Origin of the sequence: Amycolatopsis sp. lyj-108, from assembly GCF_046549005.1 — a bacterium.
In the GTDB taxonomy this organism is placed as follows: Bacteria; Actinomycetota; Actinomycetes; order Mycobacteriales; family Pseudonocardiaceae; genus Amycolatopsis.
Window position 1 is genome coordinate 1 of record NZ_JAJPWQ010000003.1, and the last position, 115,343, is coordinate 115,343.

Here is a 115,343-nt window from a genome sequence, read left to right on the forward strand (position 1 = left end):
CGCGCCGAGCGGGGTGCCTGAGGTCGAGGCGGCCGCGGCCTGCCGGGACAGTTCCTGCTCGATCGGCGAAAGAGCGCTGGCGACCCCCATGAGCACGCCCCAGAACCCCAGGAAGGCCACACTTTCGGCAGGTGTCAGCACCTTCCCGCTGAGGGTGATCAGCGCATAGCCGATTCCCGCGGACACGAACACCGAACTTCCCACGGCGCCCAAGGCCGCGGCGAATCTGGCGAACGGCGAACTCGACTGCAAGTCCCACTCCTTCGACCTGGACTGCACCAACGAGGCATCTACCAGCTCGACGACGACACGCTCACCGACTACGCCCGGCACGTGAAGGACCGACGCGTTGCCACAACCACCCTCACTGCCGCGCTCTATGCGGTGAGCAGACTCTGGGGCGCCGCGCCACACCTGCCCCCAGCCGACCGCATCCCGATGCCACCCTGGGAATCCACTGGGATGCAAGACTTCCTGCCGCCGGCCGAGGGCAGCAACGAGAACAGCACCGCGCCGATCCATCCCGCCGTCATGCCGCTCTTACTGATCTGGGCGATGCGGTTCATCGAGGACTTCGCCAACGACATCATCGCCAGCTGGGCCGAATACCAACGGCTGCGCGCGGGCATCCGCGACCAGGACAACCCGGAGGCCATCACCGGCTTGACCGCACTGCTGCGCCGCCATGACGCCGGACAGCAACCGCTGCCCGGCGTCATGGGCAATAACCGCACCACCCCGGGGCCGGCCAACGCCTATCTCGCCGCACTGCACCACACCAGCACGCACCAAGTCAGCAAGCTGCTCTCCCCACAGGCACGGGACATCCAGCTAGAACTGCGATCACCGATACAGGTCCGCGTCACCGGACAACTGCATGGCAAGCCACGAACCGATGGGACTGGTCCAGCGACAGCCCCATCATCCAAGCTAGTGCCTGCTCCGCCCGGCCAGCCGCATGACCGTCACCGTAGGGATTTGCGGCCGCTGTCGGCACCGAACCGTCGAGGATCTCACCCGCGAGGCGCAGCACCTGATCTTCGTCCGTACCCGCAAGCACCGCACATCCACTCTCGATACCCTCGGCTCGTTCGGTGACCTCACGCAGCACAACCACCGGCACGCCAAATGTCGGCGCTTCCTCTTGAATACCACCGGAATCGGAGAGCACCAGCGCGCAGACGCGCAAGAGCCGGATCAGGTCCGAGTAGTCGAGCGGCCCGGTGACCAGCACCCGCGGTTCGTCTTCAAACGCGGTCTCGACCACGGAGCGCACCCGAGGGTTGGGATGTGCGGGCAACACCACTTCGACATCCGAATACCGACGGAGCAACGTGCGTACGGCGCGTAGCACGGCCGCCATCGGCTCGCCCCATGACTCCCGCCGGTGCATGGTAAACAGGATCAGCCGCCGGGCGCCGGACTTCGTCCTGGCTTCAACGGCGCTTAGCCGCTCCTCCAGAAACGGCCGGTTCGCCCTCGCTACCGCCAACTGGGCATCCACCACAGTGTTCCCGATGACCAGTACCTTGTCTGGCTCGACACACTCGGTGACAAGCGCTCGCGCAGCGCGTTCGGTCGGCGCGAGGTGCAGATTAGCCAGCAATGAAATAAGGCGGCGGTTGGCCTCTTCGGGAAACGGCGACCGCACGTCGGCTGAACGAAGCCCCGCCTCGAGGTGCGCAATCGGGATCCGGCCCCAGAACGCGACCAACGTGGCACCGAGAGCCGTGGCGGTGTCACCTTGGACGACGACCGCGGTGGGCGGACGGAACGACCATAACCGGTCCAACTCCGGTAAAAGATTGCCGTAGAGCTCAGCCTGTCCACCCGTCGCGCGTGGGCAGTCGAGCTCCTCGTCTGGCTTCAGATCGAAAGCGGACAGTGCCTGCCGGACCAGCTCCGGGTGCTGTCCGCTGGCCACGATCACCGGCCTCATTCGTCCTTTGCGGAGCATCGCAAGCGCGACCGGGGCCAGTTTCACCGCCTCCGGCCGGGTTCCCGCGACGAGATGCACCTCGGGTTTCACGTTTCCGTCCTCCTTGTTGTGTTTCGGGCGCGCCGGAGGATGAGCAGGAAGATTCCGAATGCAAGCGCCATCCCGACGAGGCTGAGCAGCGAGCCGACCAGCGAGTGTGTCCAGGCGTAGCCCGTCGGTCCGAAGCGCTGGGTTGCCCAGCCGATCAGCCCGAACCTGATCTCGTTGATCGCGACCAGAACTAGACCACCCGTGGCCAAGCCCGCGAGCGTGCGGGTGAGCGGCAGGCGGTCACTCAATAGCACCACACCAGCAAGCAGCACCAGTGGCGCGAACAGCAGCACGAACGTACATTCCGGGGTGACCAGCAGGCCCTGCGGATCCGGGGTGCCAACGCCGAAATAGACGATCGCCATTTCCGGGTTCACCTCGGTGCCGCCCGCAGTCACCCACGAGACGACAGGTCCTGCGACCCACGCCTCCCAGCCACGGACCACGGTGTTGAACACCACGGCGGTCACGGTCGCGGTGAGCAGGAGTGCCACCGTCGAGTATCTGACGATTGTGGTCATGCTTCCTTCGCCACCGGGCCGGAGAGGACAACTTCGCTATTACGTCTCGTTTTCGCCCATCCATTGCGCCGCAGCACGAGCCGGGTCGCCGCTCGCCACGAAGTCAGGTAGAACACGTAGACATAGCCGACGTACGCAAGCCCCCAGCCGACCGAGCGCGCAAAGGACTTTCCTCGCTCCGACCGGTTCCTGTACAACACGCCCCAGATTGCGAACTGCCCGATCCCGATCAGCAGATACGCAAGCAACAACGCCCACAACCCTTCAGAAAGGGAGGACCACATAGCATCCGGTCGGTCGGCAATCCCGGCCGCGAACACGACGATCGGAATGGGGAAGACAAACGTCCCCAGCAACTGTAGCCACGGCTGGAACAGGTAGTACGACATTTCGAGCACGGCGAGATTCCCGAGGTGGTCCGACCGCCAAAGCCTCGGCAGATACCGCGCGCACTGCATCACGCCCTGACCCCAGCGTGTGCGTTGTGTGACGAACCGACGGAAGTCAGGCAACGCCTCCTGCTCGACCCAGGTGTCTACAGTGAACTCGGTGGCCGAGCCAGCCAGCAGCAGGTGCACTCCAAGCTCGAAGTCCTCGAGCAGCGAGCCGCGCCACGGCCTGCCATCGCCGCAGTCTATATCCCGCAATGCCGAGAGCCGGGTGAATTGTCCGTTCCCACCCATGGCCGCGGTGCCCGCACGGCGGCGCAGTAGTTGCAACGCTGCGATCGGGCCGCGGAACTCCAGGTCCTGCATCCGCACGAGCGTGCGGGCGAACAGATTCTTCGTCCGCCCCCTGCCTGGCAAGGGAGTGCGTGCCGACCGGTTCATCATGCGTACTTCGATCTGCACGGCGCCGACGGCCGCGCGCCCGAACAATCTTTCCGCGGCGAGCACGGCGAGGCAGTTCGAGGCGGGCCTACCGTCGGCGTCGACGACACCCACGATCGTGCGCCCGGCGTCTCTCGTCGTTCCCAGCAAACGCTGGTACGCCGCGTTCAACGCGTCGCCCTTGCCCGTGCGGGCATTCGGCAGCTCACGACTGATCAGGTGGATGGCGTCGTCGGTCGCAGCCAGCCGCGAAACGACCGAGCGGGTGCTGTCTTCGGACGCGTCATCGACGACCCACACATGTGTGCCGGGAAAGGCCACCCGGAGGTATGCGAGCGTGGCTCCGATGACGGCTTCCTCATCCCTGCACGGTATGAGAAAGTGCCACTCGAAATCCTCCGCACTACCCTCCCCGCCTGGCCTCCGACGCAGATAGGTGATCGATAAGACCACCATGTAGCCCAGAAAGACGATGCTGAGTGTCAGTGACAAAGCGACGACGATCGCGAAGACCATTCCCGCTAGATTTCGCCCGCGTTACGGCGACGACGCAGGAAGAACACACCCGCCGCGCCCGCGCCCACCGCCGCCGCACCCGCGCCCACCGAGGTCGATATCACCGGCGTGTCGACGGGTTTGACTCCGGGGTGACACTCGACGTGCCCGGCTTTGAATTCGTGACCCCCGAAGGTCACCCGGAGCGCGTCCACCGAAACACCGCCGTCAGGCAGCTTCTCGGTCACATTCTTCTCGACCTTGACTAGTCCAGGGACAGCGATTTTCGCGGTGCCGGCCCCGCCGCCGGTAGTCACCCCCTCTGGCCCGGCGGTGCACTTCGCCAGCGCCGCGTCGATCTCGAACTCTTTGACCGGGCCGAAGCCCATCGCCACCTTCGCCAATGACGCCTCCGCAGTGGACATGCCGGTCACCGGATCCGCGGTGGTGTGCACGCTGGCGGTCTCACTCCTGAAATACTTCGGCCCAACGGTAAAATCCACGTTTGTCTGTACGAAATCGCGGTCGCGTCCTGACGAAGCCGCCGCGCCATACGGCCCACCACTCGTGCCGACGAGATAGCCGGAAGATTTGGGCTCGGGGGCAGCGTTCGCCGCCGCCGAGAACCCCGCCAGGCCAGTCAGCGCGACGGCGCCGGTCAGCGCCGCAATCATTCGCATCTTGTTCAATCGACCTCCTCAAGTTGATCCGAAAGCCCGAGTCTCGTACGCGAGCGAAGCCGGCGGCAGTACAAAACCTCATCCATCGCCAGTGAATGTTTCCCATGGTCTGCGAACGACACCCCCTTCCGGTACACGGCGTTCACAGCCGGCCGGCTTCGTCCGATCCACCAACACTGGTACACCACCGACAACCTGGTGCTCGGCAACCGGCTGTCCACCTACGTCATCAAGGGCCCGCGTGACAGCGGGGTGATCGGCATCAACGGTGCCGCAGCCCGGCTGATCAGCCCCGGTGACCTGGTGATCATCATCGCCTACGCGGCCGTCTCCGACGCCGAGGCCCGCACCCTGGAGCCCAGCGTCGTGTTCGTCGACGAGCACAACCGCGTGCTCGACCTCGGTACCGACCCGGCCGCCGCGCCGGCGGGATCCGAACTGCGCAGCGGTGCCCTCATGGAAGTCCAGGCATGACCGACCGGATCGCGGTGGTCAGCGGGGGGGTACCCGGGGGATCGGGCAGGAACTGAGTCTGAGACTGGATTCCCTCGGCTACCGGGTGCTCGCGCTGTACCGCGGCGATGAGCGCTCCGCCGAACTGGCCGCGCGGGCCGGCCGCGTCACCCCGGTGCGCCTCGACCTCGGGTTCCCGCCGGGGATCCGGGCCGGGTGCGAGCGGATCCTTGCCGAGCACGGCACCCCGGAGGTGCTGGTGAACAACGCGGGGATCAACCGGGACAGGCCGTTCCTCGAACTCACCGAACAGGACTGGGAACAGGTGGTGGCCACCAACCTGTCGGGGCCGTTCCATCTCAGCCGGGCACTGGCGCCCGGCACGCTCCTCGGGGGTGGCGGCGTGATCGTGAACGTCGGTGCGACCACAGCGATCCGGCCACGGAAGGGCGGCGCGAACTACTGCGCCAGCAAGGCGGGTCTATTGCAGCTACGTAGTAGAGCACGGCCCCGACCGGGAGCTCGGCATCCCAGGCGGGATTGACCACGAGGTCGTCGTCGGTCCGCGCGGCCAGTACCGTGGCCCCGAAAGCACGCCCCAGTGCCAACCGGCATTTCTCGGTACTCAACCTCCCCAGCGACGTCGGCAACGTCACCGAATACGTCCCCGCCCCGCCCGCCGTCATCAGCTCGGAATACACCTCGGTGATTCCCGGCGAGGTCAGTTCTTCAGTGACCATCCGCGGTGTGTGCCACTGCACGCACTTGATCCTCGAATCCACATAGCGGACCAGCTCGGATTTCTCCATGTCCCGCAACGTCACCACAACGTGTGCCGACCGATTCGCATGATCCACGGTCACCGCGACGGCCAGGGCCTCGTTGTCGTCGCGCATGTCGATCAAGACCGTGCCAGCGCCGCCGACGGCGGCCCGGACGAGTACGTCGGCCGCGGTCGGTTCACCTCGGACGAAGTCCACCGGCTGAGACGGCATCGGGTGCACCTGCACGTCGTCGCCTGCGCACAGCACGAGGCCGGTCACCCCGTCGGCGAGCAACTGCGCGACGATCCGCTCGGTGCGACCGGCCGTATAGCCGATCAGGAGCGTGTGCCCGCTCGCCCGAACGGTCTCCATCCCCTGCATCCGCCGTCCCTTCGCCTGTTCGAGCCTGGAAGCGAGCTTGGTGAACACCGTGGTGAGCGTCGCGATCCCGCCGATGATGACATAGGCCCCCACGACGTGCCCTGCCGTGGTCTCCGGCGAGAAGTCTCCGTACCCGACCGTCGCGGCGGTGACCACGAAGTACCACCAATAGTTCCCCGCCCGGACGAGATGGTGATTTCCTTGGCTGTCAAAGGATTGACCACCGGTGAGATGTCCGCGCACCTAGCCGAGGTTTATGGTGCCGAGGTGTCGCGACAGACCATCTCCACTATCACCGACAAGGTGATCGGGGGCATGGTCGAGTGGCAGAACCGGCCGCTGGACCCGGTCTATCCGGTGATCTTCATCGACGCCATTCACGTGAAGATCCGCGACGGGAAGGTCGCCAACCGGTCGACTTACGTCGCGTTGGCGGTGACCTGCGAGGGCCGCCGCCGTCGGCATCGCGCTCTTGTGGGACTACGCGTGGAACCGCGTCGCCGTGGCCGACATCTCGCTGACCCCGCTGCTGGACGATCCGACCGTACTCATCGTCGCCGCCGACCACCGCCTCGCCCGCAAGCGGTACACCACCATGGCCGACCTCGCCGACGAGGACTGGATCGTCCGCGCCCACGACCATCCGGTGGCCGAGGTACTGGAACGCAGCTGCCGCGCGGCCGGGTTCACCCCGAAGATCGCGTTCGAGGCAAACGACTACCAGGAAGCGCAGGCCATGGTCAGCGTCGGGCTCGGAATCGCGCTCGCGCCGAGGACCGCGGTACGGAACCCGAACCCGGACGTCCGCGTCCTCGCCCTCGGCGCCGACGTGCCGGCACGACGTGTCCTTCTGGCGCATCGCCAGGACCGGCTACGCGCACCCGCCGAACTCGCCATGCACCAACTCCTGGTCGACGTCGCACGCGAGTACCAGACCAAGCTCTGACTACCCGCTCTGCGCGATCGCACTCGGTCTGGTGCACAACGAGCAACCAGTTCTAGGAGTCACCGCACCGCCCTTTCTCGAGCACCGATACTCAGCAACGGCTGACTCGACGACAGACCCGCCGGACGGGGTCAACGCCTCGCGAGTTTTGGTTCTGACACGCTTTCCGTGATCGGTTGGTTGGCGAAGAGGTGCGCTTGCGCAGGAGGTCGGGCTTGGAACGGCCGAACATCTGCCGTTTGAGCATCTCGGTCCGGTTTGACGTGCCCTTCGACGACTCTAGATCCGTCCGGCAGCCAGGTTGCGAAGCGGGACGACGCCCATGATGTGCAGCGTTTGGTTGATTCTGCCAAGCGGAACGCATCCGCCGTGTCAGGAGCAGGTGGTCATCCGGTCGTAGCCCAGCTGAGCCTGGTCACGGGCTCCCGCACAGCCCCGGCCTCGTCGACGACAGGCCGGCCGTGCTGGCGGATGCACTGCAGCGCCTTCTCATCCGAGGTGATCTGCCGAGTCACCACCAACCAGGGGTTGCTGCCGGGCGCGATCGCCAGCCGCAGACGCCTCGGCTGACGGCTCATCAATCGTGAGGAGCCGCAGCCGGAACCCTCGGAGTCAGGTAGACCTGTTCGGGCGGGACGAATGACCTCGTTAGGCGTATGGCGACGCTTCCAACACCCGAGGTGCGCTGCTGGCGGGGTTGGTCAGTCTGATCGGAGCGCCGGGACCGACCACGGGAGGAACTGCGGTATGTCGGTGGCGACCGTGCCGGGAAACCTCGGTTCCCGCTTCTGCAGGAACGCCGCGATGCCCTCCATCGTGTCGGGGCTCGCGAACGCGTGCGCGATCAGCTTCGAGTCGAGTCGGAAGGCCGCCTCCGGGGTGTCCTCGCCCTGCATGTGCAGCAGCGTCTGGCGGACGACCGCCGTGGCCACCGGCGCGGTATTGGCGATGAGGTCGCGGGCGATCTCATACGTCTTGTCCAGCAGCGCTTCCGGCTCGACAACCTGTGACACCAGTCCGGCCGCGACGGCTTCCGCCGCGGGGATCAGTCGACCGGTGAGCATCCACTCCTGAGCCCGCGCGAGTCCGACGATCCGCGGAAGGAACCAAGTCGAGCCACCTTCCGGGAACAAGCCGCGGCGAGCGAAGACGAAACCGAAGCGGGCGTCGGACGCGGCGATCCGGATGTCGGCGGGCAGGATCAGGGTGCTGCCGACCCCGACCGCGGCGCCGTGGACCGCCGCGATGACTGGCTTGTTCAGCTTCGTCAGCGGCCTGGTCGCGCGCGACGCGGGTTCCACCCAGTCTGCGGCGGTGAAGTCGTCGCCGCCCTCAGTCAGGTCCATGCCGACGCAGAAGTCCTTGCCGTTGGCGTTGATCACTACGACACGGACGTCTTCGTCGGCGTCCGCGGCGGCGAACGACTTGGGGAGTTCGTCGGCCATCCGGATCGTGTAGCCGTTGCGGGCGGCGGGGCGGTCGAGGGTGATCGTGGCGATCCGGTCCTCCACTGCGTACCTGATGGCTTCGAAAGTCATTGCGCTCCTTGGGAAGTCGTTGCCTTTGCGGCAGGGGCGGCGGCACGACCGGGGACTACTTGGTAGGTCTCGCCTTTCGCGGCCTTCTCGAGCAGCGATGCGAGCGGGCTGAAACGTTCGCCGTAGCGCTCGGCCAATTCGCCGCGCGGGCGGCGAATCCGGCCAGGCCACAGATCGAGCCGATGTTGGCGGCCGGCACGCCGCCTCTGCACCCCTCGGGGGTCGACATGCGGTTCAGACCCAATTCACCCGCGCGCGTGCGGTTCGCGGTCGGGGTGGCCCTGCTCGATGGTTCGGTCCTGGTGCGGCGTCCCCTTCCTGGTGACGTTGGTGCGCACGAGGTCGCGCCGCGGCCAGATCGTCGTCGTCCAGGGAGACCGCGCACTTTGCGGTGACACGCCGATGCCTGCCTTTCCAGTCGATAGTTCCCGGTGCTGTTACCGGTTTCGCCCGTGCAGGAGTGCCGTCAGGACCCGGACGACGCGATCGGTGAACTCGGTGCGGGCGAATGTGGTCAGTGCGAGCGGGGCCGGGAATCGCTGCCTGGTCACGGCCTTCGGGTAGGTGAACTCGCGCAGTCCGTCAGGTCCGTGCACTCGGCCGAAGCCGGATTCGCCGACCCCGCCCAGTGGCAGGGTCGGGATCGTGGCGTAGGCGACGAACGCGTTGACCGCGACGCCTCCCGCCCGGATCCGACGGGCGATCTCCCCGCCGCGCCCGCGCGCGAAGATGGTGACGCCGAGGTGGTATCGGCTGGCGTTGACCAGCTCGACCGCCTGGTCCATGTCGTCGACCTTGGCGATGGTCATCGTCGGCCCGAAGGTCTCCTCGGTGACGGCGAGCGCGTCCTCCGGTACGTCGACCAGGATCGTCGGCTGGACGAACTGGCCGTCGATGGTGTCGAGACCGCCGAGCACCGCACGCCCGCCGCGGTCGAGGGCGTCCTCGATGTGCGCGCGGATGACCGCGACCTGGCTGGGCATGGTGATCGGGCCGATCTTCGCGCCCCCACCCTCGCCTGCGCGCACGTCCTCGGCCTTCGTCAGGACCCGCTCGAGGAACTGGTCGTAGACCAACTCGTGTACGTAGACCCGTTCCACGCCAAGGCAGGTCTGGCCGGCGTTGGACAGGGCGCCCCACACCGCCGCGTCCGCCGCGGCGTCGAGGTCGGCGTCGGCGTCGACGACGAGCGCGTCCTTGCCGCCGCACTCCATCAGGACGGGGGTCAGAGAGCGCGCGCAGGCCGCGAGGACGACCTTGCCGGTCGCGGTCGAGCCGGTGAACCCGATCTTGTCCACACCGGACTCGCACAGCGCCGCCCCGGTAGTGCCCGACCCGGTGACCAGGTGCAGCACCGGGTGCTCCGGCACGGCTCGCTCGAACGCCCGGACCAGCCACTCCCCGACGCCTGGGGAGAACTCGCTGGGCTTGAACACGACCGCGTTGCCGGCGGCGAGTGCGAACGACAGCGACCCGAGCGGGGTGAACACCGGGTAGTTCCACGGGCCGATGACCCCGACCACACCCAGTGGCGCATACTCCAGCGTCGCGGCCTGGTTGATGGTCATCAGGTCACTGGACATCCGTCTGCGGCCCAGGACGCTTCCCGCGTTCTTGGCCGCCCATGCCAAGTGCTGCAGGGCCATCACGATCTCCAGCCGCGCGTCCGACACCGGCTTGCCGACCTCGGCGTTCATCACCTGGGCGAGGATGTCGGCACCGCGGGCGATCTCGCCGCGCCAGCGGTCGAGCATCCTGCCGCGCTCGGCGAAACTCAACGCCGCCCACGCGGGCGCCGCCGTTCGCGCCGCCGCCACCGCGGCCGCGACGTGGGCGGCGTCGTGCTCGGGGTAGCGCGAGAGGATGTCTCCAGTCGCCGGGGAGCGCACCTGGAACGTCGGTGGCGTCGCGGCTGTGGGGAGGCGCACCTGTGCCTTGGTCATCGGGCAACACCCTTCCGCATACTCGGTTCGACCACTTTGCTTATGCCGTGCGCGATGCCGCCCAGGAGCTTCCCGGCGAGCGGAGCGCCCAGCTTCATGGCCTGGCGCAGCGCTGGGGCACCGGTGTAGGCGAAGGTCCACGTGAGCCGGGTTCCGGCGGGGGTCTCGTCGAGACGCAGATCCTCACCGAACGTGGTGAACAGGGGCCGGGTCGCGGCGTCGACGGAGAACGTCATCCGCTTGCCGTCTTCCCAGCGGTAGAACCGTTCCCGTAACGAGACGACACCCGGCCCGAGTGTCACCACACGCGTGGTGCCGACGCCGAATGGGCGTGGGGTGCTCCATTCGACGCCGGTGATCAGGGGCGACCACGACACCAGCGTGTCGCGCGCGGTCAGTGCCGACCAGACCGCGGCAGGCGGCGCGGCGAGCTCGACGACGTGCACATGTCGAGTCGCCGCGGTCGCCACGGCGTCACCTGCGGCATCTCCGAGCGAGTACCAACGAGTCATCGCCGCTACCGGCTCTCGCGGGCCACGGCCTCGTGCACACCGTCGCCGGGCTCAGCGGCATAGAGCGCGTCGATCTCCTGGCCGTACTTGGCGGAGATCGGCTTGCGGCGCAGCTTCATGGTCAGGGTCAGTTCGTCGCCACCCGGCTCCCAGAACGTCGGCAGGATGGTGAATCGCTTGATCTGCTCGACCCGCGACAGCTTCTCGTTGCCCGCCGCGACACCGGCGCTGATCCGGGCGATGACGTCGGCGTCGACGGCCAGGGCCTCGGCGGTGGCGTCGGTGAGCCCGCGCTGCGCGGCATAGGCCGCGGCGCCGTCGATGTCGAGCACGATCAGCGCGGTGTTGTAGGGCCGGTTGTCACCGATCGCGGTGAGCGCGCCCACCAGCGGCGACGCCGCCTTGATCGTGTTCTCGATGTTCGCGGGCGACATGTTCTTGCCCGACGAGCTGATGATCAGTTCCTTCTTGCGGTCGACCACCCGCAGGAAGCCCGCGTCGTCCATGGTGATGATGTCGCCGGTGTGCAGCCAGCCGTCTGCGTCGATCGCCTCGGCGGTCTTCTCCGGCTCCTTGCGGTAGCCCTTCATCAGCAGCGGTCCGCGGATGAGGAACTCGCCGTCTTCGGCGATCTTGCCCTCCATGCCGGGCAGGAGCCTGCCGACCGCGCCGAGCTTGGCGTCGCGCGGGTGTGCCGCGCTGGCCACGCAGGTCAGCTCCGACATGCCCCAGATCTCGGCGATCGGGATGCCGAGACCGGTGAAGAAGGCCAGGGTCTCCGGTGGGATCGGCGCGGCGCCGGACATCGCCCAGCGCGCTTCGTCGAGGCCGATCTTCTTGCGCAGCAGCGACAACACCATCTGGTCGGCCTTGGCCCACTCGGCGGCGTCCTCATCGGACAGCTTCTCGCCCGCGAGTTCGGCGGCGCCTTTCTTGGCCGCGACCGACAGCGCCCACAGCAGGCCCCGCTTGCGGGCCTCGTCCCGCTCCGTGGCCACCCCGAACTCGATGGCCATCTTCAGCTTCTCCCACACGCGCGGGACCGCCCCCCAGAACGTCGGGCGCGTGTCGGGCAGCGCGGCGGCGATCTGGCGCGGATCGGCGACGGTGGTGACCTGAGTGCCGAACACCTCCTGCAGGTACAGGGCGGTGAACCGGTCGGCGATGTGCGCGGTCGGCATGAACGAGGTGACCCGGTCGCCGAACTCGACGTCGAGGACCTCCGCGAACGCGTACGCCTCGTACATCAGGTTCGCGTGGGTGGACTCCACGCCCTTGGGGTTGCCGGTGGTGCCCGAGGTGTAGATCAGAGTGGCGATGTCGTCGGGCCGCACGGCCTGCCAGCCCGCGTCGAAGTCGTAGTTCGCCGCACCGCGCGCGACCAGGTCCGCGACAGTCATCGCACCTTCGGCGAACCCGTCGACGACGACGATGTGGTCGATCTCAGCGCCACTCTCGCGGATCCGCTCGACATACTGGGCCTCGCAGAACACCAGCCGGTTGCCCGCGTTGTCGAAGACGTACTTCAGCTGGGCCGCGGCAAGGGTGTTGTAGACCGAGAACGAAGTCGCGCCGACGTGCTGCGCCCCGACTTCCAGGGGGTAGAACCCGACCTGGTTGGACAGCATCAGCGCGACGACGTCACCTCGCCCGATGCCCAGCGCGGCCAGGCCCGCGGCGACTCGGCGCACCTGCTCGGCGTACTCGCGCCAGGTCAGCGTCTCGAGATCGCCGGGCGTGCGCAGGGCGACCGCATCGGGAGCGACGGCAGCCGTGCGCTGAAAAGCTTCACACAGGGTACTTGGCCGGTCGGTCATCGAAGGCTCCTCGGAAGTCGGCGCTGCCACAGCCGAACAGTACGATGCAACCTTGCGTGTTGCAATGTTGCATTCGGAATTGCAACATAACTGGCGGATTGTTGCGGCCGGTCCGTAGAGTGGTGCGGGTGACGACCAGTACCACTGACTCCACGGAACGCATCCTCGACGCCGCCCTCGCACTGTTCGAGGACGTGGGCATCCGGCGGACGACCCTGGAGGACATCGCCCGCCGCGCGGGAGTCGACCGGGTCACCGTCTACCGGCGACTCGGGTCCAAGAGCGACGTCGTCGAAGCGGTGAACGCCCGGGAAGCGCGACGGATCTTCGCGGATGTGTTCGGCACGGCGAGCAAAGCGTCCACGGCCGCAGACCGCGTCGCGGTCGCCTTCGCCACCGTGGTGTCCCGGCTGTGGTCCCACGGCCTGATCAACCGCCTGCTGCGGTTGGAGCCGGAGTCGTCGCTCCCCAAGATGACCACCGACGCGACCGGGCTCATCCGAATCGCCGTCGCGGGGACCGTGGAGATGCTCGAGCAGGCAGTGCGGGACAACCTGTTGCCCCCGGCGGACGACTATCCCGCCCGGGCGGAGGTCATGGTGCGGCTCGCGCACTCGTTCATCGTGACCCCCCGAGGCCACCTCCCACTCGACGACGAAGCCGACTTGCTGGACTTCGCCCGGGCCTACCTCGCCCCGATCGTCACCGGAGCGCACCCTCCGGCTGGATGACCGCGGGTTCGGCATTCGTGCCGACCATGTGAGAGCGGAGGAAGATCGCGGCTCGACGCAGCGCCAGGCTCGCCTCGGGGACCACCCGGTTGAGCGTGACGTACGAGTGCACCTGCCCACGCACCACGAACAGCCGGTTGGTGACACCGGCCAGATCCAGTCGCTCGTGCAGTCGCTCGGCGTCCCCGGCGAAACACTCGGTGCCGCCGACATGGGTCAGGATTGGCGGGAATCGTCGCAGCAGCGCGAGGGTCGCGGTCAACGGCGAAAGTCGGGGGTCGGCGAACTCCGCGGCGGGGTGGAAGGCCGCGGAGCACCGCGCGGCGAAGGTCGGGGTCATCACCGGGTCGGGTCGCACCGCGTCGCGGCGGATCGCCTCGGTGAGGGTGGGGTCGAGCAGCGGCGAGAACAGCGTCACCGCGGCGGGCATCGCGCTTCGCCGCTGGGCCAAGGTCGTCAGTAACCCGACCGCCAGATGGCCACCGGCGGAATCACCCGCGATGGCGATGCGCTCCGGCTGGTGTCCTTGGTCCAGCAGCCATTCGTAGGCCGCGACGGCGTCGTCGAGCGCCGCCGGAAACGGGTGTTCGGGCGCGCGGCGGTAGGCGACCGCGAGCACCGGGAGCGCGGTCAGCCGGGAGAGCGGCCCGGTCACGCACCGGTAGGCGCGCGGTGACGAGGCGACGTAGCCACCGCCGTGGAGGTAGAGGACGGCGCCGGCGGCGACCGGCCGCGCGTTGTGGGCCCGCACCCACTCGCCGTCGAACCGCGCTGTCCGCAGTGGCTGGATCTTCGCGGTGCCTGGCCATCCGGCAAGCATCCCGGCGATGGTGATCGCGCCGCGCAGATAGCGCAGATGGGCGCCCTCGAGCCGGACGGTATCGATCTGCGGTCGCACCATGCGCAGCCCACAAGCCGCCACGAGCCCACTGATCAGGCTCGGCCGCTGGTTGCGCGTCACCGCGCGGACTTCCGGCGCGCCTCGAGGTCGCGGATCAGTTGGTGCACCCGCCGGTCCCTGACCAGGACCCGGTCCATGGCCGAGTTGATGACGCCGCGGAACAGCGAGTAGGGCAGCCACCGGGCCGGGGCGACCGTCACTCCCGCGCGGTCGGCGATGCCGTTCGCGATGGAGGCGGCCGCGGCGTCGGCGGAGATCCGATGGTTCAGCGGCCAGCCGAGCAGTTCGTCGAGGCGTCGCCCGATCGGGTCGTCGTCCAGGGTCGCGGTCGCCAGCGGCGTGTCCACGAAACCGAAGTACGCCACCCCCGCAGTGGCGCCGTGCGGGGCCAACTCCAGCTTCAGCGCGCGGCCGATCTGTTCCGCGGCCGCCTTGGCGGACATGTAGGCCACGCTGCCCACGCCCGGTGAGAACGCGGCACACGAAGCCACCACGACGACATGCCCGCCCGAGGCGATGACCGCCTCCAGCGCGGGCCGCACCGTGTTGAGGACGCCCGTCTGGTTGATCGCGACGACACGGTCGTAGTCGGCCAGGTCCATGGTCCTGATCGTCGCCGGCGCCGGGGTCACACCCGCGTTGGCGACGACCACATCGAGGTGTCCGTGATGGGCGATCACCCTGTTCAGCACGTCGGCCATCCCGGACCGGTCGGTCACGTCCGCTACGGCGGTGAAAACCCGGTCACCGCCCAGAGCCCTCGACGCCTGGTCCAGAGCCGCCTCGTTGACATCGACCAGCGCCAGCCGCGCATGCCTGCCGTGCAGCTGTTCGGCCAGGGCCAAGCCGATGCCCGACCCGGCGCCGGTGATCAGCACGACCTTGTCGCGCACCTCGTAGGTCGGCCGCCTCATGCCGGAACATCCTCAACGGAGGGTTCCACTCGGCGTACGACGTAGTTGTCGAGGTCGATCTTGCGGGTGCGGGCCCGAAAGCCCGCCGAGAAACCCGGGTAGTGGGTGAAGTTGCGCCCGCCGCGGCTCAGGTAGTAGCTGTGGCAGCCGCCGGTGAGGAAGACCGACCGGCTCAGACCCCGGTCCGCCCACTCCACAAAGGACCGCTCCGCCGCGGCCGTGACCTCGATCCCGGCCAGGTCGCGGCGCTCCATCTCCCGCAGGGCGTCGAGGAGGTACTCCACCTGGTTCTCGATGGTGATCACCGCCGAGGTGTAGACACCGGAGTTCGGGCCAAGGATCAGGAACAGGTTCGGGAAGTTGTGGATGGTGGTACCCAGGTAGGCGGCCATCTCCCCGGCCCGCCACTGGTCGGCGACGCTGGTGCCGTCGCGTCCGTGGATCAGGCCGAAGCCAGGGTGGTCGGTCATCCGGAACCCGGTGCCGAAGATGATCGTGTCGAGCTGGTGCTCGGCGCCGTCCGAGGTGACGATTCCCCGCTCGGTCACCTCGACGATCCCGTCGGTGACCACCGTCGTGTTCGCCGCGGTGAGCGCCGGGTAGTACGCGTTGGAGAAAGTGGGCCGCTTGCATCCGACGGCGTACGACGGGGTGAGCCTGGCCCGCAGGTCCGGGTCCTTGACCTGCCGCATCAGCAGCGCCCGGGCCATCCACCCGAGGGGTTTCTGCAGTCGCGGCTCGTGGATGAAGCCTGGGACGAGCGCCTCGAAGGTGAGGGCCCAGGCTTTGCGGGCGGCGGTCTGGGCGCCCGGCAGGTGCCGGTAGAGGCGACGGGTCAGCGCACCCACCGGGCGGTCGGGGTGCGGCAGCACCCAGATGGGCGTGCGCTGGAAGACGCTCAACCGGCCTGCCAGCGGTTGCACCCGCGGGATGAACTGCACGGCCGACGCGCCGGTACCGATCACGCCTACGCGTTCACCGGCGAGGTCGTGGTCGTGGTCCCATGCCTGCGAGTGGAACACCTTGCCACGGAATCTTTCGAGTCCCGGCAGATCCGGGATCGATGGCGCGCTGAAGGGCCCGATGGCGCCGACCAGAACCCGCGCGGTGAGGTCGCCCGTGCTGGTCGAGATCCGCCACAGGCAGGCGTCGTCATCCCAGGAGGCGTCGGTGACCTCGGTGGAGAATCGCACGTGGGGCAGCACGCCGAAATCGACGGCGCAGCGGTGCAGGTACTCCTGCAGCTCGCCCTGCAGCGGGTAAAGCCGGCTCCAGTCCGGGTTGGGCGCGAAGGAGAAGGAGTAGATCAGCGATGGTATGTCGCACTGCGCACCCGGGTAGCTGTTGATCTGCCAAGTGCCGCCGACCGCCCCCGCGCGTTCGAGCACGACGAAATCGTCGATGCCCTCCTGTTTGAGGCGGATGGCTGTGCCGAGGCCGCCGAATCCCGCGCCGACGATGGCCACGCGGACGTGCTGGGTCATGAAAGTCCTCCGGCTCACAGGTCGAGGGTGAGGTGGTCGCCTGCTGCCCGGGAGACGCAGATGAGCATGTCGGTCTCCCGCTCGGCGGGCCGCAGCTTGGTGTCGCGGTGGTCCACTCCCCCGTCGAGCACCCGGTGCCTGCAACTGCCGCAGAAGCCCTGCTGACAGGAGTAGCGGACCGCGGGCACCGCCCGGCGGATGGCGGCGAGGGCGGACTCGCCCGCGCCGACGGTGACTGTCACGCCGGCGCGCGCGAGGTGCACGTCGAACGGCCGGCCGCCGACGACCGGCGGGGCCGAGAATCGCTCGCTGTGCAACGATCCGGTCGGGTCGAACGCGGGCTGGACGGCACGTGCGGCGTCGATGAGTGGCGGCGGGCCGCAGACGTAGACCGCGGCACCGGGCTTGGCGCGCCGAACCAGGTCGGCGGCGTCGGGTGCGCCGTACTCGTCGTCCGGGCGCAACTCCAGGCGGCCCCCGCCGATCGCCTCGAGTTCGGCGACGAAGGGCATCGTGGCCAGGGAGCGGCCGACGTAGACCAGGGTCCAGTCCGCACCTCGGCGGGCGGCTTCGCGCACCATCGGCAAGATGGGGGTGATCCCGATTCCGCCGGCGATGAACAGGTAGGACTCCACGTCGATGAAGGTGAAGGCATTGCGAGGGCCGCGGACGGTGAGGGGGTGGCCCTCGGCGACCTCGCTGTGCATCGCCACCGATCCACCACCGCCGCCGTCGATGCGGCGGACCGCGATGCGATAGCTACCGCGGTCCGCGGGGTCGCCGCACAGGGAGTACTGCCGCTGGATACCCGAGGGCAGGAAGACGTCGAGGTGGGCACCGGGGACCCAGGCCGGGAGGTCGCCGCCGCCCGGGCGGCGCAGCGTGAAGCTGACGACGTCCGTCACCTCGGCGGTGATCGAGGAGACGACCAGGTCCAGCTCGAATCCCTTACGGCGTACCGGTTTCGACTTGGAGAGGTACGGTGCCACTGAGCTCGCCGCGAACACCTGGGAGTACGCCCGAGCACCCCGGGCCAGCGCCCGCAACGTCCGCGACGGCGCACGGGTCACGGCTGTACACGCCTCACTCATGCCTTGCCGCCGTTGGCGGCCGGAGACTGCGCGAGGTAGCGCAGGGCCTTGTCGATCGGGCCCATCTGCGAGGGATGGAAACCGGGGCGGAGGTACTGCGGGATCTCCTTGAAGACGAAACGGAGCCCCGGGATCAGGCCACGACGGACGTCCTTGACGAACGCTAGCGGCCAAGTCCACCGGTGCCTGGTCACCCTCGGGTCACTGGCGTACATCCAGCCGGCCGTGTAAAGCCAGAGGACCAGCAGGCCCGCCGAGGCGAGGAACGCCGTGCGCACCCGCCGGGCATAGCTGCCATCGACATACTGAAAGACGTCGTAGGCCACATTGCGGTGCTCCATCTCCTCCGCGCCGTGCCAGCGGAGCAGGTCAAGCATGGTCGGGTCCACGCCGATCTCGTCGAACCGGCGATTGTCGAGCAGCCACTCACCGACTGTCGCGGTGAAGTGCTCGGCCGCGGCGTAGAGACCCAGCCGCTCGCGGAACCAGGCTTCCCCGGCGCGCCCGTTCAGACCGTGGTCGCCGAAGACCTTGTCCATGACGAATTCCATCAGCCGCATGATCTTCGGGATGTCGACGCCGTTGTCCTGCAAGTACACCCGGAAGGACTCGTGCGAGCTGGCGTGGGTCTCCTCCTGGCCGATGAAGCCGACCAGTTCCTCCCGCAGCCGCGGGTCCTCGATCCGCGGCAGCGCCCGGCCCAGGACGTCGGCCATGGCGCGCTCACCCTCGGGCAGGACGAGGTGCATGACGTTCCAGAAGTGCGTGGCGTACGAGTGACCGGGGATGTACTCGATCGGCACGCCGGTCCAATCGAAGGACACGTCGCGGGCACGGATGGCGAGCGCCTCGTCCTGATACGCCTGCTGTTGCCTGATGGCCATGGTTCCTACCTCCGCATGATGACCGTCCGACTGTAACAATGCAATGCTTCATGTTGCAATGCTTCTCGTTGCCGCGCTGCGCGACCTGGCGAAGGGCGACGAAGCCCCACGGATTGGTGCGATGGCGGACCTGCGGAGCTGCTGGAGGTACGGCCAAGAATCCTTCGTCGCCCTGCGACCCAATGCGTCTTTCGTTTCGCCCCACTTTGAGAATTGGCGCTCCGAACTTCAGTGGCTGTTCAGTAGCTGAAGCAATCTGGAGCACTGCGGCGACTTCACACTCCGGATCCCGCCGTCACGCACGGCGATGCGGGAGTTCTTCGGCAGATGGAGGGCCGATCTGCCGAACGCCCGTAAGTACCCGATGGCCGTCCGGGACTACATGATGGCCAAGATCACCTCGGTGTCCAGGGTCCAGGCAGAGCTATGCGGCGTCCGGCTGGGTGATGTGCACTGGGATCTGGGTCAGCAAGGCCGGTTCTGGTGGCGGGCAAGGGTGCCCGCGTGAGCGGCATGCATTCCTGTTCGCTGAGGGACGGGAGCTGCTGTGGTGGTACGTCGAGGAGTTCCGAGGGGAGTTCGGGGACGACTCGACCGCTCCGATGGCGCCGCTGTAGCCATCGGAGCGCTTGTCGAGCGCGGTGGCCGCGCTGAACGTGCCGGTGTCGCCGCCGATTCAGTCGAGCACCTCCGCCGCGCTCTCAGGGCCTCGTCGAAGCGCCACCTGACCGGCCCGGTGACCAGTTGTGTGAGCATCTGCTTCGCCACGCCTGTGCCACGCACGACTACGAGAGCGCAACGGCAACTGTGAAACCCGGCAACCTCCACACTGTGGATACATGCCCCCCCATTACGCATGGCCGCCCTCGACCGTGTTCTTCCACTGGCCGTCCTCGAAGTAGGCGTCAGCTTCGCCTAGGTACAGGAAGGGAACCTTCGCCCCCGGCCAAGCGCGGGTCGTGAGTGGCGTTTCGGGTTAGAACCCGAAACGCCACTCACGACCTGGACCAGCAATCGGACACGTCACGCCTGCCTCAAGCCCGGATGCTGGCCCGGAGTGCGTCGATGAGCGCCACCGCAGCGGGCGGAGCGGGCGGATCGCCGTAGGTGACGGCGTAGATCTGACGCGGGTCTTCGGCCAGTTCGGTGGCGTGGACGCCCGGCATCCGGTGCGCGCGAAGGGCGAGCCGCGGCAGCGTGGTCACCCCCATCCGGGCCGCGACCAGCGCCTGCATGACGACGATGTCGTCACTCACCATCGAGATCCGCGGCGCGAACCCGGCCCGCCCGCAGATCGTGACGAGTTCGTCCTGGCATCGAGCGCAGCCGCCGATCCAGGTCGAGTCGCGGTGATCGGCGATGGTCTGCCCCGGTTCGCTGGTGAGCAGGTAGATCGGGTCGTCCAGCAGGTGCACCAGCCGGAGTCCCCGCTCCTCGCGCGGAGTGTCGGCGTACCGGAAGATCAGGGCTACGTCGATCCTGCCTTCCCGCAGCATGCGCAGCGCCTCGCCCGGATGTTCGTCGACCAGTCCCAGTTCGAGTCCGGGATGGTCGCGGGCCAGCGCGGCGGCCGCACCGGGGACGATGGTGCTCAAGATCGACTGGAACCCCGCCAGCCGGACCCTCCCGGCGCGCAATCCCACCTGCGCGGCCAGCTCGGCCTCGGCGCCTTCGACCCGGCCGACGATCTCGGCCGCGCGGGCGGCGAGCAGTTCCCCTTCGGGTGTGAGCCGGATGCCGCGGCCGATCCGCTGGACCAACTTCGCCCCCGTCGCCGCCTCCAACCTCGCGAGATGGTGGCTCACCGCCGGCTGCGTGTAGTGCAGTTCCTTCGCCGCCGCGGTCATCGAACCGTGCCTGGCGACCGCCGCCAGCACCGTGAGCTGCACCAGGTTCAGCATGGATAAAGAATACCTATGAAAAGGAAAGAACGTCGTCATTGGACGCCGGGCGGCCAACGGACCACGATGAGAAGCGACGAGAAGGAGTACAAATGACCGTCGCATCCGAAACCACCGCCAGACCCGGCCTCGCCGAGCTGATAAAACGTCTCCGCCAATGCACCGGAAGAACGTCCGAACCCCTGGCCACCGCACAGGCCGTGGCGGCCGTTCTCACCGAACTCCGGCCGACTTCGCGGCTGCTCACCGCAGAGGAACGAGCCGGATCCCCCGAGGGATACACCCGCACCACCCTGCACACCGAGTCCGACTTCTCGATCGTCGCACTGGTCTGGCGGCCCGGCCAGCTCAGCGAGATCCACGACCATCTGGTGTGGTGCACATTCCTTGTTCTCCAAGGAACCGAGACCGAGAGCATCTTCGACATCGACGGCGACCGCCTGGTCCGGAAGGCGCAGCGGCTACGGCCCACCGGGTCGGTCAGCGGCGTCGCGCCACCCGACGACATCCACCAGGTGCACAACGAAGGCGACACCGTCGCCATCACCTTGCACGTCTACGGCGCCAACCTCGGCAAAGGGACCAGCGTGCGCCGCAATTACCGAATGTGCGCCGCTTCGCAGTAAAAGGCGTAAACATTTTCGGCCATTTCGCCTATTGCATCCGGCGCCATCGAACGGTCAATTCCCGGCGCCATCGTGAAATGACATGCCTGCGGCGCGGACTTTGTCAGGAGTTCGCCTCGAATGTGCGCCGCATACCGACCGTCCCGGGAGCGGTCTCGACGAAACCGTGCCGCCGGTAAAGCCGCCACCCGGGCTGGTCACCGAGAAGATTGACGTACGCGCCCGGAGCCGCGGCGTCGATCTCGGCGAGGAGGGCGTCGAGGACCGCGTCCCCGATACCGCGCCGCTGATGGGCGGGGAGAACGGCCATGTCGACGATGTGGAAGTACCACCCGCCGTCACTGATCACCCGGCCCATCCCGACGGTCTCACCGGTGGGCCGGTGGGTCACCTTGACCGAGGCCCAAGCGCCGTCGACCCCGCGCTCGGCCTGCTCTCTCGCCGGTTCCGTGAGGCCCGCCTCGCGACGCAGCCGCAGGTAGTCGTCGACCGACGGCGAGCCTGCTTCCAGGCGGTACGAGTCGTCCATGGCCGCTTGCCCCCTTCCCGTGAACCAGGCGCGCCGACGGCGTTGCACCCGGCGCGTGCGATCGTAAAACTGTGCCACTGACGGCCATGGGAAGAAGTACCGGGGGATGACAGGTCGACGGCGCTGGTCCAGCGACGACATCCTCGACGCGGCAGGAAACTCCTGGAGGACGGCGACGCGGAGTCGTTCGGCGTGCGCAAGCTCGCCGCGGTGCTCAGCACCGATTCCTCGAGTCTGTATCGGCATTTCCGGAACAAGGCCGAACTCCTGCGCGCCGTCGCCGACCGCGCCCTCCTCACCGCCATAGCGGGCTACGAACCCGAAGGCGACTGGAAGCAGTGCGTCACCGACACTCGCCGGCGGCGAGTGTCGGTGCCCGGGGCTGGTCCAGCGGTGCGCAACGGGGTCCCAGGTGGCTGAGGTCATCAGGCGGTTGAGGTCGGGCAGGCCAGGGCCGTATAAGCAGTCGAACCGGTGGCCAAACAGCGAGCTACGTCCGCACCCCCTCGTGGTGAACATGGCCGATCTCGGCATGACAGTCCGGACATGACGGCTCCAGCGACGGGATCGTGGACTGGGCCACATCCTCGGCGGCCATCAGGGTGCTCTCGACAGCGACGTCCTTCCCAACGGCTCACAACGCCAGGCACACGATCGCTGAGCGATCAGTACCCGGATATCGGCGACGATGCGATGAAACGGGCGCTCCGGAGGACTGCCTACGACACCGACCACGAGCGGGAGGCCGAAGCAATCGCGACGATCATCCTCGAATGGGCATCAATCCTGAACATCGCGGCCCCTCGGCCGTCTGACGGCGCTGCCGGAAGAATCGTTGAAGCGGCAGGCGTACAGGTACCGCACACCGACGACGTCTTCGTCGGTGGCGAGTGGCGTCCGGCGACGGGAGGCGTCCGAAACGGACGCGACCGCGGCGGTGGACGCCGCCGTCTCCGCCCGCGACGCGTGGGCCGCCACTCCCCCGGCCGATCGGGCCCCATAGGTGACGGCCGAGAGCGGCGCGGCATCGAAGGCGTCACGCGTCTCGACCTGCCGCCGATCGGTCAAGCTGTGATGATAATCATTACCGATAAACTCTGTTGATAACGATTATCGCGTGCAGTTAGGCTCCGGTGTCCCTCCACCACAGACCGATCGGCGTCCCCCATGGTTGTTCGTTCGCGGCCGTCCGCGTCGCCCTCCGGCGTTCGCGACCGGCAGGCGGCACTTGCCCGGTCCCGGCTTCTGCACCGGGGGACGGTCACGGTGCTCGCTGTCGCGATCCTCGCGATGCTGGTCGTATCCGGTTCGGTGGGGACGGTCGAGGTCGGGCTCGCGGACGCGGCGCGGATCGTGGTCGGTCATCTGGCGCCGAACGTGCCGTGGATGTCCGACGGCAGCCTGACCGTGTTGCAGGACCAGGCGGTATGGCAGTTCCGGCTCCCTCGCGCGCTGCTGGCGGGGCTCGCCGGGGCGGGACTGGCGCTGGCCGGGGCGATCATGCAGGTGATCGTGCGCAACCCGCTCGCCGAGCCGTACCTGCTCGGCGTGTCCTCCGGCGCGGGTGTCGGCGCGGTTCTCGTGATCACCTTCGGTTCGGCCGCCGTGGGCGGGCTTCCCCTTGGTGCGGCGGCCTTCGCCGGGGCGTTGGTGGCCAGTGTGTGCGTCGCGCTGGTCGCCCGGCATCGCGGCATCCTGTCGCCGACGAGGATGATCCTTTCCGGTGTCGCCCTCGGTTCCCTGTTCAGCGCGATCACGAGCTATCTGACGCTGACCACCGAGGCACAGAACGTCTTCAGCGTCCTGTTCTTCTTGCTCGGCAGCGTTTCCGCCGCGTCGATGGCCTCCTTGGCCGTGCCGGCGGTGGCGTTCGCGGCCGCCTGTGTCGTCGTCGGACTGCGGACCAGGGCCATGAACGCGCTGCTGAGCGGCGACGAGTCCGCGACCGCGCTGGGAGTCGACGTGAACCGGCTCCGTGCCGTGCTTCTCGTGACCGCTGCCCTCCTGACCGGGTCGATCGTGTCGGTCAGCGGCGGCATCGGTTTCGTCGGCCTCGTGATCCCGCATGTGGCGCGGATCCTCGTCGGCTCGGACCATCGCCGGATGCTGCCGGTCGCGGTGCTCGGCGGCGCCGTGTTCCTCATGGTCGCCGACCTGCTCTCGCGCACGGTCGCGGCGCCCGGCGAAATACCGATCGGGATCCTCACCGCGGTCGTGGGCGCGCCGTTCTTCCTGTGGCTGATGCGCCGGGACACGGCCACGCGGGCGGGGTTCGGCCGGTGAAGGTCCATTTCCACGACGTCAGCGCCACGCTGGGCGGCAACCGGGTGCTGCGGAATGTGAACCTCGAGGTCCGGTCCGGCCGTTTCCTCGGGCTCGTGGGCCCGAACGGCAGCGGCAAGTCGACCTTGCTGCGCACGCTTTACCGCGCCGTCGCGCCGTCATCGGGCCGGGTGCTGCTGGGCGAGCACGACGTGTGGCGCACCGACAGGCGGACCGTCGCCAGGGCGGTGGCGGTGATGACTCAGGAGACGTCGTCCGAGTTCGACCTGACGGTCCTCGACGTCGTGCTCCTGGGCCGGGTGCCCTTCCAGCACGGATTCGGCCGCGACACCGAAGCCGATCTCGATCTCGCGTGGACCGCGCTCGACCGGGTCGGCGCCACCGACATCGCCGACCGGCCCATCGGACGGCTCTCGGGCGGACAGCGGCAGCGGGTGATGCTGGCCCGCGCGCTGGCGGCGGACTCGCCCGTCCTCGTCCTCGACGAACCGACCAACCACCTCGACATCGCCTTCCAGCTGGAGCTCATGCGGATCGCGGCCGGGCTCGATCGCACCATCGTCGCCGCCCTGCACGACCTCAACCTCGCGGCCACCTACTGCGACGACATCGCGGTGCTCGACGCCGGCCGCGTCGTCGCCACCGGAACACCGGACGAAGCGCTCACCCCACGCGTCGTGGAAGACGTGTTCGGAGTCGCCGTCGACCAGCTCACCCATCCACGCGACGGCAGGCCGGTGCTGGTCTTCGGCAGTCGTGCGGAGACCCGTTCACCGCTCAGCACACCCGGAAATGAGAATCATGCGTAAAACCCTGCCCCTTGCCGCGTTCGGTGTCAGCATGTCGCTGATCGCGGGTTGCGGCTCTTCGGTCACTCCGGCCGCGCCGTCGAACAACGCGAGCACGGCGGTCACCGTCTCCAACTGCGGCCGCGACGTCACCGTCGGCGCCGCGCCCCGCGCCGCGGTCGGGCTCAGCCCGTCGCAGACGGAACTGTTGCTGCGGCTGGGTCTCGCGGGTTCGCTCGTCGGCCAAGCACAGACCGCCACCGCACCGCTCCCGGAAGACGTGGCCGGACAGGCCGCCACCATCCCGGTGCTGAGCGAGTCGGGACCGCCGAGCCGGGAGAAGCTCCTGTCCGCGAAGCCGGACTTCGTCTTTTCCCCCACCACCTACGAATTCACCGCGGAGAAGGGCTTCGCCAGCCTGGAGCAACTGGGGCAAAGCGGCGTCGCCGCTTATGTCGCCGCGGGCGGTTGCGCCGAACGCCGCATGAACGGCACGGTCGAGGATCTTTTCACCGACCTGGAGAACCTCGGCAGGATCTTCGCCGTGCCGGACAAGGCGAAGGGCTTGGTCGATCAAGGCCGAGCGGATCTGGCCGCCGTGGACAAGGCCATCGCGGGCCGCCCCAAGCCCACCGTCGCCCAGGTGTTCCTGGAAGGCACCACCGTCACCGCCATCGGCGCCGGCATCGAGTACGACATCATCCGCAGGGCGGGCGGGAACAACGTGTTCTCACCGAAGGACCCGCAGTTCGCCAAGTTCTTCGCCGCGCAGATCACCCCCGAGGCGCTCGCCGCGAAGAACCCCGACGCGATCGTGTTCGCCGTCAACGGGGCCGCGCAGAAACAGGCGAGCATCGACTACCTCACCCGCACCTTCCCCACCATGACCGCCGTCCGCGAACAGCGCTTGATCGCGATCGACGCCGCAGACACCTATCCCGGCACCCTCGGGAACATCTCGGTGGTGCGGGAGATCGCGCAACGGCTCCATGCGGACGCGTTCACCCGGTGATCCATCGCAGGCTCTTGCAGCTGGCGGGTGTCGTGCTCGCGCCCGTCCTGCTGCTCGCGGTGCTGTTGATACTCGTGTCGGCCTGCTACGTCGGCGGAGCGGTCCTGACGGCGTCCGTCCTCACCGATCTCACCCGCGGCGGGGACTTCACCACCGTGGCACCCGCGATCGCCGCCTTGACCGGCGTCGTCGGCGTGCGCGCGGTCCTGCTGTGGACGCGGGAGGTCGCCGCGGCCCGGTTCGGCATCGCCATCCGCACCAGGCTGCGCGGCGAACTTCTGCACCGCATCACCTTGCTGGGACCGGCTTGGACGCGGGGAGAGCGCACGGGGGCGATCACGCACACGGTCGTCGACGGGGTGGAAGCCCTCGACGCCTACTACAGCCGCTATCTGCCGCAACTGCTCGTGACCTGCCTGGTTCCGGCCGCCGTCGCCGGATGGCTGTTCACCGTATCCGTCCCCGCCGCCGCGATCCTCGCGACGGCGGTGCTGTGCGCCGTGGCCGTCCCCCGTTTCTGGGATGCCCGGCTGCTCCGGACGGGCCGAACCCGGTGGAGCGCCTACGAAAAGCTGGCCGCCGACTATCTGGAGGCAACCCAGTCGATCAGCGTCCTCCGGCTCTTCGGCGCGGGCCGCCGGGCGGGCGAAACACTCGCCCGCCGCGGTGACCGCCTGCACCAGGTCACGATGGCCCAGCTGCGCGTCTCGCTGGTGGAAGCGGGAGTCAGCGCCTTGGCACTGCACCTCGGCCTCGCGGCCACGGTGGTCGTCGCGTGCGCCGGAGTCGTCGGCGGCCAGGCGCCCGCCGCGTCGGTGTTCCTGTTCTTGTTGTGCGCCAGGGAATGCTTCCGCCCCGTACTCGACCTGTCCGCCCACTGGCACGTCGGCTACCAAGGGCTGGGCGCGGTCGAAGGCATCGACGAGATCATGACGGCGCGTCCGCAGGTCGCCGACACCGGCACGCGCACCGAACCCGCTCGGCACGGGGCCCGGCTGCGGCTGCGGGACGTCGGGTACCGGTACCCGAACGGCGCGGGCGTTTCCGGCATCAGCTTCGCATGCTCACCGGGGAACACGACCGGGATCGTGGGCCCGTCGGGCGCCGGGAAGAGCACGATCGCCCGGCTTCTCATCCGCGAGGCCGACCCGCAGCAGGGGACGATCGAACTCGACGGAACCCCGATCACCGGGTACACCCTCGCGGCGCTGCGCGCGAGCATCGGCGTCGTCGGCCAGCACACCTATCTTTTCCATGGCACCGTGGAAGAAAACCTCCGGCTCACCCGGCCCGGCGCCACGCACGACGAGATCCGCACCGCCGCCCACGTCGCGGACGCGATCGAGTTCGTCGAGGCACTCCCCCACGGCTTCGCGACGGTCCTCACCGAGAACGGGAACCAGCTGTCCGGCGGCCAGCGGCAACGCCTCGCCATCGCCAGGGCGGTGCTCGCCGCGCCTCCGGTGCTGCTGCTCGACGAAGCGACCTCGGCACTGGACGTCGAGACCGAGAAACGCGTTCTCACCCGGCTGGCGGAGCATTGCGATGGCACCACCCGGGTCGTGATCGCCCACCGCGAGAGCGCCCTGCGTGACGCGGGCGCGATCGTCACGATCGAGTCCGGGCAGGTGGTCCACTCGTGAGCGGACCGCTCAGGCGACTCCTGCCGGTCATCGGCGAGCAGCGGGCCACCTTCGTCTGGACGGTCGTGAGCAACGCGGCCGTCCAACTCGGTGCGCTGACGACGACCGTGCTCGGCACGTGGCTCGCGGGGCAGGCCGCGGCGACCAGCACCGCGCCACTGGCCATCGTCGCGACCGTCCTCTGCGGACTCGCCGTAGTGACCGCGGCGATGACCTGGCGCGAGTCCTGGGTCTCCCACGAGCTGGCCTACCGGCTGATCGGCACCTTGCGTTCCCGGGTGTTCGACCGGCTCCGCGTGAGCCTGCCCGACCGCCGGAAGCCACGCAGGAGCGGCGATCTCGTGTCCGTCGCCTTCGCCGACATCGACCGTCTCGAATGGCTCTACGCCCACACCGCGGCCCAAGCACTCACCTCGGCCATGATGATCGCCGCCACCGCGACCCTGTCGCTCCTCGTCACGCCGTGGCTGCTGCTGGCGTGGGTACCGTTCGTCGTCGTGACCGCGGCGCTGCCGTGGCTGTCCGGCCGAGCGGGAACGCGACAGGGCACCGAACTCACCGAGGCCGCCGCGACCCTCAACGCCGAACTCGTCGACACCGTCCGGGGGCTCGGCGAACTCAGCAGTGCGGGAGCCCTGCACCGGCGCACCGCCGCCCTGGAAGAACAGACAAGTGCGCTGACCGCTGTGCAAACGAGGATCGGCTCCCGGATCGGTGGGGAACGCGCTGTCACGGACGCGGCTCTGGCGCTCAGCGCGATCGGCGCGCTCGCGGTCTGCGCGGCGAATCTCGACACGATCGACCGCGCACTCGCACCGGTCGCCATGGTGCTGGCCACCGCGGCACTCGGCCCGATCGCGCAGATTTCGGATCTGCTGCGCAACGTCGGCACGTTACGGGCCGCCGGTACCCGGATCACCGAAATCCTCGACCGGGCACCGGCGGTCCACGAACCCCGCGTGCCCCGGCCCCTGCCGCCCCTCGATCGCGCGACCGGACTCGTCTTCGATCACGTGTCCTTCGGTTACCGCGACGACGCTCCACCGGTCCTGCACGACGTGTCGTTCACCGTCCGCCCTGGGGAAAGGGTCGCCCTCACCGGGCCGTCCGGTGCGGGCAAGACCACGTGCGCACTGCTCGCGACCCGGATGTGGGACCCCGACGCCGGCCACATCACCCTGGACGGCGTCGACCTCACCGAGCTGACCGACGACGAACTCCGCCGCGCGATCAGCGCCGTTCCCCAGGAACCCGGCCTGCTCACCGGGACGATCGCCACCAACATCCGGCTCGGCAACCCCCAAGCCGACGACACCGAAGTCGAACAAGCCGCGCGGCGGGCGGGGATCCTGGCCCCGGGAGCCGGATTCCCGGCCGGACTCGCCACCGTCGTCGGCGAATCCGGTGACGGACTGTCCGGTGGCCAGCGAGCACGAGTCGCCGTCGCCAGGGCACTGCTGATGAATCCGCGCGTTCTCATCCTCGACGAGGCCACCGCCAACCTCGACCCCGAAGCCGACGAAGCCATCACCGCGGCACTCGCCTCCGCCGGGAACGACATCGGTGTCCTCGTCATCGCCCATCGCCCCGCCACACTGGCCGGCTGTCACCGCACCGTTCGGCTGGACTGAAGGCCACGCTCGAACGTCCGTTTCCAGCACCGGCGAATCGCCGAACACATCAGGCAAGAGAGGCTCTCACAGTACCTGTATCACCAGGGTCTCCCAGACGTCCAAGACGCCTGTCAACCTGTTTGAGCCGGTGTCAGCGCATGCTTCCACGATAGAACGGACGACGATCAATGGCGGACAACCAGTTCACCACTCACTCAGACCTTTTCGATCTGAGTGGGAAGTACGCACTTGTCACTGGCGGCACCAGGGGCATCGGGATGATGATCGCGCGCGGCCTTCTGCAGGCGGGCGCCCGCGTCGTCGTCAGCTCACGCAAGGCGGACGCGTGCGCGGAGGCACAGCGTCTACTGTCGGAATTCGGCGACGTTCAAGCAATCCCCGCCGACCTGTCCAGGTACGACGAGTGTCAGCGCCTCGCTGATCTGGTCAAGGCCGGCTCGGAACGACTGGACATCCTCGTCAACAACGCGGGAGCGATGTGGCGCGAGCCGCTGGAGACGTTCCCGGCCGAGGCCTGGGACGCAGTGATCGACCTCAACCTCAAGGCGCCGTTCTGGCTGGTGCAGGCGCTGCTGCCCGCACTGCGCAGGGCGGGCACCGCCGATGATCCCGCGCGGATCATCAACATCGGCAGTATCGCCGCCATCCACGTCGCCGAGGCGCCCAACTACTCGTACGCCAGCAGCAAAGCGGCACTCCATCAACTCACCAGGGTGCTTGCCAGGGAACTGGGCCCACAGCACATCACGGTGAACGCGGTGGCCCCAGGAGTGTTCCCGTCGCAGATGATGGCGGCCACGATCGATGCCATCGGCGACACGATCGCGGCGAAGGCTCCCCTGCGCCGGCTCGGCCGCGACGACGACATGGCAGGTGTCGCCGTGTTCCTCGCCAGCCGGGCCGGGTCCTACCTGACGGGCACCATCGTCCCGGTCGACGGCGGCACCGCCACGACCGCATCGGGTACCTAGGCGTCGGCCCCTCGTGAACACCTCCAAGCCGGGTCTCGACGGGGGTACCAGCAGTACCTCCCTACGCCCGCGGACAGGGCCTATGGTGAAGGGGTGGTCAAGATCGATCTGCGCGCTGAGATCAAGGACTTCCTGAGCTCGCGCCGCGCGCGGATCACGCCAGAGCGGGCCGGGCTGCCCGCCTACGGAGGCAACCGCCGGGTCAAAGGTCTGCGTCGCGAAGAGGTAGCTCTACTGGCAGGGGTATCGGTCGACTACTACGTGCGTATGGAGCGCGGCAGCCTCACCGGCGCCTCTGATGGGGTGCTCGACGCAGTGGCCTCTGCCTTGCAACTTGACGAGGCCGAACGCGATCACCTCTTCCACCTTGCGCGGCAGTCCAGGGCACCCAGCGGTCCACGCCGGCGGCGACCCGCCGTGACGGTGCGTCCGGCGCTTCAGCAGGTGCTCGACGCCATCACCGATGCGCCGGCGTGGATCTGCAACGGCCGTTATGACGTGCTGGCCGTGAATCACCTTGCCCGCGCGCTGTATTCACCGGTGCTGGCCGACACGCGACGGCCGGCGAACACCGCGCGATTCGTCTATCTGGATCCCGAAGCGGCAAAAACGTTCTTTGTCGACTACGACCGAATCGCCTGCGATGTGGCCGCGAAGCTACGCATGGAAGCAGGCCGCAATCCGCACGACGAGGAACTGATCGCCCTGGTCGGTGAATTATCGACACGCAGTGAACTATTTCGGCAGCAGTGGGCATCTCAGGACGTTCGGCTCCACCGGTCCGGACGCAAGCGCATGCACCATCCAGTAGTGGGCCGACTCGACCTGGACGTCGAGTCCATGGAGCTGCCTGCCGAACCCGGCCTGCTCCTGACCGTCTACACCGCGCCCGCCGGCACGGCGACCGCGGACGGTCTGGCCCTACTGGCGTCGTGGGCCGCCGGCCAGGAGAGGCCGGCGACCGAGATTCAAGCACTCAGCTGATATTCCGACCACCGTCGCGGGACTAGCCGACTTAATGGCCGGCGGGTGCATGACACAATCCCACTCCGACCTAGTGTCTCGTAATTCTCTTTGGTTTACGCAGGTTTGATGGGGACTGGTGTTGGCCGGCGGGGTGGAGTCGGCAATGGATCAGCGGGCTGAGTCGCGGGGCTTGGTGAACAGCCCGGACGTGCCGGCACCGGTGCGCGCCGGGAAGGCCGATCTCATCAGCGAGGAGCAGTGCCGTCCTGGTGTTCGGCTTCCAGGAGTGCGAGCAGTCCGGGAAACCTGCTCTCGACGTCCGTGCGTCGTAGGCGGATGCCCTTGCGGTTGCCGTAGTTGATCTCGTCGATGAGGCCTGCTTCGCGCAGGACCCGGAAGTGGTGGGTCTGGGTCTGCTTCGAGATCGGGAGAGCGAAGGAGTTGCAGCCTCGCTCGCTGTCGGTGTGGTCGGCGGCCAGCTCCGTCATCACCGAACGACGGTGCTCGTCAGCGAGAGCGCGAAGCACCACGCCCAGCTCGAGCGCATCGACCTCTGGACCGACCAGGTTCGTTCCGGCCACGGACACCTCCTTTAGGTACGTCTTGCATCGTACCTCAGTGGCGTGTTCTACTCGAGTACGAAATCAATCGTACCTAGGCGGCCGGGAATGTGGCCGTCGGCGCTCCGAGAGGTCTTGTCATGAAGAAGCCCGAGGTGCTGATAGTCGGTGCCGGAATCGCCGGGCCCGCGCTCGCGTACTGGCTCGCCCGGAATGGATACCGGCCGACCGTCGTCGAGCACGCCCGGCAGCTGCGCTCCGGTGGCAGCGCGATCGTCGTGAAGGGGCCCGCGATACCGGTCGCCGAGCGTATGGGCATCCTTCCGCAGCTGCGCGAGCTCGCCACCCGCAATCGGTCGCTGACCCTGCTCGACCCGGCAGGCAAACGAGTCCTGAGACTTCCCACCTCCTCGGGAGGGTCGCCGACGGTCGAGGTGACCCGGACCGACCTGTCCGAGGTACTCCACCGGTCGGCGCGGGGCGATGCCGAGTTCGTGTTCGATGACACGGTCACCGCACTCGATCAGGACGAAGGCGGGGTCCACGTCACCTTTCGACGGTCCGCGCCACGGCGTTTCGACTTGGTGGTCGGTACCGATGGGATGCACTCCACCATACGGCGTCTGGTGTTCGGGCCCGAGCGGCAGTTCGTGCGCGACCTGGGTCTATACGGCGCGACCGTCCCGCTGGAACCCGACGCCATCGACGACCCGAGCGAACTGACGATGCTGACCGTGCCGAACCGGATGCTGGTCGTCCACCCCTCGCGCACCACGCCGCTCGCGATCTTCACCTTCCGGGCCGCACCGCCGGCGCCCCACGACCGCAAAAACATCGCTCTCCACAAGCAAACCGTGGCCGACACGTACGCCGACGTGCGGTGGCGGGCGCCGGAACTCGTGGCGGCGTACCTCGACCACCCAGCCCCGTTCTTCGACCCCCTGACGACCGTCCGGATGTCCTCGTGGTCCCGCGGACGGGTCGTACTGCTCGGGGACGCGGCGGCGGCCACAGCCCTGCTGGGCGACGGGTCCAGCATGGCGATGGCAGGAGCGTATGCCCTCGCGGAAGAACTCGCCTCCCACCACGGCGATCACGCCCGCGCCTTCGCCACCTACGAGTCGCGGCTCCGCCGCGAAGTGCGACCGCGGCAGCGACGCGTCGGCCTGCTCTCCAGACTCATGGTGCCCCGCACCCGACCAGGCCTCGTGGTACGCAACACGGTGGGCCGCGCGGTCGGTCGCACGAACCGGATCACCTCTCGCGAAACCGCACACGGAAAGACCGGGTAGCAGCTGGAACCCATGACGGATGACGTCGGCGCATCGCACCCCGCCCTCACCGGTCAGCTTCAGCCCACCGGCCCTGGCACGGCTCAGCAGCTACTCGACGAGCTGCTCGTCCAAGCCGTCCAGGCCGGTCACAGGCTTCGAGTCCTCAGCGTTCTCCACGCCGGACATCATGTCGGCCATCAGATCCACTTCCATGATCGGGAGTTACACCGAACGTTTTACAGTTCCGGAAACCGCTGGAAACACCGCCATGTCGCGATCGAATTGACCGTTACCGGCGAGAAACGGTCCCGGCGGCGGTGTCCGCGGGTTCGTTCCGCCGCTGAACATTGTTCGACAACAGCGCGAGTATGACCGGTTCGGCATCATCCACGTCTGCAGGTACATCGACGGCGGGTACTGAATCCCGCTGAGTGAACTTTGATCGAGGGGCGCCCGGAACCCCGCCGGGTGCCCCTCGATCTCGCCATGCGAGCCGATGATGTGCGTACTCTCGATCGAGAGGGAAGTTCACCGCCAGGGGAGGAAGCATGTCGGAAATCGATTCGATCCAAGCCCGCCGGACCGCCGTCTCACTTGCCTCGAGCCGGTTCGGCCCGGATCATCGGGAGACGCTGAAAGCCAGGAACCTGCTCGGCTTCGCCCTGCACCGCGCCGGCATGCTGGAGGAGGCCGAGCGCGAATTACGCACCAGCAAGAACGACTGCGCTCGCGCTCTCGGTCCGGCCGACACGGAAACCCTGTTCAGCCAAAGCCTGCTCGCCTACCTCCTGTTCGACTCCGGCAACTTGCCCGAAGCGGTGAACCAGCAACGAATACTGGTCGAGGCATCGGCGGCCGCTCTCGGCGAGCGCGATCCGGTCACCCTCGGCCGCCGCGTGAATCACGGCGTGCTCCTCTACCATCTCGGTCAGCGGGAGGCCGCCGAACAAGAACAACGCGCCACCCTGGCAGTCTGCGGCGAAGCTCTCGGTGAGCGGCACCCGATCACCACCAGTTGCCACAGCAGCCTGGAAACGATTCGAGGAAACTCGTAACCACCTCCGACACACACGCAGTATCCGCACCAGGGCTGGTCATCGCATAGATGGCCAGCTCCTTTTGTTCGTAGCGTAACTCCAGATTCAACCGCTGGTCGAGCAGGTACCGCGAAGCCACACAGCACGACGAAACAGCAGCACACGTACACGAACACCTGGGTGACGTCGACGTGCTTGCCAGGCTGCCCGACGCACTGGACGCGAGCGGCGACACGGCCGAAGCCGACCGCCGAAAGAGCGGCAGTTTGCGCCTTGTCGCTTCCCTGGCGTCCATCACGTCCGTACCGTCGCGCACTGGCTGATTCGCCGCATTCAAGGAGAAAGGGAACGTCGTTGAGAAGATTGATGGTCGTACTATTCGGCGTGGCATTGGCGTTGGGCAGCACGCTCCTGGTCAGCCCGTCGGCACAGGCCGCGACGGCACGGAACGGCGTCTGCGAGGACGGCGAGTTCTGCTTGTATTACAACAGCAACCAGCAGGGATCGGTCAGCGATTTCGACGCGTCGGTCGGCAACTACGGCACGGGCTCCGACTGCTATCACTTCCTCGGTGCGGGTGCGGGGAAGGGCCTGTGCGTGAGGAACAACGCGGCCTCGGTGTGGAATCGGAGGGACGCGGTGGTCACCGTGTTCTTCAAGGGTGGCTGGACAGGACCGATCGACTCGTTCACGCACGGCGCCAAAGGAAATTTGACCTCGACGTACAACGAAAACGTCGGGCACCTGCTCGGTCTGGTGGGGAACGACTGGCTCGAAACCGGGCTGTACCACAGCGACTCCGGCCGCATCACCTCCTATTTCGACGGCTACGTGAATACGTCGGGCCGGCACGAGGGGATCGACTTCGCGCGCGGCTTCGGCGTTCCCGTGTACTCGATGACCCAGGGCTCCGTGATCAGGAAGACCGAGGGCAGCAACGGCAGCGGCGGCCTGTCCACGTTGGCGATCTACAACCGGGATCAGGATTTCACGATCATCTACCTGCATCTCAACCCGTCGAACGGGCTCACGGTCGGTGAGTTCGTCAACCGTGGCCAGCAGATCGGTACCGAGGAGTACCGCGGCGCCGGCGCCACGCACACGCATGTCGAGTACCGGCCGGGCAGGCACGAGACCGCGTCGGACAGCACCGGCGATCCGGTTCTCGACAACCCGAGCCCGTCGTTGTTCTGGCGGAACCACGGTTACAACATCTGCTGCGGATAGCGTCACCGACGGTGAACCGGCACTTCTTCGGGGAAGTTTCCGGTTGCCCCTCCCCCGCCGCTTACCGACGCTGATGCGGCATCGGTGACGCGAGTCGCTGAGCGAACGCGGAGGACGCCAGTGACTCAAGGTGTTCACACCATCCTGCTCGACGCCACCCAGGTGCGGCTCTGCGTGTCGGCGCTGCGGGCGAACCTGGGCGGGACCGTGATCCCGGCGGATGAGAGTCCGGTCCGCTTCGGCGAGTTGCTGCGGAGCCACCGGCAAAGCCTCGGCACGACGCAGCGACTTCTCGCCGCCCGCTCCACCGTCAGCGTCCGAGCGATCAGAGACCTCGAGCACGGCCGGGTCGGCAGGCCCCGCCGCGACACGGTCCGGCTCATCGCGGCCGGACTCGGCCTGTCCGGCCAGGCTCGCGCCGAATTCGAACGAGCAGCGGTTTCGTATCGACCGACCACCGGCACGTCAGCGCCGGGAACCCACCGCAAGAGGAGACCCGAATGAAGCATCCGTGGAGAGCGGCGATGGCCGCCACGCTCGCCGCTCTCGTCGCCTTCGCCCTCGGCGCCGTGCCCGCCGGGGCCGACGTGACCCCGCGGGCCGACGATCTGCCACCACTCGCGATCGAGGACTTCAACTACCCGCAGGCCGCGCAAATCCAGGCGGAGCGCGGGTTTCTGCTCAAACGCGGCGACGGCCACATCGTGCTGCTCGCCACCTGCCCTGCCGACACGACGGATCCGGATCTGCTGCGGATCGCCGAGCGGGGCCAGCCCGGCTCCGGTTACGTGTGCTTCCGCGTCTCCGGGAAGACCGGGCACCTGACCGTCGAGATGCCGTCCGTTTACGGCGTGAGCACCGGGAACTTCACCAGCGACGTCGTGCTGACCCCCGACGACGGGGCGACGAAGAAGACGTACAAGGTGCCGCCGAACAGCTACGCGGGCGTCGGCGAGACCGATCCGGAGGGCACCGGCGGCGAGTACATGCTCCTGGAAATCAAGGTCTCCCGTTGACCGGCCACCGCTTCCAGCATCGTGTGAGGAACTCAGTCATGACAAGACCCACCAGAAGGCTGGCCCTGTTGTCCGGGCTGGCCCTTGCCGCCACCGCGGTGACGACCGCACCCGCGGCGGCCGTCGTCGGAGGCAACGCCGACCACGCGTTCGTCGTGCGGCTGGACATCGGCGGCGGCGCCCGCGCCTGCACGGGCGCGCTGGTCGCGCCTGGCTGGGTGCTCACCGCCGTGAGCTGCTTCGCGGCCACCCCCGGCACTAGCCTCCCGCCGTCGGGCACACCTCCCCAGCCTGTCACCGCGACCATCGGCCGCCCCGACCTCACGACCACCGCCGGCGTGGTGCGGAACGTGCTCCGGCTGGTGCCGCACGAGTCGCGGGACCTGATGATGGCCCAGCTCAACCTTTCCGTCCCGGGTGTCACCCCGGTCGCGGTCAGCTCGACCGCACCGACGGCAGGCGAGCAACTGACGCTCCCCGCCTACGGCCGTACCGCCACCGAGTGGGCGCCGCTTCGCCAGCACACCGGCACCTTCACGGTCGACGGGGTCACCGGTGGGAACCTCGCCCTCACCGGGCAGAACGGCGCCGCCGTATGCGCCGGTGACACCGGTGGTCCCGCGCTCCGCACCACCGGCTCCGGCGTCGAGGTGGCCGCGGTGAACAGCCGCTCCTGGCAAGGCGGCTGCTTCGGCACGCCGTCGACCGAGACCCGGACCGGGGCCGTCGACACCCGCGTCGACGACGTGCGGCCGTGGATCGCGAACGTCGCACTGGGCGTCCACTGGACCGACGCGGCCACGGTCTCCGGTGACAACCAGACCGACTCGGCGGTCGCGACCTCGCGCAACGGCGCGATGACCGCGGTGGTCTGGGAGGACGACCGGCTGGGCACCAATCCCGCCGACACCGTCGGCACGAACGTCTACCTGCGGCTGTACCAGAACGGTCAGCCCAAGTTCACCCGTGCGGTCACCTCGACCGGAGCAGGGAACTGGAAGCACATCCAGCCGGACGTCGCGGTCCGTGACGACGGCACGACCATCGTCACCTACGCGGACGACCGCGACGGCAACGGGTATTACGACGTCAAGGTGAAGACGTTCGACTCCATCGCACGCGAAACCGGCGCGACCACGGTCAACGCGAACGCGGCCGGACAGCAGCTGAACCCCCGGATCGCCGCCGACCCGGACGGCACGGGCTTCGCCATCGCTTTCGAAACCTCGAACGGCACCCCGAAACAGGTACACCTGGCGTTCTATTCCGCCATCACCCTGAAGAAGTGGGAGAAGATCATCAGCCCCGGCGCCGGTCCCAGCCAGAACCCCGACGTGGCGATGGGCGCGAACGGAAACGCGGTCGTGGTCTGGGAGATGGACACCGGCAGCGGTGTGTTCGGCATCCGCATTCGCGGGTTCGCCCCGGACGGTTCGGAGTCACTGGGGTACCGCTCCCCCGGCGGCACCGGGGATCAGCGGGACGCGAGCATCGCCGCCGACTTCGCGGGCAACTTCGTCGTCGGCTGGCAAAACGACAGCGCGGGCAACCGACAGGTCGCGGTCCGGTCGTACACCGCGGCGGGTGCCGGGGGCGCCACCGACTACGGCCCGAACGGGGCGGAACCGAAGGTCGGCATCGACGGCCAGCGGCGCGCCGTCGTCGCCTGGCGCTACGGCGGCGAGGTGTACGTGCGAGGCGTCAACGCGGACGGCACCACCACCGGCAGGCTGCCGACGCTGCGGACCACCACCGTGGCCAACTCCAACCCCGACGTCGAGCCCGCGGTGGCCGTCGATCCGGCCGGTGGAATCACGTTGACCTACAGCAAGACGGTCAACACAGCCGGGTTCAACCAGATCCAGTACGGCACCGGCCTGAGCAATTTCGGCTGGTAAGGCTCCGCCTCCACTCTGAAGCAAGCTCCGCTCTGGAAAGGAAATCCGTGATGTCCTCGAACGAATGGTCCAGACGCCAAGCGCTCCGCGTGCTCGGAGGGGCCGCCGCGCTGACCGCACTGCCTGCCGGGTTCGTACTCGCCGGCGCCCGCCCGGCTTTCGCCGAGACCGGCCCGACGGAGACGGGACTGCCGGACACCGCCCGGGGCCGGGCGCTGTGGCAGTACAAGATCGGCGGCAAGGCGGTCCGTCGTGAGGGGAAGAACGCGCTGCTCGGTTCGGACGCGGACATCACGGATTTCCTGAACAACCGGCTCCAGCAAGCCATCGACGAGGACAACCGGTTCGCCCTCTTCGCCGCGCTGCCGTTCGCGGGCCGCGCGGCCACCACCGGGATCGGCACCGCCCTGTCCGGCGGCAGCACCGCGATGTCGGCCTTCCTGCGGGACGGCTACAACGCCGCGGTCACCGAGGACAAGCGGGTCGAGGTACTGACCATCAAGAACACGGGTGGGACCGCGGTGCAGCGGGCGGCGACCAACGCACTGAACACCAACACCCTGGCCGCGTTCACCTCGTTCATCGAGACCGGCCAATACCCGGCCCACGACGAGGACGCCAGGATCGTTGTCTTCACCATGCTCAACACCGGGTCACCGCAGGTGAAGCTCTACGCCCAGCGGGCGCTCGACGCCGGTACCCCCGACGCGATCGACTGGTTCCTGCGCACCGGCCAGTACATCGCCCGCGCCCGTGACGAAGAGTCCGCCACCATCCAGCAACTGGTCGGAATCGTCGAACGGGAAGGCCGTATCGCGCAGCGGTGCACCGATCAGGCCGTTGCCCTGTCCAACGCCGCGAAGGAGGCCGCGGCCAAGGCGAAACAGGCCGCGCTCGCCGCGCTGGACGAGGCCCGCGCCGCGCAGAACGACGTGCGCCGCTCGGCGAAGGCGGCCAACGCCGCCGCCCGCGCGGCGAAGAACGCGGCCTCCTGCGCGGCCACCGCGATCAGCGCCTCCCGTGCCGCCCAGCAGGCCGCACGCCGCGCCGCGTACGCCTCCCAGGCCGCCGCGCACGCCACCGCCGCGGCGGGCCAGGCGGCCGCTCGCGCGTACAACGCCGCCATTTCCGCGTCCAAGAACGCGAGCGCGGCGTCCGCCGCACGACAGGCCGCCGCCACCGCCCGCAACGCCGCCGGGCAGGCGCGGAACGCCGCGAAAGCCGCCGAGCAGGCTCGGATCGCCAGCTGGAGCGCAGTCTCGGCAGGGACCTCGGCCGCGGCCGCCGCCACCGACGCGGCTTCGGCGGCGAACGCGTCGGCCGATGCCGCGTCGGCCGCCGGGGTGGCACAGGCCGAAGCCGCGGAAGCCCGGCAGGCCGCGGCCGAGGCCACGGCCGCGGCGGCGCGCGCCAACCGTGCGGCGGCCGCCGCACGGTCGTTCGCCCATCAGGCCTCATCGGCGGCCGCCGCCGCACGCGACGCCGCGAACAGCGCGGCCGACCACGCGGATGCCGCGGCAGCCGCCGCGGAGGAGGCCGCCAACCACGCCGGTGAGGCGATCGACTACGCCAACAGGTCAACGGCGGCCGCCCAGCGCGCCGTCACCGCGGCCAACCTGGCCATGGACACGGTCAACCAGGCACGAGCCGTCGAGCAGGCGGCCAGGGACGCCGAGGCCGCCTCGCTGGTCGAGGAGACCGAACTCGGCGTCGAACTCGCCCAGCGGGACGCGCGGGAGGAGGCGGACGAACGGGCCAGGATCGCCCGGCAGCAAACGCAGATCGCCTTGACCGACGAGGCGACCCGCACCTTGATCGCCGACGCCGAAACCGCGATGCGCGCCGGCGACACCGGCCGCGCGGCCACGCTGGGACGGCAGGCCGCGCTCCAGCTGATCACGAACGGGCTCACCAGAAGCTGGACCAAGTCGGCGGCGGAGTTCGCCGTCGCGGGCGGTGACGAGGACGTGCTGGTCTGGCTGAGCGCCGACCGGTTGCTGTCACAGCGGCAGGACGACGCCGAATCCGTCGCCGCCGTGGCCGGTGTGTCGACGATGACGGTGGCCACCGCCGCCACCCAGGCGCTGGAGGCCGACAATCCCGGGGCGGTCACCGAATTCCTCACGACCGGCGCGATCAACGCGGCGGCGGAGGACAACAGACGGACGATCTTCGCCATTCTCGCCGACAATCCCGGGACAGCCGTGCGTACCGCCGCGGAGGCGGCGCTGAACGACGGATCGGCCGCGGCGTTGCACCGGTTCCTCAAGGTGTCCATCGTCGACGCGGCCGCCGAGGACGACCAGGTCGAGGCGTACCGGCTGCTCAACGAGGGCGGCCCGTACACGAAGGCGGCGGCGAAGATCGCGCTCGCGGGCACCACGAACATGCGCCGCGGTTTCGTCGCCGGTACCCAGTTCGACACCACCCAGCTCGACCACGACTGGGCCACGCACGTCGCCGCGATCCGGGCGGCGATCGCCCACGCGGCCAGGATCGCGTCGGACGCGCTGTCGAACGCGGCCCTCGCGTCCAAAGCCGCCGCGGAGGCCAGGAAGGCCGCCGCCGAAGCGGTCACCTGGGCCAACCGGGCAGCCGGGTACGCGGCGGACGCCCAGCGTTCCGCCACCGAAGCCGCGAACAACGCCGCCGCCGCCGAGCAGTCCGCCGCGGACGCCCGGCGCTCCGCCGACCAGGCGGCGGCCGCGGCCGCCGTCGCGAACAAGGCACGGCGCTCGGCGAACTCCTCGATGCTGCGCGCGTTCGACTGCGCCGACCGAGCGGTCAGCTTCGCCTACAAAGCCCAGGCCTCCGCGAACAGCGCCCGCGCGTCCGCCATCCAGGCAGGCAAAGACGCCGCGACGGCGGCGGAGGAGGCGAGCCGCGCCCGGCACATCGTCATCATGGCCGCGGAAGCCGAGGCCGCGCTCGCGGCGCAGAGAGCGGCGAGGGACGACAGCGAGGATGCCAACGCGCACGGCGACTCGTCGATCATCGGGATGTGGCAGAACAACCCTGATCGGCTCCTGGAGGAATCGGCGAAGTTCTTCGACAACCTCTCGGACTGGGCCGGCCTGGTCTCCACCGGCACCGGTCTCGGCGCGTTGGTCTTCGCATGGAATCTGCCGCTCGCCGGTACTCTCGCCGCCATCGGCACCGCCGCCAAGATCGTGTCCGTCGCTTCCGGATTCCTCGCGGCAGGATCGTCCGGCATGCGTTATGGCTGGGAAAGCTCGCAGTTCCACACGGCCCTCGGCAAGGCGATGGTGAACACCGTCCTCACCGGAGTCGGTGCGATCAAGATCATCAGCAGGATACTGCCACCAGGCTGGTCGGGCGGCCAGAAGCTGATAATCGAGCGCCATTACGAAAAAATCGGTTCATGGACGTGGGACCGGTTCGATGACACCTTCGGCTGGCTGCACCGCCTCTTCAACCCCTGATCTCAGATCACCGGACGGGCCGGGTCCCTCGCTCGCCGAGGACCCGGCCCGCCGAGCGTTTTCGACCAATTTCGATCAAAATCTTCGGCGAACCACGACTTTCGGCGTCGCACCCGCTCTAACATCCGGAAAATGGACCGTCGTCCGAGTTCGCTACTGAGTGAGGCACGGCGGGACGCCGGGCTCACGCAGGAGGAGTTGGCGGAGCGCACCGGGCTGACGGTGCGCAGCATCAGCAACATCGAGCGCGGCCGGGTCGCCCGGCCACGGCGCCATTCGGTGGAGGCGCTGGCGCTGGGGCTGGGTCTCGAGGGCGAGCAGGCGAGCCGGTTCGTGCGGCACTACTGCCCGGACGCGGTGTCGCCCGCGAGAACACCGGTCGTTTCAGTGCCCGCGCAACTGCCTTCGGGCATCACGTCGTTCATCGGGCGGCAGCGGGAGATCGACGCGCTCGACGCCCTTCGCGGCGAAGAGGACGGCGGGGGTGTCGTCGTGGCGGTGCTGGAAGGCATGGCCGGGGTCGGCAAGACCTCCTTGGCCGTGCAGTGGGCGCAGCGGGTCAAGCAGGACTTCCCCGACGGGCAGCTGTTCGCGAACCTGCGTGGGTACGGTCCGGGTGCGCCCGCAGACCCGGGCGAGGTGCTGCAGTCGTTCCTGCGGGCGCTCGGCGTGCCCGTGGCGGACGTGCCCGCCGACCTCGACGACCGGGCCGCGATGCTGCGCAGTGTGCTGGCCGGCCGTTCGGTGCTCATCGTGCTGGACAACGCCCGCTCGGCGGACCAGGTCCGGCCGCTGCTGCCGGGCAACGCGGGCTGCGCGGTGGTGGTGACGAGCCGCGCGGCACTGCACGGGCTGACGATCAGCGCCGACGCGCACCGGGTGCCGGTGCCGCTGCTGACCGAGCAGGAGTCGTTCTCCCTGCTCGACCGGCTGGCCGGCCCCGGGCGAAGATTCACCGACCGCACCGCGCTCGCCGACATGGTGTCGGGATGCGGTGGTCTGCCACTCGCCCTGCGCATCGTCGGTGAGCGGCTCGCGCACAACCGGAACCTGGCGAACGTGGCGTCCTCGATGCGTCCGGCCGGGGACCGGCTCGCCGCACTGACCACCGAAGAGAAGACCACCTCACTGCCCTCCGTGCTGTCCTGGTCCTACGACGCGCTGCCCGGCGACGTGGCGTCGGCCCTGCGTCTGCTCGGACTCCATCCCGGCCCCCATTGGGATATCTCCGCCGCGGCGGCGTTGCTGGGCACGGATCCGCCGGAGACCCACCGGCTCCTCGACGCGCTCATCGACAGCCACCTGCTGCTCGCGCACCGCGCGGACGGCCGGTTCGAATTCCACGACCTGGTCCGCGACTACGCGCGCAGCCGTGCCGGCGAGGAACCGGTGGAGCGGCGATCGGCGGCCCTGCGCCGCCTTGCCGGACACTGTGTGGCCAGGGCGGCAGACGCGGCCGGGGCGCTGACGGCGGGCGACCCCAACCGAAGACCCCTGCTCACCCCGATCACCGAGAACGTCGTGTTCACCGGCGCCGAGGACGCGGCGACCTGGCTGGCGGCGGAACTGCCCACCTTGATCGCCATCGCGGAACAGTCGTCCGCCACCGGCGGTACCTATGCCCGCGACCTTTCGACCGTGCTGTGGCAGGCGTTGCGGGTGCACGGTCACTACGGCGCCCTGCGCACACTGCACCGTCTCGCGCTCACCGAGGCACAGCGGGCGGGCGACGCCATCGGCACCCAGCAGGCGCTCGTCGACCTGGCCGCGATCTGCGCCAGGCTCGGCCATTTCGACGAGGCGGTGACGCATCTGACCCGCTGCCTCGACGTCGATGGGAGCCCGGTCGTCACCGGCCGCGCGCTGAACACCCTCGGCACCGTGTACGCGCAGCTGGGCCGGTACGCCGCCGCGGCGGATCACTTGAGCAGGGCGGTCACGGTTTCCCAGGAGACCGGCGACCGCCTCAACGAGGGACGCTCGCTGTCCAACCTCGGCTTCATCCACGAACGCCGGGGCGAACTGGACGCCGCTCTCGACTGCTATCGGCAGTGCCTGACCATCTCCCAGCGCATCGGTGACCGGCTGAGCGAGGCGATCTCGCTGCACAATCTCGGCGACGTGTACCGCGCACTGGGCCGGTGGACGGAAGCCCACGACCACCTCCACCGGTCGCTGACGGTCAGCAGGGCAGAGGGCCACCGGGAGGCCGAAGGGTACGCACTGGCCTATCTCGGGCTGGTGCACCTCCGGCAGGGCGACGCGGCCGCGGCCCGCCTGCATCAGGAGGCGGCGCTCGACATCGCGGTGGCGACCGGCATCCGTCCGCTGGAAACCCTCGTGCACAACGGGCTCGCGGACAGCGCGCTGGCGTGCGGCGACCGGTCGGCCGCGCTGGCGCACTACACACGGGCCGCCGAACTCGCCCGGCTCACCCGCGAACCGCACGAGGAAGCCCGCGCGCTGACCGGTATCGCCGCGACCCACGAAGACGTCGGTGCTCCGGACAAGGCCAGGCCGTACCGCGAACGCGCGCGGTCGCTTTACGACGCGATGGGCATCGCGATGGTGGCTTCGTGACCGGAACTTGCCGTCCGCATTGTTCCGGTCGGAGTTCCTGGACCGGGCGCCGAACCGGAAGTTGAATCTGCCGAGGCCTGCGAAGTCCGGCCGGGTCATGAGGGGGTTCAGCGGGTTGCGGGTAGATCTGGGTGCGTTCGGCCGGGTACACGAGGCGTTCGAGGAGCAGGCGCGAAGGACACCCCACCGCTGTGCTCTCGTCGCGGGTGACGAGCGGCTGAGCTACGCCCGGCTGGACGAGGCCGCGAACACGGTCGCGCACGCCCTGCTCCGCCGCGGGGTGGCACGCGGCGACCTGGTCGGTGTGTGCCTGCGCCGCGGCCGGTGGCTGGTGCCCGCGCTGCTGGGAGTGCTGAAGGCGGGGTGTGCGTACGTTCCGCTGGACCCGTCCGCTCCCCCGGCGCACGGCACGTCGGTCGTCGCGGACTCCGGGCTGTCGCTGGTGGTGGCGGACGAACCGGGTCCGGCCGCGCTCGCGGGCGCCGACGTGCCGGTGCTGGCCATCGGAGACGTCGCCGCATCGCCCACGACCTTCCCCGGTGTCCCGGGTTCCGGCGCGGACCTCGCGTACGTGATCTACACGTCCGGTTCCACCGGCAGGCCGAAAGGTGTCCAGGTCGAGCATCGCAACGTGCTCGCGTTGCTGGCATGGGCGGCCGCGACCTACAGCGACGACGAATTGCGTGGCGTACTCGGCGCCGCGTCGGTCTGCTTCGACGCGTCCGTCGCCGAGCTCTTCCCGCCACTGGTGACCGGCGGGAGCCTGGTGCTCGCCGAGAACCTGCTCGCGCTGCCCGGGCTGGCCGCGCGGGACGAGGTGACGTTCGTCCAGGGCGTGCCGTCCGTGCTGGCGGTGCTGGCGCGCACCCCGCTGCCGCGTTCGGTGCGGACCGTCGCGATCGCGGGTGAGGCACTGCACCGATCGCTCGTCGACCGCCTCTACGCCAACAAGGGCGTGCGTCGGATCGTGAACTGCTACGGCCCGACCGAGGCGACGGTGAACTGCTCGTGCCACGAGGTCGGCCGGGACGAGCCGGACGACCCGCCGATCGGCACACCGCTGCCCGGCGCCGCGTTCTCGGTGCGCGACGCCGAGGGTCGCGCGCTCGGCGACGACGAGGTCGGTGAGCTGTGGGTCAGCGGAGCGCTCGTGACCCGCGGATACCTGGGGCAGCCGGAACTGACCGCCGAGAAGTTCGTGGTCGACTCCCGCGGCGTCCGGCACTACCGCACCGGCGACCTGGTCCGGTGCCGCGACGGCGTGCACCACTTCGTCGGCCGCGCCGACGACCAGGTGAAGGTGCGCGGCTTCCGGATCGAGCCGGGACAGGTCCAAGCCGCGCTCCTCACCCATCCGGCCGTCGGCAACGCCGTGGTGCTCGCACCTGCCGACGAACACGGGGAGCGCAGGCTCGTCGGGTTCGTCGAACCGGCCGGTGACGGGCTGTCCGAGCCGGAGCTGCTGCGCTGGCTGCGGTCGCGGCTGCCCACGCACCTGGTGCCGTCACGGATCGCCGTGCTCGACGCGATTCCGCTCGGCACGACCGGGAAAGCGGACCGGACCGCGCTGGCGGCGTGGGTGTTCGACCGCGGCGACACCGAGTACGCCGCCCCGCGCACCGAGGCCGAGCGGCTGGTCGCCGAGGTGGTCGCGGCCGCGTTCGGACTGCCGGGAATCGGTGTGCACGACCGGTTCTCCGAGTCGGGCGGGCACTCCCTCGCCGCGGCGCGTGCGGTCGCGCGGCTACGGGAGAGCACCGGCCGGGTGGTGACGCTGGCGGAATTCCTCTCCGACGGCACGGTGGCGGCGGTCGCCCGGCGGCTCGCCGACGCCCCGGCCGCGGCGCCCTCGGTGGCGCTGGAGGCACATCCGGGCCGGGAGAACTACCCTCTGACCGGCACGCAACGGGATCTGTGGACGCTCGCCCAGCTCGGCTCGACCGGCACCGCGACGACGGTCGCGTGGCGGCTGCGGCTGCGCGGCCGGGTGTCGGTGCCCGCGCTGCGGGCCGCCGCGGACGGGATCGTGGCGCGGCACGAGGTGCTGCGCGGCACGATCGGTGACCACGACGGCGAACCGGTCATGGTGGTGGGCGCGCCGGTGCGGGTCCCGGTGGACGTGCGCGACCTGCGTGGGCTCGCCGACGCGGACCGCCGTGCCGGGGAACTGGCCGCGGCCGCCGCCCGGCACGCGTTCGACCTCACCGAGGACACGCCTCTTCTGCGGATCACGCTGCTCCGCCTCGCCGACGACGTGGCCGACCTGGTCGTCGTGTCCGACCACATCGCCACCGACGGCGCGTCCATCGGCGTGCTCATGGCGGAACTGGCCCGCGCGCCCGCGGCCCCCTTCGCGCAGGTCGGTGCGGTGGCTTTGCGGGAACGCGCGCTCGCCGAGGTGCCCGGTGAACGAGACCGGCTGGCCGCGTACTGGTCGGATGCCCTGGCGGGAGCGATCCCGCCGGACGCCCTCTTCGACCGCGTCGTGCACGGCCGGCGGCGTTTCGAAGGCGAGCGGATCAGCACGCCACTGCCCGAGTCGCTGGGGTCGGCGGTGCGCGCGCTCGCCGAATCGACCGGGGTGACGCCGTTCGCGGTGTACCTGTCGGCGATGGGGGTGCTGGTCGGCGAACTGGTGCGGGGCAAGGACGTTCTGCTGGGAATGGCGACCGCGCACCGGGACCTGCCCGTGCTCGAACACACCGTCGGACCGCTGGTCGACGTCCTGCCGGTCCGGTTACGGCTCGAGGCGGACACGTCGTTCCGCGACCTGCTGCGCGCGGCCATGACCACGGCGGCGCACGCCATCGACCATCGGGGCCCGCCCAGCGGTGAACTCGCCGAACTGTGGGGCGGCGACCGGCCCGCCGGGGTACCACTCACGCCGGTGTCGATCGCGGTGCAACCCGACGGTATCCCGCTGTCGGCGCACGGACCCGGCACGCGGCTGGACCTGCTCGGCGAGCTGCCGACCGGCGGCAGCCACACCCCGCTGACGGTGTTCGTGAACGCCCACGCCGGTGGCGCCGAGCTGATCGTCGAGCACGACCCGTCGTGGCTCGCCCCCGCCCGCGCCCGCTGGTTCACCCGTTCCCTGCTGCACCTTCTGCACGCCGCGGTGTCCACACCGGACATCGCCCTGTCCGCGCTGGCACTGACGGCGGACGGGGAACTCGCCGAGCTGACGACGTGGGGCACCGGCCCCGCACTGCCCGCCGACGACGCGGCCGGCGTGCCGGAAGCGGTGTGGCGCAACGCTTCGAGGACACCGGACGCGGTCGCGGTGTCGGCTGAGGGCGGGCAGCTGACGTACGCGGAACTGGTAGGCCACGCCGACCGGATCGCGCGCGTCCTCGCCGCGTCCGGGGTGGCGGCCGGGGACACGGTCGGGGTGTGCCTGCCGCGCGACGAGTTCCTGCCCGCCGCGCTCCTCGCCGTGTGGCGGGCAGGTGCGGGGTATCTGCCGCTCGACACCGAGCAACCCGTCGCGCGACTGGCCCGGCTCGCGAGCGAGGCCGGCCTGCGGGTCGTGCTCACGCGTGGCGGCGCCCAGCCGGTCGCATCGGAGACCGCCGACGCCGTCCCGGGCCTGCGCGTGGTCGATGCCGACCGGACCGACGAAGTGCCCTTCGAGCCGGTGCTGCCGGACGGCGACGCACTCGCCTACGTGCTGTACACGTCGGGGTCGACCGGGCGGCCCAAGGGTGTCGAGATCAGCCACGCGAACCTGCACGCGTTCATCCGGTCCCGGGGGCTCCGCCCCGGTATGACGCGGGACGACGCGATGCTCGCGCTCGCGCCGCTCGCCTTCGACGTGTCCGCCGAGGAGCTGTGGTGGCCGCTCGCCACCGGCGCGCACTGCGTCGTCGCCGACCGCGACAGCGCCGTCGACGGCCACCTGCTCGCGCGGCGGATCGCCGAGGGCGGCGTCACGATCGTCGACCTGACCCCCACGAGCCTGCGGATGCTGCTCGCCGCGGGCTGGCCGGGTGACCCCCGGCTGCGATTGATGCTCGGCGGCGAAGTGCTCGACCCGGCCCTCGCCGCGCGGGCCCTGCCGCTGGTCGGCGAGCTGTGGAACGGCTACGGCCCGACGGAGACCACGGTCGCGGCGACCGCGCACCGGATCACCGGCCACGACCGGGAACGTGTCCCGATCGGTTCGCCGACGCCGGGCGCCCGGCTGTACGTGGTGGACGAGGCGGGCAGGCTCGCACCGCCCGGCGCGATCGGTGAGCTGTGGATCGGCGGCACCGGCGTCGCGACCGGCTACCGGGCACGGCCCGAACTGACCGCGTCCGCGTTCGTCGCCGACCCGGTGCGGCCAGGCGAGCGCTGCTACCGCACCGGCGACCTGGTCCGGTGGCGGCCGGACGCGACACTGGAGTTCCTCGGCCGCGCCGACGACCAGGTGAAGGTGCGGGGCAATCGGTTCGAACTCGGCGAGATCGAGTCGGTGCTGCGCGCACTGTCCGATGTAGACGATGCGGCGGTGGCGGTGGCCGCGGACGGCGTGGACGCGCACGTGATCGGCTACCTCACCCCCGCGACCGTCGACGCGGCGGCCGTCGAGCGACGGACGCGGCGGCTGCTGCCCGCCTACATGGTGCCGAGTTCGTGGCGCACCCTGGACGCACTCCCCTTGCTGCCCAACGGAAAGCTCGACCGGCGAGCGCTACCGCCGGTGCCCGTCGCCCCACCGGCCGCGGCCGCGCCGCTGTCGGCCGCCGAGGCGGTGGTCGCGCAGGCGTGGCGGGAATGCCTCGAATTCGACGAGGCGATCGGCCCGGACAGCGACTTCTTCGCGCTCGGCGGCCGATCGCTGGCCGCGACCCGGGTGGTCGGCCTCCTGCGCACCCGGCTGAGACGCCGGGTCACCGTCCGCATGGTGTTCGACCACCCGGTGCTCGCCGACTTCACCGCGCGGATCGACGGGGAAGCCGCCTGCGACGACCAGCCGCTCGTCACCCGCGCGGACCCGGCCGCACCCGTACCGCTGTCGTCGGCGCAGCGCATGCTGTGGTTCGCGGCGAAGCTCGACCCGGGCAGCGCCGCCTACAACTCCCCCACCGTGCTGCGGATCCGGGGCGCACTGGACGAGTCGCGCCTGTACCGCGCGATCCGTGCGCTCGCGGCGCGGCACCACGTGCTGCGCAGCCGGTTCACCGAGATCGATGGGGAGCCGGTCGCGGTCCTCGGACCGCTCAACGCCGTTTCGATGTCCACTGTGGACATCGGGGAGCCGGAGACGGAGGCCGCGGTGGCGGCCGAGATCCGGCGGCCGTTCGCGCTGGACGCCGCGCCACCGCTGCGCGTGGTCCTGTTCCGGCTCGCACCGGACCACCACGTGCTGACCCTCACCTGCCACCACATCGCCACCGACGCGGTCTCGCAACGGCTCCTGCTGTCCGAAGTGGACCAGTTCTATCGCACCGAACCCGACGACTGGCCGACACCACCGGCACTCCAGTACGCCGACCACGCCACGGGGGAACGCGAGCAGGACCGGTCCGAGGGGCTCGACTGGTGGGAGCGGCGGCTCGCGGACCTGCCCCCGTTGCGGCCGCCTGCCGACCGGCCCCGCCCCGCCATCGCCGACTGGACAGCGGACGAGGTCCCGATCCGGCTGTCCTCGGTCGTCACCGGCCGGGTCCGCGCCATGGCGAACGACGCCGGGACCACGCCGTTCACGATCCTGCTCGCGGCCTGGCAACTGCTGCTCGCGCGGCTGGCCGGGATACGGGACCTCGCGGTCGCCGTGCCGTACAGTGGTCGCCACTCCGCCGAACTGGCCGGGATGGTCGGCTTCTTCGTCAACACCGTGGCCGTCCGTGCCGACCTCGGGGCCGGCGTCCGGTCGGGCCTCGACCTCGTGGCCAGGACACGCGACGCGGTACTCGACGCGTTCGCGCACGCCGACGTGCCGTTCGACGAGGTCGTGCGGCGGCTCGCACCGGAGCGGGACCCGGCGAGCACCCCGGTGTGCCAGGTGATGATGAACGTCCTCGACGAACAGCCGACCGCTGCGCTCGGCGACCTGGCCGTGACGGTGCTGCCACAACCGATCGCCACCGCGCTTTACGACCTGAACCTGGACCTCGCCGGCACCGGCGACGGCTACACCGGCAGGCTGGTGTTCCGCACCGGCCTGTTCGACCGGGCCACGATCGAACAGTGGGCCCGTTGGTACGGCACCCTGCTGGACCGGCTCACCGCCGATCCGGAGGCCGCACTGTCCACACTGGACATCCTGGACGACGCGGACCGTGCCGCGCTGCTCGCCTGGGGCACCGGAAAACCTTTGCCTGTCACGCGAACCGTGGTCGCCGACGTGCTCGCGCAGCCACCCGGCGCGGTGGCGACGTCATCGCCTACTGGGCGACTGTCCTATGCGGACCTGGCCACCTGGTCGGCACAGGGTGCCCGCGGCCTGCTCGCCGCGGGTGTCACCAGCGGTGATGTGGTCGGCGTATGCCTGCCCCGCGACGAATACCTGCCCGCCGGGCTGCTCGCGGTGTGGCGGGCGGGTGGCGCGTACCTGCCGCTGGATCCCGGCCATCCCGCGGACCGGATCGCGGCGCTCGCCGCCGACGCCGGGATCCGGGTCGTCGCCGCCCGCGGCCACGCGCTGGAAGTGGCCCGCGCCGCGCTGCCGCACCTGACCGTCGTGGACCTCGACGTCCCTGTCACGGACACTCGCCCGCTGCGGGAGCCGGACCAGGACGACCTCGCCTACGTCCTCTACACGTCCGGTTCGACCGGCAGGCCGAAGGGCGTCGCGGTCACACACGGGAACCTCGCCGCGCTGGTCCATGCCTTCCGCGAGGTCACCGATGTGCGGCCTGACGACACCTGGCTGGCGGTGGCACCGCTCGTGTTCGACACGGCCACCGGCGAGATCTGGACGACGCTGGCCGCGGGCGCGCACTGCGCGATCGCCGACCGGGACTGTGCCGTCGACGGGCACGCGCTGGTACGGCGGCTCGTCGCGACCGGCGCGACCCGGTTCAACCCGACACCGACCACCTTGCGGATGCTCGTCGCCGCCGGACTTCCCGATCTGCCGGGACTGCACGTGCTCTCCGGCGGTGAAGCCCTCGACGTCGCACTGGCGCGGCAGCTCACCGCCCGGGTCGCGAGCGTGCGCAACTGCTACGGCCCCACGGAGACCACCATCACCGCGACCACCCATCTCGTGACCACCGCCGACCTGGCGGCCGACCGGCCGATACCGATCGGCGGACCGCTCGGCGGCACGCTGCTCACGGTGGCCGACCCGTTCGGCCAGACCGCGCTTCCCGGCGCGGTCGGCGAGTTGCGCATCGGCGGCGCCGGCGTGACATCGGGCTACCGGGACCGCCCGGAGCCGACCGCGGCCGCCTTCGGCACCGACCCGTTGCACGGGGTCCGCTCCTACCGCACCGGCGATCTGGTCCGCTGGCGTGCCGACGGCGCGCTGGAGTTCCACGGCCGCGCCGACCACCAGGTGAAGATCCGCGGCAACCGGGTGGAACTCGGCGAGGTGGAGCACGTGCTGCGCACGGTCGCCGGGGTGACCGACGCGGTGGTCGTGGTGCTTTCCGGGAACGGCGAACCACACCTCGTCGGCTACCTCACTCCGTCCACTGTGGACATCGGCGCGGTGTCGGCCGTACTACGCGGACGACTACCCGACTACGCGGTGCCGCACCGGTGGGTGCCGCTCGACGCGTTCCCGGTCACCGCGACCGGCAAGGTGGACCGCGCCGCGCTACCCGCGCCCTCGGCACCGGTGCGACCGGACAGCCCGCCGTCATCGGCGGTCGAGGAGCTCGTCGCGGTGATCTGGGCCGAGGTGCTCGGCCGGGAGCGGGTCGGCGCGCTGGACGACTTCTTCGGCCTTGGCGGACATTCGCTCGCCGCGACCAAGGTCGTCGGCCGCCTCGGCGAGGCGCTCGGCTTCCCCGTCCCGGTGCGGTGCCTGTTCGACCGGCCGGTGCTGCGGGAGTTCGCGGCGGAACTTGAACGGATCGCGATGACCGCATTGGCGGAGGACAACGCCATCGGTGTCCCGACGGGGAGCACGGCATGACCGACTCAGTGATCTCTCCCGCACAGCGACGCATGCGTGAGCTGCTCGCCGACCGCGCCGCCGCCGCACTGCGTGGCGGCGCCCCCGCCGCGACGCCCGCCATCCCCCGGCTCCCCCGCGACGGATCGCCGGTGCCGCTGTCGCCCGCGCAGGCCAGGCTGTGGTTCCTGGCCCGCTTCGAACCCGGCGGCCACGCCTACAACCTGCCGCTCGTGCTCGAACTGACCGGACCGGCCGACGAGACCGCGCTGCTCGCCGCGGTCTGGGATGTCGCCGACCGCCACGACGTGCTCCGCGGCGTGTACCGGGAGATCGACGGCGAGCCCATGCGGTGCGCCGGGCCCGCCGTCCCGGTGTCCACTGTGGACGTCACGGCGGCGGAGCTGGACGCCGCGGTGGCCGCCGAGGCCACCCGTCCGTTCGCGCTCGAGGACAGGCCACCGATGCGGGCCGTGCTGTTCCGGGTCACCGCCGACCGGCGTGTGCTGGTGTTGACGTTCCACCACATCGCGATGGACGCCCCGTCGGTCGCCGTCGTGCTCGACGACCTCGCCGCCTGCTACGCGGCCCGCCTCGGCGTCCGCGACATGCCGCCGCCACCGGCTCTTCAGTACGCGGACCTGGTGGCGTGGAACGGTTCCAGGCCGGACACCGCCGAGGACGGCCTGGACTGGTGGTCCGAGCGGCTCGCGGGGCTCCCTCCGGTGCTGGAGCTGCCGACCGACCGGCCCCGTCCGGCCGTGGCCGGCGACGAGGGCGCCGAGGTCGGCGTCGAGGTGCCCGCCGCGCTCACCGCGCGATTGCGGGAGATCGGCCGCACCACCGGCGCCACCCCGTTCATGGTGTTCCTGGCGTGCTGGCAGACACTGCTCGCCAGGCTGGCCGGGACGACCGACGTGCCGGTGGGTGTGCCGGAGTCCGGACGGCACCACCCGGACACCGAACGGATCGTCGGCTGCTTCGTCGGCACGCTGGTGCTGCGCACCGACCTGGCCGGGGCGAGCACCGGCCGGGAACTGCTCGCCGCCGCCAGGGCCACGGTGCTCGACGCGTTCGCGCATACGGACGTGGCGTTCGAGCGGATCGTGGAGCGGGTCGCGCCACGACGCGGGCTCGACGCGTCACCGGTCTTCCAGGTCATGCTCAACGTGCTCGACGAACCGTCGCGGGCACCCGAGCTGCCCGGTCTGGCCACCAGGGTCACCGAACCGCCGGTGCGCAGCGTCAAGTTCGACCTGAACCTCGCGCTGTCCCGGTCCGGCGACGGCTATTCGGGCGGGCTGGCCTACCGCACCGACCTGTTCGACCGGGGCACCGCGGAACGGATCGCCCGCTGGTTCGTCACGCTCGTCGACGGGATCACCGCGGACCTCGACCGGCCCGTGGCCGAGGTGCCCCTCGAAGTCGTCACCACCCCGGCGCTGGCGGGCCCGGAGCCGGAGCGGACCGGACTCCGCCCGGTGCACACGCTGATCGAGGACACCGCCGACCGCTGCCCGGACCGGGTCGCCGTGGTCGGCGCGACCGGCACGCTCACCTACCGGCGGCTCGACGAACGCGCCAACCGGATCGCGCACCGGCTGCGGGCGCTCGGCGTGCGTGCCGACGAGCCGGTCGGGCTACTGCTCGAACAGGGCACGGACGTGGCGTGCGCGGTGCTGGGCATCATGAAATCCGGCGGCGCGTACCTGCCGATGGACACCACCTATCCGCGGGCGCGGGTGGCCGCCATCCTCGCCACCGCGGGCGCGCGGATCCTGCTCGCCGAACCCGGCCTCGACATCACCGTTCCCGGGGTCACGGTCCTGACCGTCGACGACGCGGTCGCCGACCAGCCCGGCACCCGGCCGGATGTCCCGGTCGCGGGGCACGACCTGATCCACGTGATCTTCACGTCCGGTTCGACCGGTGCGCCGAAGGGGGTCGCGGTCGAGCACCGCAACGTCGCGCACTACCTGTCGGGCATGCTGCCCCGGCTCGGCGACGTGGCGGGCGCGTCGTTCGCGGTCGTCTCCACTCCGGCGGCCGACTTCGGCCTCACCTGTGTGTACGGCGCGCTGACCACCGGTGGCACCGTCCACCTGGTCGACCGGGACACCGCGATGGATCCGGAGGCCTTCGCCGGGTATCTGGCCGAGCATCCGGTCGACGTAGTCAAATGCGTGCCCAGCCACCTGGAACTCCTTGCCCGGCACGGCGATCTGGCCTCCGTGCTGCCAAGACGGCTGCTGATCCTCGCCGGCGAGGCGTGCCCGTGGTCGCTCGTCGAGCGGGTCGAGGCGGCCCGTCCCGGTCTGCGGGTGCAGAGCCATTACGGGCACACCGAGAGCACGATGATCTCGATGACGTGCGACGTGGCGGCCGTCCCGCCGCACGAGCGCACCGGGTACGTGCCACTCGGCACGCCGCTGCCCGGGGTCGTCGGTCATCTCGTCGACGCGCGCGGCATGGTCGTGCCCGACGGCATGACCGGCGAACTGGTGATCGGCGGGCCGCAGATCACCCGCGGCTACTTGGGCGACGACACGCAGACCGCGGCCAGGTTCGTACCCGATCCGCTGGGCACGGGCGTGCGGTGCTTCCGCAGCGGCGACCTGCTGCGGGTGCGGGCCGGCGGCACCGTGCAGTTCCTCGGCCGCGCCGACGACCAGGTGAAGGTGCGCGGCCACCGGGTGGAACTGGGTGAGGTCACCGCCGCTCTCCGCGACGTCGACGGGGTGGCCGAGGCCGTGGTGCTTCCCGTCGGCGCCGGCCTCGACCGGCGCCTGGCCGCTTGGCTGGTCGGTCCGGGGCTCGATGTGGCGACTGTGCGCCGAACGCTGCGGGAGCGTCTGCCGGACTACATGGTGCCTGCCTCGCTGACCGTTCTGGATCGCTTGCCGCTCAACGCGAACGGCAAGATCGACCGGGCGGCGCTACCCGACGCGGCTGAGCGGGAGCCCGTCACGCGGCGGCCGGTGGCGACCCCGGCCGAGCGGCTCGTGGCGCGGATCTGGGGCGACGTGCTCGGGATCGACGGCATCGCCGCCGACGACGACTTCTTCGCCGTGGGCGGTCATTCCTTCGCCGCGGTGCGCGTGGCGGGGCGGCTGGGCGAGGCGCTGCGCCGCGACGTCGCCGTGCGCACGGTGTTCGAGCACCCGGTATTGGCCGACCTCGCCGCCGTGCTGGCCGCCGACCCGGGCGGCGTGTTCGGCGGCGCGCCCATCCCCGTGCGGCCGGACCCCGAAGCGCCCGCGCCCTTGTCGTCCGCGCAGGCACGGCTGTGGTTCCTCGAACTACTCGGCCCGGGGTCGGCCTATCACGCCGATCTCGTGCTGCGGCTGCGTGGACCGCTGGACGCGGCGGCGATGGCGCTCGCGGTGCGGGACGTCGCCGCACGGCACACCGTCCTGCGCAGCGTCATCGAGGAGCGGGACGGCACCCCGGTCGCCGTGCCGGTGCCCGCCGACCGCGTGCCGGTGTCCCTTCTGGACATCGCGGCCGACCGGGTGGACGCGGCATGCCGGGCGGAGCTCGCGCGGCCGTTCGCGCTCGACCGGGAGCCGCCGCTGCGGGCCTCGCTGTTCCGGATCGCCGCCGATGAGCACGTGCTCGCGCTCACCGTGCACCACATCGCGACCGACAACTGGTCGCGCGGCGTCATCGGCAAGGACCTCGCCGACGCGTACGCCGCCCGGCTCGCGGGATCGGCATCGGACGCGGCCCCGCCCGTCCAGTACGCGGACTACGCCGCCTGGCTGGCCGCCCGCGGGCGCGACGAAGACCTGGACTGGTGGTGCGACCGCCTGTCCGGGCTGCCGCCGCTGCTCGCGTTGCCGACCGACCGGCCCCGCCCGGCGGTGGCCGACTGGTCGGGCGGACACGTCCGGTTCGCCCTCCCCGCCGCGCTCACCGCACGCGTCCGGCAGGTCGCGGCCGAGGCGGGCGTGACGCCGTTCATGGTGCTGCTGGCCTGCTGGCAGGAACTGCTCGGCCGCCGCGCCGGGACCGGCGACGTCGCGGTCGGCGTGCCGGAGTCCGGGCGGCATCACCCGGACGCAGAGTCGACGGTGGGCTGTTTCGTGAACACGCTCGTGTTGCGCACGGACCTCGGCGGCGACCCGACCGTGCGGGAGTTGCTCGGCCGGTCCCGCGAGACCGTGCTCGGCGCGTTCGCGCACGCCGAGACGCCCCTCGAAAGGATCATCGAGCGGCTGCGGCCGGAGCGGTCCGTGGCCGCGACGCCGATCTTCCAGGTACTGCTGAACGTCCTCGACCAGCCGGCGACGCCGCCCGCCATCCCGGGTGTCGAAGTGACGGCCGTCCGCGACGCGAACGAGCAGGTGAAGTTCGACCTCAGCATGGTGCTGGTCAACGACGGCGACACCTACCTCGGTGGCCTCGCCTACCGGGCCGACCTCTTCGACGCCGGCACCGCCGAGGGGATCGTCGCCGACTTCCAGTCGCTCCTGACCGGCTTGCTGTCCGATGTGGACCAACCGGTCGCCGCGGTCGGTCCGACCCGTGCCGGGTCCCGCCCGGTCACCGTCGAGCCCGTCGCCGTGCCGGTGACCGGTTCGGGCGCGCTGGAAACGCCGACCGAGCACCGCATCGCCCAGGTTTGGGCGCAGGTGCTCGCTGTACCCGACGTCCGTGCGGACGACGACTTCTTCGCCCTCGGCGGCCATTCGTTCACGGCGGTCCGCGCGGTCCGGCTGATCGACGAGCGGCTTCGGGTCATCGACCTGTTCCTGCACCCGACCGTCCGAGAACTGGCCGCCCACCTCGACGCCGGGCAGGAGACCGGCGACGGCCGCCTGCTGCACCGCCTCTCCCCCGCCCGCGCGGGCACACCGGACGTGACGCTCGTCTGTGTGCCCTACGGCGGCGGCTCGGCCGCGGTGTTCCAGCCGCTGGCCACGGAACTCGCCACCGCCACACCGGGCATCGACCTGCTCGCCGTCGAACTGCCCGGCCACGACGTGGCCCGGCCCGACGAGGCGTTCCGCACTCTCGACGAGGTCGTCGACCTCCTGGCCGACGAGATCGGCCGGACCGTCACCGGCCCGGTCGCGCTGTACGGGCATTGCGTCGGCTCCGCGGTGGCCACCGCGCTCGCCGCGCGGCTCGAGGCCGACGGCCGCACCGTCGCCGGAGTGGTCGTGGCGGGCAGCTTTCCCTCCGCACGTCTGCCGGGCAAGCTTTCCGCCTGGCTGCAACGCCGGTTCCCGCGCGAACGCTGGGTGGCGGACCGGCTCTACCAGGACACGCTGCGGGCCACCGGCGGGCTGCTGGACGACATGGACGAGGCCGCGAGCGCGGCGATGCTGGGTGCGCTGCGGCACGACGCCGGACAGGCGCAAGCGTGGTTCGGCCGCGCGCTCGACCCGGACGCCGGGCAGAAGCCCCGGCTCACGGCACCGGTCCTGTGCGTGGTCGGATCGAGCGACCCGGCGACCGAGCTGTACCAGGAGCGGTACCGCGAGTGGGGCGTGTTCGCCGACCGTGTCGAGCTGGCCGTGCTGCCCAAGGCCGGGCACTACTTCCTGCGCCATCAGGCCGCCGACGTCGCCGCACTGCTACGGGAGCGGTTACCCCGCTGGGCCGCCGGTGACCTGCCGCCGGAAGTCGACGACGTCCCGGTCGCCGCGACCGAGACCCGGCGCGGGCTACGCGCGTTCTACACCGTCGCGGGTGGCCAAGCCGTGTCGATGATCGGCAACGAACTGAGCGCGTTCGCCCTCGGCGTGTGGGCCTACCAGCTCAGCGGACGCGTCATCGACCTCGCGCTGGTCGTGTTGCTCGCCCGTGTGCCGAGCATGCTCCTGACGCCGGTCGGCGGCGCGCTCGCCGACCGGGTGGACCGCAGGCGGATCATGCTGTGCTGCGATCTGACGAGCGGCGCGGCGATGGCCGCGCTCGCCGTCCTGGTCGCCTTGGGACGGCTTGATCTCGTGGCGGTCTGCGTGATCGTCGGGGTCATGTCGGTGGCGTCGGCGTTCCACCGGCCCGCCTACCTGGCGGCGATCGCCCAGCTGGTGCCGAAACCGTACCTGCCGCAGGCCAACGCGCTCGCCGACATGGGCGCCGGGCTCGGCACCGTACTCGGGCCGGTCCTCGGCGGTGTCCTCATGGGACTGTCCGGGCTGACCGCGGTCGTCGTGGTCGACGTCGCCACGTTCGCCATCGGGGTGACCACCCTCGTGCTGGTGCGGTTCCCGAACCGGATGTTCTTCACCCAGGTCGAACCGTTCACGAGGGCGGTCACCGGCGGGTGGAAGTTCGTGCTGCGCCGCAAGCCGCTGCTGGTGATGATCGGCTACTTCGCGGTGGTCAACTACTTCACCGCCGTGATGTGGGTGGGACTCACCCCGCTGGTCCTGTCGATCGGCTCGACGGGCGAACTGGGGGTGGTCAGTGCCGTCGGCGGGATCGGCGCCGCGGTCGGCGCACTCGTCGTGATCACCTGGGGCGGCACCGCGCGCCGTTCCACCGGCATGATCGCCTTCGTCATCGGCTCCGGGCTCGGGGTGGCACTGATGGGGGCGTGGCCGTCGGTGTTCGTGGTCGCGGCAGGCCTGTTCGTGCGGCTGGCGTGCATGAGCATCGGCAACGCGCATTGGCTGTCGATCATCCAGACGAAGGTCGGCCAGCAGCTGCAGGGCCGGGTGCTGGCGATCAACGTCATGCTGGCGACCGCCATGCAACCGCTCGGATTCCTGACCGCGGGACCGCTCGCCGATCGGCTCGGCGGCTTCGCCACGCTGATGGTGGTGTCCGGTGCCGTGCTGGTGGTGTGGGGTGTGCTCGGGCTGCGGTACCGGCCGCTACGCGACATCGAGGACCTGCTGCCGGACGCGGCGCCACCGGCGGAGATCGACGCCGACCTCGACCGGGTGCAGGCGCTCGCCGACCGGAACCTGGCGCGGTGACGCCGATGTCCTCTCTCGTCACCCCGGCCGACCTGCGTTCCGCCGCCGAGCGGATCCGGTACGCCGTGCACCGCACTCCCCTGCTCGGCCCGGTCGGCGACCTGTGGCTCAAACCGGAGCACCGGCAGCGGACCGGTTCGTTCAAGGCACGAGGCGCGCTCAACGCGGTCGCCGGGCTCACCGCGGGCCACGTCCTCGCCCAGTCGTCCGGCAACCACGGGCGTGCGGTGGCCTACGCGGCGGCACTGCACGGCCTGCGCGCCACGGTCGTCCTTCCCGCCACCGCGCCCGCGTTGAAGGTGGACGCGGTGCGCGCGCTCGGCGCGCACGTCGTAGTCGTGCCACCCGCGCTGCGCGAGCGGACCACGGCCGAACTGGCGGCGCGGACCGGCGCCACCGTCGTCGGTTCCGCCGACTTCGACGTGATCGCCGGGCACGGCACGGTCGGCACCGAGATCGTGGCGGATCTGCCGGAGGTGCGCACCGTCCTGGTGCCGGTGTGCAACGGCGGCCTGCTCGCCGGGGTCGCCGCCGCGGTGAAGGCGGTCTCCCCCGGCACCCGTGTCGTCGGGGTCGAGCCGGCGCTGGCCGGGGACGCGGCCGAGTCGCTGCGGCTGGGCAGGCTGGTGCGGTGGCCGGTGGAGCGGACCTACCGCACGATCGCGGACGGGCTGCGCGCGCCGGTGCTCGGCGAGCTCGCCTGGCGGCACATCAGGGTGCTCGTGGACGACATCGTCACCGTCGACGAGGACGCCATCGTCGCCGCGCAGGAGTTCCTGTCCGACCGGTTCGGGGTGCTCGCGGAGCCGAGCGGCGCGGTGGCGACCGCCGCCCACCTGACCGGACGGTGGCGTGGCGCGACCGTGGCGGTCGTGTCCGGCGGCAATCTCGCGGCCACGGTTCCGGTGGCCAGGGAAGAGCGGGTGTCCGTTGAGCACGGGTGACTTGAGCGGAGTGCTCGCGACGATCGGCGGCACCCCGCTGGTCGCGCTGGAGCGGGTCGTGCCGATCGCGGGCGTCCAGGTGTTCGCGAAGATGGAGAAGTTCAATCCGGGCGGCAGTGTCAAGGACCGCACCGCGCTGCACATGCTGCGCGGCAAGATCCAGGCCGGTGAGCTGGTACCGGGCCGGTCGGTGGTGGTGGAGTCGACCTCCGGCAACCTCGGTGTCGGCCTCGCCCAGCTGTGCGCCTACTTCGAACTCGAACTGATCTGCGTGGTCGACACCCGTACGACCGCGCAGTCCGTCTCCCTGTTGCGGGCCTACGGTGCGGCGGTGGAAGTCGTCTCCGCACCGGGCGGTGACCTGCTCGGCGCGCGGATCGCGCGGGTGCGGGAACTGGTGGCGCGGCTGCCGGACGCGTTCTGGCCCAACCAGTACGAGAACCCGCTCAACGCGGCCGCGCATGAGCAGACGATGGCCGAGATCGTCACCGCGCTGGACGGACGGATCGACTACCTGTTCTGCTCGGTCGGTACCGGCGGCACGCTGCGCGGCTGCGCCGACCACATCCGCGACCACGGCCTGGCCACGAAACTGGTCGCGGTCGACGCGGCGGGCAGCGCGATCTTCCACACCCCGACCGAGGAACGGCTGATCCCCGGGCACGGTGCCGGGTGGCGGCCGCCGCTGGTCGGCTCGGTCGATTCCGCCGGTGCGATCAGCGAAATCGTCCACGTGACGGACCTGGAATGCGTGCGTGCCTGCCGGCTGCTGGTGGCGCGTGAAGCGATCCTGGCAGGCGGGTCGTCGGGCGCGACCGTGTCCGCGCTCGGCAAGCTGCGCCACCGCATCCCCGCCGGTTCCCGCTGTGTGCTCGTCTTCCCCGACGACGGCAACCGCTACCTCGACACCATCTACTCGGATTCCTGGGTACTCGAGCACTTCGGCGAGGTACCCGAGGTCAAGACCCGGCCGTTGACCGCCGCCCGGTAAGGAGAAACCTTGCGCCACCTCATTTCGCTCGACGATCTCACCGACGAGGACCTGCGTTCCGTCGTCGCCCGGGCGACGCGGCTGGCCGACGACCCTCGGCAGGCGGCCACGTCGCTGTCCGGTGAGGTCGTCGGCATCTACTTCCGCAAGACCTCCACGCGCACCCGCACGGCGTTCTCCTCGGGCGCACTGCGGCTCGGCGCGCGCGTCATCTCCTACGGGCCGGGCGACCTGCAGATCAACACCGGAGAGTCCATTGAGGACACCGGGCGGGTGCTGTCCACCATGCTCGACGCGCTCGTGGTGCGCACCGCGGGCGATCCGGCGGAACTGCGGGCCATGGCCGATCAGAAGCGGATGTCGGTGGTCAACGCCATGACCGCGGACGAACACCCCACCCAGGCGCTCGCAGACCTCACCACGATGGTCCGCCGGTTCGGGCGCGTCGACGGGCTGCGGGTGCTGTATCTCGGCGAGGGCAACAACTCCGCGGCCGCGCTCGCGTTGGCGCTCACCCGTTTCCCCGGCACCGAACTGCAGCTGCGCACCCCTCCCGGCTACGGCCTCGATCCCGAAGTGCTGGAGCGTGCGCGGGCACACGCCGCGCGCCACCGTTCGTCCATTGTGGAGCTTCACGACATGGACGACCTGCCCACGTCCGACGTCGTGTACACCACGCGGTGGGAGACGACGGGGACGACCAAACCGGACCCTGACTGGCGCGAGGTGTTCGCACCGTTCCAGGTGACGCGGGCGTTGTGGCGGAGCAGCCCTGACGCGGTGTTCATGCACGACCTGCCCGCGCACCGCGGCGAGGAGGTCACCGCGGAAGTGCTGGACGGCCGGGACAGCATCGCGTTCGCCCAGGCGGAGAACAAGATGTACAGCGCGATGGCGGCATTGGAATGGTGCCGCGGCAAGGATTCGGCATGAGCGAGCAGTGGTACGACCAGGCGGACACGGGACTGGCGGGCGCGGGCCGGGTGACCGTGCTGTCGCGCGCGGACGTCCGGCGCTGCCTGGCGAGCATCGACCCGGTCGAGGTCGTCCGGCGGACGCTGGCCGACCACGACCGCGGTGAGAGCCTGCTCCCCGCGGAGGCGTACCTGCGGTGGGAGAACTCGCGGGGCGCGTACACCCGGTCGATCGGCATGCCCGGCGCGGTGGGGCCGCACCACGGCATGAAGATCATCAACGCCAGCGTGTCCAATCCGGCGGCGGGCCTGGAACGCGCGGGCGGGCTGGGCCTGTGCTTCGACGCCGAGACCGCCCGGGTCACGTCGATCATGGAGGCGGGCTTGCTGAGCGCGGTGCGAACGGCGGCGGTGAGCGCGGTCGGTGTCGACGTCACGGGTTTCGCCGGCGCCGGTTCGCTCGCGATCGTGGGCTGCGGGGCGCAGGGGCGGATGCATGCGACGCTGCTGGCCCGGCGGTTGACGGCCCTGCGCGCGGTGTCGCTGCACGACCGCGACCCGGCCGCCGCCCACCGCCTCGCGGACCTGCTCTCCCGCGACGGCCTCGAAGTGACCGTACACAGCAGTGCCCGCGACGCGGTCGCGGCCGGCGAGATCGCGGTCTTCACCACCACCGCCGACGAGGGCTACGTGACCCCCGATTGGGCTCGGCCCGGCGCGCTGCTGGTCAATGTGTCCTTGGGTGACCTCGCGGACGAGACGTTCCTCGACGCCGCGGCACTGTACGTGGACGACCTCGACCTGGTGGCGGACAACCCGCGCCGCCCACTCGGCCGCTTGATGGGCGCCGGGCGGGTCACCCGCCCATCGGACGGCACGGCGAAACCGATCGACGCCACCTTGGGCGGGCTGCTCACCGGCCGGTACACCAGCCACGGCACCGCCCGGCCGCACGTCGTGCTCAACCCGTTCGGCATGGGCGTGCTGGACGTGGCGCTCTACGGCGCCATCGCCGCGCGAGCCCGGCACTGGGGCGTCGGATCGCTCGTCGACCTCGGCTGATGCCTTGGATCCGGCGTTTTCGAACAACCTCGATCAAGATCACCGCACAAGATCACTAGGCGGCTCCACGTATTGCCGATAATGTTCGCCGTGGCAAGTTGATTGGCTGACGGAAAATAACTCACGCGGGCAAGTCGTGTCCTTCTGGCGCGGAAATAACCCAGAAGGCCGGCCGTCCTGTCGAACTCGGCTTTCGATCCGAACAACGAGAAAGAGAACACCAGTGAAGAAATGGACGACACGGGTCACGACCGGCCTGCTGGTCGCGGGAATGGCACTCGCCGTGCAGAGCGCGCCGGCGATGGCCGAGGAAGAGGTGGACTCCACCACGACCGAGGTCGCACTGACCGACGTGACCACGGAGGGCATCGACGCTTCCGGCGACTGCGGCGGATGGCGGGGCGGTTTGGCGGGCTACGGCCGCTGGAAGGTGGACAAGGCGGGCTGCGGCTACATCAGCCCGGATTCCAAGAAGAACCCGCAGCACCGCCGCTACACGTGGAAGCTCCCGCCCGGTAGCAACAGCAGGATCTGTGTCCAGGCGGAGGGCCACTACTGGAGCACCAAGAAGAACAAGAGCGTCAAGACGTGGAAGACGGCGGGATGCGGAACCGGCGGCACCGTTGTCGTGCGCTGGTCGGGCCCGCCGAAGAAGGGCGGCGGTTATCTCGGCCTCGCCTCGACCCCCAGGGTGCGGGCGAAGGTCCAGCCGGGCTTCGGTGGCGTCGCGTACAGCTGGAAGTGAGCCGGCTCGCGCCGGCGTGACCGACGGCCACCACGGATCCGGGACACCGCCACTCCCCCCTCGATGGCGCCCCGGATCCGTGGTGCACCGGCCGCGTCGCGCATCAAGCGAATTGGCGTGGGCCTCTTTGCCAGTCCCGCCGGCGTCATGTCGCGAAAGCCACTTTCGGGACATCACACGTCTCGAAAGTGGCTTTCGCGACACGCCACATTGCATTACCCCGCCGAAACAGCCCTTGCCGCCTAGCGCAGTCCGATCTCCGTGAGCAGCGCCTGCGCCTTCCGCCCGTGATCGTCGGCCATGCCGGTGTCGCCGGTGACGGCCGCTCCGTGCCCGATCCCTTTGTGCGCCCGCGCCTGCTCGTAGCGGTCGCCCAGTTTCTCGGCGACCGCAAGAGCTTCCCGGTGCCTGGCGATCGAACCCGCGGCGTCACCCAGGTCGCCGAGTGCGACGCCGATGCCGTTGAGCGCCTTGATCTCGAACTCGCCCAAGCTGTTCCGGCGCGCGAGGTCCAGTGCCTCGGTCAGGTGCGCCAGAGCGTCGTCGTGCTCACCCAGCCGCGCGAGCAGCACTCCGATGTGGAGCAACGCCTCGGTCTCCGGGAACGGGTAGCCGAACTCGCGTGCGGTGACGAGCGCCCGCCGGAAGTGGTCGAGTGCCTCGGCGAAGTGCCCCTGCTGCTCGTGCACCGTGCCGAGGTTGCCGTAGGTCAGGCATTCCCCGACCCGGTCCCCGACCTCCAGCATGATCGCCAGTGCCTCGTCCAGATACGTCGCCGCCTTGTCCCAGTCGCCGACGCGCATCGCACTGTTCCCGAGGTTGCCCAGCGCGCGGCTCTCGCTGGTGCGGTTGCCGGTCGCCCGGTGCACGAGCAACGCCTGCCGGTAGCAGTCCTCGGCCGCGGCGAAGTCGCTGAGCCGGTCGAACGCGTTGCCGAGGTTGTTCAGTGCCCGCGCCCAGCTGGCCCGGTCACCGCCCGCGTCGTACCGCGTGAGCGCCTGCTTGAACTGGTCGATGCTCTCCTGGTAGCGGTTGGACCGCAGATAGACCGCACCGAGACTCATCCGCGCACTCGCCTGGACCAGCGGGTCGGCGGCGCGGATCGCGATGCCGTGCACGATCTCCGCGTCGGCGAAGTGCAGCGCGTTGTACAGGTACCGGTTCAGGATCGGCGACATCGTGGCCGCGTCCTCGTGCCTGCCCTGCTCTTCGGCCAGCGCGGTGATGCCCACCAGGTTGTGCCGTTCGGCGTCCAGCCACTCCGTCGCCGCCGCGACGTCGCCGAAGCCCGGCGGCGGAACGTCCGAAGTGGACACTTCGGGCCGGCGGTCGCGTTCGTGCGGGGCGTAGCGGTCCATGGCGCGGGAGGCGGCGTGCCGGTAGTGGTCGAACAACCGGCCGAGTGCGGCCTGCCGCGCGGAAGCGGCGTCCACGTCCCGCGCCAGCCCCGCCGCGTAGAGGCGGACGACGTCGTGCAGGCCGAACCGATCCCGGACGCGCCGCTGCACCAGGCTCCCGGCGACCAGTTCGCCAAGAAGTGCCTCCGCCGCGCGCAGATCCACCCCGGCGAGCGCGGCGGCCGCGCGCGTGTCGACGTCGCGGCCGGGATGGATCGCGAGGAGTCGCAGCAGCAGCGCGGCCTCGGCGGGCAGGTCGGCATAGGACAGGCCGATGGCGTTCTCCAGCTCGTCCTCGACCCGCAGGCTGTCCCGGCGTTCCGCGAGCCGGGCGGCGTGGTCGCGCAACGTCCAGTCGCGCCGGTTCCGGATCCCGCCGGCCACCACCGTCAACGCGAGCGGCAGATGACCGACCAGCTCGGCGATCCTCGTGGCGGCCTCGGTGTCCTCGGCGATCTCGGCCGCGCCGACCAGCCTGCGCAGCATGTCGAGTGACTCGGTCCCCTGAAACGCCTCCAGGTGCACGATCCGCGCACCGGCCAAGCCGGTCAGGCGCCGTCTGCTGGTGATCAGCACGACGCCGCCCGGCGAGTCCGGCAGCAGCGGGCGCACCTGGTCGGCGTCCGCCGCGTTGTCCAGCACCACGACCGGACGCCGATCCGCGAGCAACTGCCGGTACGTCGTCAGCCTGCCCGCGGGACCGAGGCGGTGGATCTCCCCGCCCGGCACCCCGAGCCGCCGGAGGAACTCGTCCAGCACCGCGAGTGGGTCGGCGGGCGCGCGGTCGGCGTCGTAGCCACGCAGGTCCGCCCACAACCGGACCGCGGCGCCGTCCCGGTGTACCAGCCGGTGCGCGACACGGACGGCGAGACTGGTCTTGCCGACACCGGCCATACCGTCGATCACCACCACCGGCGAGCACCGCTCGCCGTCCCCGATGATCGCGGCCAGCTCGGCGTGCCTGCCGACGAACTCCGTGCTGTCGGCGGGCAGCTCACCCGCCACGGTCACCCACGACGAGTCGGCGGTGCGCCCGGCGATCACCTGGCACACCTGCCGCCACCGCGCCACCACCGCTTCGTCGGCGGTGAGCGCACGCACGATGTCCGCGACGAGATCCGCGTCCATTCGCCGTCTGCCCGGCCGCAGGCAGCGATAGACCGTGTTGAACACCGGCAGATCGGGGTTCCCCGCCGTCCGCCGTCCCCGCACGACCCGTCGGTGCAGCTCCCGGTAGGACACGCCGTGCCGGCCGCGCAGCGTGTTCAGCCGGGCGGCCAGTTCGTCGAACGAACCGGCGCCCAGCGGCTCCGGCGTCCGGTCGGGATCCATGATCGAAAAGAGTAGTCCGTTCGGCCGATCGAAAAGGCCCGAACAGGAGAAACCGCCGGTCGCCAAATCTCGTCTAAGGTCGGTCAGCATTCGGTCCGGGAGTCACCGCCGGGCAGATCGGTTCGACGTGTCCAGGGGGTTCCCGTGACGGAGGAACAGCCGCTGAGCCCGGTCGGAGCTCGGTCGTACGACGAGCTCTCCCAGCGGCTGCGGCAGGCGTTGGCCTGGGCCGGGTTGACCCACCGCGAACTGCACCGGCGGGTGCGGCGCTTGCGCACCGCCCGGGGGTCGGTCGACCTGCCCGCCTACAACACCGTGTATCGCTGTCTGCTGCCGGGACGCAAGCGGCTGGACGTCGAACTGGTCGTCGACATCGCGGCCGTGCTGCTCGGCATGGACGTCGCGGCGGAATGGCGGCAGGCGCACCGGGTGATCACCGGACACGCCACCGAGGCGGCCGTGATCAGCGTGGCCGATCACCTGCCAGCCGGGGTCGGCGGGTTCGTCGGCAGGCAGGAGCACCTGCGCCAGGTGCTGGAAGCTGGGCCGGACGACGCCGGCGTGTGGGCGATCTCCGGAATGGCCGGGGTCGGCAAGACCCGGTTCGCCAGCGAGGTCGCGCGGCTGCTGGCCGAGCGGGGCCGGTTCGCCGACGTGCGGCTGGTGGTGAATCTCCGCGGCTTCGACGCGGATCGGCCCGCCGCGGACCCGGCCGCGGTGCTCGAAGGCTTTCTGCGACGGCTCGGGGCGTCCGGTAGCGAGATCGGCTGCCTCACCCTCGCCGACCGGAGCGCGCTGTTCCGCCGACTGCTGGACGGACGGCGTGCGCTGATCCTGCTGGACAACGCGGCGTCGGTCGACCAGGTGCTGCCGTTGCTGCCCGCCCTGCCGACCTGCCTGGTGCTGGTCACCAGCAGGCGCCGCCTCGTCGGGTTGGAGGCGGCGCGGCACGTGTCGCTCGACGTGTTCACGCCGGAAGAGTCGGTCGAGTTGCTCCGCGACGGGATCGGCGACGAACGCGTCGACGCGGAGCAGGGCGAAGCGGCCGACATCATCGAACTGGTCGGACGGCTACCGCTGGCCCTCGCACTGGTGACCCGCCGGTTGGCCGCCTCGGACGAGTGGACGATGGCCGACCACCGGGACCGCCTTGCCGATCTGCGGACCATGCTGCGGCTGGACGACGGGGTCGAAGTCGCATTGCGCACGTCGTATGACGAGCTGGCCGAACAGGACCGGGTATTGCTCGGCCTGCTCGCTGCCTACCCAGGTCGAGATGTCGACGACCACGCGGCCGCGGCGTTGGCGGGCGTCGAAGTCGGCGTCGTCCGACGGCAACTCGACGACCTGGTGGCGGCCAACATGGTCACCGCCCGCGCGTCCCGGTTCGAACTGCACGACCTGGTCCGGGTGTTCGCCGAGAAACGCGTCCGGGAGAACGTCCAAGCCCGGGTGCGCCGGGCCGCGGCGGTCCGGCTGCTCGACTTCCAGCTGGCCACCGCCCGTGCCGCGCTCGTCACCTGTTTCCCCCACGAGGCGGAGCGGTGGGAGGACCTGCCTACCCCCGCTGTGCGGGCCCTCGGGTTCGACGGGGCGGACGAGGCGATGGCATGGCTGGACGCCGAGCGGGTCAACCTCGTCGTCGCGTCCACCTGGGCGCTGAGCGAGGGACGTGACGAGCACGTGACGCGCCTCGCGTGCGTGATGACGAGCTATTTCGAGGCTCGCGTTCACGTGAGTGACGCACTCGCCCTGTTCGGCAACGCCGTCCGGGTCGCGTCCGGTGTCACCCGAGGGCACGTTCTGAACGGGCTGGCCATGACCCAGTGGCAGCGGGGGAAAACCGCCGAGGCACTCGTCGTCCTGGAGGACGCGATCAAGGAGTTCTCCGCCGCCGGTGAATCCGATTACGTCGTCAACCTGTCGGGGAACGTAGGCCTGTTGCTGACCAGCCTCGGCGACTATCGCGCCGCGTTACCCTGTTTCCGGCAGGCCATGGAGTTCGCCGTGGCGAGGAACAACGAGTCGTTCCGGGCAAGGCAGTTGTGCAATATCGGCCTCGCCGAGATGCGGCTGGGGAATTATCCCGCCGCCGTCGACGCTTTGTCCCAGGCCCTCGACGTGACCAGGGCGAGCGGTGACCACCTCTGCGAATGCCGGACGCTCGACGGTCTCGGCACCACGTTCTGGCGGATGGGAAAGGACACCGACGCAGGGGCCTGTTACGAACAGGCGCTCGCCGTGGCGAGGCAGACGCACAACCGGGCCGACGAGGGCAAGGTACTCAACCATCTCGGTGTCCTGCTCGTCGCGGCAGGACGGTTCGACGACGCGTTGGCGCATCACCGGCAGGCCATCGATCTGGCCAAGGAGATCGGGAGCAGAGAAGGACTCCTGGCCGCGAGCAACGACATGGCCGCGACCCTGCTCGCCGCCGGGCGGGCGGACGACGCCGTGCGTTGCCTGCGGCAGTCGATCGAGTCGGCGACCGCGGCGGACAGCCGCTACGAACTGGCCAGAGCCCAAAGTGGACTCGGCGACGCACTGTTCGCCGCCGGTGATCCGGTCACCGCACGGAAACACTGGCAGACCGCGCACGCCGCGTACACCGAGATGGGTGTGCCGGAGGCCTTCGAGGTCCACGAGCGTCTCGTGCCGGGTATCTGAGGATCACCCGGCCTTCTTCCCGAAGAGGGGCCCCTTCGAAACGATCAGCCCGATGCCGAAGGTCAGCACCGTGATCCCGAAGAAGCAGAGCAGCAGGCCGCCGATCTTCGCCTCGGCGTCCGTGTCCGGGCTGCGCGCCGAGTTCGAGGAACCGGCGATGACAGAATCTGGATCGGCGATCGCATCGATCCCGACGACGAACAGGGCTACCGCGCCAAGGATCAGGACGATTCCGCGGATGACGCGCCCGGCGCTACGGCGCGGCGGATCGGCCTGTTGACCGTGTTCGGTGGCGTTGGACTCCGACATGGCCCGCAAGATATCAGGGGCCGCCCGGTAAACCCGGTTGCGGCAGGCCGGCCGCTCAGCCCCCGGGGTGGCGACGCCCGGGAACGAAGCGCTCGCAGTCGAAGACCATCTCAAGTGGCGGACATCGCGTGGCGGGCCGCCAGCCGGCGCGAAAGGCGTCACGAATGGCGCGGCGGACCTGCGTCTGCGTAGGCAGGAAAGCGTGATGGTAGGGGTCGAGAAGCAGAACCTGTCCGTCGGTGCCGTCCTCCTTGACGCGGATCACGCGCGTTGTTCTTTCCCAGTCGGCATCGAGGTGCCAGAGGAACGACTGGCCGTTGCGAAGCGAGACTCGACGAGTGTCCTTCTTCGGCCAGGTCATCGTGATCACTCCTCGGATGGCCCGATGGGCAGCGCCATCAATGATCCGGTACGTAGGAGGACGTATGCGTCTCTCCACTCGGATGCGGATTGTGGTGGCGGGAGTTCGACTCCGGCTATCCCGCCAGTTGCAGCGAACTCCGTCATGAGGGCGGCCATCAGATCAGCTGCCTCCCGCGTCATCTCGGACGCGTTCGATGGATCATCGAGACTGAGGCCGAGTACAAGGGCTCCTTCTTCCGTAACGGTGACGATGGCGCCGTAATGCCCGATCGCTCGGAGGTACAGCGACAAGGCACGTTCGGCTGCGTCATCCCGGCGTAGCTCCGCCAGCGCGTCAGCGTCACCATGAGCGGGGTCGTGCGAGACAAAAGTCCGAACGAACGCCGGGAATCTCGGGTCGCCCGGCTGCTCAACGTCGACGTAGCGATCGATGAAGCGCGACAGCGAGCCGTCCCGGTCGCCGGGCTCCACCCACACGTAGACATCGAATACCGGGGGCACACCAGATGGTACCGCGCTGCCTGGCCGGATCACGCTCATCGGCAGAAGCGGACGTTCGCCAGACGACCCGAGGTTGGGTCAGATCCGTGTTCCGCCGGTGGAGGCTGTGGCGATCGCGTGGATTTCGTCGATGACGGCAGGCCACAGTTCCCGCGGCAGGTCGTGCCCCATTCCTGGATAGGTGACGAATCGTGCGCCGGGGATGGCGTCGGCGGTCGCCCGTCCGGCGCGGACCGTTTGCAGCGGGTCGGCCTCTCCGGTGATGACAAGAGCCGGAACGCGGACGCGCGACAGTTCCGCTCGCCGGTCTCCGGACGCGAAGACCGCCGCCGCCTGGCGGCGAAACGCGGCGAGATCGGTCCGGTGTTCGTGTATCCGGCGGCCGAGATCGCGAATCCAGTCTTCGTCGTGCGGATAGCCGGTCGATCCGACGATGCGGAACACCCTGACCATCTGCGTGCCTGCGGCGTGCGGGTCCGCCGGCTTCTTCCGGTGCGCCGCGGCGAACTTGACCAGCGCGCTGATCTTGCGCCGCTCCCACCGCATCAGGTGATCGGGCGCCGACGACAGCGACGTCAGGCTCAGCACCCTGTCGGCATGACGGGTGGCCATGGTCTGGGCGATCATGCCACCCAACGACACACCGGCAACGTGCGCACCGGCCCAGCCCAGCGCGTCGAGCACGGCCGAGCCGTCCGTGGCCATGTCCGCCAGGGTGTACCGCGTCGCCGCACGTGAAGACCGGCCCGCGTCTCGATTGTCGAACCGGGCGACGTGGAAACCTCGCTCCACCAGAGACGCGCAGAAGTCCTCGTGCCACCCCTCCATGGGGGCCAGACCGCCCTGGATCAGCAGCAAGGGACGCCCTCCTGGCCTGCCGAACGTCTCGTAGGCGATCTCGATGTCACTGTTGCGCGTGAACGCGACACTCACGGCTGCTCCACCTCGTTTCAGTAACACGGCGTTTCTAGAAACGGGACGTTACCAGAACGAGCCGAGCGACGAGGTTGACAGACAGGAGAGGTGAACGCCTTCTCAGCCGAACGCCTGCCGGTCGGAGTGCAGCTCATCGGCCCGATGTTCGAGGACCGCACCCCGCCGCGCCGGGCCGAACTGCCCGAGCAGCAGATCGGCAGCTTCGGGCACCGAGGCAGGGAGCGCCCGCCAGCAGAACTCGATACCACCGGCATACTCCGGTAATGACCGATTTTCCGGCGGACGTGGAGACGCATTACCGGCGTCCGGCAGCACAACGGCGCTGGCCGCCGGAGACCGAAGCCGCGTTCCGGGCAAGCGTCGCACGGTATCGGGCGTTGGACGAGAGCCCCGGCCCTCGCCGGTACTACGAGTACGTGGATCATAAAGGCCTGGTCGACGAAGGAGCTCGCTGGCTGTGGGAGGCGATGGTGGTCGACCACGAGACAGTGGCCATCAAGCAAATCGAGCAGGATTCCTCCGGGACCGTTCACTGCTTTCACTGCTATCGGTGACGGCATAGCGAGGATGACGCCGGCATGCGCGCGGGTTCGGCGGACGCACGATCAGCGGCAGAAGCGGATGTTCGTCAGGTATCGACGGTGCGGTGTCCACAGATGCTCGTGGTGTGCCCTGGTGCCCTGGTTGAGTCAGGCGAGGTCTTCGAACGAGTCCTCTCCTGGGCGCCAGCACATCCATTGGCCGTCGGTGAAGCCGGTCAGGGTTGCGATCTCGGGTCCGGCGAGTTCGGCCCGCGTCGGGTGCAGGGCGAGACTGCCCGTGTCGAACTCGAGGCTCAGTCCCGTACCCGTGGCTTCCTCAGTGGAGACGACCGTTGCGGTGATCAGGGACCGCAACGCGTCGGCGTAGCCGGCTCTGCCATCGGGGTACGTGCCGTTGACGACGGTGACCGTCGGCACGGCGTCGCAGGTGAGGATGGGCAAGTCACCGCCGGGTCGGTCGAATTGCAGTTGTACGTAGTCGTACACGAAGTTCACGGAGTACAGCCGAGACCCCACCAGCCTGCCCGGCAACTCGTTCGGCATGTACCTGTGCGCTGCCATGCCGCCAGCATGCCGGAGCGGACTCGCGTCATCGGTGGAAGCGCACGTCACGATCGACCGATCAGTGGCATGAGCGGACGTTGGACCGTTAGGGTGTCGTTGCCGCTCGGCCCGCCGTGGGGCTGGCCGGTACCGTCTCCTGGTATGGACACATCCGCCTTCGCGCTGATCTTCGGTGATGGAGTCGTACGGGCGAAGCTGGACTGGCAACGGGTCGTTGACGAGTGTGTCGTCGAGGAGCGGTATAGCCGTTCCCGCAAGGAACTCGGCGAACTGTGCACCGTTTGGTACGCCGATGAGTCCGGACGCGACGCCGGCTACGACCACCAAGGCACCCGTCCGTTGCGGGTGTCAGAGGTCGCGGTCACCGAAGCGTCGTGGCCGCGCGCTCGTGCGTCCATGATCGCTGCGCTGCGAGCGGAGTACACCCGCACGGCCAGGCCCGTGCAGCTGACACTCCCGGGTTACCGAGTCGGTGACGAGGTGGTGCTGCTCGACGGCAACCATCGCGCGGCGGCGGCGTACCTGGCCGACGCCGATACCCGGTTGTTGCTCTACATTCTTTGTGGCCCAACAGATTCCGGGATGTTGCCCGATCTTCGGCACTACTCGCGCTAGGCCGCTTCCTCTTCCGCGCCCCGTTCCACGGTGGGGTACTTGGCCTCCGCCTCGCGCATGGCGAAGTCAAACGCCAGGTTGCGCAGTGCCTCGCCCTGCTCGGTCTTGCGCAGGCGCAGCACGGCGGCCATGATCGCGAGGCTGATGAGCACTGCTCCCGGCAGGGCGATGATCTTGACAGCGACAGGCGTGCCCGACAGCACGGTCGCGTCGAGGGCGACGAGGAGCACGGGCACGATGGTCGACACCAGGATGTTGATCTCCGCCTCGGTGTTGTCGACGCTGAGCGCAGGCGCGCGTCCGCGCAGCCACAGCTTGCTGTAGGAGAACAGGTGCAACGACGCGTTCGCCTGATGTCCGCCGCCCGCGGGCAGGCTGCGATCGAGGGCGTCGTCTCGGCGCTGCTCGTGGGAATCCAGGTGTCGCAGGATCGGGTGCAGGCCGGCGAGACGCTCGGCGAAGTCGTCGCCGAAGGAAACCCGAATCCTGGCCCACGACGCAGGAAGCGTGGGCGCTGCTTTGCGGCGGTCAAACCGCTCCACCAGGGCGGTGAGCTTGAAGCCGACCTCCCTGGCCAGATAGCCGATCACGAAGCTGGCCGCGACGGCCACCAAGACGAGCACGACAATGGCAGCGCCCTTGACATTGGCCAGCGTGTTCATGATGAACGCGATGTCGGACTGTCCGCGCCTGGCAAGGTGCACGCAGAGCACGAGAAGCTCGGTCACCACTACGGCCCCTGGAAGAAGCACACTGGTCAAGTAGATGGCGGTGTAGAAGCTCATTCTGCTTGGCGCGGACTTGGCGACGAGTCCGCTGACAGGCTCCATGCGGCCCAACTCTAGATCGACCCGGGGGACCTGGGTAGGCAATCAGGGATTTCTACCTGACAAGACCAAATCGTCGCTCCCGACGCCTCAGAGGGGAAGGGGCTGGCCCGCAGGCGATAGCAAAGGTCCTTTGCTCCCCCGCGCGGTGACCGTGTGGATTTCTGGTCATCCAACGCACCAAAATCCACACAGTCAGCGACGACCCTGACAGCAAGTGAGCGGTGTGCGGATATAGGGACACTCAACGTCCCTATATCCACACACCCCCTCCCGCGACACCAAAGGTCCCCGCTCCCTTTCCGCAGGTCAACACACCAGGCGATACTCACAGGACAGCGCCTAGTTGCACACCCGAACCGCCACTCTTGCCAACAAGGACGCAGTCGTGAGGCTCGCCGATCGGGAGCAGATCGCCCCGGACCTCCGGATGGGGGTGAACGCGCCGTCGTTGCCAACCTGCTGATGTAAAGGACCCTGCCCGAAAGACCAGCACCAGCGAAGTGAGGTGGGTTCTCGGCGTTGAGGTCAGGTCTGCGGAGTCGCCGTTGAAGCCGTAGCGGACGACGGTGTTGTTGTCGCAGTCACGCGGGTCGCGGCGGACGATGCGGTCGGTGGAACTTTCCGGTGGGCATGCCGAGGGGCCCGTCGCCGTTGTGACTGGCGGGCTCCTCGGGGTCAGACGTGGTGGAGGGTGTTGCGCCGGGGTTTTCGGAGCGGATCTCGGTATTGCGGCGGGATGCACTCCGGTAACCCATCGCCCGCCATCCGTACTTCCCAATCACCGTGATGGATCAACCGGTGATGGAAACCGCACAGCAGCACCAGATTCCGGAGATCCGTAGGGCCTCCGTCTGCCCAGTGACGAATATGGTGAGCGTGACAATGCTTCGGCCGCCGATGACACCCAAGGAACGCACAGCCACCATCACGGATGTTCAACGCACGCCGCTGACCGGGAGTGACGAACCGCCGCAACCGCCCCACATCCAGCGGCTCACCGGCGGCGCTCATCACGACCGGCAGCATCAGACAGTCGCAGGCCGCCAGCCGGGCCTCGCGGGCAGTCATCGTCCCGACAAAGTCGAGGCACGCGGTCCCGAGACCGGATTGCAGTGCGTCGAGTCCGACGGTGACATGCAGCAGAGTGCGATAGCCACTGGTCCCAGGCTGATCCGGGCACGCGATCGCCAAGTCCAGGATGTCGACCCAGGCGTCGCCCATGCGTTCGCATTTCATCCGCAGATCGGCCTGGCCGAATTCGTCGACCGGCCGCGGCGCCGCATACGCCTCCAAAGCCGCCGCGGTGCGAGCACCGGTCTCGTCATCGAGCAAGCCGGTGAGCTTCCAGAACCCGTCCTTGCGGCGCTCCAGGGTGATCTCGCGGCGCGGTTCCTTGGGTTCGGGGTCTTTCGGTTCGTTGCCGTCGGGGTCGAGCCAGGCCAGGAGGTTCGCTTCGGCGTCGGAGAGCTGGCGGGGTCCGGCGTCGCGAGCGAGGTCGGCGAGGATCTTCTCCGCACTCGCCCGATCCTCAACAGAGGTATCGGCCGGGAGCTTCTTCAAGATCTCCAGGATCTGGTCGATCCGCTCATCCCCGACCAGCCCCTCGGCAGCGACAGCAGCCGTAGCGGGCGCGACAGCCGGAACCTCCGTGCCGTCCAACGCGCGGGTCGGGTTCAGGGCGATGGCCCGATTCACCACCGCACCCGCCTCACCAACCGACAACCCCGCTACATCAGCGAACCAGTTCGCCGTACGGCCATACCCGTACAAGTCCTTGACACCCCGAGACTCGATCTCCGCCAGGAATTGCCCCAGTCCGGCGGTGGTCATCCTGATCACCTGCAAAGACTGCTGCACGCCATGGGCAAGCTCCAGCTTGCCGGCGCGCCACAGTTCCTGCGGCAACTCGGGAAGGAAAGTCTCGGACACCCCACAAGAATACCGCAAAAAAAAATCGAACAAGCGTTCGTAATTTTAAGCGACAATGAAATCGAACAAATCCCACTGAAGGGTGATTTGCGCCGAGAAGGAGTTCACACTTGCGTGACCGAGAGCAGGTTCCACAGGCGCTCGTAAACGTGGCGCGTCCGGCGAACGCGCCTACGGGGTGGTCGTGAGTGGCGATTCGGGTAAGAACACGATTCGCCACTCACGACCCTGACCGAAAATCCAGACAGCCGGGTCAGGTCATCGCGACCAGGGTCCGCCGCTTCCCCGTGAACGGTTCGCGCCCGTGCGCCATCAGCATGTTGTTGATCACCATGATGTCGCCCGGCTGCCACGGGAACGCGTAGCTGACCTCGTCGTAGGTTGCCTTGATCGTGGCCAGGTCCGCCTGCGGGATCGGCGAGCCGTCGGCGAAGAACGCGTGGCGGGGCAGGTCCTCTTCGGGGTACAGCTCCAGCAGCGCCTCGCTGACCTCCTCCCCCAGGCTCGAGACGTGGAACAGGTTGGCCTGGTTGAACCACACCGTCGCGCCGGTATGCGGTTCCTCCACAAAGGACGGACGCACGTGCCGCGTGCGCAGGCCCTCGTCGGTCCACTCGTACGTCTGCCCGTTGCCGGTGCAGTAGTCCTCCACCGCCTGGCGGTCGTCGGTCTGGAACGCCTCCTGCCAGGTCAGCCCGAGGCCTTCACGGAACGCCCGTGCGTAGGTGACGCCGCCCGCGAACCGCTCGCGCAGGTCCGCCGGCAGCAGGCGGTACATCGCGCGGCTGTCGGCGATCGGTGTCGCGCCACCGGTTTCGGCCGCCGTGTCGCACAGGAAGAACAGGCGGGCGGGCCAGTGCGCCGAGTACGAGTTCTCGTTGTGCATCGGGATCGACTCGGCCGCCGGGTACTCCGTCGAGGTGTAGATGTTGCCCGAGACCGCCGATCGCGGCGTCGACCGTTCCGTGTAGGTCAGCAGCGAGCCGCCGATCTCCTCGGTGACCTGGTTGAACACCGCCAGATCGGCGGGCATCCCGCGCAGCAGGATCGCGCCGTGCTCGCGCAGCCGGTCTTGCAGCGCTTCGCGGTGTGCGCGCACCCAGTCCAGGCCCGTGGCCGCGTACACCGTGAGCTTCGTGTGTTCGTTGCCCTCGACGTAATGGGCGCTGTCGAGGTTCGCCGCGAGTTCGGTCATGAGCCCTCCAGTTCGAATCGGATCAGTTTGGCGGCCTCGGCGTGCAGCGCGGCGAGGTCTTCGGTGTCGGCGAACCCCGCGGCGAGCACGTTCACCGCGTAGATCTCCTGGTCGTCGGTGAGCAGCTGGCCGGGACGCACGATCGTGACGACCTCCAGGACCTCGGGCAGGTCGGCGACCTCGTCGGTGCCCTCGACGCGGACCAGCCGCCCGGTGCCCTCGGCGTAGAAGATCAGGTAGCCCACCGGCACCGGCAGGCCCACACCGCGCGTGGGCGGTGGCGTGCCCAGTGCCAGCGACACGGCCTCGGCGATGACGTCGATGCCGGTCGCGAGCTTGAGCAGCACCGGCTGGGCGCCGCCTGCCGGGCGGCCCGCGTTCACCTCGACGATCGTCGCGCCCAGCTCGGCGTCGTCGATCAGTTCCAGATGCGCGCAGGTGTTGTCCAGGCCCAGTGCGAGCGCGGCGGCCGTCACGGCCGCGAACAGCCGTTCGGTGTCCTCTTCGGACAGTTCGAGCGGCGGGCAGACCATGCCCAGCTCGAATTTGCGCTCGTCGATCAGCGGCTTCTCCACCACGGCCACCGGTTCCGCGACACCGTCGCGCACGAGGACGTCGACCGCGTACTCCGGGCCGCGCAGCAGCCCTTCCACGAGGAACACCTTCACCGGGTCGATCGGCGACGGTCCGCCACCGACGAGCCGGTGGTACCGGGCGTCCTCCGACAGCGGCAACCGCTCGGCCAACAGCCGGTACGCCGCCGCCAGTTCGTCCACTGTGGACACCGTGCGCACGAGGTTGCTCGCGGCGCCGTTCACCGGCTTGATGATCGCCGGGAGCCCGACTGCGGAAGCCACCGACGCCGCCTCGGCAGCCGACGAGATCAGCGCACAGCGCGGACCCGGCAACCCGGCCGCGGCCAGCACCTGCCGGACCGCGAACTTGTTGTGCGTCATGGTGAACACCGACGCCGGGCAGTGCGCGACGCCGAGCAGCTCGGCCGCGCGGGCGACGCTGGCGATGATCCCCTCGGCGGCGGTCACCAACCCGGCCGGACGCGCGGTCCGCGCCCGGATCGACTCGGCCACCGCTTCTGCGTCACGGACGTCGTCGACGAAAACGAAGCCGTCCACCAGTTCCGTCAGCTGTGCCTGCTCGGCCGGTTCCAGGGGCTGGGTCACCAGCTCGGCCCCCAGCCCGGCCGCGCGCACGGCGGCCACGACGTCGGCGATCCACTGCCCGGCGGTTTCCCGGACCACGAACGCGGTGTTCACACGTCCTCCAGTTCCAGCCGGACGAGCTTGCTCGCCTCCGCGTGCAGGGCGGCGAGGTCGTCGTGATCGGCGAACCCGGCAACGACGAGGTTGACCGCGTAGATCTCCTGTTCGTCGGTGAGCACCTGCCCCGGCGAGACGGTGGTGACGACGTCGATCACCTCGGGCAGCTCGGCGATCTCGTCGAGTCCTCCGATACCGGTCAACCGGCCCGAACCGGTCGCGTAGAGGATCAGCATGCCCAGCGGGATCGGCAGTTTCGCGGGTTCCCGCACCGGCGGCGGAGCGCCCACCGCGAGCGCCGCGAGCTCGGCGAACACGTCGATGCCGGTGCGCAGCTTCGCCAGCAGCGGCATGATCGACCCGGCAGGCCTGCCCGCGTTGACCTCGACGATCGTCGGACCGCGGTCGGCGTCGTCGATCAGCTCGACGTGGGCGCACGTGTTGTCGAGACCCAGCGCGCGGACGGCGGCGACGGCCGCCGCGGTGACCAGCTCGGCCCGGTCTGCGGTGAGCCCGGCGGGCGGGCACGACAGCGCCAGCTCGAACTTCCGCTCGTCGATCAGCGGCTTGTCGAGGATTTCGACCGGCTCGGCCACCCCGTCGCGGATCAGCACGTCCACCGCGTACTCCGGGCCGGACAGCAATCCTTCGACAAGGAACATCGTCGAAGGGTCGAGTGTCCCCAGTGGACGGTGATAACGCGGATCCGCGGACTCGGGCAGGCGCGCGGCCAGCAGCTCGTAAGCGGCCGCCAGTTCGTCCACAGTGGACACAGTGCGGACGAGGTTGCTGCCCGCACCGTTGACCGGTTTGACGATCGCCGGGAGCCCGACCGCCGAAGCGACCGGCGCCGCCTCGGCGGCCGACGAGATCAGGGCGTGAGCGGGTCCGGGTAACCCGGCCGCGGCGAGGGCCTCGCGGACGGCGAACTTGTTCGCGCACAAGGCGAACACCGACGCCGGGCAGCGTGCCACCCCGAGCAGCTCCGCCACGCGGGCAGTGCTCGCGATGGCGCCGTCCGAGCCGGTGAAGATACCGGCCAACGCACCACCGTCGACTTCGCGGACCTTCGCCGAGACGGCTTCCGGATCGTGGACGTCTTCGAGAGCGAAGACATCGTCCACCACGTCGTCCAGCGCGGCCCGCTCGGCCTCGTCCATCGGCGGTGCCAGCAGCACCACACGGTGTCCGGCCGCCCGCATCGCAGGCGCGACCTCGCCGACCCAGTGCCCGCGGGCCTCCCTGATCAGCACTGCCGTACTCATGCGGCTTCCTTCCCCGCGAGCTTGCGCTCCCGTTCCTGCGCCCCCACCAGATCGTCGGGCAGCGAATCGGGCACCTCGGTGTCGAAGCGACGCAGCCGCCGCATCGAGAACCCGCCCACGTTGATCAGCAACAGGAGCAGCGCGAAGACGACATAGGCGAGCCCGATGCCCCGCGTCTCCCCTGTGCCGAGCACGGCGCCGACCGACCCGGTCAGCGCGCCGCCGGGCGCCAGCAGCGGCGAGAACCAGCCGACGGCCAGCGGTGCCAGCACGGCGAACCCGATCGGCAGCGTCGACCAGGTGATCGTCTGGTTGATCGCGAACACCCGGCCGTGGAACCGCTGTGGCACCTTGACCTGCACCAGCGTCGCGTAGATGCCCTGCGACACGGACATCGCGGCGGCCAGGAGGAACACCCCGGCCGCGACGACGATCAGCGACGGCCGTAGGCCCATCACCAGGCTGCCGAGCGCGATGCCGATGTTGCCCACGAGCACGCCGACCATCCGCCGGTGCCGCGGGCCACCCCACAGTGCCATCCCGATCCCGCCCGCCACCGCGCCGACGGCCTCGGCGAGCGCCACCTGTGCGACGTCGGTGACCGAGCCGAACGACAGCACGAGCGGCGAGACCAGCACCAGCGCGGGTGCGAGGAAGACGTTCGCCAGCGCGAAGTACAGCAGCATCGTGCGGAAGCCGCGGTGGTTCCACGAGTACCGAAGTCCGCCGGCGATCGCCGTCAGCAGCGGTTCACGCGGGCGCCAGCCCATCATGTCCGGGAACCGCACCAGCAGCAGGCCCACGATCGCGAACGCGTAGCTCGCCATGTCCAGGATGAGGATGCCGGACAGCTGGATCGTCGCCAGCAGCCCGGCCGCGAGCACCGGCATCAGCAGCTGGGCGAAACCGGTGGACAGCTGCGCGAGACCCATCGCGTGCCCGAGGTACTGCTTCGGCACCAGCTGCGCCACGGACGACTGATAGGCGATGCGCTGGAACGAAGCGGCCACCGACCCGAGCGGGATCAGCACGTAGAACAACCACAGCTGGACGTGCCCGGTGATCAGCAGCAACGCCAATATCAGCTGGATCCCGCCGGCGGCGCTGCTGGCCGCGATCATGATCCGCCGCCGGTCGCCGCGGTCGACCAGTGCGCCGGCCACCGGCAGGACGAGCACGCCGAACAGCAGCGCGAGCGCCCACAGCAGGCCGAGGTCGGCGACCGAACCCGTGCGGGTGTAGAGCCAGATCGGCACCGCGAACGACGTCAGCGCCGAGCCGGTCGAGGACACCAGCTGCCCGATCGTGATCGTGACGAACCGGGCCATACTCGGCCGCACCGCGGGTTTTTCGTCCACTTCCGCCCGATGGGTCTCGTGCACCGCCCAGGCCGCGTCTTCGCCGCGGGCCCGGACGTCGAGCTCGCCGGGATCGTCCAGCGCCGGATGCACGCGCGTGACGATCTCCGCGAGTTCGTCGGCCCGGTAGCGCAGGAAGAAGTGCCCCGCCCGGTCGAGCACCACGAGCGCGGTGGTGTCGGTGAGGAACTCCCATTCCCGGTACCGCTCGGCGTAGTAGTCGGTGACCGGGTCCTCGGAGCCGACCACCGACACGATCGGCGCGCGCAACTTGGCCACGCGGGCGTCGAGCAGGCCGCTGAAGTACTCCTCGGCGGCGCGGCTGTCGGCGCGCATGTTCGTGATGATCCGGTCGGCCTGCGCCGGGTCGAGGTCGTCGGTGTCGACGCCCATGCCCTTGAGCCAGTTCGAGTAGTACCGGTTGCTGCGCAGCTTCTCGAGCCGGGTGCGCAGCGTGCCCACCGGCCCCTTCATGCGGGCGAACGGGAAGATCGCGCCGATGTAGACGACTTCCAGCTCCCGGCCGCGTTCTTCGAGCAGCCGGGCGACGGCGACGGCGAGTGCGTTGCCGACACCGCAGTGGCCGTAGATGGCCAGCGGGCCGTCGACGCGGTCGAGGATCTCGTCGGCCAGCCGCTCGACGAGGTCGTCGAAGGGCACGGCCTCTTCGGACAGTCCGACATCGTGGCCGGGGATGGCGACCGAGTAGAGCGAGTAGCCCTCCGGGAGCGCGTCTGCCAACGGCTGGTAGACGATCGCGCTGCCGCCGCCGTAAGGGAAACAGACGTAAGTCAGCGTCCGTTGCTTGGTCGGCTTGGTCAGCTCGTACAGCAGATGCCGCGGCCTGTCGGTGGCGTCACCGTCCATGAAGGACGCCAGCTCGCGGATCGTCCGGTGCTGGAACAGATCCATGACGCCGACCTGGCCGGCGCCCGCCTTGCCGATCCGCGCCACCACCTGGGTGGCCAGCATCGAGTGGCCGCCGAGGTCGAAGAAGTCGTCGTCGACGCCCAGTTCGTCCACCTTGAGCACGTCCCGCCAGATTTCGGCCAGCAGGACCTCGACCGGGTTCGACGGCGCGACCAGCTCCTTGGTCGCGTCACGGGACGCGACCGGAGCGGGCAGCGCCTTGCGGTCGAGCTTGCCGTTCGGGGTGAGCGGAAGCTCGTCGAGCGCGACGAACGACGGCGGGACCATGTAGTCCGGGAGGCTCTGCTTGAGCGCCGTCCGCAGCGCGCCGGGCTCGGCGTCGCCGACGACGTACCCGACCAGCCGCTTGTCCCCCGGCGTGTCCTCGCGGACGATCACGGCGGCGTCACGCACACCCGGCTGGGCACGCAGGGTCGTCTCGATCTCCCCCAGCTCGATGCGGAGGCCGCGCAACTTGACCTGGTGATCGATCCGGCCGAGGAACGCGATCGTCCCGTCCGGGCGCCAGTGCGCGAGGTCGCCGGTGCGGTACATCCGTCCACTGTGGAACGGATCGGGCACGAACCGCTCAGCCGTCAGCTCCGGGCGGTCGTGGTACCCGAGGGCGAGGCCGACACCGGCGATGTGCAGTTCGCCGGGCACGCCGACCGGGCAGGGCCGCCCGGCGGGATCGAGCACGTAGATCCGGATGTTCTGGATCGGCGCCCCGATCGGCACCGACGCGACCTCGGCGAGCGCGGCGGGCGTGCAGTGCCACGAGGTGACGTCGATGGCGGCTTCGGTCGGGCCGTAGAGGTTGTGCAGCTCGCAGTCCGGCAGCCGCCGGACGAACTCGCGGGCGGCGTCGAGCGGCAGTTCCTCGCCGCTGCACACGACCCGCCGCAGCGCCGTGCAGGTCTCGACACCTTGCTCGGCAAGGAAAAGCGTGAGCATCGACGGCACGAAGTGCGCGGTGGTGATGCCTTCGGACGCGAGCAGCTCACGCAGGTACGCGGCGTCCTTGTGGCCACCGGGTTCGGCGAGCACGAGCCGCGCGCCGGTGATCAGCGGCCAGAAGAACTCCCAGACCGACACGTCGAAGCCGGCCGGGGTCTTCTGCAGCACCGAATCGGTGCCGTCGAGGCGGTACGCGCGCTGCATCCAGTCGAGCCGGTTGACGATGCCGCGGTGACCGTTGGGCACCCCTTTCGGCTGGCCGGTCGAGCCCGAGGTGTAGATGACGTACGCCGGGTCGTCCGGTCCGGCTAGCGGCTCGGGTGGGCCTGCCGTCTCGGGGAGGCCGGCGGGGTCGTCTACGACAACAACAGTCGCGTCACCCGGCGGCAGCGTTTCGCGCAACGCCGCCTGCGTCACCACGACGGGTGCGGCCGCGTCCCGCAGCATGAACGCCAGCCGGTCGGCCGGGTACTCCGGGTCGAGCGGGACGTACGCGCCACCGGCTTTCAGCACGCCGAGGAGCGCGACGACCAGCTCGAACGACCGCTCCGCGAACACACCGGTGAGCACACCCGGTCCGACGCCGAGGCCACGAAGCCGGTGCGCGAGCCGGTTGGCCCGATCGTCCAGCTCGCGGTAGGTCAGCGACGCGCCGCGGAAGGTCACCGCGGGCGCGTCCGGCGTCCGGGCGGCCTGCTCCTCGACGAGCGCGTGCAGCGTGGTCTGCGGGAACTCGGCCGTCGTGGCGTTCCAGTGTTCCAGGACGAGTTCCCGCTGCCCGGCGTCGAGGATGTCCAATTCGGACAGTCTCCGGTCCGGGTCGGCGACGATCGAGCGCAGCAGCGTGACCAGCCGCCCGGCCATCCCGGCGACCGTGTCCGCGGTGAACAACGCGGTGTTGTGCACGAACTTGCCGATCAGCCCGCGTTCGACCTCGATCGCGTGGAACTCGAAGTCGAACCGGGTCGCGGGCAGGTCCATCGGCAGCCAGCGGAAGTCCACATCGGACTGTCCGGCCGCGCCCATCCGGCCCATTTCGTAGTTCTGCAGCACGAACATCGCCTGGAACACCGGCGAACGGCTGACGTCACGGGGCACGCCGAGCGCGTTCACCAGCCGCTCGAACGGGACGTCGGCGTGGTCGAACGCGTCCAGCACGTGCCGCCGGGTGCGTTCGAGCAGCTCGGCGAACGACGGGTCGTCCGCGAGCTGGGCACGCAGGGGCAGCATGTTGATGAACATGCCCGCCACGCCCTCCAGCTCGGGCAGGCCTCGCCCGGCCGACGACGAGCCGATCGCGAAATCCTCCTGGCCCGAGTACCGTGCCAGCAGCACCTGGTAGGCGGCAAGCAGGGTCATGAAGAGCGTGACGCCGTGCCCGCGGCTCAGCTCGCCGAGGGCGCCGGCGAGCTCACGCTCGACGAAGAACTCGTGGATCGCGCCGTCGAAGCTCTGCTTGGCGGGCCGGGGCCGGTCGGTGGGCAGCTCCAGTGGCTCGACCCCGGTGAGCTGCGCCTTCCAGTGCTCCAGCTGCCGGTCGAGTTCACCACCGGTGAGCGTGCGGCGCTGCCAATGCGCGAAGTCGCCGTACCCGATGCTCAGCGCGGGCAGCTCGGCCGTGCCGCCGGTGCTCAGGGCGTGGTACTGCGCGGCGAGGTCACGCAGCAGCAGGTCGACCGACCAGCCGTCGCCCACGATGTGGTGCGTGCACAGAACCAGCAGGTGCTCCTCGTCGGACACCCTGGCCAGGGTCGCCCGCAGCAGCGGGCCCGTGGCCAGGTCGAACGTCTCGGCCGCGGCGGCGTCGACCGCGGCACGGGCCGCTTTCTCGCTTCCGGCGTCCACAATGGACAGTCCTACAGTGACCGATGGTTCGATGTGGACGGTCGGCTGACCGTCTTCCCCCGCCGGGAAACGCATCCGCAGCGCCTCATGCCGCGTGGGCAGGGTGTCCAAAGCGGACTGGAGCGCCGTGACGTCGAGCCTGCCGGTCAGCCGGATCGGCACCGGGATGTGGTACGACCCGGTGCCCGGCGCGAACTGCTCCATGAACCAGACGCGTTCCTGCTGATAGGACAGCGGGACGACGGCGTCGGCGGGGCGCGGCGTGATGGTCGCGGCCCGTTCCGTGCGCCGTCGCAGCCGCTGTTCGAGCAGGGCTCGGCGTGCGGCCGCGCTACTGGTTTCGTCGATCGCGGTCATGAGAGCTCGCCTTCGGCCAGCTGACGCTGGACCTCTTCGTCGCTGAGCTGGTCGAGGTCTTCGGCGAGCCGCCGCTCGATCTCGGCGGCGAGCCCGGCGACGGTGGTGAGGGAGAACAGCCCCCGCACCGGGATGTCGACTTCGACCTGTTTACGGATCCGGGACATAGCGCGGATCGCCAGCAGTGAGTTGCCACCGCGGGCGAAGAAGTCGTCGTGCGCGCCGAGGTCGTCGATGCCGAGCAGCTCGCCGAGCACGTCGGCCACGAGTTCTTCGGCCGCGGTCCGGGGTGCGACGTACGCCGGCGCCTCGCCGGGTTCGGGATCCGGCAGCGCGGCCCGGTCGAGCTTGCCGCTGGCCGCCATCGGCAGCGCGTCGAGCGTCACGAACCGGGTCGGCACCAGGTAGTCCGGCAACGTCTTCCGCAGGGCGTCGGCCGCCCCCTCGGCGCTGCCGACGACATAGCCGACGAGCGTGTCGCCGCGGACCGCCACGGCCGCGTCCCGCACCTCCGGCAGCTCGCGCAGCGCCGCTTCGACCTCGCCGGGCTCGATGCGGTAGCCGCGCAGCTTCACCTGCTCGTCGACGCGGCCGAGGTAGTCGAGCGTGCCGTCGCGGCGCCAGCGGGCGAGGTCGCCGGTGGCGTACATCCGGCCGTACGGACCTTCGGTGAACTTTTCGGCGGTCAGATCCGGCAACCCGAGGTAGCCGCGGGCAAGCTGCGACCCGGCGACGTACAGCCCGCCCGGGACGCCCGGCGGCACCGGCTGCCGCCGCTCGTCGAGGACGTACACGCGGGTGCCGGGCACCGGGCGGCCGATCCGGACCGGTCCGGACGGCAGCTCGTCCCCGGGTTCGGTCCGGTGCACGACGCAGCCGACCGTGGCCTCGGTCGGGCCGTACTCGTTGACGACGAGCGTGCCGGGGTGCCGCTCCCGCCACGGCTGAACGGCCTCGGCGGTCAGTGCTTCCCCACCGAGCACCAGCTCACCCGTCGGGAACAGCTCCTCGGCGAGGACGGCGAGGTGCGTCGGGGTTGCCTTGACGAACGTCGGGCGGCCGCCGTCGACCACCGCTCCCCCGGCGGTGAGGGTCCCGAGCAGCGTCGTCACGGTGAGGTCGAACGACGCCGACGTGTGCAGCAACGCCCGTCCGGCCAGGCCGGGGTACGCCTCACGCGCCCAGGCCAGGTACGTGTCGACCGCCCGGTGCTCGACCTCGACGCCCTTGGGCCTCCCGGTCGAGCCGGACGTGTAGATCACATAGGCGACGTCGCCCGGCCCTGCCGCCGGTTCCGGATCCTCGGTAGCCGCGGCCGACCACTCGGCCGGGTCGTCCAGCGCCAGCGTCTTGGTGTCCAAAGTGGACTCCCCCGTGACCAGCGCGAACGGGACACCCGCGTCGGCGAGGATCAGCGCCTGCCGAGGGGCCGGGTTGTCCGGGTCGAGCGGGACGTAGGCCGCGCCGCTCTTCAACACCCCGAGCACGCCGGTCAGCAGGTCCGCCGAGTTCGGCACGCACACGCCGACGACGGTGCCGGGACCGGCACCCAGCTCGCGCAGCCGGTGTGCGACGCGGTTGGCTCGCGCGTTCAACTCCGCGTACGTCAGGCGAACTCCGCCGAAGTCGACGGCAGGAGCGTCCGGAGTCCGCCGTGCCTGGTCCTCGAACCGGGCGTGCACAGTGTCCGAAGTGGACATTACGGGCGCCGGGTTCCACCCGGTCAGGACCAGCTCACGCTCGGCGTCCGACAGCAGCGGCAGGTCCGCGACGGACCGAGCCGGATCGGCCAGCGCCGCGGTCAGCAGCCGCAGGTACCGCTCGGCCACCGCTTCGGCGGTCTCGCGGTCGAACAGGTCGGTGCGGTAGACGAGCCTGCCGTCGACGGCGGTCAGGTCGATCGCGATGTCGTCCTTCGCGGTGGCCGAGCGGACCGGCTCCAGCCCCGAATCGGGCAGGAAGTTGAACCCGAGCTGATACACCGGCTGCACACCGGGATCGCGCTCGGCCACGGCCGCCTCGGCGACCGCCTGGAACGGCACCTGGCTGTGGTCGATCGCCTCCAGCAGCGTGGTCCGGACCCGGCCGACCAGCTCGGTGAACGCGGGTGCGCCCGAGCAGTCGACCCGCACGGCCATCTGGTTGACGAACATGCCGATCAGGTCGGCGAGCTCGGGCAGGTCGCGGCCGGCGACCGGGACACCGACGACGACGTCGTCCACTCTGGACAGTCGCGACAGGAGTGCCGCGTAACCGGCCAGCAGCACCATGAACGGCGACGCCGAGAGCTCCCGGCCCAGCTCGCCGACCCGGTCGATCAGTCCGTCCGGGAGGGCGAAGTGCACCTGGTCACCGGCGAACGTCAGCTCCGACGGCCGCGGCCGGTCGGTGGGCAGGCCGTGCACCGGCGGCAGCCCGGCGAGTTGTGTCCGCCAGTAGTCCAGCTGTTCACTGGAGGTTTCGAGCTGCCCGCGCTGCCAGGCCGAGTAGTCCGGATACTGGATGGACAACTCGGGCAGCTTCGGCTCGCGGCCCTCGAACACTGCGTCGCACGCCTCGCCGAGCTCGGACCCCAGCACCAGCACCGAGGCGGCGTCGAACACGGTGTGGTGCACGACGAACGTGAGCACCCACTCGTCGTCGGCCGTACGGCACACCTGGGCCCGCCACGGCGGCGGCGAGTCGAGCGGGATGGCCTCGCGCGAAACATCACCGACGAGTTCGGCGAGCCGGTCACCGCGGGCGTCGGCGGGCAGGTCCCGCAGGTCGTGCACCTCGGGCTCGATCGGCACCTCGGCGTGCACCACCTGCACGAGCGCGCCGCCGTCCATGCGGAACGAAGTGCGCAGTGCCTCGTGCCGCCCGACGATGACGCCGAGCGCGGTACGCCACTGCGCCGCGGTCAGCGGGCGGCCCAGCCGGGCCTGGCAGTGCAGGTTGTACACCGGGGACGCCGGGTCGAGCTGGCCGGACAGCCAGATCCGCTCCTGCCCGAACGAGGCCGGGAACGTCCATTCCTTCGTGTCGCTCATGATTTCCTGTTCTGAGTGTCTGTTGGCGGACTCAAGACCGGTCGGGTCTCGGCTGCCAGTGGCGAGCATGTCGCGAAAGCCACTTTCGGGACGCCAGATGTCGCGAAGGTGGCTTTCGCGACATGCGGTTTCCGGACCGGGTCACCGCTCGAGCTTCGGGATGGTGGTCCTGGCGGATTCGGCCGGCGCCTCGGCCTTGTCGGCGCGCAGCTCCTCGATCCGCTCGACCAGAGTGGCCACTGTGGACGCTTCGAACAGCGTCTTCATCGCCAGCCGCGTGCCGGTGGCCTTGCGCACCTGGGCGATGAGCTGGATGGCGACCAGCGAGTTGCCGCCGAGGGCGAAGAAGTCGTCGTGGATGCCGATCTTCTCCACGCCGAGCAGCTCGGTCCACTGGCGGGCGATCTCGGCCTCCAGGTCGGTGCGCGGGGCGACGTAGTCGTCCTCCGACACCTTCACCGATGCTTCGTCGGGTTCGTCCAGCTCCTCGACGCTGACCTGGTGCTCGATCAGCTCCCGCACCGGCAGGGTGGTGATCACCACCTGCCCGCCGAGACCGGGGGCCAGCGCCCGGACGAACGCCTCGGCGCCGTCCACCGGCCGGATCCCGGTCGACGTCTTGTCCATAGTGGACACGGCGGGCTGAGAAGTCAGGCCGCCACCGACGGCGTCCTGATCCACCTGGCGCAGCACGAAGTCCTCGATCGTGACGAGCACGCGGCCGGTGTCGTCGCACAGCGAAAGGTCGGCCGCCACCACCTGGTCGCCGCCGGAGTCGCGGTAGCGCAGGTGGCTGCGGAAACTCGCCGGGAGCGCGTCGTGCACGACGATCCGGCCGTAGCTCATCGGCAGGTAGGTGCCACTCCCCCGGCCACGACCGAACGCGGTCGCGACGTCCAGCAGTGCCGGGTGCAGCCCCCACGCGCCGACGTCACCCGCCGCCGCGTCGGGAGCCGTGATCGTGGCCAGCTCCTCCTGTGCGCCGATGCGGTGTTCGCGCAGTGCCGCCCAGCGCGGGCCGAAGGTGACCATGCTGGTGCGGCCGGTGCCGAAGCCGTTCCCGTCGTCGATCGGCTCGGTCCGCCCGGTGATCGCCTCGATGTCCACAGTGGACGTCGCTTCGGCCGCGATCCATCCGGCGGATCCGCGCACGTGGGTCCGGCTCGCGCCGGCGACGTGGCTGGTCACGGTGAAGTCGTCGCCGTCGAACTCCACGCGGTACTCCGCGGTGGCGCCGTCCGGGACGCCGAACGGCTCCAGGAACGCGACATCCCGCAGCTCGACGACGTGCCCGTCACCGGGCTTCGGCAGCGCCGCGGCCACCGCCGCGCGAACGGTCTCCAGGTGTCCCGTGCCCGGTACCACCGGCACCCCGGCGATCCGGTGCTCGTCGAGCAGCCAGTGCGTGGCCGCCGAGACGAGCCCGTGCGCGCCGTCCTCGGTGCGCGTGGTGAGCACGGGGTGCTCGATCGGGCCGAGTGCCCGCGACCGGGCGGTGCGAATCGTGGTCGGCGCGGCCACCTCCGCCGCCATGCCGACCTCGTCCCAGCCACCCCAGGCATGCGAGACGAGCCGCGCGCGCCAGCCGTGGTTTCCCCGCGCGTAGGCGTCGAGGAAGTTGTTGGCGGCGCAGTAATCGACCTGTCCGATGCCGCCCGCCACCGCGGTGATCGACGAGCACAGCGCGACGAAGTCCATCGGCAGGTCGGCGAACGCCTCGGCCAGAGCCAGCGTCCCGGCGATCTTCGGGGCCAGCACGGCCTCGGCCGCTGCCCGCTCCTTCACCTCGGCGACGCCGCCGCCGGGCAGTCCGGCGGCGTGCACGATCCCGTCGAGGCCGCCGAACTCGCGCTCGGCCAGCTCACGGACCTCGCGCAGGCGCGCCGCGTCGGTGACGTCGGCGGCGGCGACGTGGACCACCGCGCCCGCGGCCTCCATCCGCCGCACGGCGAGCATCGTGCGCCCGGCGCGGTCGGTGCCGCCGTGCGCGGCGAGGTGCGCGTCCCACTCCGCCCGCGGCGGCAGCCCGGCGCGGGAGAGGAGCACGAGCTTCGCCCGCACCCGGCGGGCGAGGTCCTCGGCGAGCGTGATGCCGATGCCGCCGGTCCCGCCCGTGATCAGGTACCGGCCGCGGTCCCGCAGCACCGGTTCGGTGCTCGCGGGCAGTTCGAGCTGGGTGTAGTCCAGCACCCAGCGACGGCCGGAACGCAGCGCGACCTCGGCAGCCGCGTCGGCCGGGCGGAACAGCTCGGCGACGGCGTCCATGACGTCGATGACGTCGATCCGGCGCACCACCGTGCCCGCGACCTCCAGCGGCACCACCCGGGCGATTCCGGCGAGGGTCGCGTGCTCCGGGCGGGTCAGGTCGGTCCCGGTGACGTCGGCGGTTCCGGTGCTCACCACGTCGATCCGCACCGGCTCGCCCCACGCCTGAACGAGGTTGAGCAGGCTGAAGAACCCGTGGTCCTGTGCGGCCATGCCGCGCTCTTCCCCGGCCAGCGTCCAGGCGTGCACGACCCGTTCGGGGCGGGTAGGCAGCGCGGCCACGAGCGCGTCGTAGTCCTCGCGCACCCCGGGCCGGACGGTGAACCCGTTCTCCGTCGCGGCGAACCCGTCACCGGGGCGCACCTCGGTGACCGTCACCCCCGCGTCGCGCAGCAGGCCGGGCAGGACGTCGTCGGCGGCGAAGACGAGCGCGTTCGCGAAGGCCTCGCGTCTCAGGTCCGGTTCCGCCTGCCGCCACGCCGGGACCGCGAACCACTCGGACAGGGGCAGCGGACCGGTCCGCCGCGCGGGCTGGGCGGCCGTGATCGGATCCGGATCGACCCAGTACCGCTTGCGCGCGTACGGGTAGCCGGGCAGCGGTACCCGGTGGCCGAACGTCCGCGGCTGGAGAGAAGCCCCGTTCGTCCACAAGAGACCGGCCGCGCCGTACAGGGTTTCGACGTCGCCGATCCGCTCGGTACGGCCCGGCAGGCTCGGCTGCGGCGCGGGCATGCCCTTCGGCACCTGGCCGCGGGCCAGTCCGGACAGCTGATGTCCCGGGCCGCATTCGACGAGCGCCCAGCGGCCGCCGCGGGCGAACAGATTCTTGACGCAGTCGCCGAACCGGACGGCCTGACGGAGGTGAGAAGCCCAGTAGGCGGGATCAGTGGCTTGGGCGTCGGTGATCCAGTCGCCGGTGACGTTCGACAGGAACGGCAGCGCCGGCGCCGTGCGAGTGACGGCGGCGACGGCCTCGGTGAAGTCGGCGAGGACCGGATCCATCATCGGCGAGTGGAACGCGTGCGAGGTCACCAGTTCGCGGCACTGCACGCCGCTGGCCTTGAGCGTCGCCGCGAAATCCGCGACCGCGTCCGACGGCCCGGCCACGACGCACGTGCCGGGCCCGTTCACCCCGGCGACCGCGAGGGTGCCCGGCAGCCGCGTGGCGACGCTCTCCTCGTCGAGCTGGACGGCCAGCATCGCCCCGGCGGGCATCGACTGCATCAAGCGGCCGCGCGTGGCGACGAGGCTCAGCGCGTCCGGCAGAGTGAAGACCCCGGCGACGGTGGCGGCGACGTACTCGCCGACCGAGTGACCGATCATCGCCGCGGGCCGCACGCCCCAGCTTTGCCATAGTTTCGCCAACGCGTACTCGACGACGAACAGCGCGGGCTGGGTCACGCGGGTTTCCCGCAGTGCCTGTTCGCCACCGGGCCGGAAGATCAGGTCGCGCAGCTCCGGCAGCTCGGATTCGAGCAGCCGCAGGCACTCGTCGACGGCCGCGGCGAACACCGGCTCGGCCTCGTACAGCTCCGCGCCCATCCCGGCGTACTGGGAACCCTGGCCAGGGAACAAGAACGCCACGTTCGTCTCCCCGGCCTGTGCGGACACGAGGCGCCGGGGGTCCCGCAGCCCGTCGACCGCGTCCTCCGGGTCACGGGCGACGACGACCGCGCGGTGCGGGTACTCGGTGCGCCCGGCGGCCAGGGTGTGGGCCACGTCGGCGAGGTCGAGGTCGACGTCCCCGGCCAGCCGTTCGGCCAGCCGGTCGACCGCGGCCGAGAGCGCTTCCGCGGTGTTGGCCGACACCCGCAGCAGATGCGCCGGGTGCGGTGTCCGGGACCGCTCGAGGACCGGCGCCTCCTCCAGCACGACGTGCGCGTTGGTGCCGCCGACGCCGAACGAGCTGACGCCCGCCCGCCGCGGTGCCGGGCCCGCCTCCCACTTCGTCACCTCGCGCGCCGGGTAGAACGGGCTCGCCGGGAAGTCGATACCCGGGTTGGGCTCGTGGTAGTTGATGGTCGGCGGGATCAGCCCGTGTTCCATGACGAGCACGGCCTTGATCAACGAGACCACGCCCGCCGCCTGCGACAGGTGGCCGATGTTGGACTTCACCGAGCCGATCGCGCACCAGCCGGTGTCCGCGGCCCCGTTTCCGTACACAGTGGACAGTGCGGTGATCTCCATCGGGTCGCCCAGCGCGGTGCCGGTGCCGTGCGCCTCGACGTAGCCGATGGTGCGCGGGTCGACACCGGCCATGCCGACGGCCTGCGCGACCGCCTCCGTCTGCCCGGACACGCTGGGCGCGGAGAAGCCGACCTTGGTGGCGCCGTCGTTGTTGATCGCGTTGCCCAGCACGACACCCCGGATGTGGTCGCCGTCCTCGATCGCCTGCGACAGCCGCTTCACCAGCACGACCCCGGCGCCGCTGCTCCAGACCGTGCCGTTGGCGTCGGCGTCGAACGCGCGCACGTGGCCGTCCGGCGAGGTGAAGCCGTCGACGCCCATGTAGCCGATGCCGTGCGGCATCTCCAGGTTGACCCCGCCCGCCAGCGCCATGTCGCACTCGCCGTTGCGCAGCGCCTCGCAGGCGAGGTGCACCGCGACCAAGGACGTCGAGCAGGCGGTGAACACCGCGAGGCTCGGCCCGCGCAGGTTGAGCTTGTACGACACCGACGTCGTCAGGTAACTCGGCTGGTTGCCGGTCGAGATGCCGATGCCGCCGTGCTGCGAGGCCATGATCCGCTCGTTGCGCAGCAGGTTCTCCGTCAGGTAGCCGGTGCCCCCGGACCCGCCGTAGACGCCGATCGCGCCACTGAAGCGGGCCGGGTCGTAGCCCGCGTCGGTCAGCGCGGCGTGGCACGACTGGAGGAACAGCCGGTGCTGCGGGTCGGTGATCTCGGCCTCGCGGCTGGTCATGCCGAACAGCTCGGCGTCGAACTCGTCGAAGCCGTCGACCACGGCGGTGGCGTTCACCCAGCTCGGATCGTCCACAGTGGCCGGTTCGGCGCCGCGGGCGATCATCTCCTCGCGGGTGGCGGGCACGATCGATTCGACGCCGTCGACGAGGTTGCGCCAGAACTGCCGCGCGTCACGCGCGCCGGGAACGCGAATGTCGAGTCCGACGATCGCGATCGGTTCGGCTCCGGGATCGCCGGTGCCGATTTCGGGAAGGTGGGTCACGGTGGTGCTCCTATCAGGGGCCGGCCGGGCCGGCGGTGCGACGGGGTCTTCTGGTCTGGGTGCGGCCTCGGCGGGCTGCGACGCGCTCGGCGGCGCGGGCCAGCTCCGGGCCGGCGGCGCCGCCGGAGTGCAGGTGCGCGGCGAGGGCGCGGACGGTGGGGTGGCTGAACAGGTCGACCAACGGGATCCGGCGGGAGAGCCGGGCGGTGACCTGGGCGTGCACCCGTGCCAGGGCGAGTGAATTCCCGCCCACGTCGAAGAAGTTGTCGCTGTGCCCGACTTCGGCGACGCCGAGGACATCACACCAGGCACGGGCGATCACGGCCTCGGTCACGGCGAGCGCCGCCGGATCCGCGGCCACCGACGGCGGCCGTGCCCGAGCACGGGTCATCGCGGCGGGCGCGGCGGTGCGGACGCCCGCCCGCGGCAGCTCCGGCCCGCTCGTCCCGACCGGCGCGTCCGGCGCCGCGGCCAGCGCGCCGAGCAGCGCGACGTAGTCCTCGGCGAGCGCGGCCATCCGGGCGTGGTCGAACAGGTCCGGGTTGTACAGCAGTTCGACGCCGTCGTCGTGGACGTACACCGTGAGGTCGAACGGCGACCCCGGCTTGTCGACCGGCAGCCACGCCGACCGCATGCCGGGCAGGTCCAGCCGCGGCTCGGTGAAGTTCAGGACGTTGAACATCACCTGCACGAGCGGGGCGTGCGCGGGATCGCGGGGCACGCCGAGCGCCTCGACGAGCCGCTCGACCGGCGCCGCCGGATGCGCGGTCGCGGCCAGGAGTTCCGCGCCGCCGTCGCGGACGTGCGTCGCGAAGTCCGCGGCGTCGTCCGCCCGCAACCGCACCGGCACGATGTCCACGAAGAACCCCGCGACCTCCTGACATTCGGCGAGCTGCCGGTCCGCGACGACCGTGGCGACCAGGTGGTCGGTCGCGCCGGTGAGCCGCCGCAGCAGCTGGCCGAACACGGCGAGCAGCACCCCGGCGCGTGTCGTGCCGGTGCGGGCGGCCAGCGCCCGGACCGAGTCGGCCGCACCGTCCGGAAAGGACTGACGCAGGCTCGCGCCCCGGTAGGTCTGCACGGCCGGACGCGGCCGGTCCCGTGGAATGTCCACTGTGGCCAGTGCACCGGCGAGATGGCCGGTCCACCAAGCGACGTCCACGGCCTCCCGGCGTTCGTCGCGTCCGGCCCGCCAGGCCGCGTAGTCCGCATAGGACGCCACCGGCGGCGGCAGCGGCTCGCCCCGGTAGGCCGCCGACAGGTCGGCGCACAGGAGGTCCTGCGACCAGCCGTCGAACACCGCGTGATGCAGCGTGAAGCCGAGCACGTGCTCCGTCTCGCCGAGCCGGTAGAGCCGCACGCGCCAGGGAGCCTCGCGGTCGAGGTGCACCGGCGTCGCGGCGTCGGCGGCCAGCCGGGCCCGCAGACCGTCCTCGGTCACCGGCGCCACCGGCAGCGGAACGTCCGACACTGGCAGGAGATCCGCCAGCGGCGTGCCGTCGACGGCCCGGATCCGCCAGCGGAGCACGTCGTGCCGCTCGGCGACCGCGCGCAGGGCGTGGCGCAGCGCGTCGACGTCCAGCGCGCCGGTCAGCCGGAACGCCATCGCGATGTTGTACGGCGCGGCGTCCGGGGCGAGCTGGTCGAGGAACCACAGCCGCCGCTGCGGCGGGGACAGCGCGGGCGCGTGCCCGGTGGTCAGCCCTGGCCCGGTCAGCGGCGGCGCTACCGCGACCCGCCGGGTGAGCCCGTCGAGAGTGCCGCCGGCGAGGACGTCCTCCGTGGCGACGTCCGCGGCCAGCTCCGCCCGCAGCGCCGCGACCAGACGCATCGCGGCGATCGAATTCCCGCCCGCGGCAAGGAAATCCGGCCCTGCGCCGTCGCCGAGCACTCGCCGCCAGATGGCCGCGACCGCGCGTTCGGCCGGGGTGCCGAGCGGGCCGAGATCCTCCCGTTGTCCTGCCAGCGCCGCTTCGGCCAGGTCGCGCAGCGCGGGCCGGTCGATCTTGCCGGTGACCGGGTTGACCGGCAGCCGGTCGAGCACCCGGACGACGGCCGGGCGCATCGCCGCGGTGAGCAGGTCCCGGCCCAGTTCGTCCACATCGGACGGTGCGGACGCCGGTGCGAGGAAGGCCACCAGCCGGGTACCCGCCTGCCCAGGGACGGCCACCACGGCGGCGGCGTCGACGTCCGGATGAGTCGTGAGCGCGGCCTCCACCTCGCCCAGCTCGATCCGCTGGCCGCGGACCTTCACCTGCCGGTCGGCGCGGCCGGCGAACTCGAGACGGCCGTCGGGCAGCTCGCGGACCAGGTCGCCGGTGCGGTAGAGCCGTTCCCCCGGCGTCATCGGGTCGTCGATGAACTTCGCGGCGGTCAACTCCGGGCTGCCGAGGTAGCCGAGCGCGAGGCCAGGGCCGCCGATGAGCAGCTCGCCGATCTCGCCGGGCGCGACCGGCCGCAGCTCGGCGTCCACGACGTACGCCCGGTGGTTCGGCGTCGGGCGGCCGAGCGGCAGCGGGTCGGCGGGGAGGCCGGTGACCTCGTCGGTGACGACCACGACGGTGGTCTCGGTCGGGCCGTAGGCGTTGAAGAACCGTCGGCCCGGCAGCCAGCGCGCGGCGAGGTCCGCGGGCACCGGCTCGCCACCGCAGGCGATGACGCGCCAGCCTGGAACGGCCGCGGGGTCCACCATGGACAGCAGCGTCGGCGTGACGAAGCCCCACTCGACGTCGTGCTCGACGAGGAACCGCCGCAGCCGTTCGGGGTCGGCGCGGTCGGCGGCACTGGTGAGCTGGACCGATCCGCCATGCGCCAGCGGGACGAACACGTCCATGGTGAAGGCGTCGAAGCCGAGTGAGGAGATGCCGAGCGACCGGGCGCCGGGCCGGATCCCGAGGGCGGCGGCGAACCCGGTGACGAACGCGACCACGTTGCGGTGACTGGTCAGCACGCCCTTGGGCCGTCCGGTGGAGCCGGAGGTGTAGAGGAGGTGGACGAGGTCGTCCGGCCCGGCGGGGCACTCGACGGGCCCATCGGCGGGCGGGGGCACGTCGAGAGCTTCGATGCCTTCCGTGGCACCGAACTCGGCTTTCGCGTGGTCGCCGACGACAAGGGAGATCCCGGCGTCCGCGGCGATTTCGGCCAGCCGCGCCTTCGGGCCGCCGGGTTCGAGCGGCACGTAGGCGGCCCCGGACAGCAGCACGCCCACGACGGTCGAGATCAGCTCCGGCCGCCGGTCGGCGCAGACGCCGACGCGGGTGCCGGGTCCGGCACCCCGTGCCCGCAGCAGCCGGGCGACGCCGGTCGCCGACGCGACCAGTTCGCGGTAGGTGAGCCGGGCGTCACCCTGCCGGACGGCGACGGCATGCGGGGTGCGCGCGGCCTGGGCGAGGATCAGCCCGGTGAGCGTGGTGTCCGGATAGGACAGTGGCGGGCCGTGGCCACCCACGACGGGCAAGGTGTCGGTCACCGAGGGGTCTCCTGGTCGGTTGTGTGGTGAGGCAGTGGGTCGATCCAGTGCCGCTCCCGTTGGAACGGATAGCCCGGTAACGGGACGCGGCCGGGATCGCCGTCCGCTCCCCCTTCGATCTCGCCGCCCGCGGCCCAGTGGGCAGCCAGGTCCCGCTCCGCCCCGGCCGGGCCTTCGACGTCGGTTCCGTTCGCCAGCAACGCATCGAGCGCCGCGACCGCCGACGCGACCGAGTCCGCCACCACGGCGGCCCGGCACGCGAACGCCCGCCGGATCGAAAGCGTGTACGCCGTGTCCCCGAGGTCCGGAGCGTCCGTGGCGAGCCGGTCGCGCAGCCGGGACACCGCCTCGCGCAACGCCTTCGCGTCGCGCGCGGACACCGGCAGTACGAACGGACCGCTGGCCGCCTGCCGTGGTGGGTCGGCAGGGGCCTCCTCCACGATCACGTGCACGTTCGTGCCGCCCATGCCGAACGAGCTGACCCCGGCCACCCGCCGCTCGCGGGCGGGCCAGTCGGTGGCCTTCGCCGGGACGTACCAGGGGCCGCCCGCCAGGTCGACCTCCGGGTGAGGGGCGGTGAAGTGCAGGTTCGGCGGGATGACGCCGTGCCGCACGGACAACACGGCCTTGATCAGCCCGGCGATACCCGCCGCCGCGTCGAGGTGACCGATGTTCGTCTTCACCGAGCCCAGCGCACACGTTTCCGGCGGCGTGTCGCCGTAGACGCGGTTGAGCGCGGCCACCTCGATCGCGTCGCCGAGCGGGGTGCCGCTGCCGTGGGCTTCGAGCAGCGCGACCTCGTCCGGGGCGACCTCCGCGACGGCCAGCGCCTCGGCCACCGCGGCCGCCTGCCCGGCCGTCCCCGGCACGGCGTAGCCCGCGCGGTCCGGGCCGTCGTTCGTGATCGCCCAGCCGGGTAGTACGGCATAGACGTGGTCGCGATCGGCGAGGGCGTCCGCCAGCCGCCGCAGTACGACCACCCCTGCGCCGGAGCTGAACCCGGCGCCCGCCGCGGCGACGTCGAACGCGCGGCACCGGCCGTCCGGGGAGGCGAGCCCGCCAGTGCGGTACCGCGGCCACGTCACGCTCGCCCCGCCGGCCAGCGCGACGTCGCACCGGTAGTCCGCGAGGCTCTGCGCGGCCAGCGCCACCGCCGCGAGCGAGCTGGAGCACGCGCTCTGCACGGCCACCGCCGGCCCGGTCAGCCCGAGCCGATAGGCGACCTGGCCGGGCAGGTGGTCGGTGAGCTGGCGGCCGGTCAGCCGCCCCTCCCAGTCGTCCGGGTCGACGTCGCCGGTCACCGCCGGGTTGCCGAACAGGTGGAACAGGAAGTAGCGGTTCACCGAGGCGGCCGTGAACACCCCGACCGGACCGGTCTCGGCGGCGGGGTCGCGTCCCGCGTCCTCGAGTGCCTGCCAGGCCGTTTCGAGGAACAGCCGGTGCTGCGGGTCGGTCCGCGCGGCCTCGTCTGCGGTGAATCCGAAGAACCCGGCGTCGAACTCCTCGACACCTTCGATCCGGCCGCCCGCCCGCACGTACGCCGGGTCGGCACGCAGGCCCGGCCCGATGCCCAGCGCCGCCAGCTCGTCGTCGGCGTAGTCGTGGATCGAGTCGACGCCCGCGCAGAGGTTCCACCAGAACGAGGCGGCGTCCGGCGCGCCGGGGAACCGGCAGGCCAGCCCGACGACGGCGATGAGATCCCCGGCCTGCTCCTCCGCGGCGACAGGCGGCCGACTGTCCGAAGTGGACTCCGTGAGCCAGGCGGCCTGTCCGGCGATCGTCGTGCGCTCGAACAGGGCGAGCAGCGGGACGTCGACTTCGAACTCGTCGGCCAGCCGCGCCTGCACCCGGCCGAGCCGCAGCGAGTCGCCGCCGGCGTCGAAGAACGCCTCGGTGCGCCCGACCCGGTCACGGCCCAGCACCGCGCACCAGATCCGGTGCACGCGTTCCTCGGCCGGGGTCAGCCGCTCGGCTGGGACGGTCGCGGCCGCCCGCGGGTCCGGAAGCGCCAGTTCGTCGAGTTTTCCGGTGACGGTCAACGGAAAGCCGCCCAGCACCGCGACGGCCGCGGGGACCGAGTAGCCGGGCAGGACGTCCGCCAACGCGGCCCGCAGCACCCGGCCGTCCGGACGCGGGCCGGCCGCGGTCACATACGCGAGCAGGTCGCCGTCGCGCACGATCGCGCGGGCTTCGGCCACGCCGGTTTGTTCGGCGAGCCTGGCCTCGATCTCGGTCAGCTCCACCCGGAAGCCGCGGACCTTGACCTGCCGGTCGAGCCGTCCGAGGCAGACGAGGTTCCCGTCCGGGAGCGGCCGGCCGAGGTCGCCGGTCCGGTAACGACGTCCGCCGTCGGCCGTCACCCCGAACGCCGGACTCGGCTGGTCGAGGTAGCCGTCGACGAGGTGCCGCCCGCGCACTTCGAGTTCTCCGCTGTCCAGCACGGTGAGCGTGAAACCTGGCAGCGCGCGCCCGATCGGCAGCGGCCCGTCAGCGTCCGGGCTCAGCTCGGCGGCGGTCGTCCGGTAGTGCGCGGCGAACGTCACCTCGGTGGCGCCGTAGCCGTTGACGAACACGCACTCCGGGGCGAACCGGCCGCGGCGGACGTCGGCGTGGGTCGCCTGCTCGCCGCCGAGCAGCACGGTCCGCACGGACGGGAGGCCGGTCTCGCCGAGGACGTCGAGCAGATGCCGGTAGACCGTGGGCGTCGAGTGGTAGACGGTCACCTCGTGCCTGGCCAGCTCGCGCGCGGCGTGGAAGATGCCGTGCGCGCGCAAGTCGACCGGCACGAGCGCGGCGCCGGTGAGCAGTGCCGGGTACAGGTCCGGGATCGCCGCGTCGAAGCCGAACGACGCGAGCAGGCTGAGCCGGTCGGCCGCGGTGATGCCGAGCGCGGCGATCTGGTTGTCGACGACGTGCAGGAGGTTGCGGTGGGTCTGCGCGACGGCCTTCGGGCGGCCGGTGGACCCGGACGTGAACAGCACGTACGCCGGACTGTCCGGATCGAACTCGGGCACCGGGAGCGGCGCGATCTCCGTGCCCGAACGCACGAGCCGCGCGGACCCGGTGCGGCACAAGGACTCCGCCAGCTCAAGGTACTCCGGATCCGCGAGCACGGCGGTCACCCGCGCGGCCGCGAGCTGGTACTCGAGACGCTCTCGGGGGAAGGTCGGGTCCAGCGGGACGTAGGTGCAGCCCGCGGCGAGGGCGCCGAAGATCGCCGCGATCGCAGCGCTGCCGTGCCCGGTGACCAGTCCGACCCGCTCCCCCGGCCGGACACCGGCGTCACGCAACCGCAGCGCTCGGCCGCCCGCGAGCCCGGCGAGCCGGGCGTAGGTGAGCCCGGTGCCGTGCTCGAAGACCGCGATCCGGTCGGGCGTTTGCCGGGCGTGCACGTCGAATCGGCTGACACAGCCGGCTGGTGTCATCGGGCGTCGAGCAGTCGCTCCGAGGTTTTTCGGGCGCGCGACAACAACGGCGTGGACTTCATCTTGCTCCCCAGTGAACATTCAGGTGAAGAATTACGCAAGGTTAAGACGACCGGCCGCGCGGAGGAATACGAATTCCGTCGATTTGGTTCGAATGGCCTACTGATCTTGGACCATACGGTGCAGTTATCCCCGTCTTGCGACCGAATCCGCCACCTGAACGACACTTCCCAACCGACCACAGGCCACCATCGACACTCGATTGACTACGCTTGGTAATGTGTCGGATATTAACCGACACCGTGCCACGAAATACGTTCACAACAGCAACGGGTAAATTCGCCGCAATCGATTCAGAAATACGATTCCCGATCGCGACGACTTCCCGGAACTCGCGATTCGAGACGGACTTACGTCCGACGTAAAGTTACGCTCGACCTAGGAGATGCTGCATGGCGCACGTGTGGCACCCGCGGGCGGGGCCGGCGGTGGGGCGAAGGCTCCCTTCGCCGCGTCTGATGCAGTGATGGACGCCTTCGGGCCCGGTTGGACGCGAGTCATGTTTGGGCTGTTTGCGTGATTTCCAGAAGGGTCGTGAGTGGCAATGAGGTTGGAGCGAACCGTGTTTTAGGTACCTACGGCGGGCGGCGGGCCGGGATCGCAGGTCCACAAGGGGCTCCTTGCCTACTCTGCGGGTAGGGAAGGGGCCCCTCACGGCAGGCTGGACTGAGCTCGGCCCGGCGTGAGGCGGACCCGCTGCTGCGGGCGGGCAGGAACGCCTTCTTGAGCCTCGGCACTACAGCGACAGCGCGTGAAGGCCCCTTCCCTCTGCTCAGCTGAGGAAACTCGACCTTCACGTCTTCCCCAGTACATGAAGGACCCCTTCCTTGCGCCTAGGTACAGGAAGGGGGCCTTCATGTACTTCACGCCAGAACCGCCCATATAGGCGCCGATCGGGCATTTGACTAGCAGTCAGTGTCCTTTGTGGATAGTCACGTACCGCCCGGAACCGCGCGCGCTTCCGGCGAGTCCCAGTTGAGAACTGGACGTACAACGACTACAAGGGAACGAATGAAGACCCTACTCAAGAAAGCGACGATCACTGCCGCGGCGAGCACGCTGCTGCTCGGCCTCACCGTGGTGGGCACCGCCTCCGCCGAGGCCGCGGCCATCAGCTGCGACACGAAGTCCAGCGGCAAGGACGGACCCTTCTACCGTGGGAAATCCGCTTCTTACGCCTACGACGACCGGTTCAGCAGGAGCCACCCCATCCCGGCGCTGGAAACCAACATCCCCCAGGGCACGGCGACCTGGTCGAACTGGGACGGGTCGAACGACCTGATCCTGGTCACCTCGTACGAGTCGGGCCACCGCAGCGCCATCATCATCGGCATCGACGCCAAGACCGGCAAGCAGGTCGGCCAGGCGCTGCTCGCGTACTCGCACGTCGGCGGGATCGCCGTATTCGAGAAGCAGGGCTGGGCGTTCGTGTCGGGCAAGGGCGACACGATCCGCAAGTACTCGCTGGCGAAGCTGAAGGACGCGATCAAGAAGTCGCTGCCCATCGAACAGGACGGGAAGGCGCAGACCGTCTACGCCTCCTCTTTCCTCACCAGCCACGGCCCGACCAACACCCTGTGGGCGGGCAAGTTCGAGGACGCCAAGCGCGGATCGATGCACTCGTACACCGTCGGTTCCGACGGCAAGCTGGGCTACCGGCCGGGGTCGTGGGAGGTGCCGACGAAGACGCAGGGCCTCGTCGTCACCAAGGACGTGTTCATCTACAGCACGTCGCACGGCAGGAACAACCGCAGCAACATCTACGTGGTCCGGCGCGGCGCCGGCGACAAGGACCTGGACACGGCCAAGAAGCACTGCTTCCGCGCGCCGAGCATGTCCGAGGGACTGACGGTCTACGGCAGCAACGTGTACCTGGCGTTCGAGTCCGGCGCGCACTACTACAGCAAGGCCGCGGACAAGCCGAGGAACATCATCTCGAACCTGCACAAGGCACCGCTGTCCTCTTTGGAGTCACTCGCGCCTCGGTGACGTTGTCCACAAAGGACGAACGGCTTCGCGAGGGGTCGTGAGCGGCAAGGGTGGTTCCAACCCTCTTTTCACTCACGACCCCCGCGCGAAACCACGCAGAGCGCCGTTTCTCCGTCTAGCTCGCCTGCTGCTCGGCGATCCAGTCCCGGTACACCGTCACATCGGTCCAGATGCCGAGACCGCTGGCGCACTTCGGGTCCGCGTCGCCGTCGCGACTGGTGGCACCGACCAGTTCCCACTCGCCCGGCTTGCCCTTGATCTGCGGCCCGCCCGAGTCGCCGTAGCAGCCCATCGCGTCCGGCGTGTCGGAACCGGTGCAGATCTCCTTGCCCGTGGCCACATTTCGGCATTCCTCCGCCGGCATGACCTTGGTGTCCAGCTCTTGGAGGGTCTCCGGCGCCCCGCAGTTCTGCTCGGCGCAGTGCTCACCCCAGCCGAGGATCCGGGTCGCCGTTCCCGCGTCGCCCGCGGCCCCGGCGATCTTGATCGGCTGTTCGGTCACCGGTTTGTCCAACCGCACCAGCGCGATGTCCCCGCCCGGGGGCTTCTGCCTGGCGAAGTCCGGATGCACGATGATCCGGCTGACGCCGGCCTCGGTGCCCCCGCTGTTGTGCTGCCGTGCCCCGATCCTGGCCCTGACCTGCCCCGGCTGCGCTCCCTGCACGCAGTGTGCCGCGGTCACCACCCAGTTCTCGCTGATCAGCGAGCCGCCGCAGAAATGCTTCCCGCCCTCCTGCAGCGACACCATGAACGAATAGTCCTCGGTGGCGTCGTGCCCGCCGATGACGTATGGCGTCGGACCTTCGGCCGCCGCGGCGGTTGCCGGTACCAGCACCGCTCCCACCGCGGCCAAGCCGACCGCCAAGATCCCTGTTTTGCGAAGCATTGTCGCCAACTCCCCGTAGATGACTACTTGCTGACAGTCGTCACGCTATGGGGTGATGATCACGACTGGATCGGCCTATCGGCCGGGTGTACATCGGCCAAATGGCCGACCCAGCGTGACACCGCGACCCACGATGAGCGAGCGCGGGCAGGCGCCCAATTTGTCCACTGTAGACAGTGGCTGAGCCGGACGGACCTCGGTTTGCGACCGACGTGCGGTTCACCGGGACGAAACCGTTCCTGCGTCCGGATGGGCAGGTGTATCCGCCGTCTTCGGCCGGGGACGGGACGACGGTCGATCCGGAGGACATCCGGGTGGATCCGTGGACCGGGAAGTACTGGTGGAGCCAGGAAGGCATCGGCCGCGCGGCACACCCACGCCGACGGATCCGGTGATCCAGCCGTCACTGGAGGCGATGATCTTCACCGCCGGTGGCGCGTTGCCGACCAGCACGGTGGAGTCACCGCTGCTGCAGGACGGGCCGGTTCCCACGCCGGAACGTGGCGGACTGTCCAGGGTCACGGTGCACACGCACGCCGGCACGCCGCTGGCCCAGTACGCCTATCCGCAGGAGCCGTTGTTCGCGACGCCGAATCCGCTCGGCTCGTTCGCGGACTCCGGGATCCCGGAGATCTCGGCGCATCCCATCGATCCGACTCGATACCTGGTGATCGAACGCGGCTACGCCACCGGACACGGCTACAACGTCAAGCTGTTCGAGATGAGCACGCGGGGTGCCACGGACATCAAGAACGTCGATTCACTGGCGGGCGCCACCGTCACACCGGTCGGCAAGAAGCTGTTGGTGGACTTCCGCGACCTGCCACTGCCGCTGATCGACAACTACGAGGGAATGTCCTGGGGCCCGACCCTGCCCACGGGCGAACGCACCCTTCTCGTGGTCAGCGACGACAACTTCTGGCCCGGTGAGAACACCCGCTTCGTCGCACTCGCCATCCGCTGATCGAGCCCAAGCACGCGAGTCACGCCTCGCCGGCCATCCGGTAGGCACCGTCCTGCAGGCGCCGGATCAGCCGGTCGGTCCATTCGACGCGGTGTCCGGCGGTGTGCAGCCACAACCCTAGGACCTCGCCGACCGGACCCCAGGTGTCCAGGTCGGCGTCGGGCGGCAGGTGCGCGGTGATGCTCTCCTGCCACTCCCGCATCGCTTGGGCGCGTTGCCGGAGCAGTTCGATCGCCTCGGCGCGGGTCAGGTCCTCGATGAGGCCCACCGCGGCGGCGAGCAGGTCCAGCCGAGGATCGCGGCTGCTGAGCGCCTTGCGGAGCAAGGTGAAGTAGCTCTGTTCGCCCTTCGCGGTGATCTCGTATTCCATGCGCGGCGGCCCGCCCGCCTCGCTGGGAACGGTCTCGTGAAGAACGAGCAAGTCCTGCCCTGTCATGGCTTTGAGCGCGTGATACACCGAACCCGAGGTCGCCGTCGCCCATTCGTGCGCGCCCCACGACTCCAGATCGGAACGAACCTGATAGCCGTGGGCGCGGCCACGCCGCCGGACCGCGCCCAGAACCAGCATGCGAACTGTCGACACGTGATCAGCCCGGCGTGTCCGTGCTGAGCCACCACAAGGTCCCGAACGGGTCGACGAAGCCACCCATCCGGCTGCCGTCCCCCTGCACCGTGATCTCCATGGCCGGGCTCGCGCCCGCGTCGACCGCCCGCGCGAAGACCCCTTCGGGATCCGGCACGGTGGCCCACAGCTGAACGTGCACCGGATTCGACGGCGACTTCAGGCAGCGCATTCCTCCGGCTCCCGAATCGGCGAAGAACACCACGCCGGTACCGATCCGCGCCTCGGCGTGCACCATCCGCTCCGGATCCTCCGGGAGCGGGATCACATTGGACACCTCGGCCTCGAACGCGCCTTCGAGGAACTGTCTGTAGTCCTTCGCGCTGTCCACCATCACATAGGGCGTCACCGACATCAGCATCTCCCAACTAGCCAAATTTAGCTACTTGGGTAGGTTAGCAGCGCCCGCACGGCTAGCCAAATTTGGTTACTCCGCGACCGGTCTCAGCCCTGCGGTGCCACCTTCCCGATGGCGGCGGTGGCCAAGGCGGTCACCCCGTCTTTGACCGGCGCGCCATCGGTCTGGTTGGTGTAGTCGACGTGGTAGACGACATTGCGGTACCGCGCCGTGATCGCCACCGAGTGGCCGCGTTTCCCCTGCTCGACGACCAAGGCCTCATCGGCGTCCTTCACGTTCACCGAAGACCCGTTCCGGACCCGGCGCTTCAGGTGTTCCGTCGCGGCGTCCACACCGGACTTCGTGCGGGTGGCGCGATAGACGTAGCTGGTGACGATCACGTGCGCCGCCCGGACCTTGTCCTTGAGGAAGGTTTCGGTATTGCCCCAGAGGCATTGCCCCTGCGCCAGGGAGTCCGACGTGGTGTCGCCCGAAAGCGCCTTGAATTCGGTCCGTCCGGGGATGTAGGGAGCCACCTCACCCTTGTCGAAGAGCGCACAACCGATCGGCGCCTTCGCCAGGTCCTGTGAGGCGTCCACCGGCGGTGGCCCGTCCGAGTCGCTTTCCCTGATGAAGAACCAGTATCCGCCGAAGGCCAGCCCGAGCACCATGACGGTGCCCAGTGCCAGCATCGTGATCAGCAGCCCGGTCTTCTTCTTGCGTGGCGGCGGTTGCCGCCCCCAGCCCGCAACCTGCTGAAGATAGGGCTGGTGGTACTGCTGCCCCGGATACGACCCTGGCGGACCGGGCTGGCTCATCGAACTCCTCGAACGTCTTCCTCGGAGCGACGCGCTCCTGGTCGCGGCGAAGGGCCGCGGGCATTCGGTGCCCCTCAACACCGAATGCCCGCGGCGTCCCCTGCTCCGGCGACGTTAGTCCGGTCGCGGCCCCGGGGATGTCGGGTGAACGCCTTACAACGACGCCTCGTTGAGTTCGGCTAGCGTGATGACACCGTCGTCGAGCGCCCGGGTGACGAGTTCGCTCTTGGTGCGGGCGCCACGTCCGACGCCCGCGTATTTCACCCGCACCCGGGTGATGTGCGTGTCGACGGTTTTGACGGTGATGTGGAGTTTCGCGGCGACGAGTTCCTTGGAGGAGGCGGCGAACCATGCCCGCAGTACCTCGATTTCCCGTGGGGACAGGCGTGGCCTGCCCGGGGCGTCGTCCGCGGCGAGCGCACCCGAGAGCGATGGCGCCGTGTAGGCCTGTCCGTCGGCGACCGCCCGGATAGCGGGCACGAGATGCTCCGGGCCTTCACGTTTGGTCAAGTACGCGAGCGCGCCGAGATCGACGCATTTGATCGCGGTGGCGTTGTCCGCGTGCTGCGAGTACACGACCACGCGGCGGCCGCTCTCGACCAGGCGGCGAAGTTCGCCGAAGTCCGGTTTGCGAGGCACCAGTTCGAGGTCGAAGATCACCACGTCGGCGGCGGCGCCGGGGCCGGTCCACACATCGCCGAGCCGATCACCGGCGTCGACGAGCCCGATCGGCGGATCCGCCTGCTCACACCAGTACCGTACGCCCGCCGTGATCGCCGCGTGATCGTCCACGATCACCGCCGTGATCAGCTCTCCGCCGGCTGCCATTGGGCCTCCATCCACACTGTTCCGTCACCGTCGAAGATCTCGATCCGCACGTCCGGGGTTCTCGCTGTGGACACGATCGGCTCGGCACAGTCCGCGACCACGTTGACCGACACCAGCTCCGCGCTTCCGACCACGGTGACCCGCGCCCAGGAGCCTGCCGTCGCCAGTGCGGTCAAAGCGGCATCGGTGAGGTCCCGCCGGACGGCCACCGGCGGCACGGGCCACTGGCCACGCACGTCCAAATCGACCTCGACGCCTTTGCGGTCGGCGATGTCCGCGCAATGCCTCAGCTCATGCAGCAGCGGGTTCTCCACCGTGTCGGTTTCGGCGAACAGCCGGCGCATCCGGGCCGCTTCGATCGCACATCCACGCTGCACCAAGGGATCCGATGGCGCGAATGAACCGTCCGCCAGCCCTGCCAGCAACGGCACGGTCGTGTCGGCGAGCTCGGCGAATCGCTGCGTGCGACGACTGTGCGCGCCTGCCGCGACGGCCTCCGCGGTGCGCACTCGTTCCAGTTCCCGGGTGGCCTTGGCCGCCTGCGCACCGATCCGGCCCAGTACGGCCGCGACCACGGCGACGCACAGCGGAAGGCCGAACACCGTCACGGAACCGGTGGCGAACCGCGCCAGCACCGACCGGCTCACGTCGTGGAACAGCAGCAGGTTCGCCAACGCGAGCGACTCGTGCGCCAGCAGGAAGGCCAGCATTGTCCGAAAAGGACGATCGAGCAGGACGACGATGCCGACCCAGTTGGCCGCTCCGAACAACCAGTCCACAGTGGTCGCCGTCTTGCCGTCCGGCAGCGTCAGGTACGCCAGCGTGGACGTGGCCAGCACGACGGCGACGGCAGGCCACCGCGACACTCCCCACGGCCGCCGCCGCACGACCAGCACCAGCTCGACGGCCAGCACCGCGGTCAGCGCGGCGAGTGCGGTGAACTGGGCCGACGGCAGGTCGTGGGATCTCAGTCCCCGCACCAGATTGGTCAGCCCGAGCACGTCGACCGTCAGCACCGCGACGACCAGCACGGCGATCCGCAGTCCGCGCCTCAGCTGTTCCTGGGTCGCTTCGTCGTCGCTTATGACGACCACTCCAACCGAACCATCGTGCCCGCCCCTTCGGCCGACGTGATCATCGCCGTGCCGCCGACCCGGTCCATCCGGCCGAGCACGGATTCCCGCAGCCCGCGCCGCGACGGGACACTGTCGCCGGCGTTGAATCCCTTTCCCTCGTCGGAGATTTCGGCGAGTACCGACCGGGTGCCGCCGCGCAGCCGGACCCTGGCCCGGTCGGTCCCCGCATGACGGCGCACGTTGTTGAGCGCCTCCCGGACCGCTCCGGCGATCGCGCCTGCCACGTCGGACGGCAGCGGCAACCGCGGCGGTACGTCCAGCTCGACGGTGAGATGGCCGGTACCGAGATCCGCGCCGAGCATCTCGACGAGGTCGGTCTCCGGCGATGTCCGCCCGTCGTGGACGAAACTCAGCCTGGCCAGATCGCGGCGTGCCTGCGGAGCCAGCCACTTCGCGTCCGGAGGAACTTGACCGAGGCCGACCATCAACAAGGTGGTGGCCGCGGTGTCGTGCAGTGAATTCGCGAGTTCACGTTCCTCGGCGCGGACGGCCGCCGCCACGGCGGCCTCCCGCCGCGCCCGTTCGGCCTCGGCCGCCATCCGATCGGCGCGTTCGGCGGCGCGGGTGACCAGCACCCAGGCCACCCTGGACATCGCGGCCATCACCGGCACCCACAACTGCGACGCACTCGGGTCGAGCCCGGCGACGGCGAAGATGACGAGCATCCCGCCGCCGGTGATCAGCGCCGCGAGGGCACCGGTCACCGGCGTGGTGTGCCACTGCCAGGTCACGCACGCGAAAATGACCAGGAGCCGGAGCCAGCCCGTGTTGCCGTCCGCCTCGGCGCCGGTCCAGAACACGGTGAGGCACAAACCCAGCAGGACCGCCACGTCCACGCCGATCGGTGCCCGCCGCAGCCACCATCCCCGCGCACAGGTCCAGACCACGGCGGCGGCGACCACCGCCACCGTGCCCGCGAACTCCGCGGACGAGCTTCTCAGCAGACCTATCGCCGCGATGGGCGGCAAAGTCGCGACACGTACGGCGACGGCGTAACGGTGTCCGAAACCGTTCAGCAGCCGCCCGGCTTCCCCCGTCACCCGCTACCTCGCCCACCGTCGAACCCGGCATCCCTCGCCCGGGTGACCTTACCGGCCCCAAGGTCAGGCGGTGCCGGTTCTCGAATGACGCCTGCCGCCCCGGTACAGCTGGAATTCCCCGAAGAACTCGTCGTCGTCGCGCCTTCGCGGCCGGCTCCCGTCCGGAGCACCGCCAGTGCGCCCCGGCTCTCCCGGTTCGGGTGGCCGCTGATCGCCGAACAACTTCCGGTCCTCGTCGAGCACCTTGTCCAGCAGGCTGGTGTCACCGAGACCACGACGGACCACCTCTGCCTGCCGTCGCACGGCGTCCGCTCGCGCCGCGGCGATCGTGTGCAGGACCGTGGCCGACAGCGCCGACGGCTCGATGGTGCGCGCACGGTCGCCGAAGGTGAGGCCGGTGACCTCACCCGCCGCGCTCGCGACCACGGTGACCAGGCCGTCCGGTGAAGTGGCGGTGCCCTCGACGGTCTTCAGCTCGCCTTCCATCCGCTGGTAGGCCTCGGCGCGCCGGCGGTTGTCGGCGTTCGCGTTGTCGATCGCTTCTATCCGGCTGAGCAATCGCCTGGCGTACTCGCTCATCGTGTGTGCTCGCCTTCCTCGGGGCGGATGGTCGACACGAACTTCTGGAAGTCCTCGGCGACCTGGTCGAACTGCTCGGGGAGCGCGCTGAGCACGATGTGCAGAACCGCCCGCCGACGCGGGTCGCGCTTGTCCCACATGCCGAGGAAGACCTGCAGCTGCACGACATCCAGGCGACGGCCGTCGAGCACCGTCGACAGCCGGACGGACTGGGTCAGCCCCGGGTTCTCGGGCGACCCGGACTCCTTTCGCTTGCCCAGCCGCACATCGGGGTCGGTCCGCCGCAGCGTTTCCACCGCTTCGTCGGCGACATGCGCGAGCGGGATGTACGACTCCCGGATCTCGCCCGCGATCGTGATGTTGGCGGTGAATCCCGCGCTGGCAGGCGGATGCAGCGCGACGAAGGCGCTGCCGCCCGCGCCGACCTCGTCCGGCGGCGCCGACAGCCAGCCCGCGGGAAGCGAGAACTCGATCGGCACGGGAAGGGTGGCTACCATGGTGTCTCCGTCTCTGTGTTTTCCCGGACGGGCATTCGTTCGATCCTAGATCCAGTCATCGACCGAGCCCCACGCGTCGCCGGCGGCGTCGGAGAGCCCATCGGCGACATCCGACGCGACATCGGCGACGTCATCGGACACGTCGGCGACGGTGTCGGCGACCTCGGCGGGATCGACGGACACGTCGAAGCCGACACTGCCACCGACGCCGAGCGCGGCACCGAGCGACGCGCCGACATGGAACTTGCCGTCCTCCCCCATGCCGAACTGCCCGCTGGCCTCCGCGCCGACACCGGCCCACACCTCGCCGTTCGCACCGGCTCCGAGGCCTGCCGCCTCGGCGCTGACGTCACCGCCCGCCTTGACCCCGGCGAAAGCTTCGGCGCTGCCCTCCGCCCCGGTCCAGCTGATGTTCCCCTCAGCCGATGCCTCGGCACCGACCATGACGTCCGCACTGCCCGAAACGCCGGCGTGCTCACCGAAGTTCAGCTCGCCTTCGGCATGGCCCTGGGCCAGATAGGCCTCCGCATGGGCGGCACCGCTCGCCCCGAGCCAGCTCGCGGTCCCGCTCGCCCCGGCACTGGCGCTGAGCACCGAACCCGAAAGCGTGCCGCTCCCGGAGACCGAGCCGTTGTCGAATTCGCCATCGATGCTGCCCTCGCGCAGCGCCGCGGCCGCCTCACGTTCCCAGCCCGCCTCTGTCACATCGATGCCGGCGGCCTCGGCGACGGCCCGGAGGTCCACCAGATCGGCGTCCGCGTCACCGTATTCGTTGGCGTAGCTGCTGTTGAGGCCGTTCCGCTGCCAGCCGCCGGGGTCCACGTCCTCGTACTCGCCGGTCTCGGGGTTGAAGACCCGCTCCGTCTGCCGGTCGTCGGCGCCGAACGGGCCGCCACCGGGGAGGTCCGTCGAGTAGCCGCCCTCGCCGTCGGAGTCCATCCCGAACGCCATCGCGGCGAAGTTGCCCACCGTGGTCGCGAGCGAGGCCCCGTCGCCGCCCATCCCGAACGCCTGCGCGACCGAGCCGCCGGTCGAGGCCACCGCTTCCCGCGCGGCGTCCAGGATCGACCGGGCCTCCTGCGCGAGCGCCGCCCCCGGATCCTGGAACAGCCCGATCGACTGCCCCGCTTCCACCGCCTGCCGCGCCAGTCCGGTGAACTGCTCCAGCGCCGTCCTGCTCGCGGCCTGCGCCTCGGTGAACATTTCGATCGCGCGCTGCGCCTCACCCTGTGCCCAGGTCAGTGTGTCGCCGAAGTCGGCGAGTGTCTCACCATTCCGGCCGAGGAAATCCGCGGCCCGGAACCATTCGGGTATCGCGGCGCCGAACGCGTCACGAAAGGAGTTGGCGCCCTCACCGGTCCACTCCCTCGGATCGATACCCTGCAGACCGTCCCCTGCCCCGCCGACCAGTTCGATATTGCCGACCAACCGGCGAAGGTCATCGGTGATCGATTCCGGCTGACCGGGGATCAATTCCCTCGGGTCGGTGGTCTCCCCCAGCTGAACCGCCATCAGCAGTACATCCCTTCGAAGTTCTTTTACCGCGCCTTGTCACCGGATACGTCAGGGGTTGAGCCGCGCCGCGATTCCGCCGCCTGCCACACCACCGATCCCCGGTCCGATGGCCGCGGCCGGATCACCGGCGAAACCGTCGAGCAGGCCACCCAGCCGGGACAGTGCCTGTTCCGATTCCTGGTCCGACACCTGGTACCGGCCGGCGGCGGTGCGCACCAGGTCGCCATGCTCGGTCGCTTTGCCCCGCAGGCCATCGACATACACCTTCGCGTTTTCGATGAATCGGGCCCAGCCTTCCTGCACGCCGGAATTCCCGTAGTCCCCACTCGGACCGTTCCACGGCAGGCCGTCGACGACCGTGACGACGTCGGAGATCCTGCTCGCCGTCTGGTGCAGATCGTCGAATACCGCACCGAACCCATAGGTCATGTTCACGCCCCCATCACCATATCCATGATTTTCACCGACTCCGATGCCGGAATTCACCGGCCGGTTCCCGCGAAAAGCGATCTTTTTTATTCGGCCGATCGACCGGAGACCTTACAATGAAAGGACTTCTCGGAATGTCAGGTGAACACCCGACAAGGCCTCGCGCCGCGAGACGATTACGCAGAGAAACCGGTGTCCCGGCCGCTGAGGCCGGGACACCGGTGGTGACTCAGAAACGCGTCACTTCAGCTTCCGCTCATCGGCGAACCCGGGATCTCCCGATGGTCCACGGTCCCCTCGGCGCGGGTCGAGCCGGGATAGGTGATGGTCTGCCCGAAGCACACCGACCACGAATTCGCGCCCACTCCGGACTCCCGGCACTTCCAGGTGTCCATCACCTGATGGCCGGACGGCCTGAACAGAGCCACTGACGCGTTCGTGGTGAAGATGCCGGATCGGTTGTTGCGCACGATCACCGCCCCCTGCATGGAGGCCCTGCTCGGCGACACCACCATGCAGGTCTGCGCGAGCACGGAGGTAGAGACGGTCACTGTGGTTCCGCACGTCCAGTCGCTGGCGCTCGAGGTGATCGGATTTGTGTTCCCGTAAGCCTTCCAAGAGCCGTCCGCGGCCGCGGCGGGCCCTGCGGTCGCCAGGCCGAGCCCGAGAACGACAGCGATCGTCGCTGTCAACCCCGTGAGACCTCTTCGCGTGAGCTGCATCGATGTTCCCCTTCGTCGACCGTGGTGCCGGGTCGGCCACTCGCGTGCTTCGAAGGATGCGAGCAGGACTTTCATCCCGCTTTCATGGCGAAGAAAGTCAGTCGAGCCCGAGCTTCGCTCGCGTTTCGGCGGCTTGGGGGACGTCGAGGTCGCGGTAGAAGGCGAGCACCTGAAGCCAGTGCCGTCGGGCATGGTCGTGTTCGCCCAGTTCGGCGTGGACATCACCGATGCCCGCGTTGGCGTGAGCCAACTGTTCGCCGTGGCCCGCTTCGGTGGCCACGGCCAGTGCTTCGCCGTGCCAATGCAGGGCCTCGGTGGTGCGGCCGGCGGCCGCGTGGGTGGTGCCCAGCGTGTTGAGTGCCTCGGCGATCAGTTCCGTGTCGCCGACGGCACGAGCGAGCGCCACCGCTTCTTCGTGGTGGCGCAAGGCCCGCTCGAGATCGCCCCTTCGCCGGTACACCACGCCGAGAAACCCCAGGGAATCCGCTTCTTGCGTACGGAAACCCGCTTCCCTGGCGAGGGCAAGGCAGCGGCGAGCGTGCTCGAAGGCGGCCTCGTCCTGTCCGAGGTGGACGAACACCCTGGTCCGCAGGTTGACCGCGTTGCATTCGATGTACTTGTCGCGATCGTCCTCACGCGAGGCGAACACCGCGTCGAGATGATGCCTGGCTTCCTCGGCCCGGCCGAGGCTCAACAGGTTCCGGGAGTGATTGATCCGGACCGCGCAGTGCAGGAATCCGCTTCCGCCGCGTTCGGTCAGCGCGAGCGCCCGCTCGAATCTGCGCCTGGCCTCCTCCAGTTCGCCCCTCTTGCCGTACACGCAGCCGAGAAAGCTCAGTGTCGCGGCCTGGAACTCCTGATCCCCGACGCGCTGGAACGCGGCCAGCGCCCACTCGAGATGGTCGATCGCTTCGCGGTCACGGCCGAGGCGGGACATCGTGACGCCGAGCACGCGCCGCGCGTTCGCTTCCGCGCGTTCGTTCTTCAGGTCGCGGGCTGCGTCGAGCGCGCGAGCGTGCAGAGCCGCGGCGTCGTCGTAGTAGCCGCCGGTGTCGAGGTAACGCCACACGGTCTCCGACACCTGGATCACGCTCGCCGGTCCGCCGTGCCGTCCGGCTTCGAGCAGGTTGGCCCGCTCGGCGTCGAGCCAGCGCCAAGCGTGGTCGTAGGTCGAGAACAGCGGCGCTTCGCCGAGGGATTCCGACGCCTTCGGCCGCTGGGCGTAGTCGTCCGGCGCGACGACGTCCATCGCGGCCGAAGCCGTGGACACGTAATGGTCGAGCAGCCCGCTCAGCGCGGCTTCGCGCTCGCCGGCACTGTCGGTGGCTTCCGCGAGTTCGGCGGCATACGCCCGCAGCAGGTCGTGCGCCTGGTAACGGCCGTCGGAAGGCTGATCCACGAGGTGTGCCCGCCGCAGCACGTCCAGCATCCGGCGCGTCTCCCCCACGCCGGTTCCGGCAAGGGCTGCCGCCGCGCGGTCGTCCGTGTCGTGCCCAGGGTGCAGGCCGAGAAGCCGGAACATCCGGGCCACCGAGTCGTCCAGCCGCCGATACGACCACGAGAACACCGCGCGGACGGCGGTCTGCGGATCACCGTCGACGTCCAGCAGATCGAGCGGGCTCTGCCGTCCGGCGAGCTCGTCGACGAACTCGCCGAGACCGCGGGCGGGCCGTGACCGGATCAGCTCGGCGGTGATCCGCAGGGCCAGTGGCAGCCGGGCGCACCGCTCCACCAGTTCCCGGGCGGCGGCCGGTTCGGCATCGACCCGGTCGCCGAGCAGCTCGCGCAGCAGCCCGCGCGCGTCCTCGCTCGACAGCCTGTCGAGATCGAGCCGCCGGGCCCCCTCGCGAGCGACGAGGCCTGCCAACGCGTCGCGGCTGGTCACCACCACGAAGCACGACGGGTTACCGGGCAGCAAGGGCCGCAGCTGCTCCACCGTGCGGGCGTTGTCCAGCACGATCAACATCCGCCGCCGGGCGACCAGGGTGCGAAACCGCGCGGCGCGTTCGGCGAGGTCCTGCGGAATCGCCGCGCCGTCCAAATCCAGCGCGCGCAGGAAGCCGCCCAACGCGTCTTCCGGCGAGACGGGCTGGTCGGGGCCGTAACCACGCAAGTCGACATACAGCTGACCGTCGGGGAACCGTTCCCGCATCCGGTGCCCCCACCGCACGGCCAGCGCCGTCTTCCCCACCCCGGCGGTTCCGGCGACGACCGAGATCACCGCGGCCTCGCCGGTGAAGAGGAGGTCGTCGAGCTCCGCGAGCTCGGCGTCCCGGCCCACGAACTCGCGCACGTCCATCGGCAACTGGGCGGGAGCGGACGACGTCTTCTCGGCAGGCCCCAGCCTCTCCCCCGCGAGCAGCCGCCGATGCAGCTCACGCAACTCGGGCCCCGGTTCCACGCCGAGTTCCTCGACGAACGTGTCCCGTGCCGTGCGATAGGCCTCCAGCGCGTCG

82 protein-coding genes and 3 pseudogenes (1 of these 85 running past the window's edge) are annotated in these 115,343 nt (G+C 70.0%); 36 read left to right on the forward strand and 49 right to left on the reverse strand.

From position 1 onward, the window contains the following. From ACLJO0_RS11690 to ACLJO0_RS11715, 6 genes and pseudogenes are all read right to left on the reverse strand, one after another. Positions 1–252, reverse strand: a pseudogene (locus ACLJO0_RS11690) (hypothetical protein); the annotation flags it as partial. Positions 253–377: 125 nt separating this feature from the next. After that, positions 378–719: a hypothetical protein gene (locus ACLJO0_RS11695; RefSeq protein ID WP_410578250.1), complete on the reverse strand. Its 342-nt coding sequence runs from the start codon at positions 717–719 to the stop codon at positions 378–380. Between the two features lie 143 nt (positions 720–862). Continuing rightward, a complete protein-coding gene (gene wecB, locus ACLJO0_RS11700) occupies positions 863–2,029 on the reverse strand; it encodes a non-hydrolyzing UDP-N-acetylglucosamine 2-epimerase (RefSeq protein WP_410578252.1) in 1,167 nt (388 codons plus the stop codon). After that, the gene (locus ACLJO0_RS11705) at positions 2,026–2,550 is read right to left on the reverse strand and encodes a hypothetical protein (protein ID WP_410578254.1); all 525 of its coding nucleotides are present in this window, start codon (positions 2,548–2,550) and stop codon (positions 2,026–2,028) included. Before ACLJO0_RS11705 ends, wecB begins: the two co-directional genes overlap by 4 nt. After that, on the reverse strand, positions 2,547–3,896 hold the full coding sequence (locus ACLJO0_RS11710) for a glycosyltransferase (RefSeq protein ID WP_410578255.1): 1,350 nt from the start codon (positions 3,894–3,896) through the stop codon (positions 2,547–2,549). The genes ACLJO0_RS11705 and ACLJO0_RS11710 overlap by 4 nt, the downstream gene beginning before the upstream one ends. Positions 3,897–3,901: 5 nt before the next feature. Further along, a complete protein-coding gene (locus ACLJO0_RS11715; RefSeq protein ID WP_410578257.1) occupies positions 3,902–4,564 on the reverse strand; it encodes a hypothetical protein in 663 nt (220 codons plus the stop codon). 189 nt (positions 4,565–4,753) lie between these two features. Here ACLJO0_RS11715 and ACLJO0_RS11720 point away from each other — a divergent pair, with 189 nt between their 5' ends. Beyond that, positions 4,754–5,029: an aspartate 1-decarboxylase gene (locus tag ACLJO0_RS11720; protein WP_410578259.1), complete on the forward strand. Its 276-nt coding sequence runs from the start codon at positions 4,754–4,756 to the stop codon at positions 5,027–5,029. A gap of 85 nt (positions 5,030–5,114) precedes the next feature. Further along, complete coding sequence (locus ACLJO0_RS11725) at positions 5,115–5,552, forward strand: SDR family NAD(P)-dependent oxidoreductase (protein WP_410578260.1); 438 nt, start codon at positions 5,115–5,117, stop codon at positions 5,550–5,552. Here ACLJO0_RS11725 and ACLJO0_RS11730 read toward each other — a convergent pair. After that, positions 5,494–6,342, reverse strand: a pseudogene (locus ACLJO0_RS11730) (ion channel); the annotation flags it as partial. The gene ACLJO0_RS11725 and the pseudogene ACLJO0_RS11730 sit on opposite strands and share 59 nt — an antisense overlap. On the opposite strand from ACLJO0_RS11730, the pseudogene ACLJO0_RS11735 reads away from it, so the two are divergent. Together ACLJO0_RS11735 and ACLJO0_RS11740 are read left to right on the forward strand one after the other, a co-directional pair. Then, positions 6,274–6,609: pseudogene (locus ACLJO0_RS11735) on the forward strand (transposase); the annotation flags it as partial. The pseudogenes ACLJO0_RS11730 and ACLJO0_RS11735 overlap by 69 nt on opposite strands. A 16-nt stretch (positions 6,610–6,625) precedes the next feature. Beyond that, the gene (locus ACLJO0_RS11740) at positions 6,626–7,099 is read left to right on the forward strand and encodes a LysR substrate-binding domain-containing protein (RefSeq protein ID WP_410578262.1); all 474 of its coding nucleotides are present in this window, start codon (positions 6,626–6,628) and stop codon (positions 7,097–7,099) included. A gap of 701 nt (positions 7,100–7,800) precedes the next feature. On the opposite strand, the gene ACLJO0_RS11745 is transcribed toward ACLJO0_RS11740, so the two are convergent. The 4 genes from ACLJO0_RS11745 to fadD11 all read right to left on the reverse strand — a co-directional run bounded on the left by ACLJO0_RS11745 (position 7,801) and on the right by fadD11 (position 12,909). Beyond that, positions 7,801–8,637, reverse strand: a complete 837-nt coding sequence (locus ACLJO0_RS11745) for an enoyl-CoA hydratase-related protein (RefSeq protein WP_410578264.1) — start codon at positions 8,635–8,637, stop codon at positions 7,801–7,803. Positions 8,638–9,074: 437 nt separating this feature from the next. After that, entirely contained in the window at positions 9,075–10,580 is a 1,506-nt protein-coding gene (locus ACLJO0_RS11750; protein ID WP_410578266.1) for an aldehyde dehydrogenase family protein, read from the reverse strand. Beyond that, positions 10,577–11,050, reverse strand: coding sequence for an SRPBCC family protein (locus ACLJO0_RS11755; protein WP_410578268.1), 474 nt, complete (start codon positions 11,048–11,050; stop codon positions 10,577–10,579). Before ACLJO0_RS11755 ends, ACLJO0_RS11750 begins: the two co-directional genes overlap by 4 nt. A 47-nt stretch (positions 11,051–11,097) precedes the next feature. Further along, complete coding sequence (gene fadD11, locus ACLJO0_RS11760; protein ID WP_410578269.1) at positions 11,098–12,909, reverse strand: fatty acid--CoA ligase FadD11; 1,812 nt, start codon at positions 12,907–12,909, stop codon at positions 11,098–11,100. A 128-nt stretch (positions 12,910–13,037) separates the two neighbouring features. On the opposite strand from fadD11, the gene ACLJO0_RS11765 reads away from it, so the two are divergent. Further along, positions 13,038–13,640: a TetR/AcrR family transcriptional regulator gene (locus tag ACLJO0_RS11765; protein WP_410578271.1), complete on the forward strand. Its 603-nt coding sequence runs from the start codon at positions 13,038–13,040 to the stop codon at positions 13,638–13,640. On the opposite strand, the gene ACLJO0_RS11770 is transcribed toward ACLJO0_RS11765, so the two are convergent. The 5 genes from ACLJO0_RS11770 to ACLJO0_RS11790 are packed head-to-tail and all read right to left on the reverse strand — an operon-like array spanning position 13,612 to position 18,914. Then, positions 13,612–14,601, reverse strand: coding sequence for an alpha/beta hydrolase (locus ACLJO0_RS11770; protein WP_410578272.1), 990 nt, complete (start codon positions 14,599–14,601; stop codon positions 13,612–13,614). The two genes, ACLJO0_RS11765 and ACLJO0_RS11770, sit on opposite strands and share 29 nt — an antisense overlap. After that, positions 14,598–15,455: a short-chain dehydrogenase/reductase gene (locus tag ACLJO0_RS11775; RefSeq protein WP_410578274.1), complete on the reverse strand. Its 858-nt coding sequence runs from the start codon at positions 15,453–15,455 to the stop codon at positions 14,598–14,600. Before ACLJO0_RS11775 ends, ACLJO0_RS11770 begins: the two co-directional genes overlap by 4 nt. Then, a complete protein-coding gene (locus ACLJO0_RS11780) occupies positions 15,452–16,939 on the reverse strand; it encodes a flavin-containing monooxygenase (RefSeq protein ID WP_410578275.1) in 1,488 nt (495 codons plus the stop codon). The genes ACLJO0_RS11775 and ACLJO0_RS11780 overlap by 4 nt, the downstream gene beginning before the upstream one ends. Positions 16,940–16,953: 14 nt before the next feature. Next, a complete protein-coding gene (locus ACLJO0_RS11785) occupies positions 16,954–18,009 on the reverse strand; it encodes a PDR/VanB family oxidoreductase (protein ID WP_410578277.1) in 1,056 nt (351 codons plus the stop codon). A 17-nt stretch (positions 18,010–18,026) separates the two neighbouring features. After that, positions 18,027–18,914, reverse strand: coding sequence for a metal-dependent hydrolase (locus ACLJO0_RS11790; protein ID WP_410578279.1), 888 nt, complete (start codon positions 18,912–18,914; stop codon positions 18,027–18,029). Between the two features lie 307 nt (positions 18,915–19,221). Here ACLJO0_RS11790 and ACLJO0_RS11795 point away from each other — a divergent pair, with 307 nt between their 5' ends. Continuing rightward, positions 19,222–19,422, forward strand: coding sequence for a hypothetical protein (locus ACLJO0_RS11795; RefSeq protein WP_410578280.1), 201 nt, complete (start codon positions 19,222–19,224; stop codon positions 19,420–19,422). Positions 19,423–19,948: 526 nt separating this feature from the next. Here ACLJO0_RS11795 and ACLJO0_RS11800 read toward each other — a convergent pair. Then, complete coding sequence (locus tag ACLJO0_RS11800) at positions 19,949–20,815, reverse strand: LysR family transcriptional regulator (RefSeq protein ID WP_410578281.1); 867 nt, start codon at positions 20,813–20,815, stop codon at positions 19,949–19,951. Positions 20,816–20,907: 92 nt separating this feature from the next. On the opposite strand from ACLJO0_RS11800, the gene ACLJO0_RS11805 reads away from it, so the two are divergent. Next, entirely contained in the window at positions 20,908–21,441 is a 534-nt protein-coding gene (locus ACLJO0_RS11805; RefSeq protein ID WP_410578283.1) for a cysteine dioxygenase, read from the forward strand. A gap of 103 nt (positions 21,442–21,544) precedes the next feature. Here the strand turns inward: ACLJO0_RS11805 and ACLJO0_RS11810 are convergent, their stop codons facing one another. Next, entirely contained in the window at positions 21,545–21,970 is a 426-nt protein-coding gene (locus ACLJO0_RS11810) for a GNAT family N-acetyltransferase (protein WP_410578285.1), read from the reverse strand. 192 nt (positions 21,971–22,162) lie between these two features. Here ACLJO0_RS11810 and ACLJO0_RS11815 point away from each other — a divergent pair, with 192 nt between their 5' ends. Continuing rightward, complete coding sequence (locus tag ACLJO0_RS11815) at positions 22,163–22,390, forward strand: TetR family transcriptional regulator (protein WP_410578287.1); 228 nt, start codon at positions 22,163–22,165, stop codon at positions 22,388–22,390. Positions 22,391–22,750: 360 nt separating this feature from the next. Here ACLJO0_RS11815 and ACLJO0_RS11820 read toward each other — a convergent pair whose 3' ends face one another. Then, complete coding sequence (locus ACLJO0_RS11820) at positions 22,751–23,038, reverse strand: hypothetical protein (RefSeq protein WP_410578288.1); 288 nt, start codon at positions 23,036–23,038, stop codon at positions 22,751–22,753. Positions 23,039–23,137: 99 nt separating this feature from the next. On the opposite strand from ACLJO0_RS11820, the gene ACLJO0_RS11825 reads away from it, so the two are divergent. The 7 genes from ACLJO0_RS11825 to ACLJO0_RS11855 all read left to right on the forward strand — a co-directional run bounded on the left by ACLJO0_RS11825 (position 23,138) and on the right by ACLJO0_RS11855 (position 31,285). Next, positions 23,138–24,253, forward strand: coding sequence for a FecCD family ABC transporter permease (locus ACLJO0_RS11825; RefSeq protein ID WP_410578289.1), 1,116 nt, complete (start codon positions 23,138–23,140; stop codon positions 24,251–24,253). After that, a complete protein-coding gene (locus ACLJO0_RS11830; protein WP_410578291.1) occupies positions 24,250–25,062 on the forward strand; it encodes an ABC transporter ATP-binding protein in 813 nt (270 codons plus the stop codon). Before ACLJO0_RS11825 ends, ACLJO0_RS11830 begins: the two co-directional genes overlap by 4 nt. Then, complete coding sequence (locus tag ACLJO0_RS11835; RefSeq protein WP_410578293.1) at positions 25,055–26,053, forward strand: ABC transporter substrate-binding protein; 999 nt, start codon at positions 25,055–25,057, stop codon at positions 26,051–26,053. Before ACLJO0_RS11830 ends, ACLJO0_RS11835 begins: the two co-directional genes overlap by 8 nt. After that, on the forward strand, positions 26,050–27,696 hold the full coding sequence (locus ACLJO0_RS11840) for an ABC transporter ATP-binding protein/permease (protein WP_410578294.1): 1,647 nt from the start codon (positions 26,050–26,052) through the stop codon (positions 27,694–27,696). Before ACLJO0_RS11835 ends, ACLJO0_RS11840 begins: the two co-directional genes overlap by 4 nt. Beyond that, positions 27,693–29,327 (forward strand): ABC transporter ATP-binding protein, encoded by a 1,635-nt coding sequence (locus tag ACLJO0_RS11845; RefSeq protein WP_410578296.1) that lies wholly within the window; start codon positions 27,693–27,695, stop codon positions 29,325–29,327. Before ACLJO0_RS11840 ends, ACLJO0_RS11845 begins: the two co-directional genes overlap by 4 nt. A 170-nt stretch (positions 29,328–29,497) precedes the next feature. Further along, positions 29,498–30,301 (forward strand): SDR family oxidoreductase, encoded by an 804-nt coding sequence (locus ACLJO0_RS11850; RefSeq protein WP_410578298.1) that lies wholly within the window; start codon positions 29,498–29,500, stop codon positions 30,299–30,301. Positions 30,302–30,394: 93 nt separating this feature from the next. Beyond that, positions 30,395–31,285 (forward strand): helix-turn-helix transcriptional regulator, encoded by an 891-nt coding sequence (locus tag ACLJO0_RS11855; protein ID WP_410578300.1) that lies wholly within the window; start codon positions 30,395–30,397, stop codon positions 31,283–31,285. A gap of 227 nt (positions 31,286–31,512) precedes the next feature. On the opposite strand, the gene ACLJO0_RS11860 is transcribed toward ACLJO0_RS11855, so the two are convergent. After that, positions 31,513–31,848, reverse strand: coding sequence for an ArsR/SmtB family transcription factor (locus ACLJO0_RS11860; RefSeq protein WP_410578301.1), 336 nt, complete (start codon positions 31,846–31,848; stop codon positions 31,513–31,515). Positions 31,849–31,967: 119 nt separating this feature from the next. On the opposite strand from ACLJO0_RS11860, the gene ACLJO0_RS11865 reads away from it, so the two are divergent. From ACLJO0_RS11865 to ACLJO0_RS11935, 15 genes are all read left to right on the forward strand, one after another. Beyond that, positions 31,968–33,119, forward strand: coding sequence for an FAD-dependent monooxygenase (locus ACLJO0_RS11865; protein ID WP_410578303.1), 1,152 nt, complete (start codon positions 31,968–31,970; stop codon positions 33,117–33,119). Positions 33,120–33,649: 530 nt separating this feature from the next. Further along, entirely contained in the window at positions 33,650–34,156 is a 507-nt protein-coding gene (locus ACLJO0_RS11870) for a tetratricopeptide repeat protein (RefSeq protein WP_410578304.1), read from the forward strand. A 366-nt stretch (positions 34,157–34,522) separates the two neighbouring features. Then, on the forward strand, positions 34,523–35,365 hold the full coding sequence (locus ACLJO0_RS11875; RefSeq protein ID WP_410578306.1) for a peptidoglycan DD-metalloendopeptidase family protein: 843 nt from the start codon (positions 34,523–34,525) through the stop codon (positions 35,363–35,365). A gap of 120 nt (positions 35,366–35,485) precedes the next feature. Further along, positions 35,486–35,869, forward strand: a complete 384-nt coding sequence (locus tag ACLJO0_RS11880) for a multiprotein-bridging factor 1 family protein (RefSeq protein WP_233611642.1) — start codon at positions 35,486–35,488, stop codon at positions 35,867–35,869. Continuing rightward, the gene (locus tag ACLJO0_RS11885) at positions 35,866–36,381 is read left to right on the forward strand and encodes a hypothetical protein (protein ID WP_410578308.1); all 516 of its coding nucleotides are present in this window, start codon (positions 35,866–35,868) and stop codon (positions 36,379–36,381) included. The genes ACLJO0_RS11880 and ACLJO0_RS11885 overlap by 4 nt, the downstream gene beginning before the upstream one ends. Before the next feature lie 38 nt (positions 36,382–36,419). Then, on the forward strand, positions 36,420–38,279 hold the full coding sequence (locus tag ACLJO0_RS11890) for a trypsin-like serine protease (protein ID WP_410578309.1): 1,860 nt from the start codon (positions 36,420–36,422) through the stop codon (positions 38,277–38,279). A 50-nt stretch (positions 38,280–38,329) separates the two neighbouring features. Continuing rightward, positions 38,330–41,722 carry an ALF repeat-containing protein gene (locus ACLJO0_RS11895; protein ID WP_410578311.1) on the forward strand — a complete coding sequence of 1,131 codons (3,393 nt, stop codon included), beginning with the start codon at positions 38,330–38,332 and terminating at the stop codon, positions 41,720–41,722. A 132-nt stretch (positions 41,723–41,854) separates the two neighbouring features. Next, the gene (locus tag ACLJO0_RS11900; protein ID WP_410578312.1) at positions 41,855–44,302 is read left to right on the forward strand and encodes an ATP-binding protein; all 2,448 of its coding nucleotides are present in this window, start codon (positions 41,855–41,857) and stop codon (positions 44,300–44,302) included. Between the two features lie 115 nt (positions 44,303–44,417). Next, the gene (locus ACLJO0_RS11905; protein ID WP_410578314.1) at positions 44,418–52,373 is read left to right on the forward strand and encodes an amino acid adenylation domain-containing protein; all 7,956 of its coding nucleotides are present in this window, start codon (positions 44,418–44,420) and stop codon (positions 52,371–52,373) included. Continuing rightward, positions 52,370–59,287: an amino acid adenylation domain-containing protein gene (locus ACLJO0_RS11910; protein ID WP_410578316.1), complete on the forward strand. Its 6,918-nt coding sequence runs from the start codon at positions 52,370–52,372 to the stop codon at positions 59,285–59,287. Before ACLJO0_RS11905 ends, ACLJO0_RS11910 begins: the two co-directional genes overlap by 4 nt. A gap of 5 nt (positions 59,288–59,292) precedes the next feature. Then, complete coding sequence (locus tag ACLJO0_RS11915) at positions 59,293–60,231, forward strand: threonine/serine dehydratase (RefSeq protein ID WP_410578318.1); 939 nt, start codon at positions 59,293–59,295, stop codon at positions 60,229–60,231. Then, entirely contained in the window at positions 60,218–61,222 is a 1,005-nt protein-coding gene (sbnA, locus tag ACLJO0_RS11920; protein ID WP_410578319.1) for a 2,3-diaminopropionate biosynthesis protein SbnA, read from the forward strand. Before ACLJO0_RS11915 ends, sbnA begins: the two co-directional genes overlap by 14 nt. Before the next feature lie 9 nt (positions 61,223–61,231). Continuing rightward, positions 61,232–62,155 (forward strand): ornithine carbamoyltransferase, encoded by a 924-nt coding sequence (locus tag ACLJO0_RS11925; protein ID WP_410578321.1) that lies wholly within the window; start codon positions 61,232–61,234, stop codon positions 62,153–62,155. After that, the gene (locus ACLJO0_RS11930; RefSeq protein WP_410578322.1) at positions 62,152–63,198 is read left to right on the forward strand and encodes an ornithine cyclodeaminase; all 1,047 of its coding nucleotides are present in this window, start codon (positions 62,152–62,154) and stop codon (positions 63,196–63,198) included. Before ACLJO0_RS11925 ends, ACLJO0_RS11930 begins: the two co-directional genes overlap by 4 nt. A 223-nt stretch (positions 63,199–63,421) precedes the next feature. Beyond that, complete coding sequence (locus ACLJO0_RS11935; RefSeq protein ID WP_257485533.1) at positions 63,422–63,943, forward strand: hypothetical protein; 522 nt, start codon at positions 63,422–63,424, stop codon at positions 63,941–63,943. 242 nt (positions 63,944–64,185) lie between these two features. Here the strand turns inward: ACLJO0_RS11935 and ACLJO0_RS11940 are convergent, their stop codons facing one another. Next, positions 64,186–66,672: a tetratricopeptide repeat protein gene (locus tag ACLJO0_RS11940; protein WP_410578324.1), complete on the reverse strand. Its 2,487-nt coding sequence runs from the start codon at positions 66,670–66,672 to the stop codon at positions 64,186–64,188. Positions 66,673–66,816: 144 nt separating this feature from the next. Between ACLJO0_RS11940 and ACLJO0_RS11945 the strand changes: the two genes are divergently transcribed. Next, positions 66,817–69,339 carry a tetratricopeptide repeat protein gene (locus tag ACLJO0_RS11945; protein ID WP_410578326.1) on the forward strand — a complete coding sequence of 841 codons (2,523 nt, stop codon included), beginning with the start codon at positions 66,817–66,819 and terminating at the stop codon, positions 69,337–69,339. A gap of 3 nt (positions 69,340–69,342) precedes the next feature. On the opposite strand, the gene ACLJO0_RS11950 is transcribed toward ACLJO0_RS11945, so the two are convergent. Genes ACLJO0_RS11950 through ACLJO0_RS11965 form a run of 4 tightly spaced genes read right to left on the reverse strand, consistent with a single transcriptional unit; the run spans position 69,343 to position 71,445 of the window. Further along, positions 69,343–69,648: a hypothetical protein gene (locus tag ACLJO0_RS11950; protein WP_410578328.1), complete on the reverse strand. Its 306-nt coding sequence runs from the start codon at positions 69,646–69,648 to the stop codon at positions 69,343–69,345. 55 nt (positions 69,649–69,703) lie between these two features. Further along, complete coding sequence (locus tag ACLJO0_RS11955) at positions 69,704–70,009, reverse strand: hypothetical protein (protein WP_410578330.1); 306 nt, start codon at positions 70,007–70,009, stop codon at positions 69,704–69,706. A 5-nt stretch (positions 70,010–70,014) separates the two neighbouring features. Then, positions 70,015–70,551, reverse strand: a complete 537-nt coding sequence (locus tag ACLJO0_RS11960) for a hypothetical protein (protein ID WP_410578332.1) — start codon at positions 70,549–70,551, stop codon at positions 70,015–70,017. Between the two features lie 39 nt (positions 70,552–70,590). Then, entirely contained in the window at positions 70,591–71,445 is an 855-nt protein-coding gene (locus ACLJO0_RS11965) for an alpha/beta fold hydrolase (protein WP_410578333.1), read from the reverse strand. 266 nt (positions 71,446–71,711) lie between these two features. Between ACLJO0_RS11965 and ACLJO0_RS11970 the strand changes: the two genes are divergently transcribed. Then, positions 71,712–72,002 (forward strand): hypothetical protein, encoded by a 291-nt coding sequence (locus ACLJO0_RS11970; protein ID WP_410578334.1) that lies wholly within the window; start codon positions 71,712–71,714, stop codon positions 72,000–72,002. A gap of 135 nt (positions 72,003–72,137) precedes the next feature. Here the strand turns inward: ACLJO0_RS11970 and ACLJO0_RS11975 are convergent, their stop codons facing one another. Continuing rightward, complete coding sequence (locus ACLJO0_RS11975) at positions 72,138–72,551, reverse strand: hypothetical protein (protein ID WP_410578336.1); 414 nt, start codon at positions 72,549–72,551, stop codon at positions 72,138–72,140. A 144-nt stretch (positions 72,552–72,695) separates the two neighbouring features. On the opposite strand from ACLJO0_RS11975, the gene ACLJO0_RS11980 reads away from it, so the two are divergent. Further along, positions 72,696–73,169: a hypothetical protein gene (locus ACLJO0_RS11980; protein ID WP_410578338.1), complete on the forward strand. Its 474-nt coding sequence runs from the start codon at positions 72,696–72,698 to the stop codon at positions 73,167–73,169. Here ACLJO0_RS11980 and ACLJO0_RS11985 read toward each other — a convergent pair. The 10 genes from ACLJO0_RS11985 to ACLJO0_RS12030 all read right to left on the reverse strand — a co-directional run bounded on the left by ACLJO0_RS11985 (position 73,166) and on the right by ACLJO0_RS12030 (position 100,465). Continuing rightward, positions 73,166–73,999: a hypothetical protein gene (locus ACLJO0_RS11985; RefSeq protein ID WP_410578340.1), complete on the reverse strand. Its 834-nt coding sequence runs from the start codon at positions 73,997–73,999 to the stop codon at positions 73,166–73,168. The two genes, ACLJO0_RS11980 and ACLJO0_RS11985, sit on opposite strands and share 4 nt — an antisense overlap. 675 nt (positions 74,000–74,674) lie before the next feature. After that, the gene (locus ACLJO0_RS11990) at positions 74,675–75,928 is read right to left on the reverse strand and encodes a DUF222 domain-containing protein (protein WP_410578341.1); all 1,254 of its coding nucleotides are present in this window, start codon (positions 75,926–75,928) and stop codon (positions 74,675–74,677) included. A gap of 253 nt (positions 75,929–76,181) precedes the next feature. Beyond that, positions 76,182–77,123, reverse strand: coding sequence for a TauD/TfdA family dioxygenase (locus ACLJO0_RS11995; RefSeq protein WP_410578343.1), 942 nt, complete (start codon positions 77,121–77,123; stop codon positions 76,182–76,184). Further along, entirely contained in the window at positions 77,120–78,397 is a 1,278-nt protein-coding gene (locus ACLJO0_RS12000) for an ATP-grasp domain-containing protein (protein ID WP_410578344.1), read from the reverse strand. Before ACLJO0_RS12000 ends, ACLJO0_RS11995 begins: the two co-directional genes overlap by 4 nt. After that, the gene (locus ACLJO0_RS12005; RefSeq protein ID WP_410578346.1) at positions 78,394–79,665 is read right to left on the reverse strand and encodes an ATP-grasp domain-containing protein; all 1,272 of its coding nucleotides are present in this window, start codon (positions 79,663–79,665) and stop codon (positions 78,394–78,396) included. Before ACLJO0_RS12005 ends, ACLJO0_RS12000 begins: the two co-directional genes overlap by 4 nt. Continuing rightward, a complete protein-coding gene (locus ACLJO0_RS12010; RefSeq protein ID WP_410578348.1) occupies positions 79,662–85,091 on the reverse strand; it encodes an amino acid adenylation domain-containing protein in 5,430 nt (1,809 codons plus the stop codon). The genes ACLJO0_RS12005 and ACLJO0_RS12010 overlap by 4 nt, the downstream gene beginning before the upstream one ends. Then, complete coding sequence (locus ACLJO0_RS12015) at positions 85,088–88,123, reverse strand: non-ribosomal peptide synthetase (protein WP_410578350.1); 3,036 nt, start codon at positions 88,121–88,123, stop codon at positions 85,088–85,090. Before ACLJO0_RS12015 ends, ACLJO0_RS12010 begins: the two co-directional genes overlap by 4 nt. Before the next feature lie 141 nt (positions 88,124–88,264). Next, positions 88,265–93,571, reverse strand: a complete 5,307-nt coding sequence (locus ACLJO0_RS12020) for an SDR family NAD(P)-dependent oxidoreductase (protein ID WP_410578351.1) — start codon at positions 93,569–93,571, stop codon at positions 88,265–88,267. A gap of 13 nt (positions 93,572–93,584) precedes the next feature. Next, complete coding sequence (locus ACLJO0_RS12025; protein WP_410578353.1) at positions 93,585–97,040, reverse strand: amino acid adenylation domain-containing protein; 3,456 nt, start codon at positions 97,038–97,040, stop codon at positions 93,585–93,587. After that, positions 97,037–100,465 (reverse strand): AMP-binding protein, encoded by a 3,429-nt coding sequence (locus ACLJO0_RS12030; protein ID WP_410578354.1) that lies wholly within the window; start codon positions 100,463–100,465, stop codon positions 97,037–97,039. The genes ACLJO0_RS12025 and ACLJO0_RS12030 overlap by 4 nt, the downstream gene beginning before the upstream one ends. Positions 100,466–101,536: 1,071 nt before the next feature. Here ACLJO0_RS12030 and ACLJO0_RS12035 point away from each other — a divergent pair. After that, positions 101,537–102,514, forward strand: coding sequence for a hypothetical protein (locus ACLJO0_RS12035; RefSeq protein WP_410578356.1), 978 nt, complete (start codon positions 101,537–101,539; stop codon positions 102,512–102,514). Positions 102,515–102,629: 115 nt separating this feature from the next. Here ACLJO0_RS12035 and ACLJO0_RS12040 read toward each other — a convergent pair whose 3' ends face one another. Continuing rightward, the gene (locus ACLJO0_RS12040) at positions 102,630–103,400 is read right to left on the reverse strand and encodes a S1 family peptidase (RefSeq protein ID WP_410578358.1); all 771 of its coding nucleotides are present in this window, start codon (positions 103,398–103,400) and stop codon (positions 102,630–102,632) included. Positions 103,401–103,576: 176 nt separating this feature from the next. On the opposite strand from ACLJO0_RS12040, the gene ACLJO0_RS12045 reads away from it, so the two are divergent. Further along, entirely contained in the window at positions 103,577–103,795 is a 219-nt protein-coding gene (locus tag ACLJO0_RS12045) for an esterase-like activity of phytase family protein (protein WP_410578360.1), read from the forward strand. After that, entirely contained in the window at positions 103,792–104,364 is a 573-nt protein-coding gene (locus ACLJO0_RS12050; RefSeq protein WP_410578362.1) for an esterase-like activity of phytase family protein, read from the forward strand. The genes ACLJO0_RS12045 and ACLJO0_RS12050 overlap by 4 nt, the downstream gene beginning before the upstream one ends. A gap of 19 nt (positions 104,365–104,383) precedes the next feature. Here ACLJO0_RS12050 and ACLJO0_RS12055 read toward each other — a convergent pair whose 3' ends face one another. The 12 genes from ACLJO0_RS12055 to ACLJO0_RS12110 form a co-directional block, all read right to left on the reverse strand. Beyond that, on the reverse strand, positions 104,384–104,932 hold the full coding sequence (locus ACLJO0_RS12055) for a PadR family transcriptional regulator (RefSeq protein WP_410578364.1): 549 nt from the start codon (positions 104,930–104,932) through the stop codon (positions 104,384–104,386). A gap of 19 nt (positions 104,933–104,951) precedes the next feature. Then, positions 104,952–105,341: a VOC family protein gene (locus ACLJO0_RS12060; RefSeq protein ID WP_410578366.1), complete on the reverse strand. Its 390-nt coding sequence runs from the start codon at positions 105,339–105,341 to the stop codon at positions 104,952–104,954. Between the two features lie 89 nt (positions 105,342–105,430). Beyond that, the gene (locus ACLJO0_RS12065; protein WP_410578368.1) at positions 105,431–106,141 is read right to left on the reverse strand and encodes a hypothetical protein; all 711 of its coding nucleotides are present in this window, start codon (positions 106,139–106,141) and stop codon (positions 105,431–105,433) included. Between the two features lie 153 nt (positions 106,142–106,294). After that, positions 106,295–106,969 carry a response regulator gene (locus tag ACLJO0_RS12070; protein WP_410578369.1) on the reverse strand — a complete coding sequence of 225 codons (675 nt, stop codon included), beginning with the start codon at positions 106,967–106,969 and terminating at the stop codon, positions 106,295–106,297. Further along, positions 106,948–108,063, reverse strand: coding sequence for a hypothetical protein (locus ACLJO0_RS12075; RefSeq protein WP_410578371.1), 1,116 nt, complete (start codon positions 108,061–108,063; stop codon positions 106,948–106,950). Before ACLJO0_RS12075 ends, ACLJO0_RS12070 begins: the two co-directional genes overlap by 22 nt. After that, positions 108,051–109,145, reverse strand: a complete 1,095-nt coding sequence (locus tag ACLJO0_RS12080; RefSeq protein WP_410578373.1) for a sensor histidine kinase — start codon at positions 109,143–109,145, stop codon at positions 108,051–108,053. Before ACLJO0_RS12080 ends, ACLJO0_RS12075 begins: the two co-directional genes overlap by 13 nt. Positions 109,146–109,208: 63 nt before the next feature. Continuing rightward, positions 109,209–109,724 carry a YbaB/EbfC family nucleoid-associated protein gene (locus ACLJO0_RS12085; RefSeq protein WP_410578374.1) on the reverse strand — a complete coding sequence of 172 codons (516 nt, stop codon included), beginning with the start codon at positions 109,722–109,724 and terminating at the stop codon, positions 109,209–109,211. Further along, entirely contained in the window at positions 109,721–110,221 is a 501-nt protein-coding gene (locus ACLJO0_RS12090) for a hypothetical protein (protein ID WP_410578376.1), read from the reverse strand. Before ACLJO0_RS12090 ends, ACLJO0_RS12085 begins: the two co-directional genes overlap by 4 nt. Before the next feature lie 45 nt (positions 110,222–110,266). After that, on the reverse strand, positions 110,267–111,733 hold the full coding sequence (locus ACLJO0_RS12095) for a putative T7SS-secreted protein (protein WP_410578378.1): 1,467 nt from the start codon (positions 111,731–111,733) through the stop codon (positions 110,267–110,269). 51 nt (positions 111,734–111,784) lie between these two features. Then, complete coding sequence (locus ACLJO0_RS12100; RefSeq protein ID WP_410578380.1) at positions 111,785–112,171, reverse strand: hypothetical protein; 387 nt, start codon at positions 112,169–112,171, stop codon at positions 111,785–111,787. Positions 112,172–112,410: 239 nt separating this feature from the next. Further along, entirely contained in the window at positions 112,411–112,716 is a 306-nt protein-coding gene (locus tag ACLJO0_RS12105; protein ID WP_410578382.1) for a hypothetical protein, read from the reverse strand. A gap of 268 nt (positions 112,717–112,984) precedes the next feature. Next, a protein-coding gene (locus ACLJO0_RS12110; RefSeq protein WP_410578384.1) for a BTAD domain-containing putative transcriptional regulator crosses the window boundary here: on the reverse strand, positions 112,985–115,343 show its 3' portion. It continues 638 nt past the right edge of the window; only the last 2,359 of its 2,997 coding nucleotides appear in the window; its start codon lies beyond the right edge, outside the window; it ends in the stop codon at positions 112,985–112,987.

What these genes read in the sequence shown, in the direction of transcription:
- ACLJO0_RS11695 (WP_410578250.1), bottom strand. Translation starts at nt 719, where the DNA reads ATGACGCCGGGCAGCGGTTGCTGTCCGGCGTCATGGCGGCGCAGCAGT.
- ACLJO0_RS11705 (WP_410578254.1), bottom strand. Translation starts at nt 2,550, where the DNA reads ATGACCACAATCGTCAGATACTCGACGGTGGCACTCCTGCTCACCGCG.
- ACLJO0_RS11710 (WP_410578255.1), bottom strand. Translation starts at nt 3,896, where the DNA reads ATGGTCTTCGCGATCGTCGTCGCTTTGTCACTGACACTCAGCATCGTC.
- ACLJO0_RS11745 (WP_410578264.1), bottom strand. Translation starts at nt 8,637, where the DNA reads ATGACTTTCGAAGCCATCAGGTACGCAGTGGAGGACCGGATCGCCACG.
- ACLJO0_RS11750 (WP_410578266.1), bottom strand. Translation starts at nt 10,580, where the DNA reads ATGACCAAGGCACAGGTGCGCCTCCCCACAGCCGCGACGCCACCGACG.
- fadD11 (WP_410578269.1), bottom strand. Translation starts at nt 12,909, where the DNA reads ATGACCGACCGGCCAAGTACCCTGTGTGAAGCTTTTCAGCGCACGGCT.
- ACLJO0_RS11775 (WP_410578274.1), bottom strand. Translation starts at nt 15,455, where the DNA reads ATGAGGCGGCCGACCTACGAGGTGCGCGACAAGGTCGTGCTGATCACC.
- ACLJO0_RS11780 (WP_410578275.1), bottom strand. Translation starts at nt 16,939, where the DNA reads ATGACCCAGCACGTCCGCGTGGCCATCGTCGGCGCGGGATTCGGCGGC.
- ACLJO0_RS11790 (WP_410578279.1), bottom strand. Translation starts at nt 18,914, where the DNA reads ATGGCCATCAGGCAACAGCAGGCGTATCAGGACGAGGCGCTCGCCATC.
- ACLJO0_RS11795 (WP_410578280.1), top strand. Translation starts at nt 19,222, where the DNA reads ATGCGGGAGTTCTTCGGCAGATGGAGGGCCGATCTGCCGAACGCCCGT.
- ACLJO0_RS11800 (WP_410578281.1), bottom strand. Translation starts at nt 20,815, where the DNA reads ATGCTGAACCTGGTGCAGCTCACGGTGCTGGCGGCGGTCGCCAGGCAC.
- ACLJO0_RS11805 (WP_410578283.1), top strand. Translation starts at nt 20,908, where the DNA reads ATGACCGTCGCATCCGAAACCACCGCCAGACCCGGCCTCGCCGAGCTG.
- ACLJO0_RS11810 (WP_410578285.1), bottom strand. Translation starts at nt 21,970, where the DNA reads ATGGACGACTCGTACCGCCTGGAAGCAGGCTCGCCGTCGGTCGACGAC.
- ACLJO0_RS11825 (WP_410578289.1), top strand. Translation starts at nt 23,138, where the DNA reads ATGGTTGTTCGTTCGCGGCCGTCCGCGTCGCCCTCCGGCGTTCGCGAC.
- ACLJO0_RS11835 (WP_410578293.1), top strand. Translation starts at nt 25,055, where the DNA reads ATGCGTAAAACCCTGCCCCTTGCCGCGTTCGGTGTCAGCATGTCGCTG.
- ACLJO0_RS11850 (WP_410578298.1), top strand. Translation starts at nt 29,498, where the DNA reads ATGGCGGACAACCAGTTCACCACTCACTCAGACCTTTTCGATCTGAGT.
- ACLJO0_RS11865 (WP_410578303.1), top strand. Translation starts at nt 31,968, where the DNA reads ATGAAGAAGCCCGAGGTGCTGATAGTCGGTGCCGGAATCGCCGGGCCC.
- ACLJO0_RS11870 (WP_410578304.1), top strand. Translation starts at nt 33,650, where the DNA reads ATGTCGGAAATCGATTCGATCCAAGCCCGCCGGACCGCCGTCTCACTT.
- ACLJO0_RS11885 (WP_410578308.1), top strand. Translation starts at nt 35,866, where the DNA reads ATGAAGCATCCGTGGAGAGCGGCGATGGCCGCCACGCTCGCCGCTCTC.
- ACLJO0_RS11890 (WP_410578309.1), top strand. Translation starts at nt 36,420, where the DNA reads ATGACAAGACCCACCAGAAGGCTGGCCCTGTTGTCCGGGCTGGCCCTT.
- ACLJO0_RS11895 (WP_410578311.1), top strand. Translation starts at nt 38,330, where the DNA reads ATGTCCTCGAACGAATGGTCCAGACGCCAAGCGCTCCGCGTGCTCGGA.
- ACLJO0_RS11900 (WP_410578312.1), top strand. Translation starts at nt 41,855, where the DNA reads ATGGACCGTCGTCCGAGTTCGCTACTGAGTGAGGCACGGCGGGACGCC.
- ACLJO0_RS11910 (WP_410578316.1), top strand. Translation starts at nt 52,370, where the DNA reads ATGACCGACTCAGTGATCTCTCCCGCACAGCGACGCATGCGTGAGCTG.
- ACLJO0_RS11915 (WP_410578318.1), top strand. Translation starts at nt 59,293, where the DNA reads ATGTCCTCTCTCGTCACCCCGGCCGACCTGCGTTCCGCCGCCGAGCGG.
- ACLJO0_RS11930 (WP_410578322.1), top strand. Translation starts at nt 62,152, where the DNA reads ATGAGCGAGCAGTGGTACGACCAGGCGGACACGGGACTGGCGGGCGCG.
- ACLJO0_RS11940 (WP_410578324.1), bottom strand. Translation starts at nt 66,672, where the DNA reads ATGGATCCCGACCGGACGCCGGAGCCGCTGGGCGCCGGTTCGTTCGAC.
- ACLJO0_RS11950 (WP_410578328.1), bottom strand. Translation starts at nt 69,648, where the DNA reads ATGTCGGAGTCCAACGCCACCGAACACGGTCAACAGGCCGATCCGCCG.
- ACLJO0_RS11955 (WP_410578330.1), bottom strand. Translation starts at nt 70,009, where the DNA reads ATGACCTGGCCGAAGAAGGACACTCGTCGAGTCTCGCTTCGCAACGGC.
- ACLJO0_RS11960 (WP_410578332.1), bottom strand. Translation starts at nt 70,551, where the DNA reads ATGAGCGTGATCCGGCCAGGCAGCGCGGTACCATCTGGTGTGCCCCCG.
- ACLJO0_RS11970 (WP_410578334.1), top strand. Translation starts at nt 71,712, where the DNA reads ATGACCGATTTTCCGGCGGACGTGGAGACGCATTACCGGCGTCCGGCA.
- ACLJO0_RS11975 (WP_410578336.1), bottom strand. Translation starts at nt 72,551, where the DNA reads ATGGCAGCGCACAGGTACATGCCGAACGAGTTGCCGGGCAGGCTGGTG.
- ACLJO0_RS11980 (WP_410578338.1), top strand. Translation starts at nt 72,696, where the DNA reads ATGGACACATCCGCCTTCGCGCTGATCTTCGGTGATGGAGTCGTACGG.
- ACLJO0_RS11985 (WP_410578340.1), bottom strand. Translation starts at nt 73,999, where the DNA reads ATGGAGCCTGTCAGCGGACTCGTCGCCAAGTCCGCGCCAAGCAGAATG.
- ACLJO0_RS11995 (WP_410578343.1), bottom strand. Translation starts at nt 77,123, where the DNA reads ATGACCGAACTCGCGGCGAACCTCGACAGCGCCCATTACGTCGAGGGC.
- ACLJO0_RS12005 (WP_410578346.1), bottom strand. Translation starts at nt 79,665, where the DNA reads ATGAGTACGGCAGTGCTGATCAGGGAGGCCCGCGGGCACTGGGTCGGC.
- ACLJO0_RS12010 (WP_410578348.1), bottom strand. Translation starts at nt 85,091, where the DNA reads ATGACCGCGATCGACGAAACCAGTAGCGCGGCCGCACGCCGAGCCCTG.
- ACLJO0_RS12015 (WP_410578350.1), bottom strand. Translation starts at nt 88,123, where the DNA reads ATGAGCGACACGAAGGAATGGACGTTCCCGGCCTCGTTCGGGCAGGAG.
- ACLJO0_RS12030 (WP_410578354.1), bottom strand. Translation starts at nt 100,465, where the DNA reads ATGACACCAGCCGGCTGTGTCAGCCGATTCGACGTGCACGCCCGGCAA.
- ACLJO0_RS12035 (WP_410578356.1), top strand. Translation starts at nt 101,537, where the DNA reads ATGAAGACCCTACTCAAGAAAGCGACGATCACTGCCGCGGCGAGCACG.
- ACLJO0_RS12040 (WP_410578358.1), bottom strand. Translation starts at nt 103,400, where the DNA reads ATGCTTCGCAAAACAGGGATCTTGGCGGTCGGCTTGGCCGCGGTGGGA.
- ACLJO0_RS12055 (WP_410578364.1), bottom strand. Translation starts at nt 104,932, where the DNA reads ATGCTGGTTCTGGGCGCGGTCCGGCGGCGTGGCCGCGCCCACGGCTAT.
- ACLJO0_RS12060 (WP_410578366.1), bottom strand. Translation starts at nt 105,341, where the DNA reads ATGTCGGTGACGCCCTATGTGATGGTGGACAGCGCGAAGGACTACAGA.
- ACLJO0_RS12065 (WP_410578368.1), bottom strand. Translation starts at nt 106,141, where the DNA reads ATGAGCCAGCCCGGTCCGCCAGGGTCGTATCCGGGGCAGCAGTACCAC.
- ACLJO0_RS12070 (WP_410578369.1), bottom strand. Translation starts at nt 106,969, where the DNA reads ATGGCAGCCGGCGGAGAGCTGATCACGGCGGTGATCGTGGACGATCAC.
- ACLJO0_RS12085 (WP_410578374.1), bottom strand. Translation starts at nt 109,724, where the DNA reads ATGAGCGAGTACGCCAGGCGATTGCTCAGCCGGATAGAAGCGATCGAC.
- ACLJO0_RS12090 (WP_410578376.1), bottom strand. Translation starts at nt 110,221, where the DNA reads ATGGTAGCCACCCTTCCCGTGCCGATCGAGTTCTCGCTTCCCGCGGGC.
- ACLJO0_RS12095 (WP_410578378.1), bottom strand. Translation starts at nt 111,733, where the DNA reads ATGGCGGTTCAGCTGGGGGAGACCACCGACCCGAGGGAATTGATCCCC.